The 81694-nt window shown below is 63.8% G+C and carries 80 protein-coding genes and 1 riboswitch; of the genes, 34 read left to right on the top strand and 46 right to left on the bottom strand.

The window, feature by feature from the left end; all coding sequences use genetic code 11:
- The 3 genes from allB to bcp all read left to right on the top strand — a co-directional run.
- Positions 1-1226, top strand: a 1226-nt coding sequence (gene allB, locus AC1DLO_RS19330) for an allantoinase AllB (protein WP_476891331.1), incomplete at its 5' end; no start/stop codon positions are given.
- 10 nt (positions 1227-1236) lie between these two features.
- Positions 1237-1950, top strand: a complete 714-nt coding sequence (locus AC1DLO_RS19325) for a winged helix-turn-helix domain-containing protein (RefSeq protein ID WP_476891330.1) — start codon at positions 1237-1239, stop codon at positions 1948-1950.
- 67 nt (positions 1951-2017) lie between these two features.
- The gene (bcp, locus tag AC1DLO_RS19320; RefSeq protein ID WP_476891329.1) at positions 2018-2485 is read left to right on the top strand and encodes a thioredoxin-dependent thiol peroxidase; all 468 of its coding nucleotides are present in this window, start codon (positions 2018-2020) and stop codon (positions 2483-2485) included.
- A gap of 170 nt (positions 2486-2655) precedes the next feature.
- Here bcp and AC1DLO_RS19315 read toward each other — a convergent pair whose 3' ends face one another.
- The 5 genes from AC1DLO_RS19315 to AC1DLO_RS19295 all read right to left on the bottom strand — a co-directional run bounded on the left by AC1DLO_RS19315 (position 2656) and on the right by AC1DLO_RS19295 (position 8715).
- Entirely contained in the window at positions 2656-4275 is a 1620-nt protein-coding gene (locus AC1DLO_RS19315) for a zinc-binding metallopeptidase family protein (RefSeq protein WP_476891328.1), read from the bottom strand.
- Positions 4276-4474: 199 nt separating this feature from the next.
- Entirely contained in the window at positions 4475-6073 is a 1599-nt protein-coding gene (locus tag AC1DLO_RS19310) for a thiamine pyrophosphate-binding protein (RefSeq protein WP_476914570.1), read from the bottom strand.
- Between the two features lie 25 nt (positions 6074-6098).
- Positions 6099-6857, bottom strand: coding sequence for an amino acid ABC transporter ATP-binding protein (locus tag AC1DLO_RS19305; protein ID WP_476891326.1), 759 nt, complete (start codon positions 6855-6857; stop codon positions 6099-6101).
- 5 nt (positions 6858-6862) lie between these two features.
- Positions 6863-7759 (bottom strand): amino acid ABC transporter permease, encoded by an 897-nt coding sequence (locus AC1DLO_RS19300; protein ID WP_476891325.1) that lies wholly within the window; start codon positions 7757-7759, stop codon positions 6863-6865.
- On the bottom strand, positions 7756-8715 hold the full coding sequence (locus AC1DLO_RS19295; protein ID WP_476914569.1) for an ABC transporter substrate-binding protein: 960 nt from the start codon (positions 8713-8715) through the stop codon (positions 7756-7758). Before AC1DLO_RS19295 ends, AC1DLO_RS19300 begins: the two co-directional genes overlap by 4 nt.
- A gap of 171 nt (positions 8716-8886) precedes the next feature.
- Between AC1DLO_RS19295 and AC1DLO_RS19290 the strand changes: the two genes are divergently transcribed.
- The 3 genes from AC1DLO_RS19290 (at position 8887) to AC1DLO_RS19280 (ending at position 12221) form a co-directional block, all read left to right on the top strand.
- Positions 8887-9567: a TetR/AcrR family transcriptional regulator gene (locus AC1DLO_RS19290; RefSeq protein ID WP_476891324.1), complete on the top strand. Its 681-nt coding sequence runs from the start codon at positions 8887-8889 to the stop codon at positions 9565-9567.
- An 82-nt stretch (positions 9568-9649) separates the two neighbouring features.
- Complete coding sequence (locus AC1DLO_RS19285; protein WP_476891323.1) at positions 9650-10969, top strand: M20/M25/M40 family metallo-hydrolase; 1320 nt, start codon at positions 9650-9652, stop codon at positions 10967-10969.
- A gap of 40 nt (positions 10970-11009) precedes the next feature.
- Entirely contained in the window at positions 11010-12221 is a 1212-nt protein-coding gene (locus AC1DLO_RS19280) for an aminotransferase-like domain-containing protein (RefSeq protein ID WP_476891322.1), read from the top strand.
- 156 nt (positions 12222-12377) lie between these two features.
- Here the strand turns inward: AC1DLO_RS19280 and AC1DLO_RS19275 are convergent, their stop codons facing one another.
- From AC1DLO_RS19275 to AC1DLO_RS19255, 5 genes are all read right to left on the bottom strand, one after another.
- Positions 12378-14051 carry an amidohydrolase gene (locus AC1DLO_RS19275; RefSeq protein ID WP_184741908.1) on the bottom strand — a complete coding sequence of 558 codons (1674 nt, stop codon included), beginning with the start codon at positions 14049-14051 and terminating at the stop codon, positions 12378-12380.
- Positions 14052-14094: 43 nt separating this feature from the next.
- Positions 14095-15093 (bottom strand): C-terminal binding protein, encoded by a 999-nt coding sequence (locus AC1DLO_RS19270; protein ID WP_476891321.1) that lies wholly within the window; start codon positions 15091-15093, stop codon positions 14095-14097.
- Positions 15083-15889, bottom strand: a complete 807-nt coding sequence (locus AC1DLO_RS19265; protein ID WP_476891320.1) for an amino acid ABC transporter ATP-binding protein — start codon at positions 15887-15889, stop codon at positions 15083-15085. The genes AC1DLO_RS19270 and AC1DLO_RS19265 overlap by 11 nt, the downstream gene beginning before the upstream one ends.
- A complete protein-coding gene (locus tag AC1DLO_RS19260; RefSeq protein WP_184741911.1) occupies positions 15886-16620 on the bottom strand; it encodes an amino acid ABC transporter permease in 735 nt (244 codons plus the stop codon). Before AC1DLO_RS19260 ends, AC1DLO_RS19265 begins: the two co-directional genes overlap by 4 nt.
- Before the next feature lie 63 nt (positions 16621-16683).
- A complete protein-coding gene (locus tag AC1DLO_RS19255) occupies positions 16684-17604 on the bottom strand; it encodes a transporter substrate-binding domain-containing protein (RefSeq protein WP_184741912.1) in 921 nt (306 codons plus the stop codon).
- Between the two features lie 224 nt (positions 17605-17828).
- On the opposite strand from AC1DLO_RS19255, the gene AC1DLO_RS19250 reads away from it, so the two are divergent.
- Positions 17829-18755 carry an Lrp/AsnC family transcriptional regulator gene (locus AC1DLO_RS19250; protein ID WP_476891333.1) on the top strand — a complete coding sequence of 309 codons (927 nt, stop codon included), beginning with the start codon at positions 17829-17831 and terminating at the stop codon, positions 18753-18755.
- A gap of 201 nt (positions 18756-18956) precedes the next feature.
- Here AC1DLO_RS19250 and AC1DLO_RS19245 read toward each other — a convergent pair whose 3' ends face one another.
- The gene (locus tag AC1DLO_RS19245; protein WP_476891319.1) at positions 18957-20051 is read right to left on the bottom strand and encodes a pyridoxal-phosphate-dependent aminotransferase family protein; all 1095 of its coding nucleotides are present in this window, start codon (positions 20049-20051) and stop codon (positions 18957-18959) included.
- Positions 20052-20422: 371 nt separating this feature from the next.
- Here AC1DLO_RS19245 and uraD point away from each other — a divergent pair, with 371 nt between their 5' ends.
- Positions 20423-20953, top strand: a complete 531-nt coding sequence (gene uraD, locus AC1DLO_RS19240) for a 2-oxo-4-hydroxy-4-carboxy-5-ureidoimidazoline decarboxylase (RefSeq protein WP_476891318.1) — start codon at positions 20423-20425, stop codon at positions 20951-20953.
- Positions 20950-21291 carry a hydroxyisourate hydrolase gene (gene uraH, locus AC1DLO_RS19235; RefSeq protein WP_476891317.1) on the top strand — a complete coding sequence of 114 codons (342 nt, stop codon included), beginning with the start codon at positions 20950-20952 and terminating at the stop codon, positions 21289-21291. The genes uraD and uraH overlap by 4 nt, the downstream gene beginning before the upstream one ends.
- Positions 21292-21355: 64 nt before the next feature.
- Here uraH and AC1DLO_RS19230 read toward each other — a convergent pair whose 3' ends face one another.
- The 6 genes from AC1DLO_RS19230 to AC1DLO_RS19205 form a co-directional block, all read right to left on the bottom strand.
- Entirely contained in the window at positions 21356-22138 is a 783-nt protein-coding gene (locus AC1DLO_RS19230) for a 3-oxoacyl-ACP reductase (protein ID WP_265979871.1), read from the bottom strand.
- A 43-nt stretch (positions 22139-22181) separates the two neighbouring features.
- On the bottom strand, positions 22182-23546 hold the full coding sequence (locus tag AC1DLO_RS19225) for an aldehyde dehydrogenase family protein (RefSeq protein WP_476891316.1): 1365 nt from the start codon (positions 23544-23546) through the stop codon (positions 22182-22184).
- Positions 23543-24349: a gamma-glutamyl-gamma-aminobutyrate hydrolase family protein gene (locus AC1DLO_RS19220; RefSeq protein WP_476891315.1), complete on the bottom strand. Its 807-nt coding sequence runs from the start codon at positions 24347-24349 to the stop codon at positions 23543-23545. The genes AC1DLO_RS19225 and AC1DLO_RS19220 overlap by 4 nt, the downstream gene beginning before the upstream one ends.
- 5 nt (positions 24350-24354) lie before the next feature.
- Positions 24355-25755 carry a glutamine synthetase family protein gene (locus AC1DLO_RS19215; RefSeq protein WP_476891314.1) on the bottom strand — a complete coding sequence of 467 codons (1401 nt, stop codon included), beginning with the start codon at positions 25753-25755 and terminating at the stop codon, positions 24355-24357.
- Positions 25752-26420, bottom strand: a complete 669-nt coding sequence (locus AC1DLO_RS19210; RefSeq protein ID WP_476891332.1) for a FadR/GntR family transcriptional regulator — start codon at positions 26418-26420, stop codon at positions 25752-25754. Before AC1DLO_RS19210 ends, AC1DLO_RS19215 begins: the two co-directional genes overlap by 4 nt.
- A gap of 125 nt (positions 26421-26545) precedes the next feature.
- Positions 26546-28090 (bottom strand): amino acid permease, encoded by a 1545-nt coding sequence (locus tag AC1DLO_RS19205; RefSeq protein ID WP_476891313.1) that lies wholly within the window; start codon positions 28088-28090, stop codon positions 26546-26548.
- 133 nt (positions 28091-28223) lie between these two features.
- Here AC1DLO_RS19205 and AC1DLO_RS19200 point away from each other — a divergent pair, with 133 nt between their 5' ends.
- The 3 genes from AC1DLO_RS19200 (at position 28224) to purM (ending at position 31401) form a co-directional block, all read left to right on the top strand.
- Positions 28224-28595: a hypothetical protein gene (locus AC1DLO_RS19200; protein ID WP_476891312.1), complete on the top strand. Its 372-nt coding sequence runs from the start codon at positions 28224-28226 to the stop codon at positions 28593-28595.
- 62 nt (positions 28596-28657) lie between these two features.
- Complete coding sequence (purF, locus tag AC1DLO_RS19195) at positions 28658-30244, top strand: amidophosphoribosyltransferase (protein WP_476891311.1); 1587 nt, start codon at positions 28658-28660, stop codon at positions 30242-30244.
- Positions 30241-31401, top strand: a complete 1161-nt coding sequence (gene purM, locus AC1DLO_RS19190) for a phosphoribosylformylglycinamidine cyclo-ligase (protein ID WP_476891310.1) — start codon at positions 30241-30243, stop codon at positions 31399-31401. The genes purF and purM overlap by 4 nt, the downstream gene beginning before the upstream one ends.
- Positions 31402-31473: 72 nt before the next feature.
- Here the strand turns inward: purM and AC1DLO_RS19185 are convergent, their stop codons facing one another.
- From AC1DLO_RS19185 to AC1DLO_RS19170, 4 genes are all read right to left on the bottom strand, one after another.
- On the bottom strand, positions 31474-32259 hold the full coding sequence (locus AC1DLO_RS19185) for a VOC family protein (RefSeq protein WP_476891309.1): 786 nt from the start codon (positions 32257-32259) through the stop codon (positions 31474-31476).
- Positions 32260-32368: 109 nt separating this feature from the next.
- The gene (locus tag AC1DLO_RS19180; RefSeq protein WP_476891308.1) at positions 32369-33349 is read right to left on the bottom strand and encodes a TIGR03086 family metal-binding protein; all 981 of its coding nucleotides are present in this window, start codon (positions 33347-33349) and stop codon (positions 32369-32371) included.
- Positions 33346-33675 (bottom strand): ArsR/SmtB family transcription factor, encoded by a 330-nt coding sequence (locus AC1DLO_RS19175; protein ID WP_476891307.1) that lies wholly within the window; start codon positions 33673-33675, stop codon positions 33346-33348. Before AC1DLO_RS19175 ends, AC1DLO_RS19180 begins: the two co-directional genes overlap by 4 nt.
- Before the next feature lie 240 nt (positions 33676-33915).
- Positions 33916-34149: a DUF3073 domain-containing protein gene (locus tag AC1DLO_RS19170; protein ID WP_028265518.1), complete on the bottom strand. Its 234-nt coding sequence runs from the start codon at positions 34147-34149 to the stop codon at positions 33916-33918.
- A 242-nt stretch (positions 34150-34391) separates the two neighbouring features.
- Between AC1DLO_RS19170 and AC1DLO_RS19165 the strand changes: the two genes are divergently transcribed.
- On the top strand, positions 34392-35087 hold the full coding sequence (locus AC1DLO_RS19165; protein WP_476891306.1) for a septum formation family protein: 696 nt from the start codon (positions 34392-34394) through the stop codon (positions 35085-35087).
- An 18-nt stretch (positions 35088-35105) separates the two neighbouring features.
- Here the strand turns inward: AC1DLO_RS19165 and clpB are convergent, their stop codons facing one another.
- Complete coding sequence (gene clpB, locus AC1DLO_RS19160) at positions 35106-37775, bottom strand: ATP-dependent chaperone ClpB (RefSeq protein ID WP_476891305.1); 2670 nt, start codon at positions 37773-37775, stop codon at positions 35106-35108.
- Positions 37776-37988: 213 nt separating this feature from the next.
- Between clpB and AC1DLO_RS19155 the strand changes: the two genes are divergently transcribed.
- The 3 genes from AC1DLO_RS19155 to AC1DLO_RS19145 are packed head-to-tail and all read left to right on the top strand — an operon-like array spanning position 37989 to position 40119.
- Positions 37989-38456, top strand: a complete 468-nt coding sequence (locus AC1DLO_RS19155; RefSeq protein WP_476891304.1) for an SRPBCC family protein — start codon at positions 37989-37991, stop codon at positions 38454-38456.
- Positions 38457-38473: 17 nt separating this feature from the next.
- Entirely contained in the window at positions 38474-39343 is an 870-nt protein-coding gene (locus tag AC1DLO_RS19150; RefSeq protein ID WP_476891303.1) for a DUF4031 domain-containing protein, read from the top strand.
- Positions 39340-40119, top strand: coding sequence for a 2-phosphosulfolactate phosphatase (locus AC1DLO_RS19145; protein WP_476891302.1), 780 nt, complete (start codon positions 39340-39342; stop codon positions 40117-40119). The genes AC1DLO_RS19150 and AC1DLO_RS19145 overlap by 4 nt, the downstream gene beginning before the upstream one ends.
- A 40-nt stretch (positions 40120-40159) precedes the next feature.
- Here the strand turns inward: AC1DLO_RS19145 and AC1DLO_RS19140 are convergent, their stop codons facing one another.
- The 4 genes from AC1DLO_RS19140 to AC1DLO_RS19125 all read right to left on the bottom strand — a co-directional run bounded on the left by AC1DLO_RS19140 (position 40160) and on the right by AC1DLO_RS19125 (position 43341).
- A complete protein-coding gene (locus tag AC1DLO_RS19140; RefSeq protein WP_476914568.1) occupies positions 40160-40531 on the bottom strand; it encodes a DUF1801 domain-containing protein in 372 nt (123 codons plus the stop codon).
- 47 nt (positions 40532-40578) lie between these two features.
- On the bottom strand, positions 40579-42315 hold the full coding sequence (poxB, locus tag AC1DLO_RS19135) for a ubiquinone-dependent pyruvate dehydrogenase (protein ID WP_476891300.1): 1737 nt from the start codon (positions 42313-42315) through the stop codon (positions 40579-40581).
- A 91-nt stretch (positions 42316-42406) separates the two neighbouring features.
- Positions 42407-42808 carry a YccF domain-containing protein gene (locus AC1DLO_RS19130; protein WP_184739481.1) on the bottom strand — a complete coding sequence of 134 codons (402 nt, stop codon included), beginning with the start codon at positions 42806-42808 and terminating at the stop codon, positions 42407-42409.
- Positions 42809-43125: 317 nt separating this feature from the next.
- Complete coding sequence (locus AC1DLO_RS19125) at positions 43126-43341, bottom strand: hypothetical protein (RefSeq protein WP_476891299.1); 216 nt, start codon at positions 43339-43341, stop codon at positions 43126-43128.
- Between the two features lie 19 nt (positions 43342-43360).
- Here AC1DLO_RS19125 and AC1DLO_RS19120 point away from each other — a divergent pair, with 19 nt between their 5' ends.
- Complete coding sequence (locus tag AC1DLO_RS19120) at positions 43361-43570, top strand: hypothetical protein (protein WP_476891298.1); 210 nt, start codon at positions 43361-43363, stop codon at positions 43568-43570.
- A 161-nt stretch (positions 43571-43731) separates the two neighbouring features.
- Here the strand turns inward: AC1DLO_RS19120 and AC1DLO_RS19115 are convergent, their stop codons facing one another.
- The 3 genes from AC1DLO_RS19115 to AC1DLO_RS19105 form a co-directional block, all read right to left on the bottom strand.
- On the bottom strand, positions 43732-44193 hold the full coding sequence (locus AC1DLO_RS19115) for an SRPBCC family protein (RefSeq protein WP_476891297.1): 462 nt from the start codon (positions 44191-44193) through the stop codon (positions 43732-43734).
- Entirely contained in the window at positions 44190-44540 is a 351-nt protein-coding gene (locus AC1DLO_RS19110; protein ID WP_476891296.1) for an ArsR/SmtB family transcription factor, read from the bottom strand. Before AC1DLO_RS19110 ends, AC1DLO_RS19115 begins: the two co-directional genes overlap by 4 nt.
- Positions 44541-44801: 261 nt before the next feature.
- The gene (locus AC1DLO_RS19105; RefSeq protein WP_476891295.1) at positions 44802-45398 is read right to left on the bottom strand and encodes a phosphoribosylanthranilate isomerase; all 597 of its coding nucleotides are present in this window, start codon (positions 45396-45398) and stop codon (positions 44802-44804) included.
- A 133-nt stretch (positions 45399-45531) separates the two neighbouring features.
- Between AC1DLO_RS19105 and AC1DLO_RS19100 the strand changes: the two genes are divergently transcribed.
- From AC1DLO_RS19100 to AC1DLO_RS19080, 5 genes are all read left to right on the top strand, one after another.
- Positions 45532-46197 (top strand): HutD/Ves family protein, encoded by a 666-nt coding sequence (locus tag AC1DLO_RS19100; protein WP_476891294.1) that lies wholly within the window; start codon positions 45532-45534, stop codon positions 46195-46197.
- A 186-nt stretch (positions 46198-46383) separates the two neighbouring features.
- Positions 46384-46449, top strand: a riboswitch (guanidine-III (ykkC-III) riboswitch).
- Between the two features lie 9 nt (positions 46450-46458).
- A complete protein-coding gene (locus AC1DLO_RS19095) occupies positions 46459-46773 on the top strand; it encodes a DMT family transporter (protein WP_476891293.1) in 315 nt (104 codons plus the stop codon).
- Between the two features lie 2 nt (positions 46774-46775).
- Complete coding sequence (locus tag AC1DLO_RS19090) at positions 46776-47138, top strand: DMT family transporter (RefSeq protein ID WP_476891292.1); 363 nt, start codon at positions 46776-46778, stop codon at positions 47136-47138.
- Positions 47139-47218: 80 nt separating this feature from the next.
- Positions 47219-48238: an aldo/keto reductase gene (locus tag AC1DLO_RS19085; RefSeq protein WP_476914567.1), complete on the top strand. Its 1020-nt coding sequence runs from the start codon at positions 47219-47221 to the stop codon at positions 48236-48238.
- A 36-nt stretch (positions 48239-48274) separates the two neighbouring features.
- A complete protein-coding gene (locus tag AC1DLO_RS19080; RefSeq protein ID WP_476891290.1) occupies positions 48275-48925 on the top strand; it encodes an MBL fold metallo-hydrolase in 651 nt (216 codons plus the stop codon).
- 243 nt (positions 48926-49168) lie between these two features.
- Here AC1DLO_RS19080 and AC1DLO_RS19075 read toward each other — a convergent pair whose 3' ends face one another.
- Complete coding sequence (locus AC1DLO_RS19075) at positions 49169-50902, bottom strand: DEAD/DEAH box helicase (protein WP_476891289.1); 1734 nt, start codon at positions 50900-50902, stop codon at positions 49169-49171.
- Positions 50903-51215: 313 nt separating this feature from the next.
- Between AC1DLO_RS19075 and AC1DLO_RS19070 the strand changes: the two genes are divergently transcribed.
- A complete protein-coding gene (locus AC1DLO_RS19070; protein ID WP_476891288.1) occupies positions 51216-51890 on the top strand; it encodes an SAM-dependent methyltransferase in 675 nt (224 codons plus the stop codon).
- Between the two features lie 30 nt (positions 51891-51920).
- Here the strand turns inward: AC1DLO_RS19070 and AC1DLO_RS19065 are convergent, their stop codons facing one another.
- Positions 51921-52823: a LysR family transcriptional regulator gene (locus AC1DLO_RS19065; RefSeq protein ID WP_476891287.1), complete on the bottom strand. Its 903-nt coding sequence runs from the start codon at positions 52821-52823 to the stop codon at positions 51921-51923.
- A gap of 117 nt (positions 52824-52940) precedes the next feature.
- Here AC1DLO_RS19065 and AC1DLO_RS19060 point away from each other — a divergent pair, with 117 nt between their 5' ends.
- The 6 genes from AC1DLO_RS19060 to AC1DLO_RS19035 all read left to right on the top strand — a co-directional run bounded on the left by AC1DLO_RS19060 (position 52941) and on the right by AC1DLO_RS19035 (position 59635).
- A complete protein-coding gene (locus tag AC1DLO_RS19060; RefSeq protein ID WP_476891286.1) occupies positions 52941-54401 on the top strand; it encodes an aldehyde dehydrogenase family protein in 1461 nt (486 codons plus the stop codon).
- Positions 54402-54403: 2 nt separating this feature from the next.
- Entirely contained in the window at positions 54404-56119 is a 1716-nt protein-coding gene (locus AC1DLO_RS19055; RefSeq protein ID WP_476891285.1) for a hypothetical protein, read from the top strand.
- Positions 56116-57108: a membrane dipeptidase gene (locus tag AC1DLO_RS19050; protein ID WP_476891284.1), complete on the top strand. Its 993-nt coding sequence runs from the start codon at positions 56116-56118 to the stop codon at positions 57106-57108. The genes AC1DLO_RS19055 and AC1DLO_RS19050 overlap by 4 nt, the downstream gene beginning before the upstream one ends.
- On the top strand, positions 57101-57829 hold the full coding sequence (locus AC1DLO_RS19045; RefSeq protein WP_476891283.1) for a hypothetical protein: 729 nt from the start codon (positions 57101-57103) through the stop codon (positions 57827-57829). Before AC1DLO_RS19050 ends, AC1DLO_RS19045 begins: the two co-directional genes overlap by 8 nt.
- Positions 57826-58206: a RidA family protein gene (locus AC1DLO_RS19040; RefSeq protein WP_476891282.1), complete on the top strand. Its 381-nt coding sequence runs from the start codon at positions 57826-57828 to the stop codon at positions 58204-58206. Before AC1DLO_RS19045 ends, AC1DLO_RS19040 begins: the two co-directional genes overlap by 4 nt.
- A 100-nt stretch (positions 58207-58306) precedes the next feature.
- Positions 58307-59635 (top strand): MFS transporter, encoded by a 1329-nt coding sequence (locus tag AC1DLO_RS19035; RefSeq protein ID WP_476891281.1) that lies wholly within the window; start codon positions 58307-58309, stop codon positions 59633-59635.
- A 117-nt stretch (positions 59636-59752) separates the two neighbouring features.
- On the opposite strand, the gene AC1DLO_RS19030 is transcribed toward AC1DLO_RS19035, so the two are convergent.
- Together AC1DLO_RS19030 and AC1DLO_RS19025 are read right to left on the bottom strand one after the other, a co-directional pair.
- Positions 59753-61216 carry an MFS transporter gene (locus AC1DLO_RS19030; RefSeq protein ID WP_476891280.1) on the bottom strand — a complete coding sequence of 488 codons (1464 nt, stop codon included), beginning with the start codon at positions 61214-61216 and terminating at the stop codon, positions 59753-59755.
- Positions 61217-61308: 92 nt separating this feature from the next.
- Entirely contained in the window at positions 61309-62364 is a 1056-nt protein-coding gene (locus AC1DLO_RS19025) for an Lrp/AsnC family transcriptional regulator (RefSeq protein WP_476891279.1), read from the bottom strand.
- 143 nt (positions 62365-62507) lie between these two features.
- Here AC1DLO_RS19025 and AC1DLO_RS19020 point away from each other — a divergent pair, with 143 nt between their 5' ends.
- Together AC1DLO_RS19020 and AC1DLO_RS19015 are read left to right on the top strand one after the other, a co-directional pair.
- Positions 62508-63728, top strand: coding sequence for a M20 metallopeptidase family protein (locus AC1DLO_RS19020; protein ID WP_476891278.1), 1221 nt, complete (start codon positions 62508-62510; stop codon positions 63726-63728).
- A gap of 31 nt (positions 63729-63759) precedes the next feature.
- Positions 63760-65052 carry an MFS transporter gene (locus AC1DLO_RS19015; protein ID WP_476891277.1) on the top strand — a complete coding sequence of 431 codons (1293 nt, stop codon included), beginning with the start codon at positions 63760-63762 and terminating at the stop codon, positions 65050-65052.
- Between the two features lie 80 nt (positions 65053-65132).
- Here the strand turns inward: AC1DLO_RS19015 and AC1DLO_RS19010 are convergent, their stop codons facing one another.
- The 7 genes from AC1DLO_RS19010 to AC1DLO_RS18980 all read right to left on the bottom strand — a co-directional run bounded on the left by AC1DLO_RS19010 (position 65133) and on the right by AC1DLO_RS18980 (position 73539).
- Entirely contained in the window at positions 65133-66608 is a 1476-nt protein-coding gene (locus AC1DLO_RS19010) for a carboxyl transferase domain-containing protein (protein WP_476891276.1), read from the bottom strand.
- Positions 66605-67834, bottom strand: coding sequence for a CaiB/BaiF CoA transferase family protein (locus tag AC1DLO_RS19005; RefSeq protein ID WP_476891275.1), 1230 nt, complete (start codon positions 67832-67834; stop codon positions 66605-66607). Before AC1DLO_RS19005 ends, AC1DLO_RS19010 begins: the two co-directional genes overlap by 4 nt.
- Positions 67831-69303 carry a sodium:solute symporter family protein gene (locus AC1DLO_RS19000; RefSeq protein ID WP_476891274.1) on the bottom strand — a complete coding sequence of 491 codons (1473 nt, stop codon included), beginning with the start codon at positions 69301-69303 and terminating at the stop codon, positions 67831-67833. The genes AC1DLO_RS19005 and AC1DLO_RS19000 overlap by 4 nt, the downstream gene beginning before the upstream one ends.
- A complete protein-coding gene (locus AC1DLO_RS18995) occupies positions 69303-69605 on the bottom strand; it encodes a hypothetical protein (protein WP_476891273.1) in 303 nt (100 codons plus the stop codon). The genes AC1DLO_RS19000 and AC1DLO_RS18995 overlap by 1 nt, the downstream gene beginning before the upstream one ends.
- The gene (locus AC1DLO_RS18990) at positions 69602-71032 is read right to left on the bottom strand and encodes an amidase family protein (protein ID WP_476891272.1); all 1431 of its coding nucleotides are present in this window, start codon (positions 71030-71032) and stop codon (positions 69602-69604) included. Before AC1DLO_RS18990 ends, AC1DLO_RS18995 begins: the two co-directional genes overlap by 4 nt.
- Positions 71033-71226: 194 nt before the next feature.
- Positions 71227-72198: an Lrp/AsnC family transcriptional regulator gene (locus AC1DLO_RS18985; protein ID WP_184739519.1), complete on the bottom strand. Its 972-nt coding sequence runs from the start codon at positions 72196-72198 to the stop codon at positions 71227-71229.
- 54 nt (positions 72199-72252) lie between these two features.
- A complete protein-coding gene (locus AC1DLO_RS18980; RefSeq protein WP_476891271.1) occupies positions 72253-73539 on the bottom strand; it encodes an MFS transporter in 1287 nt (428 codons plus the stop codon).
- Positions 73540-73616: 77 nt separating this feature from the next.
- Here AC1DLO_RS18980 and trmB point away from each other — a divergent pair, with 77 nt between their 5' ends.
- Complete coding sequence (gene trmB, locus AC1DLO_RS18975; protein WP_476891270.1) at positions 73617-74540, top strand: tRNA (guanosine(46)-N7)-methyltransferase TrmB; 924 nt, start codon at positions 73617-73619, stop codon at positions 74538-74540.
- 236 nt (positions 74541-74776) lie between these two features.
- Here trmB and dhaL (AC1DLO_RS18970) read toward each other — a convergent pair whose 3' ends face one another.
- The 6 genes from dhaL (AC1DLO_RS18970) to AC1DLO_RS18945 all read right to left on the bottom strand — a co-directional run bounded on the left by dhaL (AC1DLO_RS18970) (position 74777) and on the right by AC1DLO_RS18945 (position 79651).
- Entirely contained in the window at positions 74777-75442 is a 666-nt protein-coding gene (gene dhaL, locus AC1DLO_RS18970) for a dihydroxyacetone kinase subunit DhaL (RefSeq protein WP_476891269.1), read from the bottom strand.
- 26 nt (positions 75443-75468) lie between these two features.
- Positions 75469-76476 carry a dihydroxyacetone kinase subunit DhaK gene (locus tag AC1DLO_RS18965; protein WP_476891268.1) on the bottom strand — a complete coding sequence of 336 codons (1008 nt, stop codon included), beginning with the start codon at positions 76474-76476 and terminating at the stop codon, positions 75469-75471.
- Between the two features lie 65 nt (positions 76477-76541).
- Positions 76542-77261 carry an HPr family phosphocarrier protein gene (locus AC1DLO_RS18960; protein WP_476891267.1) on the bottom strand — a complete coding sequence of 240 codons (720 nt, stop codon included), beginning with the start codon at positions 77259-77261 and terminating at the stop codon, positions 76542-76544.
- A complete protein-coding gene (gene dhaL, locus AC1DLO_RS18955; RefSeq protein WP_476891266.1) occupies positions 77258-77905 on the bottom strand; it encodes a dihydroxyacetone kinase subunit DhaL in 648 nt (215 codons plus the stop codon). Before dhaL (AC1DLO_RS18955) ends, AC1DLO_RS18960 begins: the two co-directional genes overlap by 4 nt.
- 1 nt (position 77906) lies before the next feature.
- Positions 77907-78899 (bottom strand): dihydroxyacetone kinase subunit DhaK, encoded by a 993-nt coding sequence (gene dhaK / locus AC1DLO_RS18950; RefSeq protein ID WP_476891265.1) that lies wholly within the window; start codon positions 78897-78899, stop codon positions 77907-77909.
- On the bottom strand, positions 78896-79651 hold the full coding sequence (locus tag AC1DLO_RS18945; protein WP_476891264.1) for an MIP/aquaporin family protein: 756 nt from the start codon (positions 79649-79651) through the stop codon (positions 78896-78898). Before AC1DLO_RS18945 ends, dhaK begins: the two co-directional genes overlap by 4 nt.
- A 171-nt stretch (positions 79652-79822) precedes the next feature.
- On the opposite strand from AC1DLO_RS18945, the gene AC1DLO_RS18940 reads away from it, so the two are divergent.
- A complete protein-coding gene (locus AC1DLO_RS18940) occupies positions 79823-80581 on the top strand; it encodes an IclR family transcriptional regulator (RefSeq protein ID WP_476891263.1) in 759 nt (252 codons plus the stop codon).
- Positions 80582-80677: 96 nt separating this feature from the next.
- A partial coding sequence (gene lipA, locus AC1DLO_RS18935; protein ID WP_476914571.1) for a lipoyl synthase occupies positions 80678-81694 on the top strand: 1017 nt, incomplete at its 3' end.

The raw sequence follows: 81694 nt of genomic DNA, 5'->3' as shown, positions 1-81694 counted from the left end.
GCAACGGGCTCTCCGGCACCGAAATCATCGAGCTCGCCGAGGACGAAACCCTCATCCCCGGCCTCGTGGACACCCACGTGCACGTCAACGAGCCCGGCCGCACCGAATGGGAAGGCTTCGCCTCCGCCACCCGCGCCGCAGCAGCCGGCGGCGTCACCACCATCATCGACATGCCGCTGAACTCCATCCCGCCCACCACCAACGTGGAAGGCCTCAAGCTCAAGCGCGAAGTCGCCGAGGACCAGGCGTTCGTGGACGTCGGATTCTGGGGCGGCGCCATCCCGGGCAACAAGAAGGACCTCCGCCCGCTGCACGACGAGGGCGTCTTCGGCTTCAAGTGCTTCCTGCTCCACTCCGGCGTCGACGAGTTCCCACACCTGGACGCGGACGAGATGGAAGAGGACATGGCCGAGCTCAAGTCCTTCGACTCCCTCATGATCGTCCACGCCGAGGACTCCCACGCGATCGACCACGCACCGCACCCCGGCGGCGCCCACTACTCCACCTTCCTTGCCTCCCGTCCTCGCGGCGCCGAGAACAAAGCCATCGCCGAGGTGATCGAACGCGCCCGCTGGACCGGCGCCCGCGCGCACATCCTGCACCTCTCGTCGTCGGACGCGCTGCCCATGATCGCTTCGGCGAAGCGCGATGGCGTGCACCTCACCGTGGAGACCTGCCCGCACTACCTGACGCTCATGGCCGAGGAAATCCCCGACGGCGCCACCGCGTACAAGTGCTGCCCGCCCATCCGCGAGGCCTCCAACCGCGAACTGCTCTGGCAGGGCCTGCAGGACGGCACCATCGACTGCATCGTCTCGGACCACTCCCCCTCGACGCTTGACCTCAAAGACCTGGAAAACGGCGACTTCGCCGTGGCCTGGGGCGGCGTCTCCTCGTTGCAGCTGGGGCTCTCGTTGATCTGGACCGAGGCACGGCACCGCGGGATCTCCTTGGAGCAAGTGGTTTCCTGGATGTCCGAGAAGCCCGCAGCCTTGGCCCGCCTGCACAACAAAGGCCAGCTGGCGCTCGGCTACGACGCCGATTTCTCCATCTTCGCCCCCGACGACGCGTTCGTCGTCGACGTCAAGAAACTCAAGCACAAAAACCCCATCACCCCGTACGACGGCAAGGCCCTCTCCGGCGTCGTACGCAAAACATACCTGCGCGGCAACGAGATCGACAGCCGCACACCCAGCGGCAAACTGATCCGCCGCGGCGGCGTGTAAGGCCACAGCCATGGCCGTCAACGTCCATGCCCCGTATGGGCAACTGCCCGCACGGCTCAACGCCTCGCGGCACCAGCCTGCTTCTCTGCTTCGGCCCGGTTTGCACCCGCGCGGCCTGGCCGTGTGGGTACAGCCCGGCGAAGGCCGCTCGATCGATCCCGAGGTTTGGGCCCGGGCCGCTGAAGCGGTCCTGGCCCGGGCCCGCAAACTTGCTCCGGGGGCGGAAGTCCTCCTTTGGCCTGCCGCCGGAGCTGCAACATCCGGCGCTTCGGCGTCCGGTCCTTCGGCGCACGGCGCCGAGTCTTCTGGTTCGGCCGCGTCCGACGGCGGCACTCCGCCGGAGGCGTCCGACGCCGGAAACCGCCCCGCCGCTCCGTCACCTGTCTCCCTGGCTGGCCGGCGCAGCAGTGTGGCAGTGGACCTGGCCGCGGACACCGTTCTCCTGGACGGTGTCCCGGTCAGTTTCACGGCGATGGAACACAGCCTTCTGCGTTACCTCGTGGAAAACCTGTCCCGACCCATCCCACGTGAAGAATTGCAACGTTTTTTGGAGTCACTTGACTGTCCCGGCGCGGCATTTCGGTCGATCGACGTGTATGTTGGACGCGTCCGGCGCAAGCTGGGCTCGGCCCGCCATGTCATCGCCACAGTGCGTGGAGGCGGCTACCAGTTCGTGCCCGGACCAGGCTCCACAGTCCGCGGACCCGCGGAATACTGCATCTAGGCAGCCCGTTACACCTATAGATTGATCGCCGGCCACGGCGGTTGCCCGACAAGTCAAGGATCGCAACATGACCCAGAAACTCCTCGCCGGAACCCAGGCCCCCGATTTCGCACTGCTTAACTCCGAAGGTCAGAAGGTCTCCCTGTCGGACTACCGTGGACGCAACGTCATCGTGTACTTCTACCCGGAAGCCGCCACCCCTGGCTGCACCACCGAGGCCTGCGACTTCCGCGACAGCCTCTCCAGCCTGCAGTCCTCCGGCTACGAAGTCCTGGGCATCTCCCCCGACGCCCCGGAAAAGATCGCAAGCTTCGCCGGCGACTACTCCCTGACCTTCCCGCTCCTCTCCGACGAGGACCACGCAGTGGCCCTGGCCTACGGCGCCTGGGGCGAGAAGCTCGTGAACGGCGAAGTGGTAGACGGTCTGGTCCGATCCACCGTAGTGCTCGACGGCGAAGGCAGGGTCAAGCTGACCCAATACCAGGTCAAGGCCCAGGGCCACGTAGCAGCCCTGAAAGCCGAACTCGGGCTGTAACGCTCGCTCACATATAAAGCCGTTCGGCGTGACGCTCGCTCGGATATAAGGCCAAATAGCGGAACCCTCCTGCAGTTCATGATCTGCAGGAGGGTTCTCTATTTCCGGCCACAAGTGAGCGAGCGTTTGGGATTTGACCCCCATACGTGAGCGAGCGTCCGGGTTAGGGGTTAGTTGCCGCCGGCGGTGTTCCAGGCCTCCTCGGACACGGGGATCCACCACTCCCGGGCTTTGCCTTCCCCGATGTATTCGGGCCAGCGGAAATCCGTCGGCGCGCTGAAATCGACAGGAAGCAGCGGTGCCACCGCACCGCGGCGGCGCTTCTCGGCGTCGAACTCTGCTTTGGCCTCCGCCAGCACCTCCGGCGAGGTGAGCAGATCCAGCACCATGCCGGCGATCATTTTGCCCGTCGCCGTGATGGTGGGGTCGATCGTCTCCGGTATTCCACCCATGGCGGTCATCGCCCAGCCCGGGTACGGGGTGCCCTTCTCGTTCGGCGCCAGCGTGGGCCGTGCCGTGTAAAAGCGAATGGTGGGCGCGTACCAGGTCATCTCCACATAGTCATCGCTGGTCCAGTTCTGCTGGGTTGCCGGGATGTGGCGGCGCAGCTCTGCTTCGGCGTCCTGCGGGGTGATGAGCTCGGCCGTTGCCGGATGGAACGGATTCTCCATGGGCTCCACCCCGCAGGATGCCTGAATCTCACGTCCGATCTCCCTGGCCCGCTCATCCAATACCGGAGCGCCCACGGCAGCGATGTTCTCCCACGCCACTTGGGCCACAGTGTGGTTGGCGATGCCCGGACGGTTGCGGGCTACCCAGCGGGAACTAACGCTGCAGTGCGATGCAGCCGCGGCGAGTTCCGCGTTGCGATCCAGCACCGCCAGCACGGAGTCGGCCTCGGCGAGGCTCGGGCAGCGCCAGGAGTACTGGATCTGGGCCAGCCCCGCCGGCTGGTTGTCCGCCGTCGCCTGCCCGGCAGTGAGGATCGCTTCCGACAGCGACCAACCGCCCGCCTGCGGCAGCATGGAGTCCTGGGTGGTTTTGGTCAGCGAGAACATCGTGAACAGGGCGGCGTCCGCTCCCGGTGCCCGGGCGGCGGAGTGCGACGACGGGATGGGACTATCGCCGTAAGTGTTGTTCCAGCCCTCGGGGTTGTCGCATGTGAAGGTGTAGATCTTGCTGTAGTACGAACCGCAATGAGTGTCCCAACGCGCGGTGTTGCACAGGGGCATCATGTAGAACGGGTGATACGAGACGATGGCATCCAGGTTGTCATAGTAGCCGCGCAGGCCGTGGACCACTTTGGATCCCTGGACCTTTTCGGCCGGTTCGCCCGTGTAAACCAAGGTGCCTGGGATGTTGTGCCGTTCCATGGTGTCTTTCGCCGCGAGGAAGCCTGCGAGCGTCGAGATGCCAAGGGCCGAATGCGGATCGGTGTGGCCAGGAGCGAATCGCGACATCCCGGCACGGGGTTCCCGCTTGGTGGACGCCGCCTGGCAATTGCCCGGGATGGCATCGTATTCGGCATAGCCAAGTATCCTCGCGCCGGGACCGGCGGGACTTGTCCACTCGGCGGCGAACGCGGTGGGCATGCCCCCACTTCCCTCCTCAACCGTGAAGCCATACTCGCGAAGCGTTCTCACATACCAGGCGCACGACTCGTACTCGCGCCATGCCGGTTCGGCCAGTTCCCAGATATTCGTGTGCCAGGCGGAAAGTTGCTCCTTCTGCTGCTCCACCCACCCCCATGCCGCGGCCTTCAACTCGGCGCTATTGATCGTCCCGCTCATCGTGTTCCTTCCTAAAGTCGTACCGGTCCAAAACTGTGCCCAGACACACCGCCCTCCCCCGGCGACCCTCGCTCACCAAAAGGGGCTTTCCGTCGGACGCTCCATCGCTTGCTTAAAGAAAGTGAGCGAGCGTCCGCCCACGGGCCGTCAAAGGTGAGCGAGCGTCCATGGGGTGACGGGATGCCGAGGTGACGGGAGGTTACTGGATGCTCACGTGGATGAGGCTCGGCCCCTTGACGGCGAGCGCCTTGGTGACCACTCCGGCGAGCTCGTCGAGGGACTCAACGTTGAACGCGGTCAGTCCGAAGCCCTCGGCGAGGAGTACCCAGTTTGGCTGGGTCAGGTTCACGCCGACAGGGGCCAGGTCCCGGTCCTCCATGTTTTGCCGGATTTCGCCATAGCCACCGTTGTTGATGCAAATGATGGGCAGGTCCACGCCCTGTTCCACGGCGGTAATGAATTCCTGGACAGCAAACATGAGCGCACCGTCGCCGATCAGGCCCACCACTGGACGATCGGGATCGGCCACCTTGGCGCCAATCGCAGCAGGCAGCCCATAGCCCAAGGTGGCGTACGCGGGGGTGTACAGGAGCTGGCGCGGCTGCTGCACGGGGAAGAAGGACGTGGTCCCGAAGTACGTGATCTGCGAGGAATCGCCCGCGATGACCGTGTCCGCCGGCAGAACGGCCGCAATGATCTCGTTGATTTGTGCCAGCACGGGCGCCATGGAACGGGCTTCCRCCTGCAGCTCGGCACGGAGCGCAGACAGCTCTGGCACCCCAACAGGAGAATGTCCGGCGAGCGCCGCGAGCAGTTGGGGCACGACGGCGGACGCGTTGCCGAGGAGCTCGACATCCGGCGCAACGTTGCACTGCAGCTGGGCTGGATCGATGTCGATGCGGATGCAACTCCCCTGCGGCACGATCTTGCCGCCCCACAGCTCTGACTCGCCCACCTTGGAGCCGATCACCAGCAGCGCGTCCGAGGAATTGCACAGATCCTGTGCCGCGGCGAGCCGGATTTCCGAGCCAAGGGACAAAGGATGGGCTTCCGGAATGGCACCCTTGCCATTGATGGTGGTCACCACGGGGGCTTGCAGGAGCTCCGCGAGTTCGAGCAGCGCGCCGCCCGTTCCGAGCGATCCGCCCCCGGCCAGGATTACCGGATTCGATGCCCGACGCAGGATGTCCGCGGCGGTCGCGACGGCGTCGTCGGCTGCTGTTTTCGGCGCGCCCAAGGGGCGGGCCTCGAGGGCGGAAGGGTCGACGTCGGAGGCAGACTCCAAAAGATCCAACGGGATCTCGATGTGGACCGGACGCGGCCGCCCGTGCTCGAAGAAGGCGAAGGCTTCGTGAATCAACTCGACAGCTTCGCTGCCACTGGACACGCGCGTGCTTCGCCCGATCAGGGCGCGGACCGCGCCGGTGGGGTCCTTGGTCTCATGCAGCAGCCCGATGTCCGAGAATTCGCTGCCGCGCGGCGCGCCCGGGGACAGGATGATCATGGGCCGGGACTCGCAATAGGAAGTAGCCGCGGCGGACATCGCGTTCAGCAGGCCGGGACCGGAGGTGGTGATCACGACGCCGGGAAGCCCCTTGAGCTGGCTCCATCCGTCGGAGCCGTACCCGGCTCCCTGCTCGTGGCGGGTGGTTACCGGGCGGATGCCGAGCGGCTCAAGGTGACGGTAGAACTCGAGGTTGTGAGTGCCCGGGATTCCGAAGATCGCGTCGATCCCGTAGTTCCGCAGCGTGGTCATGACGGCAAGGCCGACGTTGTTGGTGGGGATGGAACTGGTCAAGGTGGGAATCCTTTGAACGTGGGGCCTAGAGAACTTTGGAGAGGAACGCCTTCGTTCGCTCGTGCTGGGGGCGGGAGATGATCTCGTTGGGATCGCCGGCTTCGACAATGACGCCGCCGTCCATGAACGCCACGACGTCAGCCACTTCGCGGGCAAAGCCCATTTCGTGAGTCACCACGATCATGGTCATACCGTCGCGGGCTAGGGCTTTCATGACGTCGAGGACTTCGCCTACGAGTTCGGGATCGAGGGCGGAGGTGGGCTCGTCGAAGAGCATGAGATCGGGTTTCATGGACAGCGCCCGGGCAATGGCCACACGTTGCTGCTGGCCGCCGGAGAGCTGAGCCGGATAGTGTCCCGTGCGGTCGGCGAGGCCTACCTTGGCCAGGAGCTCACGAGCTTCGGCCTCGGCTTGGGCCTTGGGAACCTTGAGGAGTTTGAAGGGACCCATCATCACGTTTTCTAGGGCCGTCATGTGGCCGAAGAGGTTGAAGGACTGGAACACCATGCCGATCCGGGAGCGGCGCTTGTTGATGTCCTTCTGGTGTGCCTCGATGAGCCTGTCGCCATGGACCTCGTAGCCGATCATGCGGCCACCCACGAGAATGGTTCCGGAGCTGGTGGTTTCGAGGTGGTTGACGCATCGAAGTAGCGTGGATTTGCCGGATCCTGAAGGGCCGATCAAGCACGCCACTTGTCCCGATTCGACCGTGAAGTTGATGCCTTTGAGGACCTCCATGCCGGAGAAATCCTTGTGCACGTTGAGAAACTGGACTTCAGACATTGCCGCTAAGCCTTTCGTGCCTGGATGTTGTTGCCGCGGGAGTACCGCTTCTCAATGCGCGCCTGGACGAGCGAGAGGATGGTGGTGAGCAGGATGTACCAGAGGCTCGCCACGATCAGCAGGGGGATTTGCTGGAGGTTGCGCGCGTAGATCTGCTGGGCGTTGTAAAGCAAGTCTCCGACGCCGATCACGATCACCAACGAGGTGGTCTTGAGCATGGAAATGGTCTCGTTGCCCACCGGCGGAAGGATGATCTTCATGGCCTGCGGGATGACCACGTGGCGCAGGGTTTCCATCCGGCTGAAGCCCATCGCGTGGGAGGCCTCGGACTGTCCCGCGGGAACGCCCATGAGGCCTGCACGCACGATTTCGGCCATGTAGGCGCCTTCGTTCAAGCCCAGGCCTAGGATGCCTGCCACGAAGAGCGGCAAGACGTCGTTGGTGTTCCATTCCACCAGCATGGGACCGCCGGGGATGCCGATCCCGATGGTGGGGAACAGAACGGCGGCGAAGCCCCAGAAGAGCATCTGCACCATGAGCGGCGTGCCCCGGAAGAACCAGATGTAAGCACCGGCAACACCACGCAGGAGCGCGTTGTCCGACATCCTCATGACCGCGATCACCAGGCCGATCACGAGCCCCAAGACCATGGCAATGACTGTGAGTTCAATGGTGGTCAGGAGGCCGTTGAGGATGCGGATATCGAGCAAGTACTTGGCGACTGTGGGCCAGCTAAACCCGGGGTTGGTGACGATGACGTAGGCGCCCATCACAGCGAAGAGCCCCACCACCACCATGGCGATCAGTTGTCCGGGCCGCTTGCGCTTGAGCACGGGCCGCGACGCCAGATCCGCGAAGTCATGCCGCGCCTCGACGGCTATTGGCAGCTCGGACACGGTCATGACCCCACCGTCGGGTTGATCTCAGACTTGGTGACGATGCCGGACTTGAGGTTCCAGGCCTCCATGATCTTCGCGTAGGTGCCATCATCCATGAGGGACTGGATCCCCGCCTGGAATGCCTTGGACAGGCCGCCGTCGTCCTTGGGGCTCACCACGCCCGACAGGGATGGTTCCACGAGGATGGAGTCCACGGAAGTGAAGGCGTCCGGCTGCAGCTGGGCGTAGTAGCCGGTCAGTGCGTTGTCCGCCACGAGTGCTTGGGCACGGCCCGATGCCACAGCCTGGTTGACGTTGTCCTGCTGGGGCAGCAGGAGCGAAATCGGCTTGTCCTTGCCGGCGTCGGCGCACTTCTTGTCGAAGGACGGGAGGACGCTCAACGCCTGGGTGGTCCCGGTCTGGGCCGCTACGGTCTTGCCGCAGAGGTCCAGTTCCGAGTTGATGCCCAGAGGATTGCCTTTCTTGACCATGACGGACGTTCCTCCGCGCATGTAGCTGACCATGTTGACCTTGTCCTTGCGCTCGTCCGTGATGGAGAAAGCGGCCCAGGAAGCGTCGTAGCGGCGGGCCTCGATACCGGCCAGGATGCCGTTGAAATCGGCCTTTTCGATGTTGATGGTGACGCCCAACTTCTTCGCGACGGCCAGGGCCATGTCCGGTTCGAGACCGACGATCTTGCCTTGGTCATCGGTGAAGTCGATCGGGGCGTAGGTGGGGTCCGTCACGAGAGTCAGCGAGCCCTTGCTCTTGATCGCGGCCGGGAGCAATGCCTGGACCTTGGAATCGGGTTTCACGGCCTGCGCGAGTTCCTGGCCGCTCTGGCTGCTTTGACCGCTGGCCGATGCATTACCGGATGCGGTCGCGGCCGCACCTTCGGTGTTGGAGCAAGCCGTTGTCAACACCAAGAAACTGATGGCTGCCGCTGCCACGAGCGAGCTTTTCACGCCTTTGCGCATCATTTGTGGATCTCCGGTTCGAGTTGGGTTGAAATAACAATATGTTCAACTTATTGTGAGATGAGTAACAACGCGTGTCAAGGGACCATGGCAACATCGTGGAGAGATGACTAAGGGCAACCACAAGGCGCCCCACCTGGACCAGCGCGACCAGACAAACGAAGGAGCAACGGCATGAGCGAGACAAACCCGGGCCGCCGCACACGAAGCGTCACAGCGGAAGCCATGGCCGAACGCCGGCAGAGCATCCTGCACTATGCATCGCAGGTGATCTCTCGCCAAGGCGTGGAGGGTTGCTCCTTCGCCGAACTCTCCGAGGCCTCGGGCTTCAGCATCGGGATGATCCAGCACTACTTCCGGCACCGGGAGAGGTTGATCGGTGCCGCAGTGGAGTACCGTATCGACGAGTCCCTCGCCGAATGGCAGCGCATCTACGATCACGGCAGCAACGCGGTGGAACGCTTGCACGATCTCCTGACCTTTTCCATTCAGAGCGACACCCCATTCGAAGAAGCCTGGGGTTTCTGGCTGCAGATCTATGCCGCAGCCCACAAGAACTCCGAGATCCGGGACAGCGTGGCAGCAGTCTGGACTTCATGGCGCGGCCTGTTCGTCCGGGCGCTCGAGGAGGCCGTGGACGAGAAACTGATCCAGCCAGCCATCAATATTGACGAAGTTGCCACCCTTCTTTTGGCAACGATCGATGGACTCGCGATCCAGTCCCTGAACGGGGTCCACAGCTTCGCACCCGCCGAGATGATCGAAACGCTGCACCGCTTCGCGGCCCGGGAATTCGGCATCGACGCCGAAGAATTCATCCTCAAGAAGCGTTCCAAACTCGCGGACGCGCACTAAGACTCGCGCCAACTCGCGCGCTGGAAGGGTGCGCGATTTGCGCGCCGGAACGCGCGGATTGAGCGCAACGAAAGGACCATCTGTGGGGGAACATCACGACGCCATGGCCGCCGAGGCCGTGGAGTTTTGCAGCGCACTCATCCATATCGACTCCACCAACACCGGCGATCCCGCCACGACCGGCGACGGCGAATCGCGCTGCGCCGAATACATTCAGTCCTTGCTCGCGGAGTTCGGTCTCGAAGGCGAATTGCTCGAAAAAGCTGCCGGCCGCGGCAACCTGGTGGTCCGGATGAAAGGTAGCGACCCGGATGCTCCGGCCCTCTTGGTGCACGGCCATACGGACGTCGTCCCGGCCAACCGTGCGGACTGGACCATGGATCCGTTCTCAGGCGAGGTCAACGACGGTTTCGTGTGGGGTCGCGGTGCGGTGGACATGAAGGACATGCTTGCCATGACCGTTGCCGCCGTCCGCCAATTACGCCGCGAAAATTTCGTGCCCCAGCGGGACATCGTTTTCGCTTTCGTTGCCGATGAGGAAATAGCCGGCGAGTTCGGCGCCCAGTTCCTGGTGGACGAACACCCTGATCTGTTCCATGGCGTCACTGAAGCGATCGGCGAAATCGGCGGCTTTTCCCTCCAGGTTCGCGACGACCTGAGGCTCTACCTGCTGGGAGTCGCGGAAAAAGGGGTCGCGTGGGCAACCCTGACCGTCCGCGGAACCACAGGCCACGGTTCCATCGTCCCCAACGGAAGCAACGCCGTCGCACGCCTTTCCTCCGCCCTTGCCCGCATCTCGGAACACAAATGGCCGGTGGTCCGGAGTGCCTCGCTCTCCGCGCTGGTGGAGCAGTTGGGTGGGGCCCTCGGCCGCCCGCTCGATATCGAAAGGCTCGACGACGAACTCGCTTCCCTCGGTTTGCTCGCCGCTATGCCCCTCCCGGGCTTGCGTACCAGCACGGTTCCGACGCAGTTCTATGCCGGATATAAGACCAACGTGGTTCCCGGAACTGCCACCGCCACTGTCGACTGCCGCATCGCCCCGGGCACCGATGACGAATTCAAGAAACAATTCATGGATCTCTTGGGACCCGGCATCGAGGTGAGCTGGGAAGACGGCCGTTCGCTCGAAGCACCAGCCCGCGGCGCACTCTTGGAGACCATGCAGACGGCGATCACCGCCGTCGATCCCGCAGGGAAGGCCCTCCCGTTCGTCATGTCCGGAGCCACGGACGCCAAAGCCTTCTCGCAACTCGGCATCAATTGCTACGGCTTCTCGCCTTTGCGGCTTCCCGAAGGCTTTGACTTCGCGGGAATGTTCCACGGCATCGACGAACGCGTCCCCGTTGCGGCCATCCACGCGGGCACTCGCATCCTGCACCGATTCCTCAGCGCACAGTAACCATCCTCAAGCGACTAAACCAAACCACCGAAGGACCACCATGACCACCACAGCAGAGCTTTCCCATACCGGCCGGATGGCCAAGCGTGCGGCCGGCTTCCAGCCCTCCCCCGTCCGCGCCGTCTTCGATGTATCCATGCAGCCAGGCATGATCTCCCTTGCCGGCGGCAACCCCTACTTGCCCGTACTGCCGATGGAGCGCATCGCCGCGATGGCCAGCGACGTCGTCATGCGCCGGGGGCTGGAGGCCCTGCAGTACGGCTCCGGCGCGGGAACTGAGGAACTGCAGGCCCTGATCTGCCAGGTCATGGAGCTTGAGGGCATCAAGGCAGCCCCGGAAAATGTACAGATCACCGCAGGCTCGCAAATGGCCTTGGAACTGGTGACCAAGCTCTTCTGCGATCCGGGAGACGTGGTGATCGCCGAAGGCCCAACTTACGTGGGCGCGCTCGGCGTGTTCGAAGGCTTCCAGGCCGAGGTGGCCCACGTCGCCATGGACAACGACGGCGTCGATCCGGACCGCCTCCAAGACGTCATTTCCGGGCTCAAAGCCGCCGGCAAGACCATCAAGTTCTTCTACACGATCCCCAACTTCAACAATCCCTCCGGCATTAGCCTTTCGCTGGAGCGGCGGCAACGGGTTGTGGACATTTGCCGAGCCGAAGGCGTGCTGATCGTCGAGGACAACCCCTACGGCCTGTTGAGCTTCGACGGGACGCTCAAGCCCGCCATGCACTCACTCGACCCGGAAAACGTGTTCTACTTGGGCTCGTTCTCCAAGATCTTCGCCCCCGGCCTGCGCGTTGGCTGGGTGGTGGCACCTCAGGACGTGCGTGGTCGTCTCCAGATCGCCTCCGAAGCCACCACTATCTGCCCCTCGGTCTTGAGCCAGCTGGTGGTGGAGCAGTACATCAGCAGTTTCGATTGGCGGGACCAGATTGCCGCTTACAGTGCCGTGTACGCCTCGCGCTGCAAGGCCACCCTGGACGCCTTGGCCACCTACATGCCCGAGGGAACCCAATGGACCACGCCCACGGGTGGCTTCTTCACCTGGGTCACTTTGCCCGAGGGCATTGACACCGAGCACGTGCTCGCCGCGGCGATCGAGGCAGGAGTCGTGTTTGTCCCAGGCAGTGCGTTCTACGCCGACGGCGATGGCAGCAACCAGCTCCGCATTGCCTTCTCGTATGCCCCGGAAGATCAGCTCACCGAGGGAATCAGGCGCCTCGCGGAGGCCATCCGTCGGGCCTAGGTCTTCCGCAGGCACAGCAAAACCCCGACGGCGGCACTCACCTGGAGTGCCGCCGTCGGGGTTCCCCAACCTCCCCAACACGCCGGAAGGCTACGGGATCGCCGGAAGGCTCCGGCGAACCGGCAGCTTTCCGGCGATCTGGTGCAGGGCGCCCCGTCAGAGCGCGTACGCCCGCACGCCGTTGACCCAGGTCTCCACAACCTCGATGCTGCTGATGTCACCTTCGGGCGCCTCCAACGGGTCAGCGGCGAGGATCACGAAGTCGGCCAGCTTGTCCGGCTCCAGGGAACCGAGGTCCTTCTCGCGCCCCATGGCCCGTGCACCGTTGATGGTGTGGGCGCGGAGGGCTTCAACGACGTCGATCTTGAGATCATCCGAGCCCAACTGGACCCCGGAGCGGGTCTTCCGGGTCACGGAGGTCTGGATGGCTTCCAACGGCCGCGGATCGGCCACGGGAGCGTCGGAGCTCATGGTCACCGGCACTGCTGCGGCCACAAACTCGCCGAGCGGGTTGAAGCGCTCGCCCGGGGACCCGATGGCATCCGTGACACCGGGACCCCAGTTGTAATAGTGCTGCGGCTGGTTGACGGGCATGATGCCCAGCTCGGCCATCTTGTCGATCTGTTCCAGTGTGGGCAGCCCGCAGTGCTCGATCCTGTGCCGGTGGTCGGCTCGTGGCGAAGCAGCCACAGCCTCGCTGACGGCGTCCAGTACCAATTGGATGGCCGTGGGCGACTGCGCGTGGGTTGCCGTCTGCAGCCCGGCGCTGTGCGCTTTGGCAACCAACGCCCGGTACTCGGCCGGCTCGTGATATAGCGAACCGGTGCGGCAGGGATCGTCGCGGTAGCCCTCCGGGAAGTACGCCGTCCAGCCGCCCAGGGTGCCGTCCGCATAGAGCTTGATGCCGGCGAAGGAAAGGAGGGAATCGCCGAATTTGTCCACGAGACCCAGTTCCAACACCTCGTCCAACAGGCTCGACAGGAAGTAGGCGTTGATGCGAGTCACCAATTCGCCCCGCTCCACGAGGTCCAGGTAGGCGCCGAACTCGCGCTTGGTCACCTGGGCGTCGCCGATCGTTGTGACGCCGTGGCTGAGGAACTCGCGCTGGGCATGCAGCAACTGAGCTCGGTGGTGTTCCTTGCTGTCCCCGAGGTGGAAGTTGGGTCCGTGATGCCCCAGCTTGACGCCTTCGTCTCCCGTGAGGATGTCGCAAGCGGCATCGGAGAGTTCACCGGTCAGTTCGCCACGGGCGTCCCTGAAGAAGGTTCCGCCTGGCGGATTGGGGGTGTTGCTGTCCACGCCTGCCTTCGCGAGCGCGTACGAGTTCACCACTCCGCCGTGCCCGCTCGCGTTCATGACGTACACCTCGCGCGTGGTGGAGACGGTGTCGAACTCCTGCCGGGTGGGGTGGCGTTGCTCGGCAAGGTTGCGGTGCTCGTAGCCGTAGCCCCGGATCGGGGTGTCCCCGGGATTGTCAGCCGCCGCCTTCGCCAGCAGTTCCAGCATGGTGGGGATGTCCGGCGCCGCTTCCGGCCCACAGTCCACCCAGGACAGCAACTGTCCGTACATCAGCGGGTGCGCGTGCGGGTCGATGAAGCCGGGCACCAACGTGCGGCCCCGGAGGTCGACGACGTCGGGCACGGCCGTCGTGAGCTTAAGCGCCGCATCGCGGCACTCGTGGGGCGTCCCGACGGCGGCAACGCGGTTGCCGATGACCAGCATCGCCTCCGCGACGGAGTTCAGGGAGTCGACGGTCCGGATGCGGCCGCCGTAGAACAGTGTTGCGGCGGGGGCTATGGGGGAAGTTTCATGGGATGCCAGGAATGACATGGGAAAGACCTTTGCGTGTTGAAGTTTGCGGTGCAGCCGGTGCTCAGCGGGCGGGTTCCAGCTCGAACAACGGAGTGTCCGGTGCACCCGTGCGGGCTTGCGAGATGACGTTCTGCGCCTGGATCCTGACGTATTCGGCCAGCGTGTGATCCGAAAGGAAGCCGACATGCGGCGTCACCAGGATCCGAGCGTGGCCCATGAGCGGGTGGTCGGCAGGTGCGGGTTCGACGTCGAGCACGTCCAGCGCCGCTCCACGAATGTGGCCGGAGTCGACGGCCGCGCGGAGGGCATCGTTGTCGATCAGCTGACCGCGGCTGACGTTCACCAGATAGCTCCCCGGCCGCATCGCCGCGAGGCTCTCAGCGTTGATGACGTGGTGCGTTTCCTCCGAGAGCGGCATGTGCAAAGACACGACGGCGGACTCGGCGAGGACGTCTTCCAGGCCAGTCCGGCGGATGCCCGCTTTCGCCAACATTTCCCTCGTGGCTGGGGTGTCCGGGAGGTAGGGGTCATAGCCGATGACCTCTCCGAAGACGCTGGAGGCGAGCTCCCCGAGGCGGCTGCCGATCCGCCCGAGCCCAATAAGCCCCAGCCGCTCCTGGCTGAGCCGGAACACGGTGCTTTCCGGGCGGGTGTTCCAATCCCCTTCGGCCACGCGTCCCTGGAAGAACGGGATTTCTCGCGTGACCGCCAGGGCAAGCGCAAGCGCGTGCGAAGCAACCTCCTCGGTGGCGACCCCGGGAAGGTTGCTGACCCAAATGCCGCGCTCCTTGGCGGCATCAAGGTCGACGTTGTCGAAACCCATCGAGACAAGGGCAATGATTTTCAAGCCCGGGATGGCGTCCATGACCTCCGCAGTCACCGTGGCGTAGCCGACCAGCAGGGCTTCTGCTTCCTTCGCTTGCTCCGCGATGACCGCGGGGTCCTGGGTGCCGAGATACCGGACCTCGTAACCGTTGTTTTCGAGCAGGGCGGCGCCGGCCGAGTAATCGAGGTCTTCCATGTCCGTATAGACGGCGAGCGGGCGGTGCTTAGTGGACATGGCTCAAGAACTTCCTGGTGCGTTGGTGCTGGGGGTTGTCGAAGAACTCGTCCGGAGTAGCCTGCTCCACGATCACCCCACTGTCGAACAGGGTAACTTCATCAGCTACCCGCCGCGCGAAACGGACCTCGTGGGTGACCACGATCATGGTCATGCCGTCGTTGGCCAGGCTTTCCATGACGTCCAGGACTTCGCCCACCAGTTCGGGGTCCAGAGCGGAGGTTGGCTCGTCGAAGAGGAGGACGTCGGGGTTCATCACCAAAGCACGGGCGATGGCTACACGTTGCTGCTGGCCACCGGAAAGCTCCGAGGGGAAATGTCCTGCCCGGTGCGAAAGCCCCACGCGTTGGAGCATCGCCATCGCCTGTTCCTCGGCTTCCTTGTGATGGACGCCCTTGACGGAAGTTAGCCCGAGCATCACGTTGCGGCAAGCTGTCAAATGCGGGAACAAGTTGAACTTCTGGAAGACCATGCCAATATTGCGGCGCTCTTTGGCGAGCTCGCGTTCCGGCAGGGCCACGGCCCCTCTTGCTTTCTCGCGTACGCCGATGCGTCGCCCGCGGAGGCGGATCTCGCCGTCGTCGGCTGGCTCAAGTAGCGCCATCAGGCGCAACATCGTGGACTTGCCGGAACCGGAAGGACCCAGCACCGCCTTGACTTGTCCCTGGTGGATATCGAATTCGACCCCACGCAGGACGTGCTGGTCCTGGTAGCTCTTGTGGAGACTCCGCACGCTCAGTACGGGATCGTTGGTGGACCAGGTTTCCTGTTTGAGTTCCGGGCCGCTGTGGGTCATGACTGCACTCCTTGGCCGACTGGTTCCAGGACGGAAGGCTTCTTGGATTTGGACCGTGAGGTCCAGACGAATTTCCTCTCCACATAGCTCTGGAGAAGCGTCAGAAGGCTGACGATGATGAGGTAGTAGACGATCGCCGCGGCGTAGTACTCGGCATAGCGGAACGTGATGTTCACGCCCACCTGCGCCGTGGTGAGCAATTCCTGCAAGGAAATGACCGAGGCCAGCGAGGAGAACTTCACCAAGCCGATGAACTCGTTGCCAGTGGGAGGCAGTGCCGTGCGGATGGCCTGCGGCAGGACAACTTTGAGCATGACCTTGACCGGAGACATTCCAAGAGCGCGGCCGGCCAGTGCCTGGCCTTCGTCGATGCTGAGCAGTGCCGAACGGATGATCTCTGCCATGAAGGCGGCTTCCACGATGCCCAGGCCGATGAACGCGGCAATGAACGGGGAGAACCAATCCTGGCGCAGGACGGGGAAAAGCTGCGGCAAGGCGTTCCAGATGATGAGCAAGACAAGCAGCGCGGGGATGGCCCGGAAGAACCAGGTATAGATTCCTGCGACGCCTTGGGCTATCCGGCTGCGGGACGTGCGTCCCAGGGCAACGGCAAAGCCGATGGCCGTGGCCAGGACAAGTGAAAGCACCGCGACGGCGACGGAGAGGAAAGCCCCGGACACGTAGCTAGGGTTCACGAGTTGTTGGACGAAGATGTTGACATCGAACTCCATCACCAACTCCTTTCGCGTTAGGGGGCGGGGGCCGCAGCATGGTTGCGGCCCCCGCGGGGGCGGCTAGGGGACGTCGACGATCGTGGGATCGAGCTTGTTGTCCTTGGCGATCTTGGCCAGGGTGCCGTCCTGGTGGAGTTCCTTCAGCCCCTGCGCGATGGCGGGAGACAGCGGATCGTTCTTGCGGGTGAACACGCCGAACGTGGTGTCCGCGGGGAAGACTCCCGGGGCCACTGTGAGCTTGCCGTCGTTCTGGGCTGCCATGTAAGCGGCTGCCACATTGGTCTCGATCAGGGCCTCGGACTTGCCGTTGAGGACCGCAAGCACGGTTTCAGCAGTCTTGGGGTATTCGGTGAGCTTGGGCTCGTCCTTGCCGGCCTTCTTGCACTCATCCTTGAGCGCGGTGATGCGCGCGGCGTTGGCGGAGGCACTCTGCGCTGCGACGGAGTGGCCGCACAAGTCCAGCGCCGTCTTGTAATTCCCGGCGCTGCTTGGTGCCGAGAGGATTGCGGGTCCGGCGTTCATGACGGCTGAGGCGTCGGCGACGTCCAGCCGGGCCTTGCTCATGTACAGGCCGCCGAAAATTGCGTCGCAGCGGCGGGTTTGGAGTCCCGGCATGAGGCCATCGAAGGTGGTCACTTCGAACTTGGCATCCACGCCCCAGTGCTTGGCCAGCGCGCGGGCGGCATCGGCGTCGAACCCCACGATGTCACCGCTTGAGCCGTTGGCGTAGTACTCGAGCGGCGCGTATTCGGGGTCGATACACAGGGTGAGCTTGCCGCTCGAGGCGAGTCCCTTCGGCGCGGTGGCCGATGCTGGGCCCGTGGAACTGGGGGAAGCTGCCGCGGAGCAGCCGCTCAACAACAGGGCCAACGCCGCGGCCGCCAAGGCGGGTTTCGTGATCTTGAGCATGTGCAGATCTCCAATGACTGTTGGGGTCGCGTGGAAACGCGAGTCGGAGTACGCCGATGTGGCGCTGATCACGATGCTAGCGAATATCCTGCGTTAATCAAGCGAATCCGTTGTTTAATACTGCTGTGACACAGTTTTTGTACGGTGATGATGACTTATTGATCCAAAACACTCGCCCATCGCTTGACTCGTGAAAGTATTGATTACGACGGCGGCGCTCGGGCCGCCGGGGCGCCGCACCCCCGGTTCAGCGTCCGTTGCCGCGGCCCAGAGACAAGGCGGTTATTGTGAAGACCATGCAAGATCTGGACGACAGGCTGATCCGCCTGCTGCAGGCCGATGGCCGCGCCTCGTTCAGCGAGCTGTCCAAGCAACTGGGCGTGACGCGCTCTGCGGTGACGGCCAAGGTCAATGAGCTCACGTCATCCGGAGAGCTGCGGATTGTCGCGGCAGTCCATCCGCGCTTGCTGGGCCTGACCGCCGTCGCACACATCTCCATCCAGCTCAACGGATCCGCACGCGCGGCCTTGGACACGTTGAGCCAGCTGGACGGTGCCGTCTTCGCTTCCCTCACCACGGGCCGGTATGGCATCATCGCCGAGCTCCGCTTGCCGACAGTGGAAAGGCTCTACGAAGACGTGGAGGCCATCCGCCTCTGCGAGGGCGTGGCTGCCGTGGACGTACTGATGTACAAGGAAGTTGTCCGCAGCCTCTTCCTCGGCAAAGAGCCGCCGGATCCCCAACTGGAGTTGGATCAGACTGACCTTCTCATCATGAGTGAACTGCAGGTAGACGGTCGACTCGGCTTCGAAGCCCTCGGTGAACGGATCGGACTCTCCGCCAGCGCCGCCAGGATCCGGGTCCTTCGCCTGCTCGAAGCCCGCGTCATGCAGATCGGCCCCATCCGGAGCCGCTCCGGCTCTTCCCGATCCATGGCCTTTGGCTTCGGGATCTCGACGGCGGCCGGAACCGAGGAAGCAATCGACTTCTTCGCGGCGACGCCGGGCGTGGAATTCATCGCCAGTTGCCTTGGCCGGCATGACCTCGTGGCTACCGTGGGCGTCAGTTCCCTGGACGAAATGTACGAAGTCCTGGACAAGGCGCGGGCCATGGAATCCGTAGCAAGCGTGGAGTGCTGGCTGCACCTGAAAATCGTCCAGGAACGATACGCCAAGCCCCTCGACAAGATGCTCGCCATGAAGGCCCAGGCGAACGGACACTAGCCCCTCCCGGGCCGACGCTCGCTCACATATATGGTCTTCCGGGCCGACGCTCGCTCACATATCGGGCCAAAACAAAGAACCGTCCTGCAGATGATCTGCAGGACGGTTCGGCACTTTCTGGTCATACGTGAGCGAGCGTTTAGGAATTGGCCGTCATACGTGAGCGAGCGTTCAGGGTTTGCCCCCATCGGTAAGCGAGGATCAGGCTTTCGCGATCGCTTCTTCGAGCGCGCCAAGGACGAGCTTTACCGAGGCCCTATTCGCGTTCGGGCCCATCATGCCGATCCGCCAAACCGTCGACGTAAACGCACCCGCCCCGGATCCGATCTCCATACTGAAGTTCTCCAGTAGGTAAGCGCGAACCGCAGCCGAATTCACGCCGTCGGGCACTTTGACCGTGGTGAGGCTTGGCAATCGCGAACCCTCGGCGGCAAACAGCTCCAATCCCATCGCTTCAAGGCCATCTCGCAACTCGGCCCCGGCGGCGCGGTGCCGCGACTGAACAGCGGCGAGCCCCTCGGCGAGGATGCGGTCCAGTCCGGCTTCGAGCCCGGCGATCATGGTCACTGGCGCCGTGTGGTGATACGTCCGCCTGCCACTCGCCGCGCCAACATACCCACCCAGAAGGCCGATATCCAGATACCAGGAGCGTGGCTCTTTGATGCGCCGCTCGAAAGCGCGCTCGGACACCGTGAAGGGGGACAATCCAGGGGGCACTCCCAGGCACTTCTGCGTCCCGGCGTAGCCGACGTCGATCCCCCACTCGTCAGCCAACAGTTCCAGTCCACCGATGGACGTCACCGCGTCCACGATCAGGAGGGCGTCGCCTTTGCCGGCGCCAAGGGGCCCGACGTCGGACAGGACACCTGTGGAGGTTTCGGCATGGACGGCGGCAATCACCTTGGGATGCGGGTGGGCGTCCAGGACCCGCTCCGCATCCACGGGTTGGCCCCACTCGTGATCGACGCGCACCACTGTGGCCCCGCAGCGCCGCGCAACCTCGCACATGCGCTCCCCGAAAAGGCCGTTGACGGCGATCACCGCGACGTCGCCGTCGGACACTGTATTAACAAAGGCAGCTTCCATGCCGCCTGAACCCGTGGCGCTCAGCGGCAAGGTGCGAGCGTTCCGAGTCCCCCACACCGTCCGAAGCCCAGCGCATGTCCGGTCCAGGCGCTCAATGAACACGGGATCCAGATGCCCGATCACCGGATAGGCCAACGCGGCAGTCACTTCCGGATAGCAATTGCTGGGACCCGGTCCGAAGAGATACCGGGAAGTCAGGACCTCTGGCATGGCGGAACTCCTTTGGCTCGTTGCTGACATTGTCCACCAGACTGCAAAGGTGAGCGAGCGTTTCGGGAAACAGCACCAAAGGTGAGCGAGCGTTTCGGGAAACAGCACCAAAGGTGAGCGAGCGTTTCGGGAAACAGCACCAAAGGTGAGCGAGCGTTTGAGGGGGACGGAGGACCGGGGTGCGGTATTCTCTTGACACCACGACGGACTTTGGATTCACTATTACGTATGCTGAAATAACAGTTCCATGATGCGGAAGGTCTGGAACGCGGAGACGCGCACCAACGAAACAAGCCCATCCGGCAGGAATCGCCGGAGTTCCGCATAGCCAACACCATGGATGCCAGCACTCGCACGAGGAATGAACAAGCATGCAGCTTGAAGTATTCAACAGCGTGGACCGTGCGGACGCCATCGACGTCCTCCGTCCATGCCTCGACATCCAGCGCTGGGTGGAGCAAATCGCCGACGCGCGCCCCTTCAGCAGCCTGGACTCCCTGCTCGGCTTCGCCCGGGAAACCGCCAAGCCGTTCACGTCAGACGAAGTGGCAGCGGCGATGGCCCACCACCCGCGGATCGGCGAACGGCCCAAGGCCCAGACCACCGAAGCGGCGATGTCCCGCTCCGAGCAGGCCGGCGTCGACCCCAGCGACGACGGCGTCGTCACCGCTTTGGCCGAGGGCAACCGTGAGTATGAGGCCAAGTTCGGCCGCGTCTTCCTGATCCGCGCCGCGGGCCGGACAGCCGAGGAAATCCTGGCGTCCCTCCAGGAACGGCTCACCCACACCGCGGAAGAAGAGGACATCATTGTGGCTGGCCAACTGCGCGAAATCGCGTTGCTGCGAATTGCCGGCGTGATCAGCGAAACCAGCGTTAGCAACGAAGGAGTGTCCAACAAATGAGCGTTTCCCAGATAACCACCCACATCCTGGACACCGGATCCGGACGCCCGGCGGCGGGCGTCGCCGTCGTTCTCTCAGTGCGCGACGGCGACAACTGGCGGCACGTTGCTAGCGGCACCACCGATGCGGATGGCCGGATCAAGGACCTGGGTCCTGAAAAAGTCGACGGCGGCAGCTACCGTTTGAACTTTGCAACGGGTCCGTATTACAAGGCGCAAGGCGTCGACACCTTTTTCCCCGAGGTGGACTTGAACTTCACGGTGTCAGACGACGGCGAGCACTACCACGTGCCGCTCCTGCTCAGCCCCTTCGCGTTCTCGACGTATCGAGGAAGCTAGTCCTTCCGTCCATTGCCCCGACGGCCAGGAACCGGCGGGGCAATCGACGGAAATGAAAGGGAAGCTAGTCGATCGGGGTGACGTAGGCTCCCGAGATACCGCCGTCAACCATGAAGGTCGAGGCGGTGATGAACGAGGCGTCGTCGCTCGCCAGGAAAGCGACCGCAGCGGCCAGCTCCTCGGGTTCGGCGAAACGGCCCAAGGGCACGTGGACCAAACGGCGCGCGGCCCGCTCCGGATCGGAGGCGAAGAGTTCCTTCAGCAACGGGGTGTTGACCGGGCCGGGGCACAGCGCGTTGATCCGCACACCCTTGCGCGCGAACTCAACACCCAGCTCACGGGTCATCGCCAGCACGCCGCCCTTGGAAGCGCTATATGAAATCTGTGACGTGGCCGCACCCATCACAGCCACAAATGACGCGGTGTTGATGATGGAGCCCTTGCCTTGCTCCAGCATGTACGGGAGCGCGTACTTGCAGCAGTAATAGACGCTGGTCAGGTTGACCTCCTGGACCCGGCGCCAGGCGTCGATTCCGGTATCGAGGATGGATGCATCGTCCGGCGGCGAAATACCCGCGTTGTTGAACGCGATATCCACGCTGCCATAGTGGCTCTTGGCTGCGGCAAAGAGGTCGATGACTTCCTGCTCGTCCGTGACATTGACCTTCACGAAGATGCCATCGACGGCAGCTGCGGCTGCCTCTCCAGCTGCCGGATCGATATCGGCGATGACCACGTTGGCGCCTTCCGAGGCGAACCGCTTTGCGGTGGCCAAACCGATCCCGCTGCCACCGCCGGTGATGACTGCTGTGCGGTCCTTAAGTCGGTTTGAAATGAATTCGGTCATGGTGATCTCTCCTTGAATGATGGGGCTTCCAAAGTTTGGTGGGTCAGTGCGCGATGAAAACGTTCTTGACTTCGCTGAAGGAATCGAGCGCGTCAGGTCCCAGCTCACGGCCTAGGCCCGATTGCTTAAAGCCGCCGAACGGCGTCGAATACCGCACCGACGAGTGGGAGTTGACCGAGAGGTTTCCGGCATCCACCCCGCGGGCCACGCGCAAGGCCCGGCCAATGTCTTGGGTCCAGATGGACCCGGAGAGGCCGTATTCGGTGTCGTTGGCAATCCGTACCGCGTCCGCCTCGTCGTCGAAGGGCACGACGACGACGACGGGTCCGAAGATCTCCTCACGCACCGCCGGATCGTCAAAGGAGTCGGGAGCCAGAACGGTGGGCGGGAACCAGAAACCGGGCCCTTCGGGCACGTCGCCCTGGAAGGCTATAGGGGCTCCCGAAGGCACGAAGCCTGCGACGGTGTCCCTTTGCCGGGCGGAAATCAACGGCCCCATGACGGTACTTTCATCAGCCGGGTCGCCAACTTTGACAGCCCGAACAGCAGGCTCCAAGAGTTCCAAGAAAGCATCGTAGGCCGATTTTTCCACCAAGATCCGGGATCTGGCACAGCAGTCCTGGCCGGCGTTGTCGAACGCACCGCCGGGAGCTGCGGCGGCCGCGGCCTGAAGGTCGGCGTCGGCGAACACGATGTTCGCGCTCTTGCCACCCAATTCAAGCGTCACTCGCTTCACTTGCTCGGCACAGCCGGCCATGATCTGCTTGCCGACCCCGGTAGACCCGGTAAAGACAACCTTTCGCACTGCGGGGTGTGTCACGAACCGCGCCCCCACCACGGAACCCTTTCCCGGGATGATGGTCAGCACGCCGTCGGGCAGGCCGGCCTCGCGCGCCAGCTCACCCAGCCTGATCGCCGTTAGTGGCGTAAGTTCCGCGGGTTTGAGTACCACCGTGTTGCCTGCCGCGAGCGCCGGAGCGAAGCCCCACGCCGCGATCGGCATGGGAAAGTTCCAAGGCACAATAATGCCCACGACGCCCAGCGGTTCGTGGAACGTCACATCGAGGCCGCCGGCAACGGGGATCTGCCGCCCAAAATGCCGCTCGGGAGCCGCCGAGTAATAGCTGATAACGTCGCGCGCATTGCCCGCTTCCCAGCGGGCGTTGCCGACAGTATGTCCCGCATTGCGGACTTCCAGTTGCGCGAGGTTCTCCAGATCGGCGTCGACGGCGGCCGCGAACCGGCGCAAGAGCAGTGCCCGGTCCGACGGCGACACTCTCCTCCACGACTCAAAGGCGGCCGCCGCGCGGGCAATGAGGGCGTCAGTCTCCGCAAGGGAAGCCAGTTCAACAGTTTGAAGGAATTCCTCGGTGGCCGGATTGATGATGTCAAAAGTTGTGGCACTCACGCCCAGCTCTTTTCTGTTGGGTTGAACTGCGTGGATGAGTCGAGGCGGCTAGTGAAGGGTTCGCCGTCCCGGTAGCTCTTGGCGGATTCGATGAATCCTTCGAAGAGGCGCAGATCGGAGGGGTTCTGTTCCGGGTGAAATTGAACTCCAAGCGCCCAGCTTCCCTGAACGGACTCAACAGCCTCAATCGTGCCGTCTGCTGCGTAGGCCGTGACGCAAAGCCCCTCAGCCACCCGGTCCAGGATTTGGTGGTGATAGACAGGCGCCGATGCCCGTTCGCCCAGTAGCTCCGCGATGATGCTCCCCGGCCGAGTACCGAAGTCAACTTCGCCATGGACCCCAGGTGCGGGTTGATAGTTCGCCTCGGGCAGCACATCCGGCACATGCTGGATGAGGTTTCCGCCCAAGGCTACGTTGAGGATTTGCGCACCGCGGCAGATCGCGAAAAGCGGAATTCCCTTCTCCAACGCGGCAAGCGTCAGGGCGATATCGTGCTCGTCCCGCTCTGGTTGGCTGCGAGTGCTTGGGTGGGGTTCGGCGTCGTAGTTTCCAGGATCGACGTCGGCCCCTCCCACAACAATGAGGCCATCCACCAGGTCAAGTACGGAAGTATCAGTGCCGATAGGCGGCAGGAGGAGGGGCGTTCCTCCGGCCGCCACGACGGCCTCCAAATATGTCGCCGGCAGCACCGCCGCTGGCGCGTCCCAAACTCCCCATTTCGCACCTTGGAGGTAGGTGGTCAGGGCAATCCGAGGCCGCCGGACTGATTCCGGAGCCGGGGCGGGCGTCTGATTCTCAGTCATTGCTCCTAAAGCCTTTCAAAACCGCGGCGGAGCTCCCAGTCCGTGATGGCGGACTCAAAAGCTGCCAGCTCGACGTCGGCGTAGTTCACGTAGTGACGCACCACTTCCTCGCCGAAGACCTCCTTGGCGATCACGGAGTTGGCGAACAAATCGCGGGCCTCCCGCATGGTAGTCGGCACAGTGGGAGCGCCCGAAGTGTAAGCGCTGCCAATTGTTGCCGGTTCGAGTTCGAGCTCATTTTCGATTCCGTAGAGACCGCCAGCAAGCATGGCGGACAGTGCCAAATACGGGTTGACGTCCCCGCCCGGCAGCCGGTTTTCCAACCGCGCGCTTTGGCCATGGCCGACCAGGCGCACCGAACAGGTGCGGTTATCGAGGCCCCAGGCCACCGCCGTCGGAGCGAACGAGCCTTTGACGAACCGCTTGTAGGAGTTGATGTTGGGAGCGTAGAAGAGCGTGAATTCCCGCATCGTGGCCAGCACGCCCGCAATGAAGTGATCGTAGGTCTTGGTCCGGGCGCCGGTGGCCTTGTCCCAGAAAACCAGCTCGTCGTCCAGCCCACGAAGGGACAGATGGATGTGGCAGGAATTGCCCTCGCGCTCGTTCGGCTTGGCCATGAAGGTAATGGACTGGCCCATGTCATGGGCGATGTCCTTGGCCGCGGTCTTGTAGACCGAGTGGTTGTCCGCAGTGGTCACGACTTCGTCGTACTTGAACGCGATCTCGTGCTGGCCGAAGTTGCATTCGCCCTTGGCGGATTCCACGGTCATGCCGGCCGCGTACATCTCATTCCGAATCCGGCGAAGCAACGGCTCCACCCGGCCGGATCCCAAGAGCGAGTAGTCCACGTTGTATTGGTTGGCAGGAGTGAGGTGCTTGTAATCCAGGTCCCACGCCTGCTCGTAGGAGTCGTTATAGACCACAAACTCAAGCTCTGTTCCGGCGAGCGCCTTCCAGCCGTGTTCCGCGGCTTTCTCAGTCTGGCGCTTGAGCATGGCGCGCGGCGAGACGGAGACCGGAGTGCCGTCGGTCATGGACAAATCGCATTGGATCAGCGCACTTCCCTCGCGATAGGGAAGGAGCCGGATAGTGTCCAAATCCATGTCGAAGACCATGTCGCCATAGCCTTTCTCCCACGACGAAATGTCGTAGCCATCCACGGTGTTCATTTCGGTATCAACGGCGAGGAGGTAGTTGCAGCCTTCGGTTCCGTCGTCCAGGACGGAATCCAGGAAGAACTGCGCGTGAAGGAGCTTGCCCTGCAGCCTCCCTTGCATGTCGGTGAAGCCGAGAATCACGGTGTCTATGAGGCCTTCGGCAATCTGCGCTTTGAGTTGCTCAACGGTGAGCATACGGTCATTGCGGGGGTGAACAGTGTTCGAAATGTCGTTCATGGTGCTGCTCATTTCAGTAGTCCCTTGAGTAGTGCGGCAGTGGACTCGCAATGCAATTCCATGACGCTTCGGGCCGCTGCAGGCTCGCCGTCGAGGATGGCCTGCACGATCAATCGATGTTCTTGGTTTGAATGTTCGATGTTTCTTTGCAGAAAGGGGATTTCCGCCAGGAATTCGTGGATCTTTGTCTGGATGGTGGTGCTGGCCTTGTTGAGTTCGGACGATCCCGCAACGGCGGAAAAAGCCAGGTGAAGGCGGGCATCTGCTTGCCTGTATTCCACCGGTGAACCCGCATTTTCAACCTCGGCCAGCGAGTCGATGAGAAGCCGGCGCTGGTCCTCGCTCAGCCGCATCGAGGCCGCGCGCTGGCAGGCTCCCGGTTCGATCACCGAACGGAAGATGAGGATGTCGCTGATCTCTTCCTGCCGGTCCTTGTTGTCAAGGCGCTCCGGCGGGCGAGCGTTGCCGACCGGTTCGACGATCGTACCGCCGCCCCTTCCTCGAACGGTCGTGACGAAACCGGCTGCGCGCAATGCGCTGATCGCTTCCCGCAGCGTCGCTCGGGAGACCTGCATGCGCTCGGCCAAGTCGCGTTCCGGCGGTAGGCGCTCGCCGGTTTTGAAGATGCCCAACTGAATGGCGGACCCCAAGTGCTCCACACACGATTCGAAGGCCATGTGTCCGCGCGCGGGAAGCAAGACCGTCTCCAGGAGGGGGGACTCAATCGGTTCGGCGAACAACACGGTGGCCTTCCTTGTTGGGAGGGCCGCCGGCGGAGAAACGACGGCGGCCCGCGGGTGTGCTAGTTGAGCAGCTTATCGGCGTCGATCGTCAGGTGTTCCTGCTCGGCGCTTGTCATGAACGTCCGGCGCCCCGTGGTGTACCAGAGCACGGTGGCAAGGAGGAAGACCACCGCAACGGCGATTGGTGCGTAATTGAAGGTGTCGATGGTGATATCTGCGACCGGCGGAAGAACGAAGAGGATCACGATGATGGCCACCCACACGATCGCTATCCAGTTGATGACGGGGCTCCACTTGCCCAGATGCCACGGGCCAGGGGTGAAATTCTTGTTGAGCCTGCGGAGCAACACCGGGGTGATGTACGCGATGTAGAGGCCAATGACGGCGACGCTCGTCACGGCAAAATAGGCGGTGGTGTTGAACAGGGCAGGTGAAGCCAGCACAATCGCACAGCCGACGCAGAGCCAAATCGAATTCGTGGGGGTGCCGCTGCGGGCGTTGACTTTGGCCCAGATGCGGGATCCCGGCAGGGCGTTGTCCCGGGAGAATGCGTAGGTCATGCGCGAGTTGGCCGTCACTGATGCCATACCGCAGAAGAACTGTGCGCCCACCACGATGGCGAGCAGGAACTTCGCTACGCCGGGGTTGCCCAGCGCATCGAGGAAAATCTGCGCCGGCGGCAAGCCTGTTGACGTTGCAGCGAGGGCGGTAAGGCCGTCCTCGGACCCGTCGGGGATTGCGGCGACGAGCGAGTAGAGCAGAATCCAACCGCCGATGATGGAGACCACGACGCTCATGACAATTCCCTTGGGGGCTGCGATGGCGGCGTTTTTAGTCTCCTCGGCAACGTGGGCCGAAGCATCGTAGCCGGTGTAGGTGTACTGCGACATGAGCAGGCCCATGAGGAAGACATACGGCCCGAAGGTGAAGCCGGTTTCGTTGTGCCACGCCGTCATTGTCCAGTCGAAGGACTGGTGGCTCGTGGGCATGATCCACAGTGCCGCCACAATAATTGCCACACCAACAATGTGCCACCAAGCAGAGACATTGGACAGGAAACTGACAATCTTGACGCCGAAGCTGTTGAGCAGGGCGTGGATGATCATGAGGACGACGAACAGGACGAATGTTCCGCCGGCGGTGGGCTCGACGCCGAATGTCAGTGCCGCGAAAGCCATCATTGTTGTGGCGCAACCGAAGTCGATTGCGGCCGTGACGGCCACCTCGCCGAGGAAGTTGAACCAGCCCACGTACCAGGCCCAGGCCCGCTTGTTCCGTTTGGCGAGCCTGCCGGCCCAGAAGTAAAGTCCACCGGCCGTGGGGTATCGCGAACAGACCTCGGCCATGGAAAGTGCCACGCAGAGGACCAGGACGCCAACCAGTGGCCAACCCAGGTTGATGGCGGCCGGGCCACCGGATTTGAGCGCGATGCTGAAGGAGGTGATGCAGCCAGCGAGAATCGAAATGATGGAAAACGAGACTGCGAAGTTGGAGAAGCCGGACATGCCGCGATGTAGCTCTTGCTTGTAACCAAGCTCGGCGAGGGCCGCAGCATCTGCGTCTTGCACAGCCTGCACCTTCGCTGCCGTAGAACGATCACTCATGATTATTCTCTTTCTAAACGGAGGGGGAACGGGCCGACACCGCTCGCATCGATAGTGACCCACTTCACATCAATATGTCAATGGTCTGACTTCAGACCACAAGCCAAAGTCGGAGGACGGTAGGCTGGAAGGCATGATTTCTGAGGACTCGAACACCGCCAGCGGCACGCCAGAGAACGGCGCGGCGCAGAATGGCTCCGCCCACGAAGGCGGGCCCGAACGCCGCGGGATCACGGTCCGCCGCGCTCCCAAGTTCGTCCCGTTCCTGGCGCTTGGCGGGGTTGTTGGCATCATCGTTGCCGCGTTCGTGGCCTACGGGATCCCTGGCGACGCGAGTTTCGACACCGGGGCGGTCTTCGGGTTCTTCCTCGTGGCCTTCGCCGCGGGTGGCGTGCTGCTGGGTTCCATCGCCGCGCTTGTCCTGGATAAGGTCAGCGTGCGGCGCTCCCGGCGCGCCGTCGTCGAGTCCGTGCCGGACTCAAACGAGGACGACACCGCAGCATAGGATCCCGGTCACAAAGACGCGCGAGGGAAAATACCACGCCAACATCATGCGACAATTGACCAGTGGCACGTGGCGACGGAAAACTTTCTCATGATCTTCTCCCCGACGAAAAAGGACCTCAGGACGCTTGTGGCGTCTTCGGGGTCTGGGCGCCGGGCGAAGAAGTAGCAAAACTCACCTATTACGGGCTGTATGCGCTGCAGCACCGCGGACAAGAATCGGCTGGTATTGCTACCAGTGACGGCAAGCGCATCAATGTCTACAAGGACATGGGCCTCGTGTCCCAGGTCTTCGACGAGACAACGCTGAACACCCTCACCGGGCACCTCGCCGTCGGCCACTGCCGATACTCCACCACCGGAGCGAGCCACTGGGCCAACGCACAGCCCACCCTCGGTGCGACGGCCACCGGAACTGTTGCCCTTGCGCACAACGGCAACCTGACGAACACCGCTGAACTCAGGGAAATGATCCTCGAGCTCAACGGCGGCCAGCTAACCGGCGAAATGAAGCAGGGCAACACCTCGGACACCGCCCTGGTCACCGCCCTCCTCGAAGGCGAAGAAGGCAAGACCCTCGAACAGACCGCCCTCGAGCTGCTGCCCAAGATCCGCGGCGGCTTCTGCTTCGTCTTCATGGACGAAGGCACCCTCTACGCAGCGCGGGACACCTACGGCATCCGCCCCCTGTGCCTTGGCCGCCTTGAGCGCGGCTGGGTTGTCGCCTCGGAGCAGTCCGCCCTGGCCACGGTCGGCGCGAGCTTCATCCGCGAGATCGAGCCCGGCGAGTTCATCGCCATTGACGAGAACGGCGTCCGTTCCCAGCGCTTCGCGGAGGCGACGCCGGCCGGCTGCGTTTTCGAGTACGTCTACCTCGCGCGCCCCGACGCTTCGATTGCCGGGCGCTCCGTGTACGAGTCCCGCGTGGAGATGGGCCGCCAGTTGGCCCGCGAAAACACCCAGGTAGCGGACATCGTCATCCCCGTCCCCGAGTCCGGCACCCCTGCCGCAGTCGGATACGCCGAGGAATCCGGCATCCCGTTCGCGCATGGCTTCGTCAAGAACTCCTACGTGGGCCGTACGTTCATCCAGCCCTCGCAGACCCTGCGCCAGCTCGGCATCCGGCTCAAGCTCAACGCGCTCGAATCCGTGATCCGCGGCAAGCGCGTGGTGGTTGTGGATGACTCGATCGTCCGCGGCAACACCCAGCGTGCCATCGTCCGGATGCTCCGCGAGGCTGGCGCCGCAGCCGTCCACATCAAGATTTCCTCCCCGCCCGTACAGTGGCCCTGCTTCTACGGCATCGACTTCGCCTCTCGCGCTGAACTGATCGCCAATGGTGCCACCATCGAGGAAATCTCCCACGCCATTGGCGCAGATTCGCTGGCGTACATTTCCGAAGACGGCATGATCGGCGCCACCCAGCAGCCCCGCGAACGCCTCTGTACTGCCTGCTTCACGGGCCGGTACCCCATCGAACTCCCGGGTTCGGACAAACTGGGCAAGAACCTCCTGGAGCGCACCGACCTCGGCGGGCTGCCGGCGTCGGACGACCCCGCCAACAAGCCCGGTGCCACGGGCTGCGATCCCGGACCCGACGCCGAGTTTGAGAACCTGCTGACTGACGCCGATAAGAAAGAGTCTGTATGACCTCCGCATCCCCCGCCGCTGAGAACACAACCGGTATCACCTACGCGTCCGCGGGCGTCGACGTCGAAGCGGGCGACCGCGCCGTCGAACTCATGAAGGACGCCGTCAAGGCGACCCACAACAGCTCGGTGCTCGGCGGCGTCGGCGGTTTCGCCGGCCTGTACGACGTCTCCAGGCTGCTCACATACAAGAGGCCGCTGCTGGCCACGTCCACGGACGGCGTGGGTACTAAAGTTGCCATCGCCCAGGCCATGGACATCCACGACACCATCGGCTTCGACCTCGTCGGCATGGTAGTGGACGACATCGTGGTGGTCGGCGCAGAGCCGCTCTTCATGACCGACTACATCGCGTGCGGCAAGGTTGTCCCCGAGCGCATCGCGGACATCGTCCGCGGCATCGCGGCCGCTTGCTCCGTGGCAGGCACCGCCCTGGTGGGTGGCGAAACCGCTGAGCACCCGGGCCTGCTGGGTGAGCACGAGTACGACGTCGCCGGTGCAGCTACCGGTGTTGTCGAAGCCGACGCTTTGCTCGGCCCGGACCGCGTCCGCGCTGGCGACGTCGTGATCGGCATGGCGTCTTCCGGCCTGCACTCCAACGGCTACTCCTTGGTCCGCCGCGTCATCAACCACGCTGGCTGGGCCTTGGACCGCCAGGTTTCCGAACTCGGCCGCACCCTGGGCGAAGAGCTCCTGGAACCGACCCGGGTCTACGCCGCCGACTGCTTGGACCTCGCCCGCGCCTTCCCGGTTTCCGGCCTCGGCGCCGCAGCCGGCGCAGTGCACGGCTTCAGCCACGTCACCGGCGGCGGCTTGGCAGCCAACCTGGCCCGCGTCCTGCCGCAGGGCCTCGTGGCCACGGTTGACCGCGCCACCTGGGAATTGCCGGCCATCTTCAAGCTGGTATCTGAGCTCGGCAACGTGCCGCTGGCCGATCTCGAGCGCACGCTCAACTTGGGCGTCGGCATGGTGGCCATCGTGTCGCCGGAGATCGCGGACGCCGCCGTTGCCCGCCTCAACGAGCGCGGACTGCCGTCGTGGGTGATGGGTACTGTTGCCGCGGATTCCGCGTCCGTGGACAAGAGCGGCCCAGACTACGTCCAGGGTGCCAAGGGCGTCGACGGCGGCGCCGTACGCCTGGTCAACGCTTACGCCTAAAGGTTCTTAGCGCAAACGAGTGCCCACCCCACTGCCGATCCGGCGGTGGGGTGGGCACTGGTTGTTTATGGCCTATCTGCTTTCGCCGGCCATTACGCTGAAGGCTGCTCCGGCGGGATCGCCGAGAACTGCCATGCGCCCGACGCCGGGCACATCGAAGGCAGGCGCGAAGACCTGGGCTCCGAGTTCCACCGCCTTCGCCACGGATTCGTTGACGTCGGCCACATTGAAGTACGTCATCCAGAACGGCGGCATGCCCTCCATGGGCTGCTTCATGGCTCCGGCCACGGACTTCCCATCGACTACGAGTTGCGTGTACTCCTGCAGGTCGCCGGCCGCAGCCGTCTCGCTGGCGCATCCCGTCACGGCCTCATAGAACGCTACGGCCTTGGCGACGTCGTTCGTCTGCAGTTCGCTCCAGACCACCGTGCCCGGCTCGTTGACCAACCCGGCGCCGTGGTGGTTGCCCGCTTCCCAGAAGCCAACCTGTGCCCCGGTGGGATCGGCGGCGAAGAACATGCGGCCGCTCCCGTTGGGGACGCTGTCCGGCGGGAACAGGATGTTGCCGCCCGCCACCGCCGCGCGCTCAGCGGCCTCGTCAACCGAATCGACAGCAAGGTAGTTGGCCCAGAAGGACGGCACACCGGCCGCAGCCATGTCCGGCATCTGCTGCATCATGCCCGCGACGTAGCGGTCCTGCAGCTTGGCCATGTAGTAGGTGCCGCCGTTGCCGGCATCCATTGCATCCAGTTCCCAGCCGAACAGATCAGTGTAAAAGGCCTTGGAAGCCTCAATGTCCGACGACGACAGGTCCACCCAACACGGAGTTCCCTGCTTGTAGCTATCAACCTGCGGCATTGCTATCCCTTCGTTGAGTAGCCGGCGTACGCCGGCGGATACCACGTTCAAAGTAGTACGGGGGTCCGACACTGACAACAGTCGGCGAGCGCGGGCCCCTCGGAACCCGCTATGCGTGAACTGCGCGGCCAGTGAAAGCAACCAAGCGCTCCAGGCTGGATGCCGTCTCGGCGACTTCCTGGGCCGGGGCGAAGCTGCCGCTCGCACGGACCTGATCGCTGATGGTGTTCTGGGCGAGGACCTCCACGTAGTCGGTGAGCTCGTCCGCAACCGACAGCTCGCGGCCAAGGGCCTTGGAGAAGTCCCAAGCGTGGACCAGGAATTCAAGGTTGAGGATGGAGGCGACCATCGGGGCCGGCAGTTCAGCGAAGCCCATGTCGATGGTGCCTTCGAGGCCACGGCGGTAGAAAGCTTCCAGCGTGGGCTGGGCGAGGTCGGCGATGCGCACCTCAGGCGACTTTCCGGCGTCGTCCGCTACGTCGGCTCCCAGCGCGTTCGCGATGCCGGAAATCGAGCCGGCGAGGTGGTCAAGCAACTGGGACACGTTGAAGTCGGCGCACGGCGTATGAGTCTGCGCGTCGGCTTCCGTGACGTTCGCCAGAACGCGCTGCACGATGGCAAGCGTGGCGTCCGCGGAAGTGAGTTCGTTGAGATCGGCAGGGGCAGCCGCCCATTCGTCGGCACCGGCATCGCCCGTGGAGACCTCGGCGAGGAGACGGTCGAGGTAGTGGTTCCAGCCCTCGGCGTGGGCGGCGACGGCTTCCGGCGTCGGAAGGCCTTCGTGCACCAAGCGCACGGTGGTCCCGCCGTCGGCAGGCTCAAGGGTGATGGCCACCGTGGAGACGTTGTCCGCAGGGGCTTCCGGCTGCTCCCAGCCCCACGTGAAGACGACGCGCTTCCCCGGTTCGATTTCGGTGAACGTTCCGGCTGCGTGATGGCCCGGGGTGATGGTCCACCGGTACTCGCCGCCCACCTTCAGGTCGACGCGGGCGGCGACCGTCTGCCAGCGGCGGAGCCTTTCGGGCTGGGTGATGAGTTCGAACGCCTGGTCGACGTTGAGGGGAAGAAGAACGGTCTTGTCGTAAATCATGATGATTCCTCGGTTGTGGGAAGGCGGTCGGTGGTGAAGTCTTGTGCGTCAGCAAGGAGCATGTCCAGCTCTGTGGTCCAGAACTGCTCAAAAAGCTTCCGGAGTTCCCTCATGCCAGCGTTGTCCAAGCGGTAGAAACGGTTGCGTCCCTCTTTGCGGGCCGCAACAAGTCCAACCTGCTCCAGCAACAGCAAGTGCTGCGAGACGGCGGATCTGCTCACCGTGAATTCGGCAGCCAGCTCCGTCACGGTGCGCTCACCCGCCGCAAGCATGTGCAACAGACGCCGCCTATTCGGCTCCGCGGCAACTTCCAGTGGGTCGAGCATGATTAATACGTTAGCGTCCACTAACGCATTCTGTCAATAACTTCCGAGAGCGCACTATCAACGACTACAGCACGGCGGACACCGCTACGAAAAGGGAACGAAAAAAAGCCCGTGGAGCACACCAATCATGGCGCGCCCCACGGGCTCTGTGTTTTGCGTGGCATCCGGGGATGCCAAATGACCTCGTGTACGACGGCGGTACGCAACTCGATGCCGAAAGGCACCTGATTGTTGCGACAGCTATCCGATACGGCGGGTGTCTACCTCGTCGTCATCGTCTTCCAAGTCCTGTGCGTACTTGTCCTCATAAGCCGAGTAGTCCGGCTCCGGCGGATCATCCGCGAATCGGCTCGTCGCACGACTTGATGGACCCGTTAGCTCGCGCTGAAGGGCCGAATAGTCAGTGTTCGGGGAGTAGTACTTAATGTCCCGAGCCTGCTTGGTAGCTTTTGCCTTTTGACGGCCGCGCCCCATGGCGTGACCCCCTTTTGTACTTGGACCGGAGGTGGTCACCTTGGCGATCGGTGAGGCCCCGGAATGTTTGGTCAATTTGTCGTATGTCTAGATTACATGCTTTCTGGAGCAACTGCTTGCCACCACCTTCGCGAAAGCAGCGTCACAGTCCCACCTGGCAGCATCAACATTCATTGGCATGAAAAACTTGGGTAGAGTCGCCCTAATATCGGGCCACACGCATGAGAGGCACACATTCAGACATGGGCCAGGACAACACCTTCCCGGGCAACAACGGTACAGGCGACGATGAGTCGCCGGTAGACCCCGGCGCAGGGAACGAGGATCCGGGGACTTCGGGCGTTGATCCGGAGAATCCGGAGCCTGGCGAAACCGAACCGGAGGACACCGATACCAACGGAAAAGAGTCCCCGCTGCGGACCGCCCTTGACGCCATGACGCGGCAACGGATCATCATCGGCGGGATCGTGCTGGCTGTGCTGATCCTCATCGGCATAGTGATCTGGATCCTCGTTGGAGCCCTGGCCAACCGTCCGGTGGCCGACGCCAGCCCCGAACCTGCCACGTCCACCACCCGTGGGACCCTTCCGGCGGACGTGGCGGCCAAGGACTACCAGTTGGGCGATTGCTTCGCCGACTTCGACTCCAACGCAAGCCATGCGCGGGTTGTGGAATGCAACACTGATCATTCCGCCCAGTTGGGCGCCATTTTCCGCTACAAGGCCGGGGACTCTTTTCCCGGCACCACCGCGTTGCGGGACAAGGGCCGCGAAATCTGCCGCACGATGCTGCTCAACGAAGCATCCAGCAAGTATGTGCTGCTCCAACAAAACGTGTACCCGAGCTCCACCAGCTGGGATAAAGGCGACCGCCGAGTGGACTGCTTCATCGTGGTGGACTCGGGCAATACGCTCAAGGAATCCGTACTTCAGAAGTAGCCCGGCCATCCGCTCCAGCTAGTCCTTCCGCCTCACCGTCAGGCCGCTACCTGCCGGAGCTCCGCCGTCGGGACCCGACAAAGCTTCGAGCCCTTCGATGGTGAGTTCGTCGACGTCGGCCGCGGTGTCCACCAGGACAGTGTCGCCGTCCATGATCTGTCCGGCGAGGATCTCCTTTGCCAGGCGGTCGCCTATCTCGCGTTGAACCAATCTGCGCAACGGACGCGCGCCGTAGGCGGGATCGTAACCGGACATCGCGAGCCACGCGCGGGCACCATCAGTGACCTCGAGGGTGAGCCTGCGGTCGTGCAGCCTCTTGGTCAGCTCGTCCACGTGCAACTCGACGATCCTGGCGAGTTCGTCCACGCTGAGGGCGTCGAACAGGACAATCTCATCGAGCCGGTTGAGGAACTCCGGCTTGAAGGACGCGTTGACCACGGCCATCACCGCATTTCGCTTCGCCGCGGCGTCCAAGGTTGGATCCACGAGGAACTGGCTGCCGTGGTTTGAGGTCAGCACAAGGATGGTGTTCCGGAAGTCCACCGTGCGGCCTTGGCCGTCGGTGAGGCGGCCGTCGTCGAGCACTTGCAGGAGGATGTCGAACACTTCCGGGTGGGCCTTCTCCACTTCGTCGAGCAGGATCACGGAGTACGGGCGGCGGCGGACCGCTTCCGTGAGCTGACCGCCTTCCTCGTAGCCCACGTATCCGGGAGGAGCACCGACCAGGCGGGCCACGGAATGCTTCTCCCCGTACTCGGACATGTCGATCCGCACCATGGCGCGTTCGTCATCGAAGAGGAAGTCGGCCAGGGCCTTGGCCAGTTCGGTTTTCCCGACGCCCGTGGGGCCGAGGAACAAGAAGGAACCCGTCGGGCGGTTGGGGTCACTGATGCCCGCGCGGGCGCGCCGGACGGCATCGGAAACGGCGGCCACGGCCTTGGATTGGCCGATCAGCCGCTTGCCGATCTCTTCTTCCATGTGCAGCAGCTTCTGGGACTCGCCCTGCAGCATGCGGCCTGCGGGGATTCCGGTCCAGGCGGAAATGACTTCGGCAATATCATCCGCTGTGACTTCGTCGGCAACCATCAACGCAGGTTTTGCCTCGCCCCGCGCCTCCCGGGCAGATTCCTCCTCGGCCGCGGCACTGAGCTCGCGCTCCAACGCGGGTAGCTCGCCGTACAGAATGCGCGAGGCGGCTTCAAGGTCGCCTTCGCGCTGGTATTTTTCGGCGGCCGAACGCAATTCATCGATTTTCGCTTTGAGGTCGCCGACACGGTTGAGCCCGGCCTTTTCAGATTCCCAACGGGCGTTCAATGCCGACAGGGTTTCTTGCTTGTCCGCCTTGTCCGCGCGGAGCGCTGCGAGGCGTTCCACCGAGGCGGCGTCAGTCTCTCGAGCGAGGGCCAACTCCTCCATGGTGAGACGGTCCACGGCGCGGCGGAGCTGGTCGATTTCCTCGGGAGCGGAATCGATCTCCATGCGCAACCGTGACGCCGCCTCGTCCACGAGGTCGATTGCCTTGTCCGGCAACTGGCGGCCCGAGATGTAGCGGTTGGAGAGCGTTGCGGCCGCGACCAAGGCGGAGTCCGCGATCGCTACTTTGTGGTGGGCCTCATAGCGTTCCTTGAGGCCACGGAGGATACCGATGGTGTCCTCCACGCTCGGCTCACCCACGAAGACCTGCTGGAAGCGGCGTTCCAGTGCCGGATCCTTCTCGACGTTTTCGCGGTACTCGTCCAGGGTGGTGGCACCGATGAGCCGGAGCTCGCCGCGGGCCAGCATGGGCTTGAGCATATTGCCGGCGTCCATGGCACTTTCGCCCGTGGCACCAGCGCCCACCACGGTGTGGATTTCGTCGATAAACGTGACGATCTGACCGTTGGAGTTCTTGATCTCCTCCAGCACCGCTTTCAGGCGTTCCTCGAATTCGCCGCGGTATTTGGCCCCAGCCACCATTGAAGCGAGGTCCAGCGCAATCAGGGTCTTGCCCCGCAGGCTTTCCGGGACGTCCCCGGCCACCATGCGCTGGGCGAGCCCTTCGACGACGGCGGTCTTGCCGACGCCGGGTTCCCCGATGAGCACTGGATTGTTCTTGGTACGGCGACTCAGCACCTGGACGACCCGCCGGATTTCGCTGTCCCGTCCGATCACGGGATCCAGCTTGCCGGAGCGCGCCACGGCAGTCAGGTCGGTGCCGTATTTCTCCAGCGCTTGGAAAGTATTTTCCGGGTCTTGTGAGGTGACTTTACGGTCGCCGCGGACACCCGGCAGGGCGGCGAGGAGCGCCTCATGGGAGGCACCGGCGTCGCGCAGTAGCTTTCCTACGGCGTCGCTTCCGGCAGAAAGCCCCAAAAGGAGGTGCTCGGTAGACACAAAGGAATCGCCGAGCTTTTCCGCCTCGTTCTGGGCGGCCTGAATAGCCTGCATGGACGGACGGGAAAGCTGCGCTTGCTGCACGGAACTGCCCGACGACGACGGCAGGGCCTTGATCGCCGAACTCGCCTGCACGCTTACCGCGTCCGGGTCCGCTCCGGTGGCGCGCAAAAGGGCGACGGCGACGCCCTCGCGCTGGTCCATGAGCGCCTTGAGCAGGTGGGCCGGCTCCAATTGGGGATTTCCCGCGGTGGAGGCGTTCATGGCCGCCGCGGAAAGAGCCTCCTGGCTCTTGGTGGTGAATTTGACGTCCATGGAAGAGCTCCTTTCGGGAAGATGGCTGTTTCTCAAAGTTGAGTCTACTATGCTCAACTTTGGCAAACCGGCCCTCCCGATCCATGTTTGCCGACGGCGAAACCAGTGTCCATAGTCCACCGTCGAAACGCGGGTCCGGTCCGCGCGCTGCGTGCCCGAAGGCAGCGCACGGACCGGACCCACGATCTCGCCAAACAGCCGTACGATATGCACATGGCACCCTTTACAGTCACCCGCAATGCGCTGATCGCCGCGGCTCCCGCGGACATCTTCCCCCTCGTCAACAACTTCCACGAATGGACCAAATGGTCTCCCTGGGAGGCGGTTGACCCCAAGCTGAGCCGCAGCTACTCGGGCAACGAATCCGGCGTCGGAGCAAAGTATGCCTGGAGTGGCAACAACAAGGCCGGCACCGGAACCATGGAAATCGTCGGCTCCGAGGAGCCCGGCAAGATCGATATCCGCCTGGAATTCACCAAGCCGATGAAGGCCGTCAACCCCACGGAGTTCACTTTCGTCCCCGAGGGCGAAGGCACCCGCGTCACCTGGACAATGACGGGTGAAAACAAGGGCCTCGGCAAAGTCTTCGCGCTGTTCATGAACATGGACAAGATGGTGGGCGGCGACTTCGAAAAAGGCCTGGCCTCCCTCAAAACGGCAGCCACCCAGAAGAACTCGTAGCCCGTCGGGCACAGGCCATGGCCGTCTACGTTGATCCGCCGCTGTGGCCCGCGCACGGGACGGTGTTTTCCCACCTCGTCTCGGACGCATCGCTTGAGGAACTGCATGCCTTTGCCAAGGCCGCGGGAATCCCAGAGCGTGCCTTCGACGGCGACCACTACGACGTCCCGGAGCGCCGCTACCAGGATCTCCTGTCCGCCGGAGCCATCCCCGTGGAGGCCCGCGTTCTGGTCCGCAAACTAATTGCGAGTGGTTTGCGGATCCCCGCCCGGGACCGGAGCAAAGCGCTCACTGTGCCCCTGCTGGAGCGCTGGAATTCAACGCTTCCGGGACATGAGGAGCTAGGTTTCGAGCTCCTGGAACGCTGGGGCGAAGAACACCGGAAGTATCACAGCCGCACGCATTTGTTGGCGGTCCTCGAAGCCCTGGACGTCCTCACTGACCCCGCGCTTCCCGCGCGCTCGGTAACCTTGGCCGCGTGGTTCCACGACGCTGTCTATGAGGGAATCGCCGGGCAGGATGAAGAGCAATCGGCCAAATTGGCCGAGGACCGGCTCGCCATTGCAGGCCTGCCTGAGCCGGTGATCGATGAGGTGGCCCGGCTCGTCAGGCTGACCTCGACGCACAGCCCCGCGCCGGACGATCATGCCGGCGCCCTCCTGTGCGACGCCGATCTCTCCATCCTCGGTGCGGAACCCGCGGCTTACGCCCGCTATTTGACGGCTGTCCGCGAGGATTACGCCCACGTCAGCGATGCCGACTTCGCCGCCGGCCGGTCCGCGGTGGTTCGCCAGTTGCTCGCCCTGGATCCCCTCTTCCACAGCGAACGTGCCAAGGGCCTATGGCTGGACGCCGCTCGACGCAACCTGGAGGCCGAACTGTCATGACCACGGCGGGGACGGTGCATCGGCAGCTTCCGTTCGCGGTGAGATTTGAATGGGGGCTCGACGGCGCCCGCGCCATAGCGTCCGGAGCCGATCTTGCCGTTGTGGTTGACGTCCTCTCCTTCACCACGTGCGTGAGCGTCGCCGTCGACCGCGGCGCCATGGTCTTCCCCTACCCGTGGATGGACGCGGGAGCGGAGGAATTCGCCGCCCACCAAGGTGCGCAGCTGGCCGGTCCGCGAGGCGGGGGCGGACTGAACCTCTCGCCGTCGAGCCTCCGCCGCGCGCGGGCCTTGAGCCGCGTGGTGCTGCCTTCGCCCAACGGTTCGGCCCTTGCCTACGAGCTCGCCCGGGATGTTCCGCTCATCGCGGCCGTGTCACTGCGCAATGCGGCCGCCACCGCGGATTGGGTGGCGGCCGAGCTGTCCCCTGACGCCGTCGTGGCGGTGATCGCGGCCGGTGAGCGATGGCCCGGCGGTTCGCTCCGGCCCGCTGTGGAGGATCAGATCGGGGCCGGCGCCATCATTGCCGGGCTCGCGGCGGCGGGCCGGGGCGGCTTCACTCCGGAGGACGGCAGGGAGGGCTTCTCGCCGGAGGCCGAGGCCGCCATGGCAGTTTTCAACGCTGCCGAGCCCAGGCTCCGCGAAGCCCTGCAAGGCTGCTCTAGCGGCCGGGAGTTGATCGGCGCAGGGTACGCCGACGACGTCGAGATCGCCGCCGAACTCGACGCCGGGCTCGCTGTCGCCCTGTTGAGGGACGGTGCGTTTCGGCGACCCTGAGCGCTCATCAAGGCCCGGAGGACCCCGTGACCCCTCGCGGCTAGCCCTTATCCTTGATCCAACCCAGGATCACGGCTTCGAGCGCCGGCTTCTTCGCTTCGAAATCGGCGTCGTCCACAAACCGCGCAACGCGGGAGACTTCGCCGTCGCCCTCCAACAGGCCCAGCTCATCCGCGAGCGATGCACCCTGGTGGAACATCAGGGTGACATTTTTCTTTGATCGCGGGAAGAATGAGGCAATGTTTCCCTTGTAAATGAAGGTGGGCGCCTGCCATTTGATGGCTTCGGACAAGCGCGGGTCTACGCCGAGGATGAATTCCCTGATTTGGGCGAGCAATTGGCGGTGCGGGTTGTCGTACTGCTGAAGCCAGGTGTCCACTTCCGGATTTCGATTGCCCATGGCAGTAACCATAAGCCTCCTCGGCTGCGAGCGGCCCCGGGAGAGTAACTCGCGTCCGCTCAGAAAATCTGGCGGATGTTGGTCTTCGCGAGATCGATGAGCTGGTCGCCACGGCCGGAGAGGACGGTACGGATCGCGTACAGCGTGAAGCCCTTGACCTGTTCGGCGCTGATGGCCGGCGGAATGGACAGTTCCTGCCGGGCAGTGCGGACATCGATGAGGGCGGGACCGTCGTGTGCGAGGGCTTCCGCGAGTCCCTCTTTCAGCCCGGACGAGTTGTCCACGCGGAAACCGCGGATTCCCAGGGATTCAGCGAGTTTGGCGAAATCCGGGTTCTCCAAGTCCGTGCCGTAATTGACGAAGCCTGCGGCCTTCATTTCGAGCTCCACGAAGTTCAGCGAGGAGTTGTTGAAGACCACCACTTTGACGGGGAGCTTGTTCTGCACCAAGGTGATCAGCTCGCCCAGCAGCATGGTCAGGCCGCCGTCGCCGGCCAGGGCCACCACCTGGCGCCCGGGGTACGCTGCGGCCGCGCCGATTCCATGCGATAGGGCATTGGCCATGGTTCCGTGGTTGAACGAGCCGAGCAGCCGGCGTCGGCCGTTCATGGTCAGATAGCGGGCGGCCCACACCGTGGGGGATCCGACGTCGCACGTGAAAACGGCATCCGGGGCCGCCAACTCATCCACCAACCTGCCGACGAACTGCGGATGAATGGGCTGGCCATCCTTGGCCGGAGTGGCCAGGTCATCGAGTTTGGCGCGCGACTTGGCGTAGTGCTTGAGCGAAGCACTCAGGTGTGTTCTCTTCGCCTTGCGCTCGATCAAAGGCAGCAGGGACGCCGCAGTGTCCTTGACCGTGCCCACGAGTCCAAGGTCAATCCGGGCGCGCCTGCCGAGCTGCTCGCCCCTGATATCCACCTGGATGATCTTGGCGTTCTCCGGGTAGAACTGCTGGTACGGAAAATCGGTGCCCAGCATGAGCAAGGCCTCGCAGCTTTCCATCGCGCGGTAGCCGGAACTGAAGCCCAAAAGACCGGTCATGCCGACGTCGAAAGGGTTGTCGTATTCGATGTGTTCCTTGCCGCGCATCGCGTGGACGATGGGCGCCCCCAACGCGTCCGCCAACGCCATGACCTCCGCGTGCGCACCCGCGGTGCCGGCGCCGGCGAGGATAGTGACTTTGGCGGCCGCGTTGAGAATGTCTGCTGCCTCTGCGAGCTCCTGGCTGTTGGGCCGGATCTCGGGCCTGGCGGCCCGGATCACCGCGGTCCTGTTGCTCTGCGCCTCCGCGAGGGCAACGTCGCCCGGAACCACGACGACGGCGACGCCTCGCTTCTCGACCGCGGTCCGCATGGCGATTTCCAAGACCCTGGGCATCTGGGAAGGATGGGCGACGTGCTCGACGTAGACGCTGCATTCCCGGAACAGCTCCTGGGGATGCGTCTCCTGGAAGTACTGGCTGCCAATCTCTTCACTGGGAATGTGCGCGGCGATGGCCAACACGGGAACCCTGGACTTGTTGGCATCGTAAAGCCCGTTGATCAGGTGCAAGTTGCCAGGGCCGCAGGATCCGGCGCACACTGCCAGTTCATCGGTCAGCCCTGCCTCGGCCGCAGCCGCCAGCGCAGCGGCTTCCTCATGCCTGACGTGAACCCAGCGGATGCTGCCTTCTTCCCTGAGCGCGTCCGTGAATCCATTCAGCGAATCTCCGGGGATCCCGTAGACGCGCTGGACGTTGTTGGCTTTGAGGGTGGCGACGATGTTCTTGGCAACAGTGTTCCTGGCGGCGGACATGGACTGTTCCTTTCGAGGGGAGGCAGTGCAGACACGGCCTACGCTACTCCGGAACAGTCCATGGCGCCTGATGCCCGACGCGCCGGTAGGGCTAGCGGTAGGTGCTGACGAACGGGCGGTTGCTAGGCACGATCTGCTTGCCTAGCGGCATGAGCGATACCGGGATGAGCTTCAGGTTGGCGATGGCCAGCGGGATCCCGATGATGGTGATGGCCATGGCGAAGGCCGTCACCACGTGCCCGATCGCGATCCAGATACCCGCGACCAGCAACCAGATGACGTTGCCTAGGAGCGGGAAGATGCCTCCCCCGCCGGGCTTTTCGATGATTGTGCGTCCGAACGGCCACAACGTGTACGAGGCAATCCGGAATGACGCGATGCCCCACGGGATGGTGACGATCAACAAGCAACAAACAATTCCGGCCATGAAATATCCCAAGGCCAGGACGAAGCCACCGCAGACGAGCCAGATGATGTTGAGCAGCGTTTTCATATCTTCCATTGTCCCTTGGAGGTCGCGTCCGGGGCCTAGGGGTTCGCCCTGAGATCCCCCTGATCTTCCGATCCCCGCTCACTTATGTGCCCCTTTTGCCGGGCGCTCACTCACATATGTGGGCAAGCGGCGGCGCCCTCCTGCAGATGAAGATCTGCAGGAGGGCGCCTAATTTTCGGCCCAAAAGTGAGCGAGCGTTGCACCGCCGGGTTTCCCCGCAGCGCTCGCTCACTTATGTCGCCTTTTTTCGCGGACGCTCGCTCACTTATGTGAGCTCCAAAGCCCGGCCAGCGCCCGCGGGGGCTGCGGGCTACCGATTACTTGCAGTTAGCGCTCAGCCAAGCCGTGACGGGAGCCATCGCTTTTTCGAACTTGCCGCTTGAGTAGACCGTTTGGTCTTTCAAACCTGCAATCGCAGTGTCCTTCAAGTTGGTGAAATCGGCTTTGAGACCTTCGGGGACGCGCTCTGCCGTGGCGGTGAGTTCGGCCTTGTATTGCTCCAGCTCGGCGGTCTTTCCCTGCGCCGCAGACATTGGCAGCAACGAAGCTCCCGTGGCTTCTTTTGAGATGGTGGAGCACATTTCGGCTGCCGAAGCGAAGCCCCCAAAGGGCCCCGACGACGGAGTCGGGCTTGCGGATGCGGAATCACCCACAGAAGGGGGCGACGGCGTGCCCGCCGAGGCGGTGCCTGCCTGCGATGAGCAGCCAGACAATGCCAAAGCGGCAAAAAAGGCGATTGTCAGGTATCGGATAGGGCCGTAAAGAGGTTGAGCAAGGATTTTCAAAGGTCGCATTCTGCTTGATCGTCTGCCTCCGGAACCGTTCCGTCCCCGGAGGCAATGGCATTCTGTCCCCGCCGTGGAGTGTAGCCCGAATGGCCCCCGACCTTCCAAGTTGACTTCGGGCGCCTTCAGCCAGCTTCCTTATGCCCGCACCAGCAAAGTGTCCAGCTTGGTGAACGAGGTGCCCCACCCCTCACGGGTCATGTCCACCCATTCATCAGAGTCGAAGGGGCCCTGGGTGAGGTGAAGTCGCGTCCGACTGCCATCCAGTACCTCGAACTCGAGGCGCATTTCCAGCAAGAGCGTGATCCCGGCGTCGGGCTCTGCTTTCTGGGTGGCGACCAGCAGGGCGGGCGGGTCATAAGCGGTGATAACGGCGTCGATGGGTGATTCCTTCGCGGTGCCGTCCTCATCCCAGGTCATGACGAGCTGCCATACACCACCCACCCTGGGTTCGACGACAATCCGGTTGCGCGGCGAATCAACACCTACAGGCCCGAACCAGGCCGCGAGCTGATCGGGGTCCATGAAGGCCTCGAAGACGAGTTCGCGTGGGGCATCGAACTCGCGGGTCATGGTGAGAATGTGCTGTTCCGTGTTCATTGCTTGACTCCTGGATCCTTTGAATCGTGCTGAATCTTGCGTAAGTGGGCATCGAGGCGGATAAAGCTGGCATCCCAGAACCGCCTGTACTTGTCCATCCATTCAGTGGCTTCGCGCAGTGGTTCCACTTCCAATTTGGAAGACCTCCATTGTGCATTCCGGCTCCGGCTGATCAGCCCTGCGGTTTCCAGGACTTTGAGGTGCCGCGAGACCGCGGGAAGGCTGATGTCGAACGGTTCGGCAAGCTCGTTCACAGTGGCTTCACCCTCCGACAGCCGAGCCAGGATGGCCCTTCGGGTGGGGTCGGCCAGTGCCGAGAAGATGAGACTGAGCCGATCTGTGGACATCGTTGGCGCTTTCGTATTTAACCATTCGGCTAATTAGCTGGTGTGTTAAATATGCGACGCCGGACGGCGGCTGTCAAGAGATTCTTGCGACGCCCGCTCACATCATCTGCAGGAGGGTCACGCCAAAAAGGCGGCAAAGGTGAGCGAGCGTTTGTGGAAAAGGCGCCAAAGGTGCAGGGGCGTTTGTGGAAAAGGCGCCAAAGATGCAGGAGCGTTTGTGGAAAAGGCGCCAAAGGTGCAGGAGCGTTTGTGGGTGGGCCCTTAGGCTTTGGCGGCCTTGACGAAGGCACGCACCAGGTCGAGGTCCTTCACGCCGCGGGACGACTCCACGCCGCTGGACACGTCGACGCCCCAGGCTTCAGCTTCATGCGCTGCGGTACCAACGTTGGACGGGGTCAACCCACCAGCCAACAACCAACGGCGCCCACCCAGGCCCAGTTTCCGGACCGAGGAATAGTCCCAGGTCTCCCCCGAGCCGGGCACCGCGGCGTCGATCAGGAGCAGTTCCTCGCCCCATTCGTCGAACTCCCCCGGCGCGGCACCCATGGTGACGGCCCTGATCAGCCGCATGCCGGCGTCGTGCACAGTCTTGACGTCTTCCGGCGAGCGGCTTCCGTGCAGCTGGACCCATTCGAGACCGGCCTCGCGGGCGGTTGCGACGGCGTCGACGGCGGCCTCGTGGCGGAAAACTCCGACGGCGGCGACACCTTCCGGCACATGGATCAGCAAGTCTCGGGCACGATCGGGCGATACCTCGCGCGGGCTCTTCGTCAGCACGAAACCCACGGCATCTGTGCCGGACTCGACGGCGGCTTGCACGGACTCAGGCGTGCTCAAGCCACACACTTTAACGAACATTCCGCGCCTCCAGCCCTTTATCTCACTACGACGTTAGCAAGCGCCTCCGGGATTGTTGAACCGCGCCAAGGTTGCGCCGATGTTACGTGGGCGTTGCCCAGGCTAACGGCGGGCTCGGGCTAGGCTGGAGCATATGGAGATCATCCGTTTTGCCGAGCTCAGACCTGAACCGTGGCGCAACGGCGGCGGGGTGACCCGCGAACTGGCCAGCCATCCGAAAGCGGCATCCGCCCAGGACGGAGCGTGGGATTGGCGCGTGAGTATCGCCGACGTCGGATCGGCCGGCGATTTCTCGACGTTCCCGGGCATGGAGCGGGTGATCACGGTGATCGACGGCGAGTTGCTGCTGCTCACGGTGGACGGCGAAGAGCACCCGCTGGAAAAGTACCGGCCGTTCCGGTTCTCGGGCGAGGCGGACTCTTCCAGTGCGCTTCCTACGGGCGACATCCGGGACCTCAACGTGATCGCCCGGGCCGGCGAATTCAAGGGCTACACGTCCATCATCGAGCTCTCCAAGAAGCGCGCACACCCGGTGTTCGACGGGCAGATGGCCGTTCTGTTGGAGGGCAAGGCTTCTGTCACGCCTGGTGCTTCGGTCGCACCCGGTGCGGAGCCGGCGGAAACGGCGGAGCCAGCGGACAGCTCGGACGGTGAAGCCGCCGCGGTGCCGACCGTCGAGCCAGTCGAACTCAACCGCTACGACGCGGTAGTAGGTTCGGACACCCGCAGCCCGGAAATCCTGGGCCGTGGATTCCTGGCTGTCATCTCCATCGACCGCGTGGAGCATGCGCACTCCTAGGTCTGAGCACTGGACATAATGCCAACATGCGCATTCGCTGAGCCCACCACTGGACATGTCCCTCATGGTGTCCGCAATATGTCCACTCGCCGAGCCACACGTTGGACATGTCCATCATGTGAGGCTCGCCACGGGTGAGGCTCGCCACCAAAGCTGGCCACCCGACGTCGGGCTTGCTAGCCTCGAAGGAAGGCCCGCACAGGGACCTCCGGACGACGGTTCAGTACCCGGCACGCGACAAGACTGGCCAAAGGATCTGTCATGTCGTGGTTAATCCTCATCCTGTCCGGCGCGCTCGAGGCCGTCTGGGCCGCAGCTCTCCACCGTTCCAACGGCTTCCGCAAACCTCTGCCCTCCGCCCTCTTCGTCGTAACAGTGATTGCGAGCACCGCAGGCCTGGCCTTCGCGATGCAGTCCATCCCCACCGGAACCGCGTATGCGGTGTGGGTGGGAGTCGGCGTCGTTCTCACAGCGGCTTACGCAATGATCACCAAAGTCGAACGCCCGACGGCGGCCCGGCTGCTGCTGCTCTCTGGGATCGGTGTGTGCGTGGTCGGCTTGAAGGTAGTGGCGTAGCGATGGCAGCCAAGTTTGCATGGGCCATTTTGCTGGCTTCCGCCGTACTCGAAGCGGTGTGGGCGACGGCCCTCGGCCTGTCCGACGGATTCAGCCAAGCCGTCCCCACCGTGGTCTTCGCTGTGACTGCGACCCTCAGCATGATCGGCCTCGGCATCGCGGTGAAGCGCATTCCCCTCGGCACGGCCTACGCCGCCTGGGTGGGGATCGGGGCTGCGCTGACCGTCGGCTGGGCGATGGCAACCGGCGTCGAACCGGCCAGCCCGCTCAAGTTGCTGTTCATTGCCGGGATCGTGGGTTGCGCGGCCGGGCTGAAGGCCCTTCCCACTGAAGCGGTGGAAGTAGCCGAGCCGGCCCGGCCATAAGCACACGGCAAGCGGAATACTCCCCCGCCCCGCGGAGTTGCCAGCAATGAGACGAACACTCGGCGAAGGAGAACCACACCATGACCCCGGAAACCATGAACGTGCAACTCGGCGATGGCCTGACCGTGAGCCCCCTCGGCTTCGGCGGGATGGCGCTGACTCCCGTGTATGGCGAGGTGGACCCCGCCGAATCCCTCAAGACGCTGCACCACGCCGTGGATGCCGGCATCAGCTTCGTTGACACCGCTGACATTTACGGCGCCGGCGACAACGAGGAACTGATCGCGAAGCTCCTGAAGGACCGGCGCGACGAGATCCAGTTGGCCACTAAGTTCGGAATCGTGGGCAACCCGCGCGACGGCTATACCGATGTCCGCGGAGACGCCGCCTACGTGGCCGAAGCGGCGGAAGCGAGCCTCCGCCGCCTCGGCACCGACGTCATCGACCTCTACTACATGCACCGCCGTGACCTCCGCGTTCCGATTGTGGAAACCGTGGAGGCCATGGCGGAACTTGTCCGGGCAGGCAAGGTCCGGCACCTGGGCCTGTCAGAGGTGACAGCCGAGGAGCTGAGGGAAGCCAACGCCGTGCACCCGATCGCCGCCGTGCAGAGCGAGTGGTCCATCTGGAGCCGGGACGTTGAGCGCAACGTCGTCCCGACCGCGGCAGAGCTAGGTGTGGGCTTTGTACCGTATTCGCCGCTTGGCCGGGGGTTCCTGACCGGGACCGTTAGCGCCGAGCAACTTGGAGACAACGACTTCCGGCACCGCATCCCCCGATTTGCCGACGGAGCCCTCGACGCGAACCAAGCGGTTGTTGCCGCGGTTCGCTCCGTGGCCGCGGAGCTGTCCGAAAGCACTGGCCGGCATGCAACTCCCGCCCAGGTAGCTTTGGCCTGGCTTTTCGCCCAGGGCCGCCGCCTCCAGCTCAGCGTGGTCCCCATCCCCGGCACGCGCAAGGCGCACCGGATCGATGAAAACCTGGGCGCCTTGTCGCTTGAGTTGAGTGCCGCCCAACTGGACGCGCTCGACGGCGCCGCGGACGCCGTCGTCGGCTCACGGTCCGCGGATCCCACCTGGGTTTCGCAAGGCCGCGAATAGCCGGTTAGCCGCAGACTGCTTCCGTAGAGTGGACCAATGGACTCACTCATTCATTCACTGCGTGACATCACCGTCCGGAGAATCTCGGTCAGCGAGATGGACAACAACGTGTACTTGCTCACCGCCAAGGCAAGCGGCGCGCAGCTCCTGATCGATGCCGCGGACGACCTTCCGGCCATCCAACAGATGATCGAAGACTCGGCCGCGGACACCACCGCCACGCCGAAGCTGGCCCTGATCGCGACGACCCACCAGCACTGGGACCACGTCCGGGCGCTTCCCGGGTTGGTGGAAGCCACGGGCGCGAAGACCTCGGCCGGTGTGGACGACGCCAATGCGCTGCCGGTGCCCGTTGATGTGCAGCTGCATCATGGCGATGTGGGCAACTTCGACGGTTTCGACATCACCGCGGTGCACTTGCGCGGCCACACCCCGGGTTCAATTGCCTACGTGTACCGAGACCCGGAAGGGCCAACGCACATTTTCAGTGGCGACTCGTTGTTCCCCGGAGGCGTTGGCAACACCCAAGGCGATGCCTCGCGATTCACGTCGCTGTTGAACGACGTGACCGAACGGCTGTTCGAGGCATACCCGGACGACACCGTGGTGCATCCGGGCCATGGAGATCCGACGACACTCGGTGCAGAACGGCCACACCTTGCAGAATGGCGCGAGCGCGGCTGGTAGACCCCATCTGGACATGCCCATTCTTTGAGCCCACGAGTGGACATATCAGGAATATGTCCACTCCTTGCTACCCACGCTGAGCATGTCCTGCTGGGTACCTGGCGGGCGGACAATGCGCATGCCCATTCTTTGAACCTAGGAGTGGACATATCAGGAATATGTCCACTCCTTGCTACCCACGCTGAGCATGTCCAGTCCTTGTCGCCAAGGCTGGGCATGTCCCCCGGAGCGCCGGGAATGAAATTAGCGGCCGCGGCGCTCGTTCGACGCCGGAGCCGAGGCACGGCGCGGGCCGCTGCGGGCCGGACGGCCCGAACCCGAGTTGCCTGAACCGGAGCCGTACGAGCCACCGGAGTTGCCACCCGTGTTCGAGGACCAGACAGCCTTGTTGCCAGTGCTGCGCGTGGACGTGGCGGATTCCGTGCGCGGAGCCGACGCCGAGCGGTTAGCTCCAGAGGCACGCTGACCGGTCGCCGGACGACCGCTGCGACTACTCTGCGCACCCTGACCACGTGCACCCGGAACGTCATTGCGGTGAGTGGAGGCGGCGTTGCCGCGACCACGCGAGCTGCGGGCGACGTCGTCGTTCGCAGCAGCGCGGCGCTCCGCACGGTTGATGTCGGTGCGCACCGGCTCGGCCGAAACCTTGCCACGCCCACCGCGACCACCACGGCCACCCGCAGTGGGTGCAGCCTGGGTGGTGCGGCGGTTGCGCTTGCGCTGGGCGTTGGCACCGGTGGAGGTACCGCCGCCCGGCTGCTGGGTCTTCGCCGCGAGCAATGCCGCACGAGTGCGCGGGTCAACCTTGTCGGCGACCTCGCCCACCAGCTCGGCAACCAACGGGGAGTTGGCCGTGACGCGCTCGAACGAGACGTCGACGCCGGCGGCCTTCATGAGCTTCTTGACATCGGACTGCTGCTCGGGCAGCGTCAACGTGACCACGGTGCCGTCCGAACCTGCGCGGGCAGTACGGCCGGAGCGGTGCAGGTAAGCCTTGTGCTCTGTGGGCGGGTCCACGTGGATGACGAGTTCGACGTCGTCGACGTGCACGCCGCGGGCGGCGACGTCGGTGGCCACCAGGACCCGGACCTCGCCACTTGAGAACTCGGCGAGGTTGCGGTCGCGGGCGTTCTGCGACAGGTTGCCGTGGAGATCGACGGCGGGGATGCCGCAATCGGTCAGCGTCTTGGCGAGCTTGCGGGCGTGGTGCTTGGTCCGCATGAAGAGGACACGACGGCCGGCGCCGGAGGCAAGCTCCACGATCAGTTGCTTCTTGACGGTCTGGTCGTTGACCACCAGGACGTGGTGCTCCATGGTGGTGACCGCGGCCTGGGGGTCGTCCACGGAGTGGGTCAGCGGGTTGGACAGGTAACGGTTGACCAGCTTGTCAACACCGTTGTCCAGCGTCGCGGAGAAGAGCAGGCGCTGTCCCTGGGTGGGGGTCATGTCCATGAGCTTCTTGACCACGGGGAGGAAGCCGAGATCGGCCATGTGGTCGGCCTCGTCCAGCACGGTGATCTCGACGGCTTCGAGCGTGAGGATGCGCTGGCGGATGAGGTCCTCAAGGCGGCCCGGGCAGGCGATGACAATGTCGACGCCGGCGCGCAGCGCCTTTTCCTGGCGGGCCTGGGAGATACCGCCGTAGATGACCGTAGTGTTCAGGCCCATGGCCTTGGCCAGCGGCTCGATGGTGGCGTTGATCTGGGTGGCCAGCTCGCGGGTCGGTGCGAGGACCAGGCCCATCGGGCGGCCGGGCTTGCGGAAGTGCTTGGCTTCGCGCTCGGCGAGACGTGCCACGAGCGGGATAGCGAATGCGATGGTCTTACCGGAGCCGGTGCGGCCACGGCCCAGGACGTCGCGGCCTGCGAGCGTATCCGGAAGGGTCTTGACCTGAATGGGGAAAGCTTCTTCGATGCCATCTGCAGCGAGGGACTCGGCGATGGCCTTGGGCGTGCCAAGGGCAGCAAAAGTAGTCATGTGTTTCAAGGGTCTTTCTGGCGGTGTCCAACGGACATCGTCCCCCGACGCCGGTTGGGCCAAGGGTTCGCCGAGGAAAAAGTCAGTGATCGACCGGTGGGCAATAAGCCGTGGCCGGGACCAGAGAAAACGCGTTCATCGACGCAGGATGTGCCTCTCACATGAAAAAAGCCCACTAGCCAAATTTGGAACTAAGCGGGCATCACTGCACATCAAGTAAATCCATTCTAGCATCCGCGAACAGGCCGCCTTTCCACGGGGGCCTTTTCGCCGGCCGTTGCCTCACAGGGGCACGTCAAGGCAGGCTTGAGCCATGACGCACCAGCACGACGGCGGAGCCCACCTTCACAGCGAAACCCACGACGACGGCGGCGCAGCGCAGTTTTGGGACGAGGTGTACCGGGAAAAGGCGAAGAGGTGGAGCGGGAATCCCAACCCCCAGCTGATCGCGGAAGCCACAGGTTTGGCGCCTGGCACCGCGCTGGACCTCGGCTGCGGGGAGGGCGCGGACGCTATCTGGCTCGCCCAGCATGGCTGGACGGTGACCGCCCTGGATGTCTCCGCCGTCGCGCTTGAACGGGCAACAGCCCATGCCGCCGACGTCGGGCTACAGGACCGGATCATTTGGCTGCAACGGGACTTCGCCTCGTGGCACCCGGAAGAGGGCTTCGACCTGGTGTCTTCACAGTTCCTTCATTCGCCGATTCTTCCGTGGCGCGATTCCCTCGCCTCGGCTGCAGCATCCGTTGCTCCCGGCGGGGCTTTGCTGGTGGTGGGGCATCATCCGGATGGCCTGACTCCGTGGAGCGGGCACAAGGACATGAAGGACAAGTTCTTCACCCCTGAGGATCTGGTGGAGGCGCTCACGCGCGGCCCCGGCTCGTGGCGGATCAACGTCGCCGATTCCCGGGAACGCGTCGTCACCGGTCCGGAGGGCCAACAGGCCACCACCATCGACAGCGTGCTCCGGGCCACCCGAAGTCACTGAGAGCGCCGTCGCCCGCGGCGTCCCGCCGCGTCAGCGCGCCGTGACTGGCGGACCCAACGTCTCCAAGCAGGCATCCCTGGCCTTGGCCACGAGCAGTGAGTCAGACATGTCGGCGCTGTAAATGAGGCTGACCCTTGACACCGCGTTGCTGTCATCGATGTTGATGTACGCCAGTCCGGGGATGACAAAGGCGCGAAGGGACTCGGGAACAACAGCGATACCCAGATGGGCGGCTACCAGGCCAAGGATGGTGGGGAACTGGACTGCTTCCTGAACGATATCGAACTCCACGTCCACGGCATGGAAGAGCGCGGAAATGTGATCGAAAAGCCGCGAGATACGGCCCCTTGGGAATGCAATGAATTTTTCCCCCTTCAACTGTTCCAGCCGGACCGATTCGCGGGTGGCGAGCGGGTGATCGGTGGCAACAGCCACAATCAGCCGCTCATTCTGCAAGAGAGTCGCACTAATATCCGGGGCCGCTCCCACTTCCCTGGCGATCCCGACGTCCAGGGCTCCGGTGGCAATGAGCTCAATCTGCGAATCGGTTGTCTCCTCGCGCAACTCAAGGTCAATTCCGGGCCATCGTGAGCGGAGTTGCCGAACCACCGGAGGCACGGCCGAGATGGCGGCCGACGAGACGAAACCCAGCCGAAGCCGCCCTATTTCTCCTTCCCGCGCCTGCCGTAGGGCTGAAGTCATGGCTCCGTACTGGGCCAGAACTTTACGGGCATGTTTGAGGAGAAGTTCGCCGTCGGTGGTGAGCTGCACGTTTCGAGAGTTGCGCACGAATAGCTGGACTTTACATTCGTCTTCGAGCTTACGGATCTGCTGGCTCAGTGGCGGTTGGGCCATGTGCAGCCTTTCAGCCGCCCGGTTGAAGTGCAGCTCTTCCGCGACCGCGACGAAAAGTTCCAGACGTCGAAGATTCATAAATCAAGACTAAATGCATATCGATCATAGTCAAATGAATACTTCAATGAACGGGCTTGCCGGACTACCGTTGATCGTGAGGACAATCACAGATCTAGACGCGATAGAGGTTTACAGATGCCCGTAATAACCAAGACCGCCAGCAGCTATATCGATGGCATCTGGGTGGAAGGCGACGCCGAACTTGTGACCCGGTTCAATCCCGCGGCGCCGGACGAGGCGGTCACTACGTACCGCCAGGCCGGATCCGCACAGCTTGATCAGGCCATCCGGGCAGCCTCTGCCGCAGGCCCCGCGTGGGACTCGCTGGGCATCTTGGCTCGCGGAAAAGTCCTTTCCGCGGTGGCCGGGCTAATCCGTGAACGGGCCGAGGAGATTGCCCAAGCCATGACTGCCGAACACGGCAAGACACTCGCTGAATCCCGGGTGGAAGTCGAAGCTTCCGCCGACACCTTCGACTATCACGCCGGATCTTCACGGAACCCGATTGGCACCGAATACCCTTCCAGCAACCCCGACGAACGAATCATGACGATCCGCCGTCCGCTCGGGATTGTGGCTGTGATTACTCCGTGGAACTTCCCATTGCAGATCCCGGCGTGGAAAATCGCTCCGGCGCTGCTGCATGGCAATACCGTGGTGTGGAAATCTGCCAGCCACACCCCCGGCGTCTCCATTCTGCTCATGGAAATTCTTGCCTCCGCCGGGTTGCCGGCCGGCGTTGTCAACCTTTTGCTTGGCCCTGGCTCCCTCGGCTCCGAGCTAGTGTCCCATCCCAGGGTTGCCGGTGTGACCTTCACGGGCTCCGTTCCCGTTGGCCATCACATCCGCGAGATTGTCTGCGGCCGAGGCGCAAAACTCCAGATGGAGTTGGGAGGACACAACGCTGCGCTCGTCCTTCCAGACGCAGATGTCGAACTGGCCGCCACCAGCGTCGTCAACGCAGCCATGGGTTCGACGGGGCAAAAGTGCACCGCCACGCGTCGAGTGATCCTGGTAGGGGGCGGACACGAGGCATTTCTCGAGCGAGTGACAGGCATGGTCCGCGCCCTGGTCCTTGGCCCGGGCACTGACCCCGTAGTGCAAATCGGCCCCGCGGTATCCGGAGTGGCCCGCGACGAGATCATGGCTGCAATAGACCAAGCCGCCGCCGAAGGCGCCGAGATACTTGCCCAAGCCAAACTTCCCCTCGACGGAGGAAACTATGTTCCTCCCACCGTCTTGTCCGGACCCGATTCCCTGACAATATGCCGCGAAGAGGTCTTCGGCCCCGTTGTCACCATTCTCCGTGCAGGCACTCTCGCGGAGGCCATCGAGTTGGCGAATAGCACCCCATTCGGACTGACCGCCGCAGTTTTTACTAGTGACGAGCGGGCCGCCCGGCTCTGTGTGGCCAAGCTCGAAGCGGGTCTGGTCAAAGTCAATGCCCCCTCAACCGGTTCAGAGCTGCACGCGCCCTTCGGAGGCTTGAAAGACTCGACATTCGCCGGTCCTCGGGAACAGAACGCCGAGGCAGCGGCAGCCTTCTTCACCCACGAGAAAACCGCGTACCTGCGCCTGGCACCGGAGAGGGCATGATCATGACTCTCCAGGATGAGCGCATCACGAACGAATTGCGGCCACCGCACAAGGTACTGTCCGGCAACGACATGAATGGCGCCTGGGCTACCAGACACAGCTTTGCCCGCACGATGCTCCGCCGGGCGGCCGACCGGCGGTGGACTGTTAGAAAGGTCCACCTTGATTTCGATGGCCAAGGTCGTGGAACGGCCATCTACACACTAGATGCCGAAGGAACGCGGCTGAGCTTCATCGCATTTTCGCGCACCCTTGACGAAAGTGAGCGCACCGACCGGGTGATCGCCGAAGCCTGGGACGTCACGGCCGCACTCGTGGAGGGAGACCTCACTCCGGAACGTGAAGAGATCCTCCGCTGCAACGTGCCGATCCAAGAACGTGGACGGTTCGATGCCGACACGATCATCCTGACCCGGGCGAACCGCAGTGAGCGCTTCTTCGACTATGTCAGCGACTGCCTGGCACGAGGGCAGCAGCCCGACCCAGAGAAGATCGGTCCAAGCCCCTACTTGATCCGTAGTACGGCGTTCTACGGAAACGGGAAATTCGGACTCAAGGAATTCGCCGACATCCCGGACGACCATCCCTTGGCTGTCCCCTACAGGTCCCAGATGCTCGCTGCTTGGCTGCTTCGAGAACTCAGTATGGACATGGTCGAACACGTCGCCCGCGCCAAGGCGAGCGAAGCTGGCGGTCAGGCGGCAGGGCTTGACAAGTCATGGTCGCGGTACTTGGGACTGGGCAACGCCACGGGCCTGGGCATGGTCCCGTTCGTCATCAACCACCCTCGATACCTAGACGCTTGGTGCCGGCTGCGCGAGACCCCCCTCGCAACGAGTCTCTCCCGCACATATGCTCCGGAGCACGCAGATTTGAAGCGCGTCGCGGATCTACTGGACCAAGCGGACCGGCACCTCGCCGAAAAGAGCCAACTTAACACCGCACCCTTCCTGGATACCTCCCGGCTCCGGCCCCAACTGCGCATATTGCTGGCAGATCTTCGGTCATTCATCGGCTCGTCAGCAGCGCCAGAGCCAGTGCTCGCCCGCCTACACGAGAAAGCGTCGCAGCTTGGCACGGAAGCCAGGGGAATCTTCGCCTCCATAGCGATCGAACTTCGCTCCGATTTCGATGAAGAAGCGGAAGCACTACTGAAGGTGCCGGGTCTCGAACCGTTCGACGCCTCCATGCGGTGTGATGAACTTCAGCGCCTTTTGGACACAAACTACGGCTGGATCCATGGCTTTGACTTCACGGCCCCCGAGCGGACGGACTATTGCTGGTTTTCTTCCGAGGCCAACGAGGAGCCTCGTCGTGGACTACGGGCCGAGCAACACCCCGAAACAGTGGAACACTGCACAGACATCGCGCGTCGGATCAGTAACATGACATCCGACTTGGAGCGCTTTCCCGCCCACTCCAGTCTTGCGGAATTCCTGAGGGCGTATCCGCACCATCGGTTCGCTGCAGCGCGCGCACAGCAAACGCGAGATCACCTCTACGCCGAGCTTCAAGACAACCTCCTGGATTCACAATTCCTCCCTTTGAGCACCCAGCGTTTCCAGTTGGCCACCTATGGAATGAACAACTTCAGTCCCCAATCAACTGACTGGCTACGAGTCACACTGTTCAGCGGAGCCCCACGGGTAGCAGACATTAATCATGGAGACGCCGATGACCTGCTCTTCCCTCTAGCCCCAGAAGGGTCTCAGCCATGAGCCTTCACGAGCAAGCCACCGTTGTTGACGGGCTCCAGATCAGCAATTGGAGCCGCCCCGTCCTGGAAGAACTACGGACTGGAGGTGTCAGCGCCGTCAACGCCACGTGCGCGGTATGGGAAAACGCCGCGGACACGCTGAGGTCTATCGGCCAATGGCTCGAACTCGTCAACCAAAATCCTGACCTCGTCTTCCTGGCCACGAACAGCGCCGATATTGACATCGCTAAAAACCAAAACAGGATCGCCGTGTTCCTTGGCTTCCAAAACACCAGCCCGTTCGAGGACGACTACCGTTACGTTGAAGTTTTCCACCGGCTTGGAGTCCGGATAGCCCAGCTGACTTATAACAACCAAAATCTCGTCGGAGGCGGATGCTTCGAGACCGAAGACACTGGCTTGACCCGCTACGGTCGGGTGATCGTCGAGGAGATGAACCGTGTAGGCATGCTGATAGACCTCTCCCACGTCGGATACCGGACCAGCCGGGATGCCATCGATACATCTTCGAGCCCCGTCGCCATCACCCACTCCAATCCGCTCTGGTTTTTCGACACCCCTCGCAACAAACCTGATGACGTGATCCAGGCACTCGTTGACCGCGGCGGTGTCATCGGCTGCTGCCTCTACCCCACAGTCAGCGGTGGACAACACGTCACTGTAGGGAGTTTCTGCGCAATGGTCTCAGCCATGGTGGATCAATATGGGCCCTCGCACATCGGAATCGGCAGTGACTGCGTCCGCGGTTGGGAACACGAGTTCGTCGGCTGGCTGCGGAACGGCCGATGGCAACCAACACACCCGCAGGACTCGCCCATCTGGCCCCAATGGCCGGCGTGGTTCAACGGCCCGTCAGACTTCCCTCGGCTGACGGACGGGCTCGTCGCCGCCGGCCTCGGCGATCAAACCATTTCGGCAGTTCTTGGTGGGAACTGGAGCCGCCTATTCCGCGAAGTCATGGATACGAAAAAGGAACCAGCACATGTCTGATAGCCCCGCCGCGGCCCGACCCGAAACTTTCGTTCTCATACAGCCTCGGGAAATAAAGGAAGCGATCTTCCGTGCCCTCTGTTCGGTCGGAGCAGACCCCTTCGAAGCGCAGGAAGGCGCCCTCGCGGTCCTTCGTGCTGAGGCATACGATCACGTTGGGCTGAATCTGGTGCCGCAACTTTTGGAACCGGCGTGGGCTAGTAGCCAGCTCCCTTCCAGGGTCGCATCGATCGAGCGGGCCGGCATGCGGGTCCAGGAACTCAGATGTCCCGGGCAACCCGCGTTGCGGACGATGATTGAACTGATCGAACTTGCGTGCGACGGCCTAGACGAGCGCACCTCAATTGCCTATACCGTCGGGCCTTGCCTCCCCGGCCAGCTGTGGAACGAAATCCTGCTCCGCCAGAGCGCAAGGCTGCAGCGCCGGATGGTCATGGTCAACGTCGAGGCTACCCCTGGCTCGGAAATCGCTATCCAGACGTCTGTACGCAGCGTGGACACCGCGACCGTGACCGTCGGGTCGGGCCTTTCCTCCGCCATTGCTGCCGCAATCCCGGCGGACCTACTGACCCCTGGCGTCACCCTCATCGCCATCCTGCAAGATCCCGTTCAAACCGGAACAGCACTGCAGCCTGTTCCTCCCAAACCCGTGAAAGTGCGAGAAGAAGAATGGATGAAAGTCACCCTGTCCGCCCGGAAGTTCCTGGTGCCGGACTCATGAGTACCATCACTCTGGCCCAGTTCACCGATGGCAAAGCCCGCCCCTATGCGGCATCGGCCACAGTCAACGGCATTGTCTTCATCTGTGGCCAGGTGCCAACGCGTCCCGACGGGTCTTGTTCCCCAGGGATCACAGGGCAGGTCATGCAGGCTTTCGACAACCTCGAACTAGCCCTCGCCGCTGCCCAATCCAACCTGTCCAGTCTCGTCAAACTCACCGTCTATCTGGCGGACTTGGACGAATTTGAAGAATACAACGCCGCCTACCTCACCCGGCTCAGCGGCCACTCCCTGCCTCCGCGGACAACCGTACAAGTAGCCCGGTTCCGAGGCGAGAAACGCATCGAGATCGATGCAATCGCAGCCGTCACAGCGTAACCGTCCAGCGGTCACGGATCTATTGGGTTATCAACGTAGCTTTCCCTCTGTTCAGATCGGATCCATCATGCTCTCTCCAGCCCCAGCCCCGACCTCTCAAATGACCATCGATTCAGCGCCACTGAATTCCTTCCATAAGCGATTGACCCTTTTCAGCTCAGGAGGGCCCTTCCTCGACGGATACATCCTGGCCATCATTGGTATCGCCCTGGTGCAAATCATCCCCAGCTGGCATATGAACGACTGGTGGAACGGCCTCATCGGGGCCTCGGCCTTGATCGGGGTCTTCCTCGGCGGTCTTGTCTTCGGAAACATCACCGACAAAATCGGCCGCAAACTCATGTACACCATCGACCTGGTCGCGATCATCGTGTTTTCGATCGCCCAGTTCTTCGTCCAGGAGCCCTGGCAGCTTTTTGTCCTTCGGCTCCTCATCGGAATTGCGGTCGGGGCCGACTACCCGATTGCCACCGCGCTCGTCGCGGAATTCGTGCCCAAGAACTGGCGGGCTCGCCTCTTGGGCGGCTTGAACGCCATGTGGTTTGTCGGCGCAACAGTTGCGGCATTTGTCGGGTACTGGCTTTTGTCCCTCGAGGGCGGCTGGCGCTGGATGCTTCTTTCTTCCGCAGTACCCGCCGTGCTGATCCTCATCGCCCGTGCAACCATTCCGGAATCCCCTCACTGGCTGGTCGGTAAAGGACGCCATGAGGAAGCACTGAACATATTGCGCAAGACGATTGGCGACGGGGCCACCCTGGACGGGATCACGGCCCATGACCCCAACGCGGCCAAACTCAGCACCAAAAAGGCCTTCGGCCTTGTCCTCAGCGGCGGTTATCTGTACCGGGTCATCTTCATCTCCATCTTCTGGACGTGCACCATCGTCACCCTGTTCTCCATCTACGCCTTCGGTCCACAGATCCTGGCACTCTTCAATCTCCAGTCCGGCGATGAAGCGAACATCGGATACGGGTTGATAAATCTTTTCTTCCTCGTTGGCAACATCGTTGCCCTCCTGGTTGTAGACAAGCTGGGCCGGCGGCCAGTACTGATCTGGGGATTCGTCCTGTCAGGTGTAGGCCTGATGTTCTTGGCGGTCTTCCCCAACGCTCCACTCGCATTGATCGCGCTCGCGTTCGCTTTCTACGCAATCTTCAACGGTGGCCCATCCATCCTTGAGTGGATCTACCCCAACGAGCTGTTTCCGACCAAGGTCCGGGCCACCGCTGTGGGCCTGTGCACCGGCACCAGCCGCGTCGGTGCCGCAGTCGGAACCTTTGCCACTCCCCTGGCGCTGACTCACTTGGGACTCGCGGGCACAATGTGGATTGCCGCGGGAATCGCCCTCATTGGAGCAGCCGCCAGCTACTTCATGGCCCCCGAAACCAAGGGCCAGAACCTTGAGGAGGCTGCGGCGCTCCAGGCCTAGAAATGCCGACCTGAAAAGACCAGCAGCTGCGGTGGCAGCCTCCCTCATCCGGGCGGCTGCCGCCCCCGTCACCTCCCCGTGACGGTGAGAAAAATCAAAGCCCTTCCGTTGAGGAGCTTAGGCCCGCACGTCGTCCGCTTCGTCGGCGGGGCGCGCCTCGGCGGACCTTGCACCTTCCGCGCTTTCCGCTCCCAAAGGCCGCCCGCCGGCAACGCGCGGCGCAATGATGAGTCCGACGACGGCGATCCCCGCCGTCAGTGCGAAGACCCCGGCGAAAGTGGCCGCCGTCGTCGTGAGCGCGCTGAAGACGAGTCCCGTCACGGCGAGCGAGAGGGCGCCTCCCAGGGAATCGGCGATGGACATTGCCGAACTGTTGAAGCCCTGGTCCTCTGGCTTGGAGAGAGCCAGGGTCATGACGCTCAGGCGCGGGTACATCAGGCCCATGCCGGCTCCCGCGAAGAGCCAACCGGCAATCGCCACGCCGGCGGGCCAGGCGAACACTGTAGTCACGAGGACAACGGCGATCGCACCGAGCACCAACACCGAACCGATCCGGACCGCCAGGGCATTGCCAAGCCGGGAACCCAGCCGCCCTTGGACGCCGGAGGCCCCCGCCCAGGCGAGCGCCGATCCGGTCAAGGCGAGCCCGGCGAACGCTGGCGTGAAGGAGTATCGATCCGTGAGAAGGTACGGCACGTAGACCTCGGCGCCGAAGAAGGCCGCGGAGGCGAATCCGCGCATCAGGATGACGCTCGGCAGTCCGCGGCCCGCTCGGAGCGTCCCGCGGGGGACCAAAGGCCGCACCGACAGCATCGCGATGAAGAGCGCGACGGCGGCGATCACCCAACCCACCGCAGGCACCTGTCCGGACAGGTTCAGGCCGAGGACCGCAAGGGCCGCGAGCGCAGCCCATCCCATGCGGCCGAACGACCAGGGAACGTCTTTGGCTTCGGACTTTGGAGTGTGTGTGGCGGCTCCGTCGGAGCCTTCCGTCGATCGCATGCCCCGCATGGCGGGCAGGATCATAGCCAACGCCGGAACCACCAGGCCCACGACGCCCAGGAAAACCCAGTGCCAGCTGCTCAACTGGGCGACGACGCCAGCGGCGAAAGGACCGATCATCGATGGAATGACCCAGGCCGCCGAGAACGCTGCAAAGACCTGGGCGTGCAGCCTGGCGGGGTAGACCCTGGCAATCACCACGTAGAGCGCGACTGTCATGGCCCCGCCGCCAAGGCCTTGGACGAGCCGGCCAGCCACGAGCATCGGCATGGAAACCGCGGTACCAGCGATGAGCAGTCCTGCTGCGAACAGGGCCACGGAAGCGTACAACGGGGCAGCCGGACCGCGTCGGTCCGCCCAGTTCCCTGCTACTACCATCCCGATCACGCCCGTGGCGAGAGGCCCGGCGAAGGCCAACGCGTAGAGCCCGGCGCCATTCAGTTCACGGCTGACCAGCGGCATGATGGTGGTCACCGCCATCGATTCGAAGGCGGCAAGGAACACCAGGGCGCATGAACCTACCGTGGCCAAAAGGTAGGGGCGTTGGAGTATGCCCGCTGATGCGTCGTCGCTTGTCATCATCCCAGCCTAGAAGCCCAAACGAGTTTGGGGCCACGAACCCAACGCACGACGCACCTGACTCACTGCCGGGCAGACCCGCCGATGGTGAGTCACGCCGTCGTCGTCCATTCCATTGCGGGGAGCAACTCACCTGCGGCGGTGGGTACGACGGCGCCGGTCGCAGTCGAGTCTGGGTTCAGCATCCAGCCGACCCGCTTGGCCGTGCTCAGCATCACGACGCTTTCTACCAGTTCAATCCTGGGAATGCGCTGCTGGATGGCGAGTTCCATCTCCATGACCTCGGCCAGCGAACGCAGCCACATAATAATCACAAAGTTAGTGCTCCCCGTGGTGGAGGCCGTGAACCTGACGTTCCTGACGGCCCGTAGCTCCGCGGCCGCGGCCTCGTGCTGGCCTGCTGGAACATTCGCGAACCACTGGCACGTGATGGGATACCCCGAGAATTGCTGGGCGATTTCGCAGCGGAAGGACAGCATCCGGCTCGCGAGCACCCGGCCCAACTGCCGCTGGACCGTGGCGGGGTGACGCCCCAGGGCGCGTGCGATCTCCGCGGCGGATGCCCTTCCATCCCGGGCGAGGAAGGGAAGGAGGGCCATGTGGCTCTCCGGCAGCGGGGTGACCACTGCGTACGGGTCAGACGGATTAGCCGCTTCCGGCCCGGCAAGGGCACGCAGCGCCTGTTGCTCCGCCCGGCTCAGCAGGTTGAGCCGCCACGCATAGCCACTCGTATGGATCCGCGTGCAGAGCGAGGTCCGGTACTTGGTGAGCCCCCGGATTTCCTTGAGCTGGGGCAAGAGCCGGGTGCTGAACTCGCCCAGGTCTTGGGTGATCACAGTCAGCATGAGGTCCCGGTTGCTGGCGGCTTCCTCAACCGTGATGACTTCCGGAATCGCCGCGAGCGCGGCTGTGACCTCGGGCCGGCGATGCATTTCGCAATCCACATCCAACAGGGCAAGGCAGGCATTCTTGGGATCGCCCATGAGGTGCGCGGTGGTCCAGGCAGCTCCGGACTCGCGCAAGCGGTCCCATCTGGAGGCCAACGTGGTGGCATGGACGTCCAGGACGGCGGCGGCGTCGGACCAACTGATCCGCGGCGAGATCTGGAGGGCATTGATCAACCGGAGGTCCTCTTCACTGAGCTCCATGAGCGATCGCCTCCTTAGCAGTGCATGAATCCTGTTAATTCTGGCATGCGCCTGAATTTTTTCAGGGGTTTTGAAGATTGTGAGGCCAATCACTCCACAATAGCTATAGCTACCTACCAAACGTTCAGGAAACAGGAGAACACATGTCGATCGCCGCAGACGCCAAAGAGATGCAGGGAGAAATCGCGCGGTTCCGCCACGAACTCCACCAGGAGCCGGAAATCGGCCTGGACCTCCCTCGCACCCAGGAAAAGGTGCTCAAGGCGCTCGACGGACTCCCGTACGAAATCACCCTTGGTGAGAGCACGACGTCGGTCACTGCTGTGTTGCGCGGCGGCGCCCCGCACGCTTCAGCGCAGAAGCCAGCGGTGTTGCTCCGCGCGGACATGGACGGCCTTCCCGTCCAGGAGCGCACCGGCGTCGAGTTCTCGTCGAAGATCGATGGCGCCATGCACGCCTGCGGCCACGACCTCCACACCTCCATGCTCGCCGGAGCCGCCACCCTGCTGGCCGAACGGCGCCATCAGCTGGCCGGCGACGTCGTCCTGATGTTCCAGCCGGGCGAGGAAGGCTTCGACGGGGCCGGCCACATGATCCGCGAAGGCATCCTGGACGCTGCGGGCCGACGCGTTGACGCCGCCTACGGGATGCACGTGTTCTCCTCCCTGGAACCGTACGGCCAGTTCTGCACCAAGCCGGGTGTGATGATGAGTGCCTCGGACGGGCTCTTCGTCACCGTGCTGGGTGCTGGCGGGCACGGTTCAGCACCCCACGCGGCCAAGGACCCCGTCACGGCCGCTGCCGAAATGGTGACCGCGCTGCAGACCATGATCACGCGGCAATTCAACATGTTCGATCCAGTAGTCCTCACCGTTGGCGTGCTGCAGGCCGGGACCAAGCGGAATGTCATTCCCGAATCCGCCCGCTTCGAAGCCACCATCCGCACCTTCTCGGAAGCCTCCCGCGACCGGATGATGACCGCGATTCCGCAGCTCCTCAAGGGCATCGCCGCAGGCCATGGCTTGGAAGTGGATGTCGACTACCGCGGCGAATACCCCATGACTGTCACCGACGAGGACGAGACGCACACTGCCGAGAACGTCATCTCGGGCATGTTCGGCGATTCCCGGCTCTCGCGCTGGGCCACGCCGATGAGCGGCTCGGAAGATTTTTCCCGGGTCCTGGCCGAAGTGCCTGGAACCTTCGTAGGCCTCAGCGCCGTACCCCAGGGTGTAGACCACACCACCTCACCGTTCAACCACTCCCCCTACGCCACCTTCGACGACGGTGTCCTGTCCGACGGTGCGGCGCTCTACGCAGAGCTCGCGGTCTCCCGCATCGCCACCCTCGCCGCCAGCAACTAACAACCACCACCCCAGCCACTTGGAGCAAGACATGACCGCCACCGTAGGCGCTTCAGCCACAGTTCAGGTTCACAAGTCCCACCTGCGGACCCTCATCGGCACCGGCATCGGCAACGCCGTCGAATGGTACGACTGGGCAATCTACGCCACGTTCTCGCCCTTCATCGCCAGTGCCCTCTTCAGCAGTGCCGACCCCACGTCGGCGGTCCTCTCCACACTGGCGATCTTCGCCGTCGGATTCGTGGCCCGCCCGTTCGGTGGCTTCGTCTTTGGTTGGATCGGCGACAGGATCGGCCGCAAGACGTCCATGACAATCGCGGTCGGCCTGGCCGCCTTCGGAAGCCTGCTGATCGGCATCGCTCCCACGTTCCAAGCTGTCGGGGCCCTGGCCTCTGTCATGCTCCTGGTGGCCCGCCTCATCCAAGGCCTCGCCCACGGTGGCGAGCTGCCGTCGTCGCAAACATACCTGTCCGAAATGGCTCCCAAAGAAAAGCGCGGTTTCTGGTCCACGCTCATCTACACCTCCGGAACCGCCGGCATCCTTGCCGGAACCTTGCTGGGCGCCATCCTGACCGGGGTGCTGAGCAAGGCTGACATGAACTCCTGGGGCTGGCGCGTCCCGTTCCTGGTGGGCGGCGCCCTGGGCATCTACGCCTTGGTCATGCGGGCCAAGATGAAGGAAACCGAAGCGTTCGAAGCCGAAGCGCCGAAGGAAAAGCGCGAGCCGATGTGGCCCCAGATCGTCAAATACCGCAAGCAAGCCCTGCAGGTGATCGGGCTGACCGTCGGCCTTACCGTTGTCTACTACATCTGGGGCGTCGTGGCGCCGAGCTACGCGGCAACCACCCTCAAGATGGACCGCGGAGAAGCCCTGTGGGCCGGAGTCATCGCCAACATCGCGTTCATCGCCTCACTCCCGTTCTGGGGCAAGCTGTCCGACCGCATCGGCCGCAAGCCCGTGCTGATCGTGAGCTCTGCCGGTGCCGCCCTGCTGCACTTCCCCATGACGTGGCTCCTGAAGGACTCCCCTTGGCAGCTGGCCGTTTCGATGTCTGTGATGTTGTTCTTCATTGCCGGCAGCGCCTCGATTGTCCCGGCCGTGTACGCCGAGCTCTTCCCGACCAAGATCCGCACCGTGGGCGTCGGCGTCCCGTACTCCATCTGCGTTGCCGCATTTGGCGGGACGGCCCCGTACCTGCAGACCTGGCTCGGCAGCATCGGCCAAGCCAACCTGTTCAACGTGTACGCCGTGATCCTGCTGGCCATCGGAATCGCGTTCGCCTTCATGATCCCGGAAACCAAGGGCAAGGACCTGACCCACTAACTCCCCCGTTCGGACCCAACTAACTCGCAGTTAATGTCGTTTAGAGGCCTGAAAACGACAACAACTGCGAGTCAGTTGGGTTAAAGCTGCGCGGCGATCTGTCGGGAGGCGGCTTCCGCGAGGCGCTTCGCGAAACCCTCCCCCTCGCCCACTACCTCGTCCACGGCACCGTCTTCGAGGAGTGTGCGCGCTCCGATCCGTTGCCGTTCGCTCAACGCGGCCGCCCGGGACGTGTCCCCATGCACGATCATGCTGGCACCCTCCGGCGGCAGCGGCGCAAGCCAGGCGTGCTCGGCCGCCACCGTGCGGCGGGCAGCCGCGAGGGCAAGCGCCCCGCCACCGGTCCCCTCACCGAGGAGCACGGCAACGCTTGGCACGGTGAGTTCAAGCATCCCCGCAATGCAATCCGCGATCCCACCCGCGATTGCTGATTCCTCTGCACGGACTGAAAGCTCGGCGCCCGGAGTATCCACCACCGTCACGAGCGGCAGCCCCAGCTCCTCGGCGAGGCGCATGCCCCGGCGAGCCTGGGCCAACCCGGCAGTATCGAGGACACTCCCCGCCCGCTGGGCGGCACGGTCCTGGCCAACGACGACGACGGGCCGGCCTTCCAGCTCAGCCAGCACGACGGCGGTGCTCGCCGAAGTTGCCCCGCGGCCCGTGCCGTGCAAACGCACGAGGCGGCCGAACCCGCCGTCGAGCAATTCGCTCAGGCCGGGACGCCCGGCGTCGCGAGTCCGCAAGACCGAATCCCAAGCGCTATGGCCGTTGGGCGCGGCGTCGCCTTCCGGGGCCGGTAGCGCCCGGGCGCCTTCCCAGGACCCCTTGCCCGCAAGAATGCCAAGCACCTCAGCGGCAAGGTTCCTGAATCCCTGCACATCCACGACGGCATCGACCGTTCCATGGGCGAGGAGGTGCTCACTCCGCTGGACGCCCTCGGGAAACTCCTGCCCGGTGAGTCCGGCGTAGACCTTGGGACCCAGGAAGCCAACGAGCCCACCCGGCTCCGCCGCCGTGAGATGCCCCAACGATCCCCAGGAGGCGAAGACTCCGCCCGTGGTCGGGTGCCGGAGGTAGGCCAAGTAAGGCAGTCCGAGCGTCTTGAAGGCCGTGAGCGCCTCCGTGATCCGCACCATCTGCAGGAAGGCGAGGGTGCCTTCCTGCATGCGGGTTCCGCCTGAGGCGGGAGCGGCAACGAGGGGCAGCCGACGACGGCCGGCCTCTTCGATTGCTGCGATGATCCGCTCTGCGGCGGCCCGGCCGATCGAGCCGCCAAGGAAGGCGAACTCGCTGGCCAGGACCGCCACGGGCTGTCCATCCAGCGTTCCCTCGCCCGTAAGTACGGACTCGTCGGTACCGCTGCGCTCCCGGGCCCGGGCCAGGTCCGCGAGGTATGCGGCGTCTGCCCCCGGCGGAGCCGAGACCGGACGGTCCCAACTGCGGAAACTTCCGGCGTCGAGAAGCTGGTTGAGCAGCTCTGCCCCGCTAAGGCGGCGCTGCCGCGTTCCAACGGAGCCCGACTCCGAAGGCCGGGCGGCCTCAGTCACCGCCGTCATGACGACCCCGAGCCGAGCAACGCGGCATCATCAAGCCATGCCCGCACGGCGTCGTCGTGCTCTCCGAGCCTCGGCGGGGCAGAGTGCCGCAACCTGGTGGTCTCGGTGCCGTCCGGCTGGAAGAAACGCAGCGGCGATCCCGGGACCTCGATAGGTCCAAGCGTGGGGTGCTGAAGTTCGAGCGCGAGGTGCTGGCTGCGGGTTTGTTCCCAGGCAAAGACCTCGTCGAGGGAACGGACCCGGCCTCCCGGCACCCCGGCCGCTTCGAGCCGCGCAAGCAGCTCCTCGGCGTCGGACACTGAGAACGCGGCTTCGATCGTTTCGATCAGCTCGGCCCTGTGGGCCACCCGGGACTGGTTGTCCTGCCAGCGCCCGTCCTCGGTGCTGAGGCCGAACTCCGCCGCGAAACGGCGCCACAGGCTTTCGGATCCCACCGCAATCTGCACCGCGCCGCCGGCACAGCGGAACAGTCCGTAGGGGGCGATCGAGGGATGGTGGTTGCCTTGGGCCTGCGGCACTTCGCCACCCACGGTCCAGCGCGTGCCCTGGAAAGCGAGCACGCTGACGATCGAGGACAGCAGGGACGTGCGCACCACTTGGCCGCGGCCCGTCCGCTCGCGTTCCAAGAGGGCGGCCAGCACACCGTAGGCGCCGTGGATTCCTGCCAGAACATCGCCGATCGGCACGCCGACCCGCTGCGGGTCTTCCGGTCCTGAGCCGGTCAGGGACATCAGCCCGGCTTCGCCCTGGGCAATCTGGTCGTATCCCGCACGGTGCCCCTCGGGTCCGTCGTGGCCGAATCCACTGATGGCGAGCACCACCAGTCTCGGATTCAACTCCTCGAGGCTCGCAGGATCAAAGCCGAGCCGGTCCAGCGTTCCCGGGCGGAAGTTCTCCACGAGCACATCGGCCCGGCGCACCAGTTCCCGCAGGGCGGCTTTGCCTTCCGCTGCTTTGAGGTCCAGCCGAATGGACTCCTTGTTCCGGTTGCACGAAAGGAAGTACGTGGACTCCCGGCCCTCGCGAGTGTCGACGAAGGGCGGTCCCCAACCACGGGTATCGTCCCCGCCGTCGGGATTCTCCACTTTGATGACGCGGGCGCCGAGGTCGCCGAGCATCATGCCGGCGTGGGGACCGGCAAGGGCACGGGAGAGGTCGACGACGAGCTTGCCGGCGAGCGGACCTTCGTGCTCCTGCTTGTGGTTGGGGAATGCCTGCTGCGTCATGCTTCGATACCCACGGTGGTGTGTACCGGCTGCTGCTCGGGCGAGGATTGCCCGACGCCGGCTGCTCCCCCGGCGACCGCCTGCGGATTGCGACGACGGCGGATAAGCTCCGCGACGGCCAGTACCGCAAGGTTCGGGGCGAGGGCGATGAGGCCCGAATCGATGCCGCCCGTGGGGATGTTGCCGAAGGTAATGACGGCTACCGTGAGCGTGCCGACAATAATCCCCAGATTGACCGGCACGGCACCGATGCGGACTTTGCGTCCGATCGCGATGGCCACGGCGGGAGCGAGTTGCGTGAGGCCGCCGTACGTGAGCAGCAGGAGCGCGCCGATGTCCGATTTCGCGAGGCCGAAAGCCAGTGCCAGTCCGACGGCGATAGCGACCACCACGTGGTTGATCCGGAAGCGCAGCTTGGGGTTCTTTACGGACAGCAGGTTGTTCGAGACAAGCGAAGAGATGCCCATGGCAATTGCGCCTGCCGGGACCATGGCGGCCGCGGCCCCACCGATCGCGATCACAGCGATCAGTGGCTCTGGCAGGGTGTGCTGGGCGATGCCCAAGAGGACAAAGTTTCCCTTGGTCTTGGGGTCGAGGACCAAAGTAGCCGCGATTCCGGCAGTGATCGGAATGAGCAGCAGGAACTGGTAGACGGCAAGCCATTTGACGTTGTCCCGAAGCACAGCGCCGCTCTTCGCGGCGAGGACCGGCGGCCACAAGTGCGGGAAGGTGTTGAGACCGGCGCCGATGCTGGTCACGATCACCGAGGTCACCCAGAAGGTGGCGTCGAAGCCCGGACGGCTGATGGTGAGGTAGCTCGGAGCGGTGTCCATCACCTTCGCGAAAATGTCCGGGATACCGCCGATGCCTGCCACCACACCTGCCAGTACGATCACTAGGGCGGCGAGCATGGCGAAGTCCTTGAAGACCGCCACCTTGGCGAGTCCGCGGATACCCGCCCAGATGACGAAGACGACCACCAGCACGCTCGCCACGGCCATGCTGTAGCCACGGGCCGATTCGCTGCCGGTCGCGAGCTGGACGATCAAGCCGAGTCCGGTGATCTGCAGTTGCAGGTACGGGATGAGGAAGACGGCGCCCACCACGGCCACGGTCTTGCCTAGGGCCTTGCTATTGAAACGGTCCTGGAAAAAATCCGCCATGGTCAGGTAACCCCTGTTCGCGCCGAGCTGGCGCTGGCGGGGAACAACGAAGTACTGGACGATGCAGTTGATGGTCAGATAGGCAACGGCGAAGAGCGCGGCAACGCCGCCACCGAAGGCGATTCCGGCGAGGCCCAGGAAGCTGAAGGTGGTGAGGGACTCCCCTGCTTGGAGGAACCAGCTGGTCCAGCGGGGCAAATCCCGTTTGCCGACTGTCCAGGTGGAGAGTTCGGTCTGGCGTCGGCGGCCCGCGACGCCGAGTGCGCCGATTCCGACAATTCCGATGATGATGGCGACTGTAAGCATCAGTGGGCCTCTGTCTCGTTCGTGGTGGTGGCTCCGCTAGTTGTCGCAGCGCCTGCCAAGGCGCTTTGCTCGGCTTCAAGACGATCGAGTTCGGCACCGCCTTCGCGGAGGTAAGTGTGCTCGATAATCTGCAAGGCAACGATCGTGGCGACGATCATGAGCGCCATCCAGACGATCGCCGAGGGGAGGCCCAGCCATAGGGTGGGTGTGGAAACGAAGGGCAGGAATGGAGTGATGACCATGCCGACGATGGGGATGGAGGCAATGGTCAATCTCTTGGGGGATGCCAGGGTAGTGCTCATAGAACTGCAGCTCCTTGGGGGCGAACGGATGAGCAAGAGGAGATCTTCTCGAAGGCGGAGGCCAGGCGGAGGAGGCGGGCGTCGCTGCCGCGTGCCCCCACCATCTGGAGGCCTACGGGAAGTCCGGCCGGGGTGAATCCGGCCGGAACCGACAGGGCGGGAAGGCCAAGCGGGGTGAACAGGTACGGGGCACGCATCCAGTCGAGATAGGTCTGGAGCTGGTGCCCCTCGATCTCGGTGGGGTATTCGAGATCGACGTCGAACGGGACAACCTGGGACGCGGGGGCGATCACCAGGTCGTAACGCTCAAAGAATTCGGCCGCCTTTCGGATCAAGCGGGTCATGCCTTCCTCGGCGCGGACTACGTCGCGGCCACTCAGCAGGCTGCCTTCGCGGATGTTGCCAGTCAGGAAATGGTTGAAGGCATCAGGTTCCGCGGCAAGCTGCTCGCCCCACATCGAGTCGAAAGCGGCGGCGCGCAGCACGCGGAACACTCGCTCGGAACCGTCGAGGTCCGGGCAATCCAGTTCGACGTGAGCACCGAGTGCTGCGAGGGCCGCGGCCTGGGGCTCAATGACGTCGAGAACCTCGCGGTCCACCGGGATCCGTCCGCCGAGGGTCGGTGCGAAGGCAATGCGAAGACCGGCGAAATCCGCAGGAGACGGCTCGGTGGCGGGGCTTCCCGCCTCAGGCAGGAACACGGAGTGGGGATCATCAGACGAAGCTCCGGTCATGGCCGAAAACAACAGCGCAGCGTCGGCGGCAGTACGGCCCATGGGTCCTGCCACGCCCAGCGGGAAGAAGACATTGTTGCCGTCCGTGTTGGGGACCATGCCGGGCGTTGGGCGAAGACCGACCACATTGCAGAACGACGCCGGGTTGCGGAGGGAACCGCCCATGTCGCTGCCGTCGGCGATCGGTTGGAAACCTGCGGCGAGGGCGGCCGCCGCGCCACCGCTGCTGCCGCCGGCGGATTTGCCCGGGTCATAGGGGTTGCGCGTTGCGCCGAACACGCGGTTGAAGGTGTGCGATCCCGCTGCGAACTCGGGGACGTTGGTCTTGCCCACACGGATGGCGCCAGCATCGAGGATGCGCTGGACGTGCAGATCATTTTCCGCAGGAACGTAGTCCCCGAATTGAGGGTGGCCGAAGGTGGTGCGCATCCCCGCGGTATTCGCGGTGTCCTTGAAGCTGATGGGCAGGCCGTGGAGTGGCCCCACCGGCTCCCCGGCCACAATCTTTCGATCGGCTTCCGCTGCGGCCGCCTTGGCACCCTCCTCGTCGAGGGTCACTACGGCGTTGATCAACGGGTTGAGCTTGTCGATCTGTTCGAGGTGCGCCTCGAGGACCTCCGCGGCGGACACCTCCCGGGAGCGCAGGAGCCCGGCGAGCTCCACTGCTCCACGGTAAATCAAATCGTTTGTCATGATTCATATAGCCTTCATCTAGTTTCTTTTTGAGTCACTTCTCTGGCTCAAGTGGAATTAATGAACCACGATAGTGCGATGAATCACATTTGACTAGGGGGGTGCGCAAGATTTCTTCGCGCGGGCGGAACCCGGTTCAGGGCAGCAGGGAGCTCAGCCAGGTCGTGAGAAGCCCAGGGGAGGTTGGTGAAGCCTCAGTCGCGGGCAGTTGTGCGCACGCCACCGCGCTTGTAAGACCGCACCACGAGCGAGCTGCGGACAGCGTGGGCACGTGCGGCCCATGGTGATGAGGTGAGGAAATCTCGCAGTTCGTTCAAGCTCGCGAGGGTGACGTTGGCCATGAGCTGGAATTCGCCCATTGCCATGACCGCGTAGCGGACCCCGGGCGCTTCAGAGAGCAGACGGCCCACCTCGACGGCGTCGGACGGGGCGGTGCGCACCCAGACCACGGCTTCGACCGGAAGGCCGATGTCCACGGGCTCAACGATCGCCCGGACACTCAGCGTGCCCTCTTCGAGAAGGGCGTTGAGCCGCCGGCGCACGGCCGGGGCGGAAAGCCCCACGGCTTCGCCCAACTCGGCGACCGGAACACGGCCATCAGCCACGAGGATCCGCACGAGGTTCGAGTCGACGTCGTCGAGCATTCCGCTCGCGCTCGGACGCGACGGCGGAGGCGGCACCTCCTGGAGCGCGGCAGTTTCCTCTGCGGTGACCGGACCGGGATGCCATTCGGCCACGGTGCGGAAGTACTCCATGACGGGCGAGGCACTCACTTGCACCACGCCGTCGAGGGCTGGCAGCTCCTCCAGCACAAGGCTTGAGAGGCGTCCCGGGCGGGCCTGCACCTCAAACAGGAGACGGGTGGGGCCGGTCAGCGCATACACGAAAATGGCGTCCGGGTCGCGCGAAAGCTCCTCCGCGATGCCGGCCAGGCGCGCGGGCTCACAGTGGACTTCCACAAGGTGGGTGGGACCGAGGGTCACCAGGCCTGCCACGCGCACGATGCTCGAATCCAGCAGTGCGATGCCACGGCGGGTCACGGTGCTGAATGGCTCGCCCAAGACTTCGGCGATACGCCTCCAGGAGGCGCGGCCGTTGACCTGGAGGGCGCCGACAATCCGCCGATCGAGCCTGTCCAGCTCGCGCGAGGGTGCCAGCATGACCATGTACCCGATTATGCCGCCTCGCCGGGCGAATCCTGTCCCGCGCCGCGGCTTTCCCTAGTCAACGTAGCGGTTGCGTCCTGCACGGAAACCGAAGAAGGCAGCCAATGAACCCACCACGAGGAACAGGATGCCGGCCGTCGCGAAGCCACCGGTACTTTGGTGCAACTGGCCGACCATCAGGGTTCCCGTGGAGCCCAGGCCATAGCCTACGCCCTGCATCATGCCCGAAAGGTGCGCCGCGGTGTGGGAATCACGGGTTCGCAGCATGATCATGGTCAACGCCACGGCCGTGAGGCTCCCTTGACCCAGGCCCAGCAGCCCGGTCCATACCCAGACCAGTTCCGTGGGGCCGAAGATGCTCAAGGCGAAGCCGCCGCCTGTCATGACCGCCACCACGGCGTTGATGACGCGCTGATCCTTGAAACGCGCCGCTAGCCCCGGCGCAAGGAATGAGCCCAGCATCTGCAGCACGATCGACACGGACACGATCAAGCCGGCCGTCCCGCCGTCGATCCCGCGATCACGCAGAATCGGCGCCAGCCAGGCAAACACACTGAAGGACATCATCGCCTGCAACACCATAAAGATGGTGACCTGCCAGGCGACGGCGGAACGCCACACGTTCGCACCGCCGTCGGCGGCGTTGTGCCGGACGGGATGCTGACGAAGGGCCGGCGGCAAGAAAAGCAAAAGTACGACGGCGGCGGGCAGCGCCCAGAACCACAGCGCCGAAGTCCAGTGCCCGGCAGCCGTGAACACGGGGTACGTGAAACCGGCGCCCAGCGCGGCAGACGCGCAAATCGCGGTCGTGTACAGCCCGCCCATGAGCCCGAGCCGGTGCGGGAAATCGCGTTTGACCACCCCTGGCAGCAGCACGTTGCACAGCGCTATCGCCGCGCCACACGCAGCCGTTCCGGCAAGCAGGGCCGGCAGGTGCCCGGCACCGGCGAGGTCCACCGGACGCAACAGCAGGCCGGCGGTCAACACGGCCATCGCCCCGAGCAACACCCGTTCGGCACCAAAACGGCGCGCCAGAATCGGGGCGAGCGGCGCGAAAACACCCAGCAAGGTCACCGGCACAGTGGTGAGAACCACCACCGCCCAACCCGGCAGTCCCGCGTCGGCGATAACTTCCGGAAGGACAGCCGAAAAGCTCGAGAACACCGTCCGTAAGTTCAGGCCAATAAGCACCAGGCAGACCCCCAGGAAAGCGAGTCCCCGGCGAGTCTTGACCTGCGTGGGTTCGGCCGCAGGTACCTCGTCGATCTCGGCGTCGACGAGGATCTCGGGGACGCCGGAACGCGGCCTGGTGTTCTTGGGAGCGCTTGAAGCGGGGGTCACCAACCCATTCTGGCAGTTTGTCCACATACGCCGACCCTGCCTCGGGGCTTTGGCCCTACGACGGTATTCTGGAGGAGATGAGTGAAACCCCAGAATCCCCCGAAACACCGCAGTCCTCGCGCCCCGTGACCCCCGGCAGCCAAGCCTCCTTCGGCACCTATGGTGGCCGGCCGGTCAGCTTTGTTCGCCGCGGAACGCGCCTTCAGGGCCGCCGCCAGGCAGCATGGGAAGAGCACTCCGACCGCTGGGCCATCCAGGTTCCGCGGCACGTCGCCAACACATCGGTACACCCGGATTACGTATTCGACGCCGAAGCCGAGTTTGGGCGCAGGGCGCCGCTGATCGTTGAAATCGGTTCGGGCCTCGGCGACGCTGTGTGCCATGCGGCCGAGGAAAATCCGGACAAGGATTTCCTCGCCGTTGAGGTCTACACTCCTGGACTGGCCAATACCATGATCAAGATCAACAGCCGCGGGCTCAGCAACGTCCGCGTGGTGGAGGCCAACGCCCCCGAGGTCCTGGCCACCATGCTCCCCGAGGGCTCGGTCAGCGAGCTCTGGGTCTTTTTCCCGGACCCGTGGCACAAGTCCCGGCACCACAAGCGCCGCCTCATCCAGCCGGCGTTCGCCGAACTCGCAGCACGGTCCCTCGAGAAGGGCGGCCTATGGCGGATCGCCACCGACTGGTCCAACTACGCAATCCACGTCCGCGAGGTCCTCGCCGGCTCCACCGAGTTTGAAAACCTGCACGACGGCGAGCGGACCGGTGCGGACAGCCCCCTCACCCAGGTGTGGGAATCCGGCGTCGAGTCCATGGTGGGCGGGGCACCCGTCAAGGAAGGCCGGGCACCGGTCAGCACAGAGCACACCGGGCCCAATGAGGGAGTGGACCACGTGGGCGGATGGGCCCCGCGTTTCGATGGCCGGATCCGCACAAGCTTCGAAAACAAGGCCCACGAGGCCGGACGCATGATCTTCGACCTCAGCTATCGCAGGATCTAGCCACACGATTTGGGGGAATCATGAGCCGGCAGCCGTCAAACAGTCTGGGCGAATGAATGCCCGGCGCATTACAGGCATCATCGGCCCGTCGAACATGGCCCTGAATATCGCCGGCACCGCGCAATCGCCTCCATACCGCGTACCTTCGACCGCAAGCACGGCGATAGTTAGTCGAGTCCGCCGCTGCCGGCCCGGTTCTGAACCTCTCAACCCAGCGCTTGCTCGCCGTCAACCCACTAGGCTGTGGCGCCTAACGGTTGCCACGCGCGACCGGCGCCGACAGTGTCCGCGCCGGCCTCAAAGAACAGGGCGACGGTGACCGCGCCGGGATCGAGCACCCCTCGCGCGAGTTCGCCCACGTAGGAGGCCCTGCCCCGGGCGGCGATGAGGTCGGCGGTGGACTCGGCACCGGCCCGGGCAGCCAGGGCTGCTTCCAGGAGGCCCTCGCCCAGAGTGCTGCCGCGCTTGGCGCCCGCGGTGAGGGCAACGGATGCTGGTTCCAGTGCGTCGATCATTGTGTTGTCACCGACCCGGGCGCCGCCGAGTTTCTGGATGGTCGACAGGCCCGCGGCGATGCCTTGGGCGATGTCAGTGACGGCTGCCGCGTCATTCTTGGTGCCTTTGGCGATGTCGCGGAACCACATCCCGAACAGCGGTCCGCTGGTGCCACCGGTGGCCATGAAACCACGGCTTGCTGCTTCGAACACGGTGGTGCAGGTCGCCTCCATGGCGGGCGGCAAACGCTCTTGTGTGCGTTCCAGGGCGGAGGCGATGTTCACGCCGAAGTCGCCGTCACCGGCGAGGCGGTCCAGCTCTGTCAGGTAGGCCTGAGTCAAGGCGAATCGTTCGCTGAACGCGGTGAACCACGCCAGTGCAGTACTGCCGTCGATGAGGTTGGTCATTGTGTTCCCTTCGGTTTGTTGTGTTGTTACCAAGAGAGGGCCGGTGTGCGGACTGCGTCGTCCCACAGGCTGATCAGTTCGTCATCGGCGACGGTCAGGGTGACGGAGAGGCCGTGCATGTTCAGGGAAGACACGTACGTGCCGACCAAGGAACGCGCGATGCTGATGCCACGACCGTTCAGAACGTTGTGTACGTTGCGGGCCGCGATGGACAGCTCGAGCTGGTAGGCTCCGCCGAGGCCGTTCACGATTGCAATCACCGCCTGGCCGCGCTTGACCTGCAGGCTGGAAACCAGCGGGATCACGAGCTGTTCGACCAGGTCGTCGGCGGGTGCATAGGCGATGCGGCCGGTGCCGCGTTCGCCGTGGATGCCCACCCCGAATTCCACCTCGTGTGGTTCCAGCTCAAACGCTGCAGCGGAGTCCCCTGGGTGCGCACCCGCATCCAAGGCGATCGCCAAGCTGCGGGAACGCGCTACGACGTCGCGGCCGCGTGTGGCGATCGTGGAAGCACTGGCGCCCCGCTCGGCAAGGGCGCCGCATACCTTCTCGACGGTGACCACTGCGGCGGTGCCGCGGCGTCCGGGGCCGTCGTTGCCGTTGTCGGAGGCGAGGTCGTCGTCAACCAGGACCTGCTCTACAGGGACGCCGTCGTCATCGGCCAAGGATGCGGCGATCTGGAAGTTGAGTACGTCACCGGTGTAGTTCTTGATGATCTGCACGACACCTGCGCCGGTGTTGGCGAGCTTGGTACCCGCATGCACTTGGTCTGCGGTGGGGCTGGCAAACACTGCGCCGCAGACAGCGACGTCGAGCATCCCCCTCCCGACGAATCCGGCGTGCAGTGGCTCGTGGCCGGAGCCTCCGCCTGAGACAAGTCCGGCTTTGCCGGGGGTCAGGGTTTTGCGGGAGATCAGGTTGTGTTCGTTGTTGAACGTCACCAACTCCGGATAGGTCAGGGCGAAACCGTCCAGTGCTTCGTCGATGACGCGGTGGGGGTTGTTAATGATGTGTCGACGCACGGCTGTGGGCATGGAAGTACTCCGGTTCTGTAATTGGGACAGCGGAAAGAGAGGGACGAAAGCGTTGGGGAAGGAGGCTAGGAAAGCTCACCGAACCCTTGGAGGACGAGCTGCTTTACGGCGTTCACGGCCCGACTGGCGTCGGGGCCGTTGGCATCAATGCGGAGCTGATCGTTCTTGCTCGCCGCGAGGGAAAGCAGACCGATCACACTGGATGCGCTGACCGGTCCTCGCCCGGCGGTGGTGTTTGTCAGTTCGATGTCGGCACTGAACTCCCCGGCCGTCTGCACGAGTAGTGCTGCCGGGCGGGTGTGCAGGCCCATCGGATTGATCAGACGTTCCTCTGCGCTGGCGGCGGGGTTCTCCGGATCGGTGTCTTCCACGACTGAAGCGCCCGGTCCAGTGACGGTCTGCGCCTTCTTTGCGCTGAGGGCGTTGCTCGCTTCAGCGGCAATGTCGGCCAGCGAACTGCCTGCCGCTGCGCCGACCACGGCCGCCGTAGTTGCTTCGACGAACGGGCCGTCGCTGATCAAGGCCTGGTAGGTGCTGCTGCGAATCTCCAAGGCCAGGGATGAGCTGAGGATCGCTGATCCCAGGTCCGTGATCACGAGCACGCCCTCAGTAGTGGCGAGGTCATCGATTGCGGACGCGATTGCTGTCGCGTCGGTGCCGAATCCTCCGGCCGCGCCCGCGGCGATCCGGATAGGAGGTTGCGCGCCGTGAACCATTTGCAGGGCAAGTTCCATCGCGGCGTTTGCGAGGGCTTCACTGTGTGAGACGAGCACGATGCCGATCATGCGGTTCCTTCCCCGATGCTGGCGGCCAGCGCTGCAACCAGGATGGCTGCTGACGCGGCTCCCGGATCGATATGTCCGGCGCTGCGCTCACCGAGGTAGGACGCCCGGCCTTTGCGTGCGACGAGCGGTTTGGTGGAGTCCCGGCCGGTCGTCGCCGCAGCGGCGGCGGCCGCAATTGAGCCCTGCAGTTGCCGGCCGTCAGCCAGGGACTGGGACAGTGCAGTGACGGCCGGTTCGAGGGCATCAATCATGGTCTTGTCGCCGACCGTTGCGTGTCCTCGTGCAATGACGCCGTTCACGCCGGCATGCAGTGCGTTCTCCAATTCAGATCCGTTCAATTGCACGTCTGAGGGGCTGTTTCGCGCCATTTCAAGGAAGAAGGTGCCGTACAAGGACCCGCTGGCTCCGCCGACGGTGGACACCAGGGTTATGCCGACGGCCTTGAGGAGTTCCTGTACGGTGCCTGTCGTCCCGCCATCGAGCTTGGCCACCACTGCGGCTGTGCCGCGAACCATGTTGGTCCCGTGGTCGGCATCTCCGATCGCCGAGTCCAGCTCGGTCAACCAGTCTGCCTGTGTCGTGATGTCGAACGCGAAGCGGTGCAGCCACTGCTGTAGCGCATCGATCGTGAGTGCTTCTGACATGTCAATCGTTCCAGCGGAGGGCGGGGGTGTTCACTGGAGCGTCCCAGAGGTCGAGAATTTCGTTGTCTGCACCGACAAGAGTCAGGGAGCAGCCCCGCATGTCGAGGCTGGTAACGTAATTGCCGACCAATGAACGGGCTATCGTGATGTTGCGCTCGTTGAGGCGGGCGGAGACCTCGGCGAACATTGCGTAGAGTTCGATCAGCGGGGTTCCTCCCAGGCCGGTCAGCAGAGCGATGACCGGTTTGCCGCTGAAGTCATAGTCAGTGGTGATCGACTCGACCAACGCGTGGGACAGTTCCGCGGCCGACATCACCGGTACGCGCTTACGTCCTGGCTCGCCGTGGATACCGACGCCGAGTTCCATCTCGTCCTCGGGGAGATCGAAGCTGGGTTTACCTACGGCAGGAACGGTGCAGCTTGTAAGCGCCGCTCCCATGGAACGTCCGGCGTCGGCGACCCGTTTGGCGAGCACATGCACCTTCTCAAGCGACCAGCCTCGGGCCGCGGCGGCGCCGGCAACTTTTTCCAGTATCAGCGTGGTGCCGACACCGCGTCGGCCCGCTGTCCAGGTGGAGTCCTCTACTGCGACGTCGTCGGCGACGACAACCGAGGCGACCTCGATTCCCTGCTCCCGGGCGAGTTCAGCCGCCATTTCAAAGTTGAGCAGGTCGCCGGTGTAGTTTTTCACTACGAACAGCACTCCTGCCCCGCTGTCGACTCCGGTTGCGGCAGCGAGAATCTGGTCAGGCGTCGGTGATGTGAAGATCTCACCGGCGCACGCGGCATCCAGCATCCCGGCGCCGACGAACCCGCTGTGCAGCGGTTCATGGCCCGAGCCACCTCCGGAGACCAGCGCGACGCGTCCCTCCCGTGGCGCGGTGCTGAAAACGATGCGGTTCTCGAAATCGACTGACAGTTGGTCGTGCGCGGCGGCGACACCGCGCAGTGCGTCCGCCAGCAGGGTCTGCGGGGAGTTGATCAGCTTCTTCATGCCCGGGTTTCCTGTTCGGTCAGTGCCTCGGTGAGCGAGGTGCGGTCAGCTTGCGTGCGCGAGATGAGCCCAAACAATGCTCCCGCGGCGATGCCCGCGGCGAGTTCGGCGGCAACATAAACAGGCCACTGCTCCCAGTGAACGGTTCCGCCCATCAGGAACTGTACGAGCATCGGCCCTGTGGTCCTCGCCGGGTTGATCGATGCCCCCGTGGCGGGCGCAACAGGGATGATTGCGGCGAACACGATGAATCCGATGACAATCCCGGCAAAGCCCGGTGCGGCCTTGCGATGGATCACGCCGAACACCGTGAAGACCAGCAAAAAAGTGCCGATGAATTCAGCGGTGAAGGCCTGCCAAACGGGGATGTCGCCATACGCGGCCACTCCGAGGCCCAGTTCGCTGGCGCGCTGGCCGAGTACTCCGATGATGGCGAATGAGCCTGCAACAGCGCCCAGCACCTGGGCTGCGAGGTATCCCGGCACATCGCGCCACGGGAACTTTCCTGTTGCGGCAAGCGCCACTGTCACAGCTGGGTTGATGTGATTTCCGGATATGTAACCGAAGACGTAGACGGTGCCAATGACAACTGCGCCAAACGACAGTGAGATGACGCCCAGCTCGGAGCCGGTGAACGGCGCATTGCCGCGGGCCATGGCGAGGGCGGGCACGGATCCTACGCCTACGAAGACGAGGAACGCGGTCCCGAGGAACTCGGCAGCAAGCCGCTGCCACATGCTGTTTTCGTCCATAACGAAGTTCTCCTTTGAACGGCTGGATGATATTAGACGACCTATGTATTCGACATTGTCGATTCAAGTTCGTTATTATCGAATAATGCCGTTTAGGGTTCCCGACTGTCAAGGGGCTAAATTAACTTGTTGGCCCGACAAGGCAACCGATGATGCGAGAGTGGTGGAGCTGTGATCCAGTCGATTGACCGAGCGGCCAAAATCCTCGGGCTCCTTCAAGGCGCAAGACGCCTTGGAATCTCCGAACTGGCCGCCGCATTGAAGCTTCCGCCTTCCACAGTCCACGGACTCGTGAAATCGCTACAGGCACACGGGCTGGTCGCCCAGGAAAGCTCCGGAAACCGCTACATGCTCGGGCCCACGCTGTTGAAACTTTCGAGCGTCTACCTCGACACCCTTGACGTCCGGGCTCGCGCGATGCGGTGGATGCACGAGTTGTCTCGCCGGACCGGCTACGCGACGCGACTGGGCGTGAACCTTCTCGGCGAGGTTTTGATCATTCACCACGACCGCCGCCCCGACGGCACGGAGCAAATGCCGGAAACAGGACTCAACCTGCCCGCCCACGCCTCTGCTCTCGGAAAAGTACTACTCGCCTACAACGCCGAGCTCGAAAATGACGTGCTCAGCAAGCCACTGGCCGAATTTACCGGCGAAACGATTACCAACCCCGCTGTCCTCAGATCCCAGCTTGAGGAAGTGCGCAAGAACGCGCTCGGGTTGGAATACGAGGAGGCGGTGATTGGCGAGGCTTCTATCGCGGCCCCCGTCTACGATGAAAGCGGGACCGTCATCGCCGTTTTGTCGGTAGTGCTCCCCGCGAGCGAGTGGCCGGCAAGCGAGGCCATCGTCCGCGAACTTCGCGACGCCGCGTGGACAATTTCACGGGAACTCGGAGCTTCCGTATGGTCCTCCCAAGGTGTCCGCTAAGCTAGGCCCGGGCAAGAGGGCCGTCGAGGAATCCACGACAGTTGCGACAGCCACTCTTTGCGTGCCGCACAGGCACCGGATACCATGTGAGACGTGTTGACCCTGGCACCTGAAGGCCGTAAGCTGCTGCGCGTTGAACAGCGCAACAAAGCCGTCCCGGTCGAACGCAAGCCCGAGTGGATCAAGGCCAAGGTCCAGATGGGCCCGGAATTCGTGGGCCTGAAGAACCTCGTGAAAAAGGAAGGCCTGCACACCGTCTGCGAGGAAGCCGGCTGCCCGAACATCTTCGAGTGCTGGGAAGACAAGGAAGCAACCTTCCTGATCGGCGGCTCCGAATGCACCCGACGCTGCGACTTCTGCCAGATCGACACCGGCAAACCCTCCCCCGTGGACATGTTCGAACCCACCAAGGTCGCCCGCTCCGTCCAGTCCATGGCCCTGCGCTACGCCACCGTGACCGGCGTCGCCCGCGACGACCTGGAGGACGAAGGCGTCTGGCTCTACGCCGAAACCGTCCGCAAGATCCACGAACTGAACCCCGGCACCGGCGTGGAACTGCTCATCCCGGACTTCTCCGGCAAACCCGAACACATCACCGCGATCTGCGACTCCGCCCCGGAGGTGTTCGCGCACAACGTCGAGACCGTGCCCCGGATCTTCAAGCGCATCCGCCCCGCGTTCCGCTACGACCGCTCCCTGGACGTCATCACCCAGGGCCGGAACGCCGGCATGGTCACCAAATCCAACCTGATCCTGGGCATGGGCGAAACCCGCGCCGAAATCTCCGAAGCCCTTACCGAGCTGCACGCCGCCGGCTGCGACCTGATCACCATCACCCAGTACCTGCGCCCCTCCGAACGGCACCTGCCCGTGGACCGCTGGGTCAAACCCCAGGAATTCGTGGACCTGCAGCACGAGGCCGAGGACATCGGCTTCCTCGGCGTCATGTCCGGCCCCCTGGTCCGCTCCTCCTACCGCGCCGGACGCCTCTGGGCCACCGCGATGCGCAAGAAAGGCCGCGACATCCCCGCCCACCTGGCCCACATCGCCGAGGGCATCCAGGACTCCGGCACCACCCGCCAGGAAGCCAGCACCCTCCTCGCACACCACGCT

The organism is Arthrobacter sp. 01T419, assembly GCF_056398865.1.
This window is presented reverse-complemented; position numbering and strand designations above follow the sequence as displayed.

Excerpts from the sequence above, each read along its gene's own strand:
- AC1DLO_RS19090 (WP_476891292.1), top strand. The coding sequence starts at position 46,776 with ATGGCAGCCAAGTTTGCATGGGCCATTTTGCTGGCTTCCGCCGTACTC.
- AC1DLO_RS19265 (WP_476891320.1), bottom strand. The coding sequence starts at position 15,889 with ATGACCCACAGCGGCCCGGAACTCAAACAGGAAACCTGGTCCACCAAC.
- AC1DLO_RS19040 (WP_476891282.1), top strand. The coding sequence starts at position 57,826 with ATGAGTACCATCACTCTGGCCCAGTTCACCGATGGCAAAGCCCGCCCC.
- poxB (WP_476891300.1), bottom strand. The coding sequence starts at position 42,315 with ATGTCCGCCGCCAGGAACACTGTTGCCAAGAACATCGTCGCCACCCTC.
- AC1DLO_RS19275 (WP_184741908.1), bottom strand. The coding sequence starts at position 14,051 with ATGTCATTCCTGGCATCCCATGAAACTTCCCCCATAGCCCCCGCCGCA.
- AC1DLO_RS19295 (WP_476914569.1), bottom strand. The coding sequence starts at position 8,715 with ATGATGCGCAAAGGCGTGAAAAGCTCGCTCGTGGCAGCGGCAGCCATC.
- AC1DLO_RS19035 (WP_476891281.1), top strand. The coding sequence starts at position 58,307 with ATGACCATCGATTCAGCGCCACTGAATTCCTTCCATAAGCGATTGACC.
- AC1DLO_RS18990 (WP_476891272.1), bottom strand. The coding sequence starts at position 71,032 with ATGACAAACGATTTGATTTACCGTGGAGCAGTGGAGCTCGCCGGGCTC.
- AC1DLO_RS19095 (WP_476891293.1), top strand. The coding sequence starts at position 46,459 with ATGTCGTGGTTAATCCTCATCCTGTCCGGCGCGCTCGAGGCCGTCTGG.
- uraH (WP_476891317.1), top strand. The coding sequence starts at position 20,950 with ATGAGCGTTTCCCAGATAACCACCCACATCCTGGACACCGGATCCGGA.
- AC1DLO_RS19000 (WP_476891274.1), bottom strand. The coding sequence starts at position 69,303 with ATGCTTACAGTCGCCATCATCATCGGAATTGTCGGAATCGGCGCACTC.
- AC1DLO_RS19060 (WP_476891286.1), top strand. The coding sequence starts at position 52,941 with ATGCCCGTAATAACCAAGACCGCCAGCAGCTATATCGATGGCATCTGG.
- AC1DLO_RS19085 (WP_476914567.1), top strand. The coding sequence starts at position 47,219 with ATGACCCCGGAAACCATGAACGTGCAACTCGGCGATGGCCTGACCGTG.
- uraD (WP_476891318.1), top strand. The coding sequence starts at position 20,423 with ATGCAGCTTGAAGTATTCAACAGCGTGGACCGTGCGGACGCCATCGAC.
- AC1DLO_RS19100 (WP_476891294.1), top strand. The coding sequence starts at position 45,532 with ATGGAGATCATCCGTTTTGCCGAGCTCAGACCTGAACCGTGGCGCAAC.
- AC1DLO_RS19080 (WP_476891290.1), top strand. The coding sequence starts at position 48,275 with ATGGACTCACTCATTCATTCACTGCGTGACATCACCGTCCGGAGAATC.
- AC1DLO_RS19210 (WP_476891332.1), bottom strand. The coding sequence starts at position 26,420 with ATGGCCTTCGAATCGTGTGTGGAGCACTTGGGGTCCGCCATTCAGTTG.
- AC1DLO_RS19025 (WP_476891279.1), bottom strand. The coding sequence starts at position 62,364 with ATGGAGCTCAGTGAAGAGGACCTCCGGTTGATCAATGCCCTCCAGATC.
- AC1DLO_RS19300 (WP_476891325.1), bottom strand. The coding sequence starts at position 7,759 with ATGACCGTGTCCGAGCTGCCAATAGCCGTCGAGGCGCGGCATGACTTC.
- AC1DLO_RS19170 (WP_028265518.1), bottom strand. The coding sequence starts at position 34,149 with ATGGGGCGCGGCCGTCAAAAGGCAAAAGCTACCAAGCAGGCTCGGGAC.
- dhaL (WP_476891266.1), bottom strand. The coding sequence starts at position 77,905 with ATGTCAGAAGCACTCACGATCGATGCGCTACAGCAGTGGCTGCACCGC.
- AC1DLO_RS19015 (WP_476891277.1), top strand. The coding sequence starts at position 63,760 with ATGACCGCCACCGTAGGCGCTTCAGCCACAGTTCAGGTTCACAAGTCC.
- AC1DLO_RS18965 (WP_476891268.1), bottom strand. The coding sequence starts at position 76,476 with ATGCCCACAGCCGTGCGTCGACACATCATTAACAACCCCCACCGCGTC.
- AC1DLO_RS19260 (WP_184741911.1), bottom strand. The coding sequence starts at position 16,620 with ATGGAGTTCGATGTCAACATCTTCGTCCAACAACTCGTGAACCCTAGC.
- AC1DLO_RS19230 (WP_265979871.1), bottom strand. The coding sequence starts at position 22,138 with ATGACCGAATTCATTTCAAACCGACTTAAGGACCGCACAGCAGTCATC.
- dhaK (WP_476891265.1), bottom strand. The coding sequence starts at position 78,899 with ATGAAGAAGCTGATCAACTCCCCGCAGACCCTGCTGGCGGACGCACTG.
- bcp (WP_476891329.1), top strand. The coding sequence starts at position 2,018 with ATGACCCAGAAACTCCTCGCCGGAACCCAGGCCCCCGATTTCGCACTG.
- AC1DLO_RS19145 (WP_476891302.1), top strand. The coding sequence starts at position 39,340 with ATGACCACGGCGGGGACGGTGCATCGGCAGCTTCCGTTCGCGGTGAGA.
- AC1DLO_RS19155 (WP_476891304.1), top strand. The coding sequence starts at position 37,989 with ATGGCACCCTTTACAGTCACCCGCAATGCGCTGATCGCCGCGGCTCCC.
- AC1DLO_RS19115 (WP_476891297.1), bottom strand. The coding sequence starts at position 44,193 with ATGAACACGGAACAGCACATTCTCACCATGACCCGCGAGTTCGATGCC.
- AC1DLO_RS19200 (WP_476891312.1), top strand. The coding sequence starts at position 28,224 with ATGATTTCTGAGGACTCGAACACCGCCAGCGGCACGCCAGAGAACGGC.
- AC1DLO_RS19010 (WP_476891276.1), bottom strand. The coding sequence starts at position 66,608 with ATGACGGCGGTGACTGAGGCCGCCCGGCCTTCGGAGTCGGGCTCCGTT.
- trmB (WP_476891270.1), top strand. The coding sequence starts at position 73,617 with ATGAGTGAAACCCCAGAATCCCCCGAAACACCGCAGTCCTCGCGCCCC.
- AC1DLO_RS19130 (WP_184739481.1), bottom strand. The coding sequence starts at position 42,808 with ATGAAAACGCTGCTCAACATCATCTGGCTCGTCTGCGGTGGCTTCGTC.
- AC1DLO_RS19180 (WP_476891308.1), bottom strand. The coding sequence starts at position 33,349 with ATGATTTACGACAAGACCGTTCTTCTTCCCCTCAACGTCGACCAGGCG.
- AC1DLO_RS19315 (WP_476891328.1), bottom strand. The coding sequence starts at position 4,275 with ATGAGCGGGACGATCAATAGCGCCGAGTTGAAGGCCGCGGCATGGGGG.
- purM (WP_476891310.1), top strand. The coding sequence starts at position 30,241 with ATGACCTCCGCATCCCCCGCCGCTGAGAACACAACCGGTATCACCTAC.
- AC1DLO_RS19110 (WP_476891296.1), bottom strand. The coding sequence starts at position 44,540 with ATGTCCACAGATCGGCTCAGTCTCATCTTCTCGGCACTGGCCGACCCC.
- AC1DLO_RS19250 (WP_476891333.1), top strand. The coding sequence starts at position 17,829 with ATGCAAGATCTGGACGACAGGCTGATCCGCCTGCTGCAGGCCGATGGC.
- AC1DLO_RS19175 (WP_476891307.1), bottom strand. The coding sequence starts at position 33,675 with ATGCTCGACCCACTGGAAGTTGCCGCGGAGCCGAATAGGCGGCGTCTG.
- AC1DLO_RS18945 (WP_476891264.1), bottom strand. The coding sequence starts at position 79,651 with ATGGACGAAAACAGCATGTGGCAGCGGCTTGCTGCCGAGTTCCTCGGG.
- AC1DLO_RS19290 (WP_476891324.1), top strand. The coding sequence starts at position 8,887 with ATGAGCGAGACAAACCCGGGCCGCCGCACACGAAGCGTCACAGCGGAA.
- AC1DLO_RS19075 (WP_476891289.1), bottom strand. The coding sequence starts at position 50,902 with ATGACTACTTTTGCTGCCCTTGGCACGCCCAAGGCCATCGCCGAGTCC.
- AC1DLO_RS19070 (WP_476891288.1), top strand. The coding sequence starts at position 51,216 with ATGACGCACCAGCACGACGGCGGAGCCCACCTTCACAGCGAAACCCAC.
- AC1DLO_RS19215 (WP_476891314.1), bottom strand. The coding sequence starts at position 25,755 with ATGAGCAGCACCATGAACGACATTTCGAACACTGTTCACCCCCGCAAT.
- dhaL (WP_476891269.1), bottom strand. The coding sequence starts at position 75,442 with ATGACCAACCTCATCGACGGCAGTACTGCACTGGCGTGGTTCACCGCG.
- AC1DLO_RS19280 (WP_476891322.1), top strand. The coding sequence starts at position 11,010 with ATGACCACCACAGCAGAGCTTTCCCATACCGGCCGGATGGCCAAGCGT.
- AC1DLO_RS18960 (WP_476891267.1), bottom strand. The coding sequence starts at position 77,261 with ATGATCGGCATCGTGCTCGTCTCACACAGTGAAGCCCTCGCAAACGCC.
- AC1DLO_RS19270 (WP_476891321.1), bottom strand. The coding sequence starts at position 15,093 with ATGTCCACTAAGCACCGCCCGCTCGCCGTCTATACGGACATGGAAGAC.
- AC1DLO_RS19150 (WP_476891303.1), top strand. The coding sequence starts at position 38,474 with ATGGCCGTCTACGTTGATCCGCCGCTGTGGCCCGCGCACGGGACGGTG.
- AC1DLO_RS19050 (WP_476891284.1), top strand. The coding sequence starts at position 56,116 with ATGAGCCTTCACGAGCAAGCCACCGTTGTTGACGGGCTCCAGATCAGC.
- AC1DLO_RS19185 (WP_476891309.1), bottom strand. The coding sequence starts at position 32,259 with ATGCCGCAGGTTGATAGCTACAAGCAGGGAACTCCGTGTTGGGTGGAC.
- AC1DLO_RS19045 (WP_476891283.1), top strand. The coding sequence starts at position 57,101 with ATGTCTGATAGCCCCGCCGCGGCCCGACCCGAAACTTTCGTTCTCATA.
- AC1DLO_RS19125 (WP_476891299.1), bottom strand. The coding sequence starts at position 43,341 with ATGTCTGCGGCGCAGGGAAAGACCGCCGAGCTGGAGCAATACAAGGCC.
- AC1DLO_RS19205 (WP_476891313.1), bottom strand. The coding sequence starts at position 28,090 with ATGAGTGATCGTTCTACGGCAGCGAAGGTGCAGGCTGTGCAAGACGCA.
- AC1DLO_RS18985 (WP_184739519.1), bottom strand. The coding sequence starts at position 72,198 with ATGGTCATGCTGGCACCCTCGCGCGAGCTGGACAGGCTCGATCGGCGG.
- AC1DLO_RS19220 (WP_476891315.1), bottom strand. The coding sequence starts at position 24,349 with ATGACTGAGAATCAGACGCCCGCCCCGGCTCCGGAATCAGTCCGGCGG.
- AC1DLO_RS19305 (WP_476891326.1), bottom strand. The coding sequence starts at position 6,857 with ATGTCTGAAGTCCAGTTTCTCAACGTGCACAAGGATTTCTCCGGCATG.
- AC1DLO_RS19165 (WP_476891306.1), top strand. The coding sequence starts at position 34,392 with ATGGGCCAGGACAACACCTTCCCGGGCAACAACGGTACAGGCGACGAT.
- AC1DLO_RS18995 (WP_476891273.1), bottom strand. The coding sequence starts at position 69,605 with ATGAGCACTACCCTGGCATCCCCCAAGAGATTGACCATTGCCTCCATC.
- AC1DLO_RS19105 (WP_476891295.1), bottom strand. The coding sequence starts at position 45,398 with ATGTTCGTTAAAGTGTGTGGCTTGAGCACGCCTGAGTCCGTGCAAGCC.
- AC1DLO_RS19030 (WP_476891280.1), bottom strand. The coding sequence starts at position 61,216 with ATGACAAGCGACGACGCATCAGCGGGCATACTCCAACGCCCCTACCTT.
- AC1DLO_RS19055 (WP_476891285.1), top strand. The coding sequence starts at position 54,404 with ATGACTCTCCAGGATGAGCGCATCACGAACGAATTGCGGCCACCGCAC.
- clpB (WP_476891305.1), bottom strand. The coding sequence starts at position 37,775 with ATGGACGTCAAATTCACCACCAAGAGCCAGGAGGCTCTTTCCGCGGCG.
- AC1DLO_RS19245 (WP_476891319.1), bottom strand. The coding sequence starts at position 20,051 with ATGCCAGAGGTCCTGACTTCCCGGTATCTCTTCGGACCGGGTCCCAGC.
- AC1DLO_RS19020 (WP_476891278.1), top strand. The coding sequence starts at position 62,508 with ATGTCGATCGCCGCAGACGCCAAAGAGATGCAGGGAGAAATCGCGCGG.
- AC1DLO_RS19325 (WP_476891330.1), top strand. The coding sequence starts at position 1,237 with ATGGCCGTCAACGTCCATGCCCCGTATGGGCAACTGCCCGCACGGCTC.
- AC1DLO_RS19140 (WP_476914568.1), bottom strand. The coding sequence starts at position 40,531 with ATGGTTACTGCCATGGGCAATCGAAATCCGGAAGTGGACACCTGGCTT.
- AC1DLO_RS19005 (WP_476891275.1), bottom strand. The coding sequence starts at position 67,834 with ATGACGCAGCAGGCATTCCCCAACCACAAGCAGGAGCACGAAGGTCCG.
- AC1DLO_RS19065 (WP_476891287.1), bottom strand. The coding sequence starts at position 52,823 with ATGAATCTTCGACGTCTGGAACTTTTCGTCGCGGTCGCGGAAGAGCTG.